The following is a 115,343-nucleotide window of genomic DNA, read 5'->3' on the forward strand; positions in this document are numbered from 1 at the left end:
CAGCCGCTGCTGATAGGCGGTGACGCTCTGACTCTGCGGCTCCGGCGAGAGGCCGAGCAGTGCGGCGATAACGAGCTGCATATAACCGCGGCAGGCGAGCGAGGCGGCGGCGCGGCTGGCATGGAACGCCTCTGCGGCTTCCTCCATCCAGGACACGAGCTGCTGCGGAACCGAGCGGTAACGGCGGGCAAAAGCAAAGCTGCCGGCTGCAGTTACGGGCCAGCAGCAGATGCGATCCTCCCGCACATCCTCCTCCTTGATGACCAGCTCGTGTTCGAATGCGATCTCCAGCTCGTCGTACAGGTCGAAGTGGATGCCGAGCAGACGGGTGTCAGGCGCCCCTGCCAGCTCGATCCGGTGCTGCACGGCCGGCGGCAGCACGAGCAGATCCCCCGCGAACAAAGGAAGCGGGTACGCTTCGTCCTCAAAATGAGCCCGGATGCTGCCGGAGTAGACGTACATCAGCTCGCAGTCGTACAGGCGGCGATTGTAGCCCGGTGCAGGCGGGATGCGCTGATATTCGGCATAGTGCACGCTCGGGGCAAAGGCGCGGATATTCAAAGGTTTCGTATGGGGCTGTCTGAAGCCGGACGACATCGGAGTCCACCTCTTAATATAACGGAAATTCACAACTCAACTGCGAAGAACGACAAATACAAAGCCGCTATCCTCATGATAGCATACTCATGACAACAGAAATTCACAATATTGAAGGAGACATGGGTGCATGCAAGCTTCGTCTGGGAAAGTCCGCCTCGGCGTCATCGGACTGGGACAACGGGGAAAAAGCCTGTTTAGCCTGCTTCAGGAGATGGATGGCGTCGAGGTCGTAGCGGTCAGCGACCTGTATGAGGATCGGCTGCGGCAGGCGGCTGAGGAATCGCAGAACGCTGCGAGGCCGGTTCCCGCACTGTACCGGGATTATAAAGCACTGCTGGCGCAGGCCGACATCCAGGCCGTCATCGTGGCATCTTCCTGGACCAGCCATGCGGAGATCGCCATTGCGGCCATGAGAGCCGGAAAGTATGTCGGCTCCGAAGTCGGAGGCGCCGCCTCGATCGAGGAGTGCTGGGAGCTGGTACGGACCTCGGAAGCGACCGGCATGCCGTGCATGCTGCTGGAAAATTGCTGCTACGGACGCAACGAGATGGCTGTGCTGAACATGGTCAGGCAGGGGCTGTTCGGCGAGCTGATCCACTGCCGCGGCGGATATCTGCACGATCTGCGGGAGGAAGTGGCGACCGGTATCGAGAACCGGCACTACCGTATCCACAACTACCTGAACCGCAACGGCGATCTGTATCCGACGCACGGACTGGGCCTGCCCGCGGCTTGTCTGAACATTAACCGCGGCAACCGCATCGTGAGCGTCACCTCGATCGCGTCCAAGTCGCGAGGGATCAACGCATGGGCAAGCGAACATCTCGGACCGGCGCATACGGCCGCGCGTTCCCCGATCGAGCTCGGCGACATCGTCACGACGATGATGAAGTGCGCGCACGGCGAGACGATCCTGCTGACGCATGACACTTCCCTGCCGAGGCCCTATTCCCGAGGCGGCCAGATTCAAGGCACGAAGGGAATCTGGATGGAGGACGGCAACGCGATCTACATCGAGGAAGCCAGTCCGGCGCATGAGTGGGAATCGTTCGACAGCTACCTGGAACGGTACGAGCATCCGGTATGGCAGCGCTTTTTGAACGAAGGCGTCAAGGGCGGACATGGCGGCATGGATTACCTCGTATTGCGCGAGTTCGTGGACTGCGTGGCTGCCGGGACGCGCCCGCCGATCGATGTCTACGACATGGCGACCTGGATGGCGGTGACGGTGCTGTCCGAGCAGTCGGTCCATGCCGGCGGGGCGCCGGTCGCATTTCCGGACTTCACGAACGGCAAGTGGATCGAGCGCACGGAGCCGATGCTGGCGGGTACGTTTGAATAAATAACTTGACTCGACACGCCTGCAAAGGCGTGTTTTTCATTTATTTCCGTAATAATCGATGGATCGCCATATGGATCAAGGAAAAATCGCATGTTCGTCGATCCGGGAGTCCTGTACATTGAGGATGGGAGGGAAGAGAGAAGATGAACAACGCGCACTGGACGATCCATCATTCGGGCAACGACTATACGATCGCATTCGCGGCCGATGAACTGCGGCGGTACATGAGCCTGCTGCTGCTCGACTCACAAGTAGAGACCGGCGTCGCCGTCTATGCGAGTCGATCTGCCTTGCATACGATTTATTTAATGAAGATGCCGCCTGGCGGCCAAGCCTCCGAACAGCTCTCTATGTTCGACGACGAGATTCGGATTGAAATGACGGATAAGCAAGGAATGATCAGCGGCAGCAACTCGAGGAGCGTCCTGATTGCCGTCTACCGATATCTCAAAGAACAAGGCTTCCGCTGGCTTCGTCCGGGTCCGGACGGGGAATACGTCCCGACCCGGATCGCTGCGCCCAAGCCCGTATCGCTTCACGAGCGGCCGTCGTACCGGCATCGGGGAATCTGCATCGAAGGAGCGGTAAGCTACGATAATCTTCGCAATATGATCGATTGGATGCCGAAGGCCGGTTTCAACAGCTACTTCATCCAGTTCCGCGAAGCGTATACTTTTTTCGACCGCTGGTATTCGCATCTGCACAATCCGACGCTGCCGCCCGAGCCGTTCAGCGTCGGGCAGGCGCGCGAGCTCGTTCGCCGGGCGGAGAGCGAGATCCGCAAAAGAGGCCTGATCTATCATGCCGTCGGACACGGATGGACCTGCGAGCCTCTGGGCATTCCGGGCTTGTCCTGGAATCCGCAAGAGATCGACATCAAGCCGGAGATCAGGCGCTATCTGGCGGAAGTCGACGGCGAACGGGCGCTGTGGCAGAACATCGCCTTGAATACGAACCTCTGCTATTCCAACCCGGACGTTCAGGACATGATCGTGAAGGAAATCGTAGACTATGTGGCGCTGCGCTCCCATATTGACGTTTTGCATTTCTGGCTGGCCGATATGTTCAACAACCAATGCGAATGCGGCGATTGCAGCGAAGCGCTGCCTTCGGACTTCTACGTTGCCATGCTGAACGAGCTGGATCGCAGGCTTACGAATCAGGGTCTCGGCGTCAAGATCGTTTTCCTGATTTACTTCGAGCTGCTGTGGCCGCCGCTTGCGCAGCGAATCGCGTTTCCCGAGCGGTTCATCCTGATGTTTGCGCCGATCACGCGCACGTATACCCGGGCGTTTTCGGCGGACGGACCGCCGGCTCCGATTCCATCTTTTAACCGCAATCAGCTCACCTTCTCCAGCGGCGTCGAGGATAACCTCGCCTATTTACGGGCATGGCAGGACGTTTTTCAAGGCGACAGCTTCGACTTCGATTATCATGTATTCACCGATCACTTCAACGATCCGGGCAATTACGGCACGGCGCTGATTTTGCATGAGGACATCCGGAATTTGCGGTCCATCGGTCTGAACGGATATATGAGCTGTCAGGTGCAGCGGGCTTTTTTTCCGACCGGTCTGCTGATGCAGGTGCTCGGAGCGACGCTGTGGAATGCTAACCTCGATATCGACGAGATTGCCGACGATTATGATCGTCACGCATTCGGAGATGACGGCATCCTGTGCAAAAAATATTTGCGGCAACTGTCCGATTTGTTCCATCCGCCCTATCTGAGGGAAGAAGAGGAGAAAACGAATCCGGCGCTGGCGGAGAAATTCGCTAAAATTCCGGCGCTGACGGACAGCTTCAGGCCCATAATCGAGAGAAACCTTGCCGCAGATCTGCCTCCCGCACAGCAGAAATCGTGGGAATACTTGCAGATTCACGGCCCGTTCGCGGATCTTTTCTCGCAGACGTTGGCCGCAAAAGCGCGCGGCGACGAACCGGGCATGCACGAAGCTTGGCGGCGGCTAGAAGCATACTTGCAGCAAAACGAACCACGCATCCAGCCGGTATTCGACGTGTTCGAGTTCATCCATGAGATGAATACGATTCTGCTCGAGACCGCGAAGCCGGTTCAGCCCTAGTTCATATGGATTCTCATATAGATCGCGGAAAACTAATATTTCATCCCTGCTTCGTCCCGCCTAAACTAAAAACAAGCACAACGAAAGATACAATCGAAGCTATTGGGGGATGGAGCCATGAAAAAAGCGACCTGCACACTGGCTGCCGCCGTGCTGCTGACGTCGTTCGCGCTGGCGGGCTGCTCGGGCAAGGACGGCGGCAACAACGGCAACGCCGCAGCATCGCCGCAATCGTCTCAGTCGTCAACCGCAACATCTGATGCAAGCGCTTCAACGAGTTCGAGCCCGGCCGCGGACAATACGGACCCGCTGGGCAAGTACGATCCGCCGATCAAGCTGACCGCGGTCAATACGCTGATTGCGGGCAACGCCAAGTTTCTGCCCGGCGAATCGCCGAGCAACAATATCTGGATCAAGACGTACGCGGAGGAGCTCGGCATCGACGTCAACGTGCTGTGGGGCAGCGACAGCGTCGACAAGCTGACGCTGATGGTCGCTTCCGGCGACCTGCCCGACCTGTTCGCCCTCCCCGGCGATTCGCCGATGTTCGATCAGCTCGTCGATCAAGGACAGCTGGAGGATCTGACGGACGTGTACGACAAGTACGCATCGCCGCTCGTCAAAGACTTGATGACGCGCGACGGCGGACGGACGCTGGAAGGCAGCAAGCGGAACGGAAAAATCTACTCCATTCCCCGCTGGCACGACCCGATCGACGCTTCGCTCGTGCTGTGGGTCCGCGAAGACTGGCGCACGAAGCTGGGCCTGCCCGAGCCGAAGACGATGGACGATATCAAGGCGATCGCGACCGCGTTCGCAACCCAGGACCCGGACGGCAACAAGAAGGCCGATACGACCGGCCTGTACGTGTCGGGAGACGGCACGGAGCCGGACGGCTACTACAACCTGGACCCGGTCTTCTACGGTTTCCATGCCTACCCGAATTCATGGGTGGAGGACGCGAGCGGCAAGCTCGTCTACGGCAAAGCCCAGGCGGACGTCATGAAGTCTGCGCTGAAGCTGCTCCAGGAGATGTACAAAGACAAGCTGATTCCGAAGGACTTCGCGCTGAAAAAGGGCGAGCAGCTGGAGGAAGACACCGCGCAAGGCAAGTACGGCTTGATCTACGGCGAGTATTACTTCCCCGATTACCCGCTGCGCAGTCTCAAGCAGGCGGACCCGAAGGCGGATTGGAAGGCGTATTCGATCGTATCCGCCGACGCCGAGCCCGCGATGATGCCGGTCCCCGGACTGGAGATTCTGAACCGGTTCGTCGCCAAGAAAGGCACGGCGCATCCGGAAGCGATCATCAAGATGCTGAACCTGGCGACCGAGAAGCTGTACGGCCCGAACGCGGACTATGCCAAGTACAATATCGACGCCGCGACGAACCGCAGCATCTGGAAGTATACGGTCGTGCAGCAGCTGCTGCCGCGCCAGGAAGACAACAAGTACGTGAACATCAACAAGGCGCTGGAGACGAAGGATACATCGTCTCTGACGACGATCGAGAAGGACGCCTACGACAAGGTCGTCGACTATATGAATAACGGCACGATCGACAACTGGCCGTTCTTCGCCATGTACGGTCCGGGCGGATCGATCAGGCACCATCTGGAATACGAAAAGGAAGGCCGACTGCTCTACGACAAATTTACGGGCACGCCGACCCCCGCCATGACTGAATACAAGGATGCCCTCGACGTGCGCTTCAACGACGTGATGGTCAAGATCATCATGGGCGCGAGCGTGGACGATTACGACAAGTACGTGGAAGAATGGTACAAACAAGGCGGACAAAAAATGACCGACGAAGCGAACGCCTGGTATGCCGAAAATAAAAAATAAGTTTGCGGAATGAACCGGCGAGGCAAGGCGTGGCATTCATGCTTTGCCTCGATCCGTTTGCGGAGGTGACCGACATGAATCGCAGGATCGACATCAAGCGGAACTTTCCGCTGCACCTGATGCTGCTGCCGGGCGTCGCGCTCGTGCTCGTTTACAGCTATTGGCCGATGGCGGGCCTGGTGCTTGCTTTTCAGAAATTCAATATCGCCAGCTTCTCGCACGGCGGATACTTCGCATCTCCGTTCGTCGGCTTCGACAACTTCAAGTACGTGTTCGGCATGCCGGAATTCCCCCGCGTATTATGGAACACAATCTTCATCGCGTCGATGAAAATCGTGGCGGGCACGATCGCGCCGATTATGTTCGCCCTGCTGCTGAACGAGGTCGCCAAGATCTGGCTGAAGCGAATCGTTCAGACGGTTACTTACCTGCCTTACTTTCTGTCCTGGGTCATCCTGGGCGGCATCATCAGCGATATTCTCGCCTCCGACGGCCTCGTCAATCAGTTTCTGGCCTGGCTGCACCTTGAGCCCGTCTTTTTCATGGGCGACAACCGGGTGTTCCCGTACATGCTGGTCGCTACCGATCTGTGGAAGTCCACCGGGTTCAACACGATTATTTACCTGGCCGCTCTGACTGCGATCAATCCGTCCTTGTACGAGGCCGCCGTCATCGACGGCGCAAATCGCTGGAAGCAGACGCTGCACGTGACGCTGCCCGGCATGATGCCGATTATCGTGCTGCTCGGTACGCTTAGCCTGGGCGACATTCTCAACGCCGGCTTCGAGCAGATCTTCGTGCTGTACAATCCGGTCGTATTCCAGAGCGGCGACATCATCGATACGTTCAATTATCGGATCGGGCTGCTGGGCGCCAAGTACGATATCGGCACGGCGATCGGACTGTTCAAATCGTGCGTGTCGCTCGTGATGGTATCCGTGTCGTACGCACTGGCTTCAAAATTTGCCAATTATCGAATCTTCTAAGCGAACGAAGGTGCAGCGCATGCCGATAAAAAGATCAGCCGGAAAAGTAACGTTCGACTATTTAAATATGACTATACTGTTGGCCGTATCCTTGCTATGCTTATTCCCGTATATTCATATTCTGGCCGTGTCGCTCAGTTCGAGCGCGGCCGTGGCCGAAGGGAAAGTATCGTTCTGGCCGGCCGACTTTACGATCAATTCCTACAGCTTTGTTGTAAGCGGTTCCCAATTCATGAAGGCTTTCGGCATCTCGGTGCAGCGGGTGCTGCTCGGCGTCGTCATCTACATGGCCGTCACCGCGTTCACCGCGTATCCGTTGTCCAAGGAAGACCGCCGGTTTCGGTCGCGCACCGTTTACGTCTGGTTTTTTGTCGTCACGATGTTCGTCAGCGGCGGCTTGATCCCGACCTTTCTCGTCGTCCGGTCGACGGGACTCATCAACAGCATGTGGGCGCTCATTCTGCCGGGCGCCGTACAAATTTTCAACATCGTCATTTTGTTGAATTTTTTCCGGAACCTGCCCAAGGAGCTGGAGGAATGCGCGTTTTTGGACGGCGGGGGCCATTTGACGTATTTCCTGCGAATCGCGCTGCCGTTGTCCGTGCCAAGCCTGATGACGCTGACTTTGTTTACGATCGTGTATCACTGGAACGCCTGGTTCGACGGGCTCATCTATATTAACCGGCCGGACCATTACCCGCTTCAAACCTATATCCAGATGAACGTGATCGAGCCCGGGCGCCGGGTGAGGGATATTACCGATCTGGATGTCCTCAAGACCGTATCGCAGAGTACGCTGCGGGCCGCTGAAGTGCTCGTGACTTCGATTCCCGTCCTGCTCGCATATCCGTTTATTCAGAAATATTTTATCGCGGGAATCACGCTCGGAAGCGTCAAAGAATAAACATCCGGTCCGGGAGGCGCGCGGCATGCACAAGATCCTAGTCGTGGACGATCAGAAAATCGAGAGAACGGGCATCCAATTTCTTATCCGCGAATATCGTCTCGATCTGGAAGTCGTCGAGGCCGAAAACGGAGAAGCGGCGCTGGACTATATCCGCCATCACGATCTGGACATTTTGTTTACGGATATTCGCATGCCCTTCATGGATGGCCTGTCCCTGGCCGAACAGACCCGCAGGCTCAAGCCGGATGTCAAGATCGTCATTTTCAGCGCTTACGGCGAGTTCGAGTACGCCAAAAAAGCGATGGAGCTGCACGTGCACCACTATGTCCTGAAGCCGGTGCAGGATCAGGAGTTCTTGAATGCGATGCGCAGCGTCCTCGAGCTGTGCGAGAAGGAAAAGCAAGCGCAAGCGCGCACGCTTCGTCTGATGGCCGACTACCGCAACGCATTAATGCGCAGCGAGGCGGAGCCGGCGCAGACGTCTGCATCTGCAGGGCAGGCGCTGCCGTCGGAGGAGGCGGAGGACCCGCTTGCGTTGCCGCCGGAGGCGGCGGCGCTGAATCTCAAGCTGCCTGACGGCGGGATCAGCAAAGCGGTCCTGCTCGCGATCCGCTTCATTCACGAGAATTATATGAAGCCGATCGGCGTGGAGGCGGTGGCGGCCGAGGTGTATTTGTCCGCAGACTATTTGAACAGCCAGTTCAAGGAGCAGACAGGCTACAGCCTGATGAAATATATTACCGCCTGCAGGCTGAAAAAGGCGGAGGCGCTGCTCAAGCACACGAATCGCAAAATCGCCGATATCGGCAAAAGCGTCGGCTACCAGGATACGTCGTATTTTTGCATGATCTTCAGAAACGGGTACGGAGAAAGTCCGGCCAAATACCGCGAAAAGGTCGAATAGCATGAAGCCGTTTATGCGATTTTTCAAAAGTTTGCGTTTCAAGCATAAACTGTTTCTCTCCTATTCGCTTGTCGTCATCATTCCGATCCTGATTCTGGGCCTCTACTCGTTCGAGCGATCCAAGTTCGCGCTCGAGGTGCAGGTGGAAAACAAGTGGCGCATCGCGCTCACGCAATCGGCCGGCAACATTGACGGCAAGCTCAGACAGGTCGAGAACGTGGCCGACTTTATCGGCATTAACAAGCGGATTCAGCAAATTTTGAAAAACCAATATTCGGATTTGTATGCGCTGTACGACGATATGACGCATTATCTGGGACCGACGCTGTCGGAGATTATGTATTTGAACGGCGACATCAGCAAGATCGTTATTTACGGCAGCAACGACATTCCCGAGTTCGGCCAGTTTACCCGCTCCAGCGCTCGCGTCAGCGATACGTCCTGGTACAAACAAGCGCGTACCAAACCCGCTTTGTTTGACGATGAAGAGCGGATTTTTGCCGTCCGCAAAATTGTAAACATTAACAACAACACATCGGATCTGGGCGTCCTCTATGTGGAGATCGACCGCGGCAAGCTGTTCCAGGGGCTGGCCGAGCCGCTCGCGGACCAATACGGACTCGTCGTGCTGGACAAAAACAATCATGTCCTCTACACGCACAATACGTTCAGCGATCCCGACAACGCGCTGGATAGCGGCGTACTGCCGGAGCGGCCCGCGCGCAAGCTGAAGATCGGCGGCGAGACCTATCGCATCATCCGCATCGACATGCCGGAAGCGGGCTGGTCGATTTTCTTTTACACGCCGCAGCGGCTGATGCCGGTGCATCAGCGCGACATCATCGAAGCGACCGTGCTCATCGCCGGCATCTGCCTGCTCGTGCTCGTACTGATGATCTGGCTGTTCTCGCGTACCTTCGTCAAGCGAATCGAATGGCTGAACAAGATGATGCTGCGGGTGCAGAACGGCGACCTCCAGGTTGAGGTGTCCAGCGATTCGTCGGACGAGGTCGGGGAGCTTATCAACCGGTTCAGAGTCATGCTCAAGCGGATCAATAACCTGATCGAGCATGTGTACCGCAGCGAGATCACGCAGAAGGAAGCGGAGTTCAAGGCGCTGCAAGCCCAGATCAATCCGCATTTTCTGTACAATGCGCTGTCCCTGATCAACTGGAAGGCGAAGATGATCCATGCCAAAGATATCAGCGAGATCGCCGGCTCCATATCCAGATTTTATCGGACGACGCTGAACAGCGGCAGGAACGTCATCACGATCCGGGACGAAATACAAAATACGCAATCCTATCTGGAAATTCAGAGCGTCATGCACGACGAGGGCTTCGACGTAATCTATGACCTCGCGGAGGAAATCTACGATTACGATATGATCAAGCTGATCCTGCAGCCGATTGTCGAAAACGCGATCCATCATGGCATCGAGAGAAAGAAGGAAGGCCGCGGACTGATTATCGTAGCCGGTCATGCGACGGACGATATGATCGAGTTCCGGGTGACGGACAACGGGCCCGGCATGGAGCAGGACGTGATCGACGGCATCTTCGTCAAGCAGTCCGTCGGGTACGGGCTGTTGAACGTCCACAACAGATTAAGGCTGTTTTTCGGCAATAGCTACGGCATCAGCATCGAGAGCGAGATCGGGGAGGGGACGGTCGTGACGCTGCGGCTGCCCAAATTCAACAACAATGCGGCCGATCACGGACAGCCGATACGGAGGCAAGAGGATGAAAAGGATTAAAATCGGAGTCGTAGGACTCAACTTCGGCGCTGCGATGGTCGCGGAGCTGGCGTCTCAAGCCGGTGCGGCTTTGTTCGAGCTGGCCGGCGTATGCGACCTCAATGCCGCCAAAGCCGCAAGCTATGCGGAAAAATACGGGGTACGGGCTTACCGGAATCTCGACGAGCTGCTCGGAGACGACGAGATCCGCGCCATCGGCTTGTTCACACCGCCCGTCGGGCGCGCCGCCCTGATCGACAGGATCATGACCGCGGGCAAAGACGTGATGACGACCAAGCCGTTCGAGCGGGATGCGGAGCAGGGCCTGGAAGTGCTGCGGAAAGCGGAGCGTCTCGGGAGAGTCGTGCATCTGAATTCGCCCGCACCCCTGCTGTCGGGCGAGCTGGAGCTGCTGAAGCAATGGCATGAACGATTCGATCTGGGGCGGCCCGTCGCCTGCCGGGCGGACGTATGGTGCGATTATCGCGAGACGTATACGGGGAGCTGGTACGACGATCCTGAGCTATGTCCCGTCGCACCCATCTATCGGATCGGCATTTATTTAATCAACGACATCGTCAGACTGTTCGGCGAGGCGGAGCAGGTGCAGGTGATGCACTCGCGGCTGTTCACCGGACGCCCCACGCCGGACAATGCCCAGCTCGGCATCCGCTTCAAGAACGGCGCGCTCGCCAATATTTTCGCTTCCTTCTGCATTGACGACGGACAGGCTTACAAATATGCGCTGACCGTCCAGTACGAGCGGGGGACCGTCTATCGCAATATCGGCCCCAAGCCGTTCGACGAGAGCGGGGCCGGCGCCGGGAGCGCGATGACGCTCGTCACGCAGGACGCGGACGGGCGCATGTACGTAGAGGAGGCGGCGCTGCCGGGCGCCGTCGGACAATATCAATGGGAAGCGTTCTACCGCGCGATCCGGGGAGAGCGTCTGGAAGGGGCCGTTGCGCCGGAGGAGATCGCTGCGGGTCTGAGCATCATTAACGCGATGAGCAGAGCGGAGCAATCGGGGCGGACGGAGGCGGTATAAGCCGAACGCTGCTGCAATTTGCCGTATATCCGATGAATTGTCATACGGATCGGGGAAATCTCATATATCGTTTTTTCCGCAGCGTCCCTTACACTGATGGCGTGAGACGAAGGGCCGTGCGTCGACTCCGGACAGCCCCGCGCTCCCATATTCCATATAAAGGAGAGTGCAATAATGTTAACGGCATTCAGTTCGGATCGGCATGGAAAAAGCAAGCGCAGCATACCGTTTTTCCTGGCGGCGGTTCTGGTTATGACGCTTCTGTTCTCACTGCTGGCCGGCACGGTTGAAGTGCCCCGCTCCGAGGCATCGCCGGTCGTACCGGCATTTCCGGGTGCGCAGGGCGGCGGGGCCATCTCTACGGGCGGCCGCGGCGGCACGATCATCAAGGTGACCAATCTCAACGATTCCGGTCCGGGCAGCCTGCGGGCATGCGCCACCGCCACGGGGACGCGCACCTGCGTCTTTACGGTCGGAGGCACAATCAATCTGCAGAGCACGATTCTGATCACGAATCCGAATCTGACGATCGCGGGTCAGACGGCTCCGGGCGGCGGCATTCTGCTCAAGGGCACCGCCATGTCGACCAATATGCTGATGGTCGGCGTCGTCGGTCAGGACGCCAACGTCGTCATCCGCTATTTGCGCCTCCGCAAAGGCTACAATCCTAACGGCGACGACAGCGGTGGCGCGATCGAGATTTTCAACGGCAACAATATTATTCTGGACCATCTGTCCGTCAGCTGGAATCAGGACGAAGGCATCGGCGTCTGGAAGAGCGTCGATATCTCCACCAAAAACGTAACCAGCTCGTACAACATCATGGCCGAAGGACTGTACCCGCACTCCACGGGCCTGCTGGCAGGCGGAGAGGGCGGGCAGGACAACGAGACCGATATCGACATGCACCACAACCTGATCATGAACGACACGCACCGCAACCCGCTGCTCAAGACGAAGTCGAGCCGGATCGTCAACAACATCACGTACAACCAGAGCTTCTATCTGGCCCAGGTCGGCGGCGGCATCTCGGCGGACTTCATCGGCAACAAGTACAAGAAGGGTCCGCTCTACGGCGTCACCACGTACGAATCCAACTTCTACCCGCACGAGATTCAGGCGTTCCCGCAGGCGGTGCCTTACGACAACAATACCGCGCACGGCGATCCGTCCATCTACTTGTCCGGCAATATCGGCTGGAACCAGACCAGTCCTACCGGCAACCAGTGGCTGTTGACGAGCAAGATTGCGGGCGAGAACGAGACGGAGACCGGCGCGGCCATCCCGGCGTCCTGGAAGCGGACGACCCCGCTGGCGAACACGACGTATCCGATCGTCGCGGAGCCTGTCGGCAATATCGAGAGCAGCATCCTGCCGACGGTAGGGGCGTCGCAGCGCATCTCCTGCGAAGGCGCATGGGTCACGGCCAGAGACAGCGTCGACACCCGTCTCGTGAATCAATACCAGACGAATACCGGCATCAACTTCGTCATCACGAACGAGAGCCAGGTCGGCGGCTATCCGACGATCGCAGGCGGCACGGCCTGCACGGATACCGACAACGACGGCATGCCGGACGTATGGGAGATGGGCAACTTCGGCAATCTCAGCCAGACGAGCAGCGGAGATTACAACAATGACGGCTATACGAATATCGAGGAGTACTTCAACGGCACCGCTCCGGTCACGACCCCGCTGCTCACCAACATGACGGTGAACGACACGGCCAATGCGGCGAACTGGTCGATCCGTACCAATATTCACGGCGGCGACCTGGTCTACGGCGACCGCACCACACTGTTCACGTCGGTGCCTGCCGCCGTGAACGGCAGCGACTGGATTCGTCCGGCCAACGACTCCAAGGTATACACGGGGACGACGCTCGTCAGCTTCAAGGTGACGGCCGCGAGCGACGTCTACGTCGCCCACAACGATGCCATCGCGACCAAGCCGTCCTGGATGTCGTCGTGGACCGACTCGGGGCTGAACGTGACGAGCGACGCCGGGCTCACCTACAGCCTGTACAAAAAAAGCTTTGCCGCCAATGCCACCGTATCGCTCGGCAACAACGGCGACGCCTCGGGACCGAGCACATACTTTGTAATCGCCAAACGTATTTGACCGATTGCAGCAGCACCGATAAAGCAGCTTTCCGCCCGGTTCGATCCGGGTGGGAGGCTGCTTTTTATAACTTCGTGAGACAATTCAATGCTACAAAGCCTGCATCCGTGCAGGCTTTGTAGCAGATCCGATGAGCCCAAGCGCAAAAGCCTGCAAATTAGCAGTTATTTAGCCGCAAAGTCCGAATTCTCAAAAGAATAGAGGCTAAAGCCTGCAGATTCGCATCTTTTATCGGGCAACACATGCGATGGAAAGGAAAAAGATGTATATCCGCAGGTATTCGCTTGTACTGCCTCAAATAAGGCGCAGTTCGGGAAAGCCAGTTCTGCTGCGAGCAAAAAGCTCCGGGAGAACTGGCATATTCTTTTTTTTTGGCCTACAACGACAGAATCACACCAGAACGGTTGACACCGTTCCCACTCTCCAACTATAATGAAAACGCATTAGAAAAACGATTACGTAAACGATTTTCTGGGAGTGAAAGACATGCGGGCAGGAATCAAGCAAGTGGCGAAGCTGGCCGAGGTGTCGACCGCTACCGTGTCGCACGTCATTAACAATACGCGATTCGTGTCGCTGGAGACCAAGGAAAAGGTGTTCCGCGCTATGGAGCAGCTTGACTTCCGGCCGAACGCCGTCGCGCAGAGCCTGCGGAGCCAGCGCTCCAATACGATCGGCCTGATCGTGCCGATGCTGCCGTCGGACACCTCGAACTTCTTTTTTATGACGATCGCCCAAGGCATTCAGAAGACGCTGAAGCGTCACGGCTACCATATGCTGCTCAGCAACAACTCGACCGAGGAGCTCGAAGAAGAGATCGAGCAGATCAAATTGTTCAACGCCAAGCAGATCGACGGCTTGATCATTGCCTCGATTGCCGAGGATGTGGGTCATCTCAATGAGATCGTGGGACGCAAATATCCCGTCGTCTTCATCGACCGTCAGCCCGATGGCTACAAGGGCGATTATATTTTGTCCGACGGCTTCGGCGCCACCTTGCAGGCTTTGCGCCTGCTGCTCGACAAAGGCCACAAGCGTGTCGGCTTCCTGACCGGATCGCTCGGTATTACGACGAGCATGGAACGGCTCGAGGGCTACAAGAAGGCGCTCGAGGAGCGGGGCATTCCGTTCGACCCGGCGCTTGTCCGGGAGACGAACGCGAGCTTCGAGAACGGTCATCAAGCTGTGCAGGAATTGCTGGAGACGCCCGATATGACCGCGCTGTTCGTGGCGAACAATGTGCTCACGATGGGCGCCATGAGTTATCTTCAGGAGCGGCGTATCCGAATTCCGCAGGATCTGGCCGTCATCGGGTACGACGATTACGATTGGACCAAGATTACGACGCCGCCGCTGACGGTCATCCGACAGCCCAGCTTCGAACTGGGCGAGCGGGCGGCCGAGGTGATGCTAAGACGGATCGAAGAGGGCTTCGACAAGGACGAGGAGCCGCAGGCCTACCGCCTGCCGGCAGAGCTGGTCGTCAGAGATTCTTGTTAAAGGGGAGTTCTCCCTTTTTTACAGTTTCATAAAAACGTTTACGTAAACGTTTATACAGAAAATGGCGGGAGGTTAAACAAAAATGTTCAGAAACAAACAGGAGCAAGTATCCGCCAATGGCAGCCGCCGCTTGAAAAGCGTCAGAACGAACTACGAGCTGTATTTGCTGATTTTGTTTCCGGTCGCGTATTTTGTCGTTTTTAAGTACTGGCCGATGTACGGCGTGCAGATCGCCTTCAAGGATTTTTCCGCGTCCAAGGGGATCTGGGGCAGTCCATGGGTCGGCTTCGACCACTTTCAGCGCTTTTTCGACGCCTACAACTTCTGGCAGATTATCCGCAACACGGTGTATCTGAGCGGCTTGAATCTCGCCATCGCATTTCCGATCCCGATCATCGTGGCGCTCATGCTCAATCAGCTCCGGCAGCAGCGGCTGAAGCGGTTTATCCAGACGACAATCTACGCGCCTTACTTCATCTCGACGATCGTGCTCGTCGGCATGCTCTACGTCTTTCTCTCTCCCTCGAGCGGGCTCGTGAACAACGTCATCAAGATGTTCGGCGGGGAGCCGATCCTGTTCGCCGGCGAGTCCGCCTGGTTCAGGCCGATGTACATCTTCTCCTCGGTCTGGCAGGAGACCGGCTTCGCTTCGATCGTCTATCTGGCCGCGCTCGCGGGCATCGATCCGCATCTGCACGAAGCGGCCGTCGTGGACGGCGCCAGCAAATGGAAGCGTATCCGGCATATCGATCTGCCGGGCATCGCGCCGACGATCGTCGTGCTGTTCATTCTGGCTGTCGGCAACCTGATGAACGTCGGCTTCGAGAAGGCGTTCCTGCTGCAGAAGGATCTGAACGTGGACGTCTCCGAGATCATTCCGACCTATGTTTACAAGATCGGCATTCAGCGCGCGCAGTACAGCTTCTCGGCCGCCATCGGACTGTTCAACGCCGCGATCAATCTGATCCTGCTCTACATCGTGAACAAATCTGCCAAAAAAATAAGCGGGAACGGGTTGTTCTAGCAAAGGAGGCCTCTATGCTCAATCGAAGAACGAAATCCGACGTTTGGTTCGATCTGATCAATTATATTTTCCTCGGCGGCTTCACGCTGATGATTTTGTACCCGCTCTACTTCGTCGTCATCGCTTCGATCAGCAGCCCGGACCGGATATTTTCGGGAGATGTCTGGTTCTGGCCGCGCGATATCACGTTCGACGGCTACCGCCGCATTTTCCGCGACCCGGCGATCTGGCTCGGCTACCGCAATTCGATTGTGTACGCCGCGATCAGCGCGTTCATCAGCACGGCGCTCGTCATTATGGCGGCTTATCCGCTGTCGCGGAAGGACTTTTTCGGACGCAGCGGTTTTATGGCCTTTTTTCTGGTCACGCTGTTTTTCAACGGCGGCATCATCCCCACCTATCTGATGATGAAGGACATCCATCTGATCGACTCGATGTGGGCGGTTATTTTGCCGTCGGCCGTGGACGCCTTTTTGATCATTATCGCCAAAACCTTTTTCCAGGAGCTGCCCGACGAGCTGCGCGAGGCCGCCGCGATCGACGGTGCCCGCAATATGCGGTACTTGACGAGTATCGTGCTGCCGGTATCCAAGCCGATCATCGCCGTGCTCGTACTGTTCGCGGTCGTGCGGCAGTGGAACGGATTTTTCGATGCGCTGATCTATCTGAGCGACGGGCACAAGTTCCCGCTGCAGCTCGTGCTCCGCAACATCCTGATTCAGAGCCAGCCGTCGGGCAATCTGGTGAACGACGTCGATACGCTGCTGGCCAAGCAGCGCGTGACCGAGCTGATCAAGTTCGGCGTCATCATCGTCGCCGCGCTGCCGCTGCTCGTGCTGTACCCGTTCCTGCAGCGGTACTTCGTCAAGGGCGTCATGGTCGGTTCCGTCAAGGGGTGAGGTTGCGATACGACCATTTAAGGAGGTGAGGGACGCATATCCGGCAGGTCGCAGTTCCGGCATCACATATGAAAAGGGAATATATCCATGGGAGGGTTATACGAAAATGAAAAAAAGCACAGCCGTATTAACGACCTTCGCACTGACTTCGGCCTTGTGGCTGAGCGGCTGCTCCGGCGACAACAATGGCGCGGACTCAAGCTCCGCGGCGACCGGATCGGCGTCCGGCGGCGCGCAGGCTTTCCCGCTGCAGGAGCGGGTGACGCTCAAAGCCGTCACACAGCGGCCGGCGCTCGCGCCGAGCGACTTCAACGAGATGGAGATGGCCAAGAAGCTCGAGACGGCGACGAACGTGCATATTGAATGGGATACGATTGTGGACACCGATTATCAGGAGAAGAAAAACCTGCTCATCACGAGCGGCAGCCTGCCGGACTTCTTCTTGAACTCGGGCTTCTCCGACTCCGATCTGATCAAGTACGGCAAGGACGGCACGATTCTGCCCCTCAACGACTACATCGACAAATATATGCCGAACCTGAAAGCGCTCTTCGATAAGCGCCCCGACATCAAGGCGCTGGTCACCGCGCCGGACGGCAATATTTATTCGCTGCCGGTCGGCGAGGAGCTGGGCTCCGGACAAGAGGAGATCGGCGCGAACCCGGACTTTCTGTACATCAACCAGGATTGGCTGACCAAGCTGAACCTGCAGATGCCGACGACGCTGGAGGAGTACCACAAGGTGCTGCAGGCGTTCAAGACGCAGGACCCGAACGGCAACAAAAAGGCGGACGAAATCCCGCTCTCGTTCATGAACGCCTTCTGGACGGGCGATATCGGCTACCTGTTCGGCGCGTTCGGCGTACCGGACAAGACGTACCAGCCGGGGAGCAACGCCTTCGCCGAGCATCTGAACGTCGACGGCGGCAAGGTATCGTACGCGGCCGTGCAGGACGGCTACAAGCAAGCGCTCGCTTATTTCCACGGGTGGGTCAAGGAAGGGCTGATCGACAAGGAGTCGCTCACGCAGGACGTCACCCAGTACTTCGCCAAAGGCAAAAACGAACCCGAGATTATGGGCTCGTTCCTGTGGTGGGATCACACCGACGTCGTCGCCGACCGCGACGCGCACTATCCGATCGTCCCGCCGTTCAAGGACATGATCGTCAAGTGGAACAGCGGGTCCGCGCTCGGACGCGGCGGCGCGGTCATCACCAAGGACAACAAGCATCCGGAGATTACCGCGCAGTGGCTCGACAATCTGTATGAGCCGCATACGGCCGCCGAAGTCCGCTGGGGACCCGAAGGCGTCTGGTTCGACAAAGACGCGAGCGGCAAGCTCGTGCAGAAGACCGATCTCGCCAACCCCGGCGAATTCCGCCAGAAGGTCGCGCTCGGCGGCGCCGGCGTCATCACGGGCGACGACTTCAAGACGGTTGTCGCGCCGGAGGCGCGCGCCCAGCAGCGCATGGACGACATCAAAAATATTTTCGTGCCGCAAATGCAGAAGGAAAAGTACCCGAACATCTTCTTCACGGACGCGGAGCTGGCCACGATCGACAGCATCAAGCCCGAGCTGCAAACCTACACCAACTCGATGCGCGCCAAGTTCCTGCTGAACGGCGTCACGGACGGCGATTGGGACGACTATGTGTCCAAGCTCAAAAAGATGGGGCTCGAAGATTTGCTGAAGGTGTATCAGGACGGCTATGACCGCTATGTAGCCGCGCAAAAATAAGGCTCGATCCAAGCGAAGGCGCCAAGCCGGAACGGCCGCAAGCCGCCGCTCCGGCTTGGGCCGTATCGGGGATCGGGGCAAGGGAGCATAGGCGAGATGACAACATCTTCAACTTTACAGGCGGCGGACATGATCGCTGCGTGGACGTTCGACGAGACGGAGGGAAATCTGACGCGCGAGCTTGTGTCGGGCGAGCGGGACACGATCGAATTCGCGCTGTCGAAGGGCCGGTATCAGCCCGCGCAGGCGCCACGGCGCAAGCCCGGCATCGGCGGACAAGCGCTTGTGTTCGACGGCTACTCCACATACATCCGGAGACCGGCCGCGAAGCTTCGGCAGCCGCACGGCGGCCTGACGATCGCGGTGTGGGTCGCGCCCGGCCTGTACGATCTGTGCGCCGAAGGCCGGCCCTCCACAATCGTCAATCGGCATGATCGCGAGCGGGCCGAGGGCTATCTGCTCGGCATCGGGCGGCACGGCGCCTGGACGCTCCAGCTTGGGCTCGGGGGCGTCTGGACCGAGCTATGGTCGGACGCCGCGTCGGGCGTGCCGCTGCAGGTTTGGTCGCATCTGGCCGCCACGTTCGACGGCGAAGCCGGGCGCATGAGACTGTACCTGAACGGCGAGCCTGCGGGAGAGCGGGACGTGCCGGCCGGCTCCGTGCTGTCGCAGAGCGCGGCAGACCTGATGATCGGCCGCAACAATCAAGGGGCCATGCTGGCCGAAGCGTTCGTCATGAACCACTTCGACGGACGGATGGACGAGCTGTCGCTGCTGGACCGCGCATTGTCCGCCGAGGAGGTACGCGCCCTGTACCGCGAAGGGCTGGCGCGCTGCGGCGGAGCGGTCCCGGCGCTGTCGCCGGAAGATTTTATGCTGCCGCGGGGGATGTTCGCCCGCGATCGGCACCGTCCGCAATATCATGTGACGACACCCGGCCATTGGATGAACGAGCCGCATGCGCCCTTTTATTATGAAGGCCGCTATCATCTTTTCTATCAATACAATCCGAAGGGGCCGTTCTTCCACTACTTGCACTGGGGACATGCGGTCAGCGAGGACCTCGTGCATTGGCGCGACCTGCCGCCGGCGCTCCGGCCCGAGCCGGACATCGACCCGGACGGCGTATGGTCGGGCAGCGCGACCTTCGACGCGGCGGGCAAGCCGGTACTGTTCTACACTGCCGGCAACAATGCGCATCGTCCCAACCAGCAGATCGGCCTGGCGCGCAGCCACCCCGGGGAGGGCGACCCGGATCTGGTGCGATGGACCAAGCGCCCGGCGCCCGTGCTCGCCCTGGATCGCGGCGATGCCGTCGAAGCAGTCGACGGGATGCCGCTGGACGAGTTCAGGGACCCGTACGTCTGGCAGGAGGCTGGCCGGTGGGTCATGCTCGTCGGAGCCGGCCTCGAGGCGCGCGGCGGCACGGCGCTCGCCTACGTATCCGACGATCTGGAAAACTGGACGCCGCGGGGGCCTTTTTTCGAGAGCGATCCGCAGAAGTATCCGTTTCTCGGGACGGCCTGGGAGCTGCCGGTGCTGCTGCCGCTGCGCCGGGACGGCGAGGAGACCGGCAAGCATGTGTTCATCGTCAGCCCTTGGGGACCGGGAGCGCGGTCGGACATTTACTATTGGATCGGGCGCTACGACGCGGAGCGTATCCGGTTCGAACCGGATCACGAGGAGCCGCGGCTGATCGACTACGGGGACTTTCACTTCACCGGCCCGAGCGGGATGGTCGATCCGCGCACCGGCCGCTCGCTGCTGTTCACGATCGCGCAGGGCGAGCGCTCGCCCGAGATCGATTATGACTGCGGCTGGTCGCATGGCGCGGGCATGCCGGTGTCGCTGTCGCTGCTGGACGACGGCACGCTTGGCGTGGAGCCGATCGAGGAGACGGCCCTGCTGCGCGAGGAGACGCTGCTCGATATTCGGCAGACGACGGCCGCCGAAGCGAACCGGCTGCTCGCGAATATTCGCGGCGACATGCTGGAGATCGAGCTGACGCTGCGGGCCGCGGGCCGCTCTGCGCTCGCCGTCCGCCGCTCGCCCGACGGCGCGGAGGAGACGCTGCTCTATTGCGACCGCGACAGCGGGGAGATCGGCGCGGACCGCACCCGGTCCACGCTCGACCCTGATGAGCGGACGCGCGGTATCCAGTCGGGACCGCTCGCGCTCGGCGAAGAGCCGCTCCGGCTTCGCGTGCTGCTCGATCGTTCGCTGATCGAAGCGTACTTCAACGGGCGCCAGAGCGTCACGACCCGCACGTATCCTTCGCGGACGGATGCGGACCGACTGCTTCTATATGCGGAGGACGGCGCGGTCGTCGACAGATTGACCGTATGGCGGCTGGGCGGCGCGTATTCATAACGAGAGAAAAAGATAGGGTGGTGGAGGCATGCTGGACGTAATCGCGCTCGGCGAGATATTGATCGACTTCACGCCGGCGGGCCGCTCGGAGCAGGAGCAGCCGCTCTTTGAGCAAAATCCCGGCGGGGCGCCAGCCAACGTCCTGTGCGGCTTGGCCAAAATGGGGCGGCGGACCTCCTTCATCGGTGCGGCGGGAGACGATCCTTTGGGACATTTTCTCGTATCCGTGCTGGATCGGGCCGGTGTCGGCCGTTCCGGGCTTGCTTTAATGGAAGGCGTTCATACGACGATGGCCTTTGTTCATTTAAACGATCAAGGCGATCGGACGTTTCGGTTCGTCAGAGGCGCCGACACGCTGGTGTCGGGGGAAGGTGCGGAGCGGGAGCTCGCTGCAGGCTGCCGGATCTTCCACTTCGGCACGCTGTCGATGACGCATGACGCATCCGCCGGGGTGACGCTGGCTGCCGTGCGGCAGGCCCAGCAGACGGGAGCGCTCATCTCATTCGATCCCAATCTGCGGATATCGCTGTGGCATTCGCCGGACGAGGCGGGAGCGGCGATCCGCAAGGGTCTGCAAGTGGCGGACATCGTCAAGCTGTCCGAGGAGGAGCTGCGCTTCGCGGCGGGGACGGACGACGTGCGGGCAGGGGCCGAGCGGCTGCTGTCCGACTATGCGGCCATCCGTCTGATCCTCGTCACGCTCGGCGAACGAGGCTGCCTGCTGTGCACGCGCGGCGCATCCGCCCGCGTCCCGGGCTTCCGCGTGAATGCGATCGACACGACCGGCGCCGGCGACGCGTGCATGGCGGGGCTGCTGGATCGATTGTTGGACGGCGCGGCGCAGATCGAGTCGCTCGACGACCAGGACCTGGCGGGCATCGGCCGCTTCGCGAACGCGATGGGCGCGCTCGCGACGACGCGCCGGGGCGGGATTCCCGCGATGCCTGCGCTTCAAGAGATCGAAGACTTGCTGAACCATTCGGAGGACGATGCTTTGAACGACAAGTACAGACCGCATTTTCATTTTACGCCGCCGGCCCAATGGATGAACGATCCGAACGGCCTCGTTTATTTTGAAGGAGAATACCATCTGTTCTACCAGCATCATCCGCAAGACAGCGTGTGGGGACCGATGCACTGGGGACATGCGATCAGCCGCGACCTCATCCGCTGGGAGCATCAGCCTGTGGCGCTCGCGCCCGACGCGAACGGCATGATTTTCTCGGGCTGCGCGGTCGTGGACCGTCGCGATACATCCGGCTTGTTCGGCGGCGGCGCGGGGCTCGTGGCGATCTTCACCCATGCCGATACGTACCTCGAAGCGACGGCCGACGGCGGGGAGGCGGAGCGTCCGCGCCAGCGTCAGAGCGTCGCCTACAGCATGGACAAGGGCCGCTCATGGACGATGTATGCGGGCAATCCGGTGCTCGCCGACCCCGGCATCGCCGATTTTCGCGACCCGAAGGTGTTCTGGCACGAGCCGGACGGCCGCTGGGTGATGGTGATTGCGGCGGGGGACCATATTCGTTTTTATACGTCGCCGGATCTGTTGTCCTGGACCTACGCCAGCGCGTTCGGACATGACGCGGGCTGCCACGAAGGGGTATGGGAATGCCCGGATCTGTTCAGGATGCCCGTCGAAGGCGAGGAGGGCGCGGCGGACCGGTTCAAGTGGGTGCTGCTCGTCAGCATCGGGGACGGCCGGCCCGAGGGCTCCAAGACGCAGTACTTCCTGGGTACGTTCGACGGCACTTCCTTTGCCGGCGAAGGCGAGGAGCTCCTGTGGCTGGACGAAGGCCGGGACAATTACGCCGGCGTCACGTGGTCCGATGTGCCGGAGGCGGACGGCCGCCGGATTCTGATCGGCTGGATGAGCAACTGGAAATATGCGAACGCCACGCCGACCGAGGGCTGGCGAGGGGCGATGACGATCCCGCGCACGCTCACGCTCAAGGATAAGCCGGATGGCGTCCGGCTCTGTCAGCAGCCCGTCGCGGAGCTTGCGGCGCTGCGGGGCGAGGCGTCGATACGCGGCGGCATTGTGCTGGATTCGGCCATGTGGTCCGAAGAACAACTAACCGGCGACGCATACGAGATCGAAGCGGTGTTCGAGCCGCTGGGCGCCGGCGAATTCGGCTTCCGCGTCCGCCGGTCGGGCGACGGTGCCGAGGAGACGGTGATCGGCTATATTCCCGCCGAATCGCAGCTGTTCGTCGACCGCACGCGTTCCGGCGAAGCGGGCTTCAGCGAGGCCTTCCCCGTTCGCCACGGCGCCCTTCTCAGGCCGGAGGCGGACGGGACGGTGCGGATTCGCGTCCTCGTCGACCGGTGTTCCGTCGAGGCGTTCGGGGGAGACGGCGAGGCGGCGCTGACCGATCTGATCTATCCCGATCCAGAGAGCGTCGGACTGACGATTTATGCGGCCAAGGGAGCGGCCAAAGTGCGTTCGCTGCGTTTCTGCGCGCTGGGAGGCTGACGGTAGAACGCAGTCGCAGCAGCGCGCGACGCCGCCAACTATAAGAACGGATAATGCAGGCTAGAGGGACTGTTCTGCGCAGCTAAAGGCGGTAGGCGACATGCCGACCGCTTTTTTGAACATCTTAAAAAAGTACGAGGAATCGTAGTATCCCAGATAGAACGCGATGTCGGCGACGGTCATATCCGACTGCAGCAGCAGCTTGCGGGCTTCGGCCATGCGCAGGTCGTGCATGTACTTGATTGGCGTCAAGCCGTACGCTTCCTTGAACAGATGCGTTGCATAGCCGGGGGTGCGGTTGATGAGATCGGCGATCTGCGCGATCTGGAGCGGCTCCCGGTAATGGCTCAGCAGATAGTCGTGAATCGTCCGGGCGAATAGCAGCTTCATCGGCGTCAGCTCGGGTTTTTCCAGTTCCTCGGCCAGCATCCCGAGCAGCTCCTGCATGATGCCCGTACATATGATGGAACGATAGCGATTGCCGCCTCTCGTCGCTTCGAACAGTTTGCCGCACCGGCCGGCGATATACTGAAAGTTCGAAATTTTAAACTTGATAAAGCGCCGTTCGTCCAGGAAAGGTATGCCGGACGTTAGCTGCGGATCGGTTCGAAACAAAATCGTATATTTACGGTGCGTCCCCGTCCTTGCATTTTGCCCGCTCCTCGAGCTGCCTTGCGGGATAAACAAAAAATGTCCTTCCTCCCCGACATAGTCCGTCCCGTCAACCGTATAATGAACGCAGCCCTCGATGACCAGCACGAGAATATGGAAGGGCACTTCCTCCATCGCCGTTCGCCAATTCGGGATATGATTATCCCAGTTTACACTTAACAGATTTAACATCCGCGACCTTCCCTTCGAGCAGATGATTATGGAAATATACATGCCGGTGCGCATATGTACATGTACGGTGACAAGGGATTGGCCTATACTCTCTGTGAAGTAAGCGACTGCCGAAAAGGGAGCGAAAACATGAGAGTATTGCTGCTGGACCTGGATTCGATGCGCCCGGACCATCTGGGCTGCTACGGCTACGGCCGGGATACGTCGCCCAACATCGACCGCATCGCGGCGGAGGGCGTGCGCTTCACCAACTATTATACATCCGATGCGCCTTGTCTCCCATCGCGTACGGCGCTGATGACGGGACAGTTCGGCATCCACAACGGCGTCGTGGGCCATTCCGGCACGGCTGCGGACATCCGCTCCGAGGGCATCGGCCGCGGCTTCAGAGACAGGCTCGTCACGGACAGCATGCCCGCCTTGTTCAGACGCTCCGGCATGAAGACGGCGCTCATAAGCCCGTTCGGCGAGCGTCATTCGTCGTGGAACTTTTATGCGGGCTTTAACGAAATGTACAACACGGGCAAGGGAGGGATGGAATCCGCCGAGGAAGTGTCGCCGGTCGTGCTCGACTGGATCGAGCGCAACGGCGATCAGGACGACTGGATGCTGTACGTGAATTTCTGGGACCCGCATACGCCGTACCGCGCGCCCGAATCGCTCGGCAATCCGTTCGCGGGCGACCCGCTCCCCGCATGGATCACGGACGACGTATTGGCCGCGCATACCCGGAAGGTAGGACCGCATAGCGCCAGCGAGATCGGCATGTACGACAATCGCACATCGCCCGAATATCCCCGCCATCCGGGCGAGATCCGCAATCGGGACGAGCTGCGGCGCATGATTGACGGCTATGACTGCGGCGTCCGGCATATGGACGACCACATCGGCGCCATCTTCGCGCTGCTGGAGCAAAAAGGGCTGATGGACGATCTGATCGTCATCATCACCGCGGACCATGGCGAAAACCAGGGCGAGCTCGGCATCTACGGGGAACATGCGACCGCGGATCAGGGAACCTGCCGCATCCCGATGATCATACGTTGGCCCGGCCTAACGAAGGGAAGCGTGCATGAGGGGCTGCATTATCATCTGGACCTGCTGCCCACGCTGGCGGATATGCTGAATCTGGAGCACGCCGCGTCGTGGGACGGGGCCAGCTATGCGGACGTGCTGCGCAGCGAAGAGGCTGACGGACGCGAATATCTGGTCGTCTCCCAATGCGCCCATGTGTGCCAGCGGAGCGTGCGCTTCGGAGACTGGCTGTACATTCGCACGTATCACGACGGCTATCATCTGTTCGACAGGGAGATGCTGTTCAATCTGAAGGACGATCCGTACGAGCAGCGCAATCTGGCGCAGGAGCGCCCGGATATGTGCAAGGAAGCCGTCTATCTTCTCTATGAATGGCACGACAGTATGATGGCGTCGATGCAGCATGATGTCGACCCGCTCTGGACCGTCATCAAGGAAGGCGGCCCGACGCATGCCAAGGGCGAGTTGCCTCGATATGTCGAGCGGCTGCAAGCAACCGGCAGAGGTCATGCCGTTCCCGAGCTGATGAAGCGCCACCCGCGCGAGTTCGCGGACTCCGGGCGCTGAACCGTCTCATACAGTAAGGAACGTACAAACCGCTCCGTGCTATACTGGAGGAAGATTAGCGAAAAGTGGGGTCCTCCAGATGAACAACAGCGCAGCCCGCCGCGCTATGCTGCTCCTGACTGCATGGATGTGTATGACTGCGCTCGCAGCCTGCAATGAGGGTGCTCGAAGCGGCGCGGGGGCGGACAAGCCGTCCGCCCCCGAACCCGTCACGCTCAATATTATGCTCTGGGGAGACAAGCCCAGGCACTTCGACGACGTCGTCGCCGAATTCGAGCGGCAGACGATGGATACGCTTCGCCTGAAGCTCAACGTCACGTTCACGCCGCAGGCAGACTACATCAACAATCTCAAGCTGAAGCTCGCGGCGGGCGGGCCGGTCGATATCGCCTTCGATGCGCCGTGGATGAACATGAGCGCCTTTGTCGCGGAAGGCAGCTACGAGAACCTCGATCCTTACTTCAACAACGACCGCTACCCCGGCCTCAAGCAAGCGTTCGGCAGCGTCTATTTGGACAGCAACCGGTTTGCCGGACCGGACGGCAGTCTCCATACGTACGGCGTGCCGCTCGGCCAATACTGGAGCGATCTCAACGCGGTGTATTACCGCAAGGATCTGGCCGCCAAGTACGGTTTGCCCGAGATCGGCACCTATCCGGAGCTGCTGACTTTTTTCGACCGCGTGCTGGAGGAGGACAAGGACCTCGTTCCCTTCGTCATGAAAAACGACGGAAGCTACAGCGCCATCGAATTGATCGTGGGCAACAACGTGTTTCCCGACAGAAAGGCCGTCGGGATCTGGGAGCTCGATCTGGCCGCTGCCGTCAGAGCTTCCGTCTACATTCGGGACGGCCGGGTCAAGGCCGTCTCGCTGGACGGCGACCCCGAGGACGGTCTCCGCGATTTTCCGCAGCCGTTCAACCGCATCAGTTATGCGTCGTATGTCGCGCTGCGCGAATGGCACGACAAGGGTTTTATCGAAAAGGACCCGCTCTCCCGCAAGTATGCGCGGGAATGGTTCACCTCGGGCAAGTCCGCGGCCATGATCGAAGGACTGGCCAATTTGCAGCTCATCAGCTCCCGGCTCCAGGCGGACGTGCCGGGTTCGGAGCTGGGCATTTTTCTCGTTCAGCAGCAGGTTCGCGACAAAGTGCAGCCGAACAGCCTGCTCAACTCGAATGCGCGCGTATGGAATTTTCTGTGCATTCCGCAGGCTTCCGCCCACAAGGAGGCGGCGGTTGCCTTCCTGGACTGGCTGTTCGCGAGCCGCGACCATCACGACTTGTTCGAATACGGCATTCCCGGCGTTCATTGGGAGCCTGTCGGCAGCGATGAATACCGTCTGCCGGATGGCGTCGATCCGTCCGACAACTACGTGTTCCCGGGCTACCTGATGACCTGGAACCCGAAGTTTATCCGACTGCCCGCCGACATCCCGGACGAGCTGGCCGACTACTTCCGCTATCAGGCCGACGAGAAATCGTATTACAAATCGCCCTTCGCGGGCTTTGTATTCGATCAGAAGCCCGTGAAGGACGAGCTGGCCAATCCGGCGTTCACGGCGATCCGCAACGAGGCGACCGCATTCGAGCTGGGCATAGTGCCCGATCCGGCCGCGGCCTATACGAAGCTGCTGGACAGCCGCAGCGAAGATGTCAAGCTGCAGCAAGATATCCGCACGATCAAGGCGGAGATCACGAAGCAGCTTCAGGCGTATATGGATCGGCGAGCACGGGAATAGCTCGTGCCCGCGCCGACTCCGCAGGCAGATGAGACTGGCCCGGGAGGGCAAGACAGAACCCCGTTCCGCACCGTAGCGTGCGGGACGGGGTTCTGTCGCTTTACCGCTGCGTACAATCTGCCGGTCAGTCAAGCCGATGCTGCTTTTTGAATGCCCGGATACAGGACATCGCCTGCTGGCGGCCGCCGGCAGTGCGGAGGCTCTCGCCGACAACTGCGCTCCGAACCCGGTAGTGTTCGGATGCGAGCATGCGGTTGACCGACTCGCGGATAGCGCCGGATGTGAGCGTGTCCCGCTCGAGCCGGATGCCGGCGCCCAGCGTCTGAACCCTGTCCGCATTCAACGGCTGGTCGGCGGCCAGCGGGATCACGATGAGCGGCACATTGTAGTAGAGCGCCTCGTTCACACTGTTCATCCCCCCGTGCGTGATGAACAGATCGGCGCGTGCCAGCACATCCAGCTGAGGCATGGAGGGGGCGACCGTGAAGTTCGACGGCACGCGGCCCAACTCTGCGACGGATATCCGATTGCCGATCGCCATCCATACGTCTCCATCGAACGAGGCGAGCGCCTCGAACATGAGGTCGTATATTTCATGCACGCGGTTGAACACGGTACCCATCGAGATATAGATGAGCCGGCGGCCGTTGTCGTCGCCGGCCGGCGGCAAGACGCCTTGCGGACGGCGCCCCGACAGACCGGGACCGACGAAGTGAAAGTGGCTGCCGAGCTTGTTGCTGTCCGGTTGGAACAGAGCCGAGGTGAATACGAGATTCATCAGCCCTTCGTTAAAAAAAATATCCTGGAGCGCCAGATTCCGCCGAATTCCGTATTTTTTGCGAATTTGGGCGGCGAGGACGGTGAATGTGCGGAGAAGCTGCGAATTTTTTTTCATTTCCGCAGCGTCCCTGCCGGTCTCCGCGGTGCGCTCGACCCCGATCAGCGAGGTGCAGGTCGCGATATGGGGAATGCCGAGCATGTCCGCCACGACACGTCCGCAGCCGTACATCGAATCGTGGATGAGATAATCGAACGTATGGCCGGACGCGGCCTCGCGGACCGCAGGGAGGATCGTATCGTAAGCGGACAAAATCTTGATGACGACGGATATGAAGTGCTTGGTCTGGAACGGGTCCCCGGAGTCGAGAAAATTGTCGTATGCGATAAAGTCGACTCCCGGCCGCTCGACCTGGCCTCGGAACTGCTCGCTGCATAAATATACGATCTCTTCGCCTGCGGCCGCCAGATCCTCTACGAGCCCGAGCGTAGGATTGACATGGCCGCTCGCGGGGCCGTTTATGAATAAAATTTTTGCCATGATGCCTCTCCTTCGCCGGAAACGCCGCCATGGCGGCAGGAACGTCTGAATGCCATCGGCGTCATGCCGGTCGCTGTCTTGACCATGCTGCACAAGCGACTGGAGTCGGCTACGCCGACCCCCCTGCATATTTCCTTTAGTGTATGATCGGTATGCTCAAGCAGGCGGAGGGTGCGGTCAAGCCGAAGCTCGTTCAGGAAGCGAATGGGGGATTGCGAGAAAATACGGCTGAATTCTTGGCAGAAGTAGTTGGGATGGTAGCCGATTGTATGTGCAATATCGTTCAGGGATAACTGGGGATTGCCCATATTCCGCTTCATAAACCGCACGGCGTATATGACGGGACGGGCATTGATCAGAACGATGGGCCTCCCGGATTTGGCAGGCTGCGGAGCCGGACTGTCCGCAGCCGGGGGAGCGGACTTAAGCTGCTCGATCAGCTCCGGCAGCAGTCCGGCGATCATGACGGCGATCCGCGCCTGGTACAGGTCGGAGAACGCATCGCGCCGAAGCGAGCCGATGAGCGCGAACAAACTTTGCGCATAGGGGGAAGCGTCGACCGTCAACGGCGAAGTCAACGCCCGTACGCTCTCGGATGCGGCGAGCAGCGGCGATTCAAAAATTACGGAAACGAATTTCCCGGCGCCTAGGTCTATCCTCGTACGCGGCGGCACGAACATGAAGCGGGATACACCGGTCTCCTCCGGTGCCCAGACCAGCCGGAAACCGTTTCTTTCCTCCAAAAATGCCGGGAGCTCTTCAAAATTGACAAATATGACGGGAAGCGCTTTCTGGAACGTCTGAAGCAAGTCGTACACCTCCGCTGCGAGAGCTGATTCATAAATCCTGAACTATCCGGCATGTTCTGAAAAATAGATTATATAGGCCCAAAATGAGGTGCAGTACAATAAGCATGCGGTATACAGTCACTTGATAATATACTATTCAAATTATTAATTGTTAAGAGGTGTTGACATGCTGGCCGTGAATAACGACCGATTCACAGGTCACGATCTCAAGGTCAGATACGCGGGGCTGGGGCGTCTGGAGGCTTTGCGCTCTCCGGAGGGAAAGCGATTCGCAGTGTGCGTCAGGCAGGCGTTCGATCTGATAGCGATCGTGCTGTATATACGCCAGCAGGGAGGATCGGTGCTCCTGCTGCATGCCTCCACGCCCGGCGGGGCGGCCGAAGCCGCAGCCCGGAAGGCAGACTGCGCCTGCTTGATTTATGGCGGCTGGGACAACGCCATTCCTTTGCAGGGCGGAGCGAACTACGAGCCTTCGATTTTGCAGTACAGCTCCGGCACTTCGCGTGAACCCGCGCTGATCGCGCGCAGTTGGCGGCAGGTGGAGACGGAGATCGAGCACTACAACCGTTTGTTCGCGGGGGAAGCGTCCTGCGAGCCGGTCGTTCTCGTGCCGGTGTCCCATTCGTTCGGTCTGATCTGCGGCACGCTCGCATCGATGGCGCGCGGCGAGGAGCCGCTCGTCGTTCAGGACCAAAATCCGAAGTATGCGCTTCAGGCAATCCGCAGCAGACCGCGTTCGTTGGTATACGCGGTACCTTTTCTCTTCAGCGTCATGGATGCGATGGCGCGACGCGAAGACCGCTTCCACCGGATGGTCGTCTCGGGATCGCCGCCAACCGATCCGCTGCTCGCGCGGATGAAGCTGCGCGGCGACGAGGTGTGGCAGCAGTACGGCTGCACGGAGGCCGGCTGCCTCTCTGTCGCGCGACAGCCGGCAGCGGCGACGGATGTCGGCCGGCCGCTCGGACATATCGCATTATCGATCGTGCCGGACGAGACGAGCCCGGCCGCGCCGGGCAGCGGCGAGATTGTCGCGGTCATCGGCGAGCAGACGATCCGGACGAGAGATCTGGGCTTCATCCGTCCGCAGGACGGCAGGCTTCATGTGATCGGCCGGCTGGACGAGCTGATCAACGTATCGGGACTGAAGGTTGTGCCCTCCGAAGTCGAGTCCGTGATCCTGCGGATGCCGGGCGTCAGCGAGGCGGTCGTCCTCCGCACCGGGCACAAGGTGTGGGGCGAGGCCGTCCGCGCCATCGTGGTTGCAGAGCCGTCGCTGGGGGCGAAGGAGATCCGGGCCTGGTGCATTCGGCACCTTCCGGCCTACAAAGTGCCGGGCGTGATCGATATGGCGGAGGAGATCCCCCGTACGCCCGCGGGCAAGATCAGCCGCAAATACTTGCAGGAATTGGAGAGATGACAGATGGAAGAACGCCAAGCTGTAATGCAGGAGCTGCGCACGATACTGGAGGAAAGTCTGGAATTGGAGGTGCCTGATGTTCTGGACGAATCGATGCGCCTGTACGAGGATTTTGGCATCGACTCGATCATGGTGCTTCAGTTGATGGTCTATATCGAAGAAGTCTTCCGGGTGAATCTTCCGGACGAAGGGGTAGACCCGGATCATTTCCTGACGCTCGGCTCCGCGATCGACCTGATCGAGTCGCTGCGGAAGGCAACGGTTCAGGAATGACGGACGTCGTCAGGCTGGGCATCGCAGGATTCGGACGCATTGTCGAACTGGTGCATCTGCCGCTGCTGAAGCAATTGGCCGGTATTGAGATTGGCGGTATATTCGACGTGACCCCTCAGCGGCGGGCGCTTGCCGCCAGGCGCGGCTTCGAGGTCTTCGATCGGCTGGACGCCTTGCTTGATTCTCCGATCGATGCCCTCCTGATCGCGACGCCTCCGAACAGTCATCTGGAGCTGGCGGAGCTTGCCGTGCACGCCGGCAAGCATGTGCTGATCGAGAAGCCCGTGACGATTACGGCCGGAGAGGCGGTCCGCATCAAGGAAGCCGCCGCGCGCGAGGACAGCGTCGTAACCGTGTTTCACAACCGCCGCTTCGACAGCGACTTCCGCCTCGTGAAGCGGGTGCTGCAGGAGGAGCTGCTGGGGGCTCCGCTATTCGTGGAGCGGCGCCATCATATGTTCGGCTCGGGCGCCTCGTTCGGCGTGAAGTCGTTCCATCAGGCGTGGCGCAATGAGAGGCGGTACGGCGGCGGAGCGCTGCTGGACTGGGGCGTGCATCTGGCCGACCAGTTGCTGCAGCTTGACTTGGGCGCCCGGGGCGATGTCCGGGCCGTCATGCGAAGCGTATGGACGCAGGACGGCGAGGTGGACGATTTTGTACACGCGACGATGGCGACCGACCGGCATGTGCTGCTGTCGATGGACATCAACTTTGCATCCGCCGTCCCGTCCCCGCTGTGGATTGTCGGCGGCGATCGGGCCACGCTTCAGGTGGTGTCGGCGAACGAGGCGTATTTGTTCGAGCAGGGCAAGCAGCCCCGGGTTTTGGAGATGGGGATGTACGAGAAGAGCGGCCCCGGGCCAATCTATACTTCGTTCATCGACGCGGTCCGCAGCGGCGGTCCGCTTGAGGTGACGCTCGACGAAGCGATAGCAGCGATGCACTTGCTGGATCAAATCCGCGCTGCGGCGCAGCAAACCAAGGAGCAGACCGATGGGAATCTTGTTTTCGGCGCCACAGTATGAATATGACGTCATCCGGGAGGAATGGCTGAAGTCGGTTGAAAAGATCGGACAGCAGGGCGTGTTCGTCGGGGGAGCAGCGGTATCGAAGTTTGAAGCCTCGTTCGCCGCGTACGTCGGCGTGACGGAAGCGGTCGGCGTCGGCAACGGCACGGACGCCCTGTTTCTGGCCTTGAAGGCGCTCGGCGTCGGGCCGGGCGACGAGGTCATCACCGCTGCCAACACTTTCGTGGCAACCGTGGGCGCCATCTACCATACAGGAGCGGTACCGGTGCTGGTGGACTGCGGCGAGAGCTATGTGATGGAGCTGGACAGCGTGCGGGCTGCCGTCACGAGCCGGACCAGAGCCGTCATTCCCGTCCATCTGTACGGGCAGATGATCGATCTGGGCGAGTGGCAGGTGTGGTCCGAGGAGACGGGCATTGCCATCGTCGAGGACTGCGCCCAGGCTGCAGGCGCTTCCGTTGGGGGGCTTGCCGCCGGAAGCTTCGGCATCATGGGCTGCTACAGCTTTTACCCGGACAAAAATCTCGGTGCGCTGGGCGACGGCGGCGCCATCGTAAGCTCGTCGCCGGAGCTGCTCGCGAGGCTGCGGCAGTTGCGCAACCACGGCGGCGAGCTTCGCTACCGGCACGATATTCCCGGCTACAACAGCCGTCTGGACCCGATTCAGGCCAGCGCGCTTCAGTTGAAGCTTGACCGCCTGCAGGCGTGGAACAAGCACCGCCGCGAAGCGGCCGGCTGGTACCGGCAGCGGCTGGAGGGCATCGATGGTCTTGTACTGCCCGCTCCAGTCGCATTGGACGACTGCAGCCACGTCTTCCACCTGTATGTCGTCAGGATAGCCGGCGGCCGACGCGACGAGCTCAAGAAGCATCTGCAAAAGAAAGGCGTGCTGACCGCGGTGCAGTACCCGGTTCCGGTCCATCTCCTGCCGGCGTACGCCGATTTGGGCTACGGCCCCGGTTCGTTCCCGCGCGCGGAGCGCTTGGCAGGCGAGATTCTGTCGCTTCCGATACATGCGGGGTTGACCGAAGCGGACGTCGCCTTCATCGGCTCGGAGATTCAGTCCTTCTTTGCTGCAACTGCAACCAACGTCTCGGGGAGGACCTGACATGTCAACGGCACCCATTGATGATATCAAAATATTTCTGCGCAAAAGCATCGCGGCCGTCTCCAAAAATGACAGCCTGGAGCATGAGCTGGCCGACTCCGCGCCGATTCAGGATGCGGGCGTCGACTCCGTTCAATTGATCAATCTCGTCGTACAGATTGAATTGAGATACGATATCGTATTCGACGACGATGAGATGCTGCTCGAAAACTTCGAGACGGTGGCGATCATGGCGCAGCACATCGTCCGGAAACTGGGCGTCGCGCTATGAGACAGGGCGATCAGACGCAGTGTATGCTGGATTGCTTTGCCTACCTGCTCGAGCGGAAGGGCTGCGACAGCCGGCCGCTTTACAGCGGGGTCTGGGAGAGCGGCTACGATATAGACGAGACCGGCATCTACTATTTCAGCCGACGACTCGACCCGAAGGGCTGGTATGAGCGGGTCCAGCGGCTTTATAACGTTTCCATTGTGTATTGGAGTATTTATAAAGGCGGGAAAGAAGAGCGGTTCGACAAGTTTTTGGCAGCTCTGAACGAAGCTCCCGGGGACGGAGCGTTTGTCCTGTCTGTCGATCTGTTTTATTTCCCCCACTCGCAGCAGTATCGCTCCAAGCACGTTCCTCATCTGGTCATTTTCGAGGTGCTGCCAGACGGCTCCTGGCATTTGACCGATCCTTATTTTTCCTGGGCGGGCCCCGTCGACTCCCGGACGCTGCGCGACGGGCTGGTGAACGGCATCTGGTTCGATACCGGTTCCATTCACGATGTCGATACGGCTGCAGCGGCCGAGCTTTTTCGCAGAGACATTCATCTGACCCCCAATCCGCTGATCGCAGATATCGAGCGGTTCGTATACCAAGCGGTCGGACAGAGCGGCGGACAAGCCTCAAGCACGCTGTTCGACTCCATTCAACAGACAGGCGTGATCGCCAAGCGGTTCGAAGGCTACCATATTGTGTGCCGCTACTTCGCGGAGAGCAGCGGGGAGCCGATGCAGACGGTGGCATCCGAGACGGCCGCTCTGCTTAAGGGCTGGGAGAGTCTCTTGCTGACGGTCGCGCGGTCGAGCATGCTGAACCGGACATTTGATTTGCCGGCATTCTCGGCCAAGCTCGGCACATTAAACGAGCTTGAGCTGGCTATCAGGCGGCGGCTCCTTCATTCCTTTGCGGCATGGGAAGCCCGGCCGCAGCGGGCGCATAGCTTGAGGAGCTGACGGTATGCGAAGCTTCCGCATGTATATGCGATTGATCCGCCACATCAATCCCAGATGGCGAATCACCGCTCTCGCACTGCTGCTGACCGTCCTCTGTCTCGCGCTCAATTTATGCCAGCCATTTCTGATCTCGCGCTTCATCGATCAAGTGCTGATCGGCAGACATATGCAGCTTGCCGTGCCGATTTTATGCGCCTCCCTGGGATTCGCGGCAGTGTCGGCAGTGTTGACCGTTGTCGGCTTCAGCCTGTTCCGCTATTTGGAGGCCCGCCACACGCTTGATATGCGAAGCACGGTCCTGCGTCATATCCGGCGCATCCCGTTGCAGGAGATCGAGAAAAACGGCGCGGGCAAATACATGGCGCTGATGGGAATGGATACGTCGGCGACAGCGAAGTTCATCAATGTGATTGCGGTCGACCTGCTCTCTCTCTGGCTTCAGATGCTGATCGCGCTCATCGTCCTTTTCACTATCGATTGGCGTCTGGGTCTGCTCGCCCTGACCGCGATCCCGGTCGTCATGAGCATCCCGCGTCTGTACCGGCGGCGGATTCGTACTGCGGTATCGGATCTGCGCGCCCACAATGAAGACATCGGAGCGTATCTGTACGAGAGCATCCAGGGCTCCAGAGAGATTCGCGCATACGGTCTTGAAGGCTGGGAAGAGGAACGCAATGAGGTTGTGTACAAGGATCTGGTCAAGAGCAGCGTCCGCGAAGGACTGTTCCGCCAGTTGTCCGGCCAGACCGGGTCGCTGGCCGTTGCCGCCGCCGTAGTTCTGATCTACGGCTTCGGCAGCGGGCAGGTTGTGGCGGGCGTCTTCACCGTCGGCCTGCTCGTCGCCTCCGTCCAATATATTCAAGCGGTGCTCAATCCTATCCAGGGCATGAATTATCTGATCAGCGATCTGATCGGCAGCGAAGTGGCGATGGGACGCATCGAGGCGTTGCTGCGCAGTCCGGTCGAGGATCTGTCCGACCTGCCCAGTTCGGGGGAGATGCCCTCAGCCGCCGCCGTACATCAGCCTTATGTGTCCGGACAGGATCTGACGGTATGCTGCGAAGGTACGACGATTTTGCGAGGAATACGGTTTAACATCTGCAAGGGGCAGGTCGCCGCTATTGTCGGCCGCAGCGGCTCGGGCAAGTCGACGCTGTTCAAGGCGATTCAGGGCTTTGTACCGGTGACGTCCGGCGCGCTGACGATCGGCGGCCTGCCGATCGCCGCCTGGTCGCGAAGCTCGCTCTCGAAGACGATGAGCTGCGTATCGCAGGACACGTTTTTGTTCAAAGGGACGTTGTTCGAAAATGTGGCGCTCGGCAAACGGGGCGCGACCGGGGACGAAGTCTACAGAGCGCTGTGCGAGGTCGGTCTCCAGGCGTTCGTGGATTCGCTGTCTGACGGTATTCATACCCCGATCGATAACCAGGGCTCCCGGCTTTCGGGCGGACAGCGGCAGCGGATTGCGATTGCAAGGGCCATCATCAAGGAGCCCGAAATATTGATTCTGGACGAGCCGACTTCTTCGCTGGACCGGGCCACGGAGGAACAGGTGCTGGCCACGATCGACCGCGTGATGCGCGGCAAGACGACGCTCATATCCACACATCGGCTTGAAAGCATCCGGGCTGCCAATGTCATCTTCGTGATGGAGCAAGGAGTCATAGTGGACAGCGGCACCCATGACGAGTTGATGAAGCGCTGCGGCGTCTATGTCCAGCTCGTCAAGAGCCGGGAGCTGCAGGAGATGGAGGAGCAGACGGGATGACCACAGGAGGAGGGAGACACGGATGCTGCGCAAGATTGAACAGTTGAACCCCGAGCATCATGTCCAGTTGGCCTATATGGAATGCTTGACTTCATGTATTCTGACTTATCTGAAAAGCACGGGCCGCGAGTACGACAAGCTGCTTCTCGATTACTGGAACATCGGCTACGAGCACCGTACCCTGCTGTCCAGCAAAAGCGCCGAGCATCTTTTGCTCCAATACCTTTACGGGATTCATCTGCGTCATGAGCAGGGATCCGAGGAAGGGCTCCAGGCTGCAGTGCAAGCCGGCCGCTCCGCCGTTTGTCTGTGCATGGCCTCCAAGCTGCCTTATTTCCCGCGAGACTATCTGAACATGGAGTCCAGCGGATTCTGGCATGCGATTCTGGTACAGGGCTGGGATGCGGACAAAGGCGTGTATCTGGTGGCCGACCCTGTAGTCCGCAAGGTGGCGGAGCTTCGACCTCAAGAGATCGCCTACGCATGCGCCCTTCGAACGGATCGCGCAGAGATGCAGTTCTTCGACATCTTCGAGCCGGAATTGCCGCATGCCGAGCCGGGTCTTGGAGACGTGTTGCTCCACTGCGCCACGCGCAATGCGGCCGCCTATCGTTCGCCGGGCGAACGGCTGGTTCAACAGAGCGGCGAAGCGACGGGACGGAACAAGAGGGAGGCGGTCCGGCTGTGGTTCCTGATGCGGAACAGCGGGGTCAAGGCATGGGAGAGGTTTGAGTCGGATGTGAATGAGTCGCTGGCGTGGACGGCTGTCATGCGGGCGAGGTGGATCAAACAAAACACGGTGACGGTTTTTTCGATCAAGCAGCTTCGCTACCGCATATGGGCGCTCTATCAGGAACTCGCAGCAATGGACGAGCCGCTTGCGGGGAGAGGTCAGACCTTGTTCGACCAGGTGTCGGCGGCCTGGAACGCCTTCAACATGGCATTGGTGCGCTATGGCAATACCCGCGACCAGGCTGCGGGAATGGTTGCGTCCGTCGTCCGGCAAGCCGGCGTCGTGCGGGATGCGGAAGTTCGATTTTTGTCATGGCTGCACACGGCCGTCACCGCAGGAGGCCGGGATGCAGAATCGATTGTCTGAGCGGCTGAAGCAATTGATCGTCCGGAACGAACGGGTGAAGCGGGACCCGGATGCGATTGGCCCGGATACCGACCTGATCAACGATCTGGCGCTGGATTCGATGGATATCGTCAACCTGCTTGCCGATCTGGAGGAGGAGTTCGAGATCCGGATCGACGTGGAAGAGACCGGATTGTCCATATTCGAGGCATTCCGAAACCTTGAAGATTTTGTGAGCCGGCAGATCGGCGCAGGGCTTCCAGCGAAGTCCGCAGCCGAAGGCGGAGGAGGCGAGGGTTAATGGACTGGCTGCTGCGGACGATGTCAGGTTATGCGGACCGGCCTGCCATGGTGGTCGGCGAATCCGTCTATACGTATGCGAGCATGCTTGACAACTGCCGGGAATGGGCCGACACGATTCGGGAGCACGGCATCCGACCGGGCGAAGTCGTCTCGCTTGAAGGCGATTACTCGCCGTCCGTATGTGGGGCGATTATGGCCCTGCTGGCGAACCGCAACATTATCGTGCCGCTGTCGGACAACGTCCAGCATCGGCACGACGAGCTGATGGACATTGCCCAGGCGGATCGTTCATTCGTATTCGGGGCAACCGGCCCGGAGATTCGGACCTATGCCAGGTCGGGACATTCCGGCCTGCTTGCCGAGTTTATTCGGGAGGACAAGCCCGGTCTTATTCTTTTCACCTCGGGGACGACAGGCGTTCCCAAAGCGATACTTCACGATTTTACCCGCTTTGTCGAGCGGTATAAAACGCCCAGAGATACGATGCGCACACTCACCTTTCTGCTGTTCGATCATATCGGCGGCCTCAATACGATGTTCCACACGCTTGCCAACGGCGGCACGATCGTCGCGCCGACGAGCAGGACGGCCGCGGCGATCTGTGCGCTGATCGAGAAGCACCGTATCGAGCTGCTCCCGACATCGCCGAGCTTCCTTAATCTGCTGCTGCTGTCCGGAGCGTACGGCAAGTACGATCTGTCATCGCTGCGGATCATTACCTACGGCACCGAGGTCATGCCCGATTCCATCCTGCAGGCCGCATACCGGACGTTCCCCGGCATACAGCTGAGGCAGACGTACGGGCTGTCGGAGCTGGGCATCCTTCGCGCCAAGTCGCGCGCCTCCGGATCGCCCTGGCTCAAGCTCGGCGGCGAGGGCGTGGAGACGCGGATTGTCGACGGCATGCTGCATATCCGGTCGGACACAGGCATGCGCGGCTACTTGAACGCGCCAAGCCCGTTCGACGAGCAGGGCTGGTTCAACACCCTGGATGAAGTGCTGACGGACGGCGACTATATTCGTATCCTCGGACGCAGATCCGATGTCATCAACGTAGGCGGCCGCAAGGTGTTCCCCGTCGAGGTGGAGGATGTGCTGCTTCAGATGCCGGAGATCGCGGACGCGGCGGTCAGGGGCGAACCGAATCCCCTGTTGGGGCGGGTCGTTGCGGCTGTCGTCAATTTGCACGAACCGCTCGATCCGAAGACGCTCAAGGCGCGCATTCGCAGCTTTTGCACGGGCAAGCTGGAAAATTATCAGATTCCGGTAAAGATCGAGATTCGTCAGGAGCATCTGTTCACCGAACGCTATAAAAAAATGCGGAAATAATTTCGGAAGCCGCGCTCGCGTGCGCGCTGCCGAACCGAAAGTTAGGGAGTGCCACGATGAATATGTATTTATGCTCCATCTCATTCCGCCATGAGCTTGTATCGTTCGGGGAACTGATCGACTATGCGGCTGCAGCCGGGTTCGACGGGATCGAGCTGTGGGGCGTTCACGGCAGAGCATTGCTTCGGAGCCGTCCGCAGGAGCTTCCCCGCATGCTCGATGACATGAACGCGAGGGGACTTGGCATCTCTATGGTCAGCGATTATGCCGATCTGCTCGCGCCGGACGACCGGCTTCCCGAGCTGCTCCAGAGATGGGAGGAGCTGCTGGATATGGCGCAGGCGTTCCGCACCCGCCATATTCGCTTGTTCGCAGGGAGCCGCCCGAGCGTCGCAGCCGATGAGCGGGACTGGAGCCGATGTGCGGAGCGGCTGAGGGAGCTTGCCCGGATTGCGGCGGAGCAAGGCGTATCCATCGTCATCGAGACTCATCCGGATACGCTCGCCGATACGCTTCAATCGACGCTCCGCCTGCTGCGGGATACCAACCACAGCCATGTTCGCATCAATCTGGACTTTTTGCACTTATGGGAGTCGGGCACCGCTCCGCTCGAAGCCTACCGTGCGCTGTCGGAGTGGACCGTCAATTTTCATGTGAAAAATGTGGCGAGTCCCGATCATGTGGAATTGTTTGCGCCGGTGAACGTCTTCTCGCCGTCGGGCAGGCGAACGGGCATGACCGGCCTGTCCAGCGGGGCCATCGATTATTCGGCCGTCTTCGATCGCCTGTGCAGGGATGGCGTTCAGCATCCGGTTGCGATTGAATGGTTCGGCGAGCAGCCTTACCAGCATCTGAGGTCGGAGCTTCAGTGGGCGGCTGCCTGGAATTCATAACGCTTATGTCAAGGAGAGTGGGTCATGATAAAGTCGTATGCTACCTCGGGTATGCTGAACGCCCGGCAAGCGCAGTCTCTGTTGTCCAAGCTGATCTACAGCGTCGAAGGCATCGCCGACTGCCGGCTGGACGAGGACACGCAGGACATACTGGTCGACATACTGCCCGGCACCCCGGAAGGGCCGATCGACGAGACGGTCGAGCGCTTGATCGACAAGGAACGGCATGTCCGTCTGATGGGCTCGCGCATGTACCGGCAGAGCGAGCGCATCGCCGGGCAGGAGGGCCGTCCGGAAGAGATTCACAAGCTGTTTGCGGAGAACGGTTCGGTGAAGCGGGGGCTTGCCGTTACATTGACCCGTCAGATCGACGATCTGCTGATCGGATGGGCGCAGCGTCATGGCGCGGAGCTGCGCAGCTACCCCGCGATGATCCCGGTCGCGACGCTGCAGAAGTGCCGTTATATTCCGACCTTTCCACAGAACATTCATTTTGTGTCCGAATTTCCCCATCGGCTGCAGGAGCTGGAGAAGGTGCGCGAATCGGAAGATTTGAACGCGCTTGCGCGTCTTAGCCCGTATGCCCTGGCGCCGGCCGTCTGCTTCCATTGTTACGCGGAGCTGTCGGACAGCCGTCTGCACGAGCCGCTCGTGCTCACGGCGCGCGGCACCTGCTGCCGTCACGAAGCAGCCTGGCGGCTCGGCAATCATCGGCTGAATGAATTCAGCATGCGGGAGGTCGTCCTGTTCGGCGACGCCGCTTTTATCGAGGACGAGCGGAAGCGCTTCATGGAGGAAGCCTGGGATCTGTTCGAAGCTCTCGGTCTCGCGGGCAGGATGGAGACGGCAAGCGACCCCTTTTACTTTTCGGAGGAGAGCGGCAAGGGGCAGCAGCAGATGATGGGCAACATGAAATACGAATTGATCGTAAACGCCGGCGCGGACGCAGGATCGTTCTCCATCGCATCCTTCAACGACATGGACACATCCTTGTGCAAGCCGTTCGGCGTGCTGGACGGAGGAGCGAACCCGATGCACTCGGGCTGCATGGCCTTCGGCATCGACCGGTGGGTGTATGCGCTGCTCGCTTATTACGGTACAGACTACGGCAAGTGGCCGCCCGGCGTCCGGAATACGCTGGAGCGGTCTCGTACATTTCAATAGCAGCAGACGCCGATGCCGGCCAATGCGACGGGGTAATTACTTCGTCAAGTTGGCCGTTTTTTTTGTGCTGTCCGTCTATCAGGCCAAAAGAACCCTCCCTTCTCAGCAACGCGCCATGTAACGGCGTTCATGCCTCCGGCCCTACAATAAAGGTACAGACAAACCAATCCGCTTGCGGAGGAAAGAGAGGGAAGCAGCATGAAAGCGGCCAACCGGCATCAGGGCGCCAGAGATCTTTTACGCAACAAATATTTGTATCTGCTGGCCGTTCCGGCCGTTCTGTTCAGCATCGTATTTTCCTATTTGCCGCTCGTCGGCATGGCGGTCGCCTTTCAGGATTTCAACCCGATCAAAGGCATCTTCGATAGCCCATGGGTCGGCTTCGACAACTTCCGGTTTTTCTTTCGGGGCCACGACTGGATCGTCATTACGGCACATACCGTCATGTTCAACCTGATGTTCATCGTGACGGGGACGATCGTGTCGCTCGCGCTGGCGATCATGCTGACCGAGCTGGGCAAGAGCGCCGCGGTGCGCACGATGCAGTCGGTCATGATTCTGCCCAACTTCATCTCATGGCCGATCATCGGACTGTTCTCGGTTACGTTTTTCAGCGCCGACACGGGCGTCGTGAACCAGCTGCTGAGTGCGCTGGACATGCAGCCGATCAACTTTTATACGGATGCGGGCGTATGGCCGCCGATCTTCGTCGTATTGAACTTGTGGAAGACGGCCGGCTTCGGCGCGATCGTGTACATGGCCGCCATCGTCGGCATCGACACCGAGCTGTACGAGGCAGCCAGAATTGACGGCGCATCGCGGTTCCAATCGATCTTCCGCATTACGCTTCCTTTACTGAAGGGCATCATCTCGATGCTGTTCCTGCTCAGCCTCGGCAACATTTTCGGCGGCAACCTCGACATGATCTACTCGCTCATCGGAGACAATTCGTTCCTGTTCCCGACGACCGATACGATCGACACCTACGTTTTCCGCTCGCTTCGCACTTTCGGTTCGCTCGGCATGACGCAGGCGATCGCGCTGTACCAGTCGGTTGTCGGATTCATCATCGTCATCGCCGCCAACAAATTCGCATCCAAGCTCGACAAAGACTCGGCATTATTTTAAGGAGAGAACGCAACATGCAAAACTCGGTCCGCGACAAATGGATGACCGTGCTGTTCTATGTCGCCGTCGCTGTATTTTCCGTCGCCTGCCTGTATCCGTTCCTGCTGGTGCTGGCCAGCTCCATCACGGACGAATCCACCCTCCTGCGGGACGGGTATCGGCTCCTCCCGGAGATGCTGTCCCTGGCGGCCTACAAGGCGATCTTCACGACGGCGACGATCCCCCGCGCTTATGCCGTGACCGTATTCGTCACCGTCGCGGGCACGCTGCTCAGCCTGATCGTGACCAGCATGGCGGCCTACGCGCTGTCCGGCCGCAGGCTGTACTTCGCGCCTCACCTCTCGATGTTCTTTTACTTCACGATGCTGTTCAGCGGCGGGATCGTGTCGAGCTACATTTTGACGACCAAGTACCTGCACCTGCAGAACACCCTCTGGGTTTACATTTTGCCCGCGCTGCTGTCGCCGTGGAATCTGTTCCTGATGCGCAATTTTTTCAACGACATCCCCAAGGAATTGTTCGAGTCGGCCAAGCTGGAGGGCGCGGGAGAGAGCCGCATTCTCGCCTCGATCGTACTGCCGCTGTCGCTGCCGGCGCTGGCGACGATCGGTTTGTTCTATGCGCTCGGCTACTGGTCGGCCTGGACGCCGGCGATGCTGTACGTGGACAATCCGAACCTGTATTCGCTGCAATACATCATCATGCAGATCATCCGCAACGTGGACATGGCGCAGAACATCGCGGTATCGGGCACCCGCTCGGTGTCGGCGGTCGCGCCGGCCTACACCGTCCGTCTGGCGACGGCGATCGTCACCGTAGGGCCGATCATCTTCCTGTATCCGTTCCTGCAGCGGTACTTCGTCGGGGGACTGAAGGTCGGCGCCATCAAAGGCTGATTGCGAGCGCATCGGTCATGACCGGCGCTTGCTTCGCCGGATGACATATAGATATCACACAACCAGGAGGGTTATCGATGAACGACAAAAGAAGGAAAATGATGACTGCGGTAACGGTAACGGCAAGTGTCGCACTGCTCGCTACGGCTTGCAGCGGGAAAAACGCAGCCGAATCGCCTGCGGCGGGCACCGCCTCGCAGACGACGACGGCGTCTGCGACGGCAAGCGCGAGTGCGCAGCCGCCCAAGGCGGCGACGCTGAACATCATGCTGTGGGGCGACAAGCCCAATCAGTTCGACCAAATTGTAAGCGAATTCGAGCGGCAGACGAAGGATACGCTGAACGTCAAGCTGAACGTCACCTTCACGCCCCAGGCCGACTACGTCAACAAGCTGAAGCTCAAGCTGGCGGCGGGCGAGCATGTGGACATCGCGTTCGATGCGCCGTGGATGAATATGAATACGTTCATCTCGCAGGACATCTATACGAATCTGGACCCGTACTTCAACAACGACCAGTATCCGGGCCTCAAGACGGCGTTCGGAGAGAAGATTCTGACCAACAACAAGTTCACGGGAGCCGACGGACAACTGCACACGTACGGCGTGCCGCTCGGCCAGTATCTCGGCGATCTCGGCGTCGTCTACTACCGCAAGGATCTGGCGGACAAATACGGCATGTCCGGCATCAACAGCATCGAAGAGCTGCAAACCTACTACGACAATGTGCTGAAAAATGATAAAAACGTGATCCCGCTCTCCATCAAAAACGACGGAACTTACGGCGCGAACGGCGTCATCGAGAGCAACAAGGAGATGCCGAACTTGCCGGAGCTCGGCGTGTGGCCGCTGCTGCTCGGCCCGAACATCACGGCGCAGCTATATATCAAGGACAACAAGGTGACGGACGTTACCATGACGGGCGACAAGCTGTCCGGCATCGCGAACTTCCCGGCGCCGCTGAACGTAAAAGACTACACGACGTTCGAGACGGTGCGCGAGTGGCACGACAAGGGCTACATCGAGAAGGAGCCGATCATCCGCAAGGACGCCCGCGGCACGTTCACGTCGGGCAAGGCGGCATCGATGATCGAAGGCTTGTCCAACTTCTCCACGCTTAACACCGAATTGAAGGCAGTCGTGCCGAATGCGCAGTTGGGCGTGTTCCTGTTCCAGGAAAATGTCCGCAACAAAATGGAGCACAATCCGCAGCTCCTCAGCAACTTCCGCTACTGGAACTTCCTCTGCGTTCCCAAAACGTCGGAAAATGCCGACCGCGCGATCGCGTTTATCAACTGGATTTTTGAAAACCGCGCCAACCACGATCTGTTCGAGCTCGGTATCGAAGGCAAGAACTGGGAAGCCGTCGGCGAAGACAAATTCACCTATCCCGCAGGCATCGATCTGAACCAGAATTATAACTTCGCTGGGTATCTGCTGACGAACAACCCGAACTACATCCGTCTTCCTGCGGAAGTGCCGGACGAGCTGGTCCAATACTACCGTTACGAAGCTGATGAGAACGCCTACGTCAAATCGGCGCTCACCGGATTTGTGTTCAACCAGGAGCCCGTCAAAAACGAACTTGCCAACCCGGACATCGCGAACGTCTGGACGGATCAATTGAGCTATATGCTCGGCATGGTCGCCAATCCGACGGAAGGTCTCATCAAGCTGCAGCAGAAATGGGAGAAGAACGCCAGAATGCAGGCGGACATCGAAAAAATCAAAGCGGAAGTCAAAAGTCAGGCCCAGGCGTTCCTGGACGCCCAGCCCGCCGGACAATAACGCAATGTCTTTACGGACTATCCTTCGATCGCGGCGCGATCCGGAGGATAGTCCTCCTTACAAGGAGGCCAGTACGACGCGATGATTACCAAAGTAAAGCAAATGCCGGATCTGCCGAATCCCTATGCGATGCGGGACTGGAGGCGCGTCGCCCTCAAGTACGACGAGCTGGTTTTCGACGAGCGGCGGCAGGGCGATTTTTTCCCGGTGCTGTGGCGGGACCGCTCCGGCAAGAACGGCGTGGCCGAAGCGTTCGGCCTGCCTTCCTATCTGGGGATGAAGCGGGGAGGCCGGCACGAGGCGATCAATACGGTCGCGGCCGTGCTCGGAGCGACGCTGGCCGGGCAGGACAAGCGGGCGGGGGCGGCCGACTGGTTTTCCATGATCGCAGCGTACTTCAACACGGACAACGGCCAGCGCCTGTTCCTGAATCTGACGGACGTGCAGGCGGGCAGAACGTTCTGGTACGAGATCTATCCGCATGTCCTGCTCTATTCGCTCGCCTATTATTATCCGGGCGCCGGCAACCTGGACGCCATCATGCTGGAGACCGCGGATCGGTGGCTGGCGGTATGCGAGGCGCTGAGAGACAAGGACGGCCTGCCGGACTTCAACCATCTGGCATTCGACTTCGGCACGATGCAGCCGGTGGACAACGGCAGGTGGAAGGAGCCGGAGAGCGCGGCCGGCGTCGCCTGGCTGCAGCTGATGGCGTACGCCCGCTGGGGCGGCGAAGCGCGGCTCGCGGCGGCCGGCGATTGCCTGCGGTCGATGGAGCGGCGCGGCGAGAATCCGTTCTACGAGATTCTGCTGCCCTACGGGGCATATGCGGCCGCCCGCATGAATGCGCAATACGGGGGCAGCTACGACGTGCGGAAGCTCGTGAACTGGTGCTTCGACGGGGACAGCGCCTGCCGTCCCGGATGGGGCGTCGTCTCGGAGCGCTGGGGCGACTACGACTGCCACGGCCTGTGCGGCAGTCTGACCGACTGGGGCCAGCGCTGGGATGCGCTCGCGGCCAACGCCGGCGCCGACTACGATCCGGTGCGCAGCGGCTACGCATTCGCGGCCAACACATTTGCGCTGGCCGCCGGTCTCGTGCCGCTCGTGCGCTACGACAGCCGGTTCGCGCGCGATATCGGCAAGTGGCTGCTGAACGCGGCCAACGCGGCGCGGCTGTTCTATCCGACATCGCTGCCCGGCAAGCAGCAGTCCTGCTCCTTTTATGCGCCGGACGAAGACGACGTCATCGCGTACGAAGGGCTGCGCAAGTGGTGGGATTACCAGAGCCCGTACGCGACGGGCGACCCGATCCGCTACAGCTGGGGCGGCATCGATCTGGGACTGTACGGCTCCTCGCATGTCGGTTTTTTCGGCGGGATCATCTCGCTGACCGAGGTCGAAGGCGTGCTGCTGCTGGACTGCCTGCGGACGGACTATTACCGGGAGGCGGCGTTCCCGACGTACCTGATCTTCAATCCGCATCCGGTTGCCGTCTCCCTCGATCTGGCGCGAGGACGGGAGGACAGCCTCGTGTACGATGCGGCCACGCACAGGCTGCTGCCCGGCGATGCCGGCGAAGTGTCGATCGCCCCGTCGGCGGCGGTGCTGGCGGTGCTCGTGCCCGCAGGCGGCGAGCTGACGGCGGACGGCGACAGACGGCTGTGGGACGGCGTCGTGATCGATTACAACGTGCGGGCTTGAAGTTTCCGAGCGAGGACCGGCTTGCTGCCTTCAGAACATCGGCAGCGAAGCCGGAAAAATTAAATAAGACCGGCCGCCATGACAACGTTTTTGGTCACGGTGGTCGTTTTTTGCGCTTCACTTCGTTGCGGGCAAACACTATCGAAGCCATTTTTCATAATCTTCGGTCCAAACATCTTCGGTCGAAACCAGAGTGAGGTGGCAATGTGGCGAACATGAAAAATTTGTTTGTAAAATACCCGCTGATAACATCATTCAGTCCTTACGCAAACACCTTGTCGATCCTGGGTCAAAATAACAAGTCTTTACCGTGGGTATTGCTGAATTTTATCCAATTGGAATATGGCTTTTTAAATATGTCCGGTACGACGCTTATCGATGTCAATTTTTATTGTCCGGGCGGACTAAATAACTTTTTCCATTTTTGTCCTTACATTAATGTAGCCTGTATGGAGAAGACTGCGGTCGAGGCAAGCCTATCCGAATTTGTTATGAAGGCGATCGATGAGAACCATTATGTTTACTTGAATGTCGACAACTACTATATTCCCTATTCGCAGTTTTTCAAAAAAGCCCATGTGCCGCATTCCATCATGTTGTTCGGATACAATACGGCTACAAAATCGTTTTCCTATTCCGACAACTTGGAGGGAGGAAAATACGGCTATTCCACATGCTCTTTCGAAGAGTTGAATCTGAGCCATGCCTCATGTGCTGCGAATAAAATGGACGAGCCCGATCACTCATCGACTTCAGGTTTGATCTATTTATTAAGCATCAACAACGATTATGAAGACACGATTACACTTGGAAATATGGCAGACAAGCTTGAACAATATTTATATCCCACAGCTTCATGCAGCATTCCCCGGTTAAACTATGAAGTTCCGATCGAACATATAAAATTCGGCATCGGCGTTTATGATTTTTTGTCCCAATATACTGTCGAATGGGCTCGGCACGATAATTACATGGACGTTTTTTCCAAAAATTTTCATGTGCTGCACAATCATAAATTGCTGCTGACTGAAATAGGCAAAGTTGTCAGTCCGGTTATCGACATGGGGCTCGTCGCAGAACTATATGAAATTCAGCAAGAAACGGAAATCATCATGAACTTGTATTTGAAATATCGAATTACCAAAAATATAGATCTTCTCAAAAAAATCGAGCAAAAGCTAAGCGGACTTAAACAAAAGGAAAGCGATGTCCTGGTCGATCTTCGGGAAGCGCTTGAAGCCAAAAGAGAAGTATCGGTATGCGAATTCATTCCACAGCCCGTGCGAAGCTTTCAATAGTTGTATAATGAGAGCAGCGGGAGGGACAACAAGATGGCAATCGCCGACAAGCTCAAGTGGCACAAGCTGCTCTGGCCGGATACGCTGCGAGGCAGACTGTGGATCTTGCTCGTCATCGTCACGGTCACGCCGATCGTGCTCATCGGCATCACTTCTTATTATTGGACGTACAAGGCGCAGGAAGAAAAGATCGGCTCCAACTATCAATCGATGGTGGACGGCAAAAAAGAATCGATGGACAAAGTGTTCGCCAACTTGAGCAGCGTGTCCCAGTTGCTTGTCACCGACGGCGGCCTCGGGGACGATATTATCGATTACTTGCAAACCGACGATCCTGTACACAAGACGGAAGGCTATCTGGCGATCAACAAGTCGCTTGCGAACATTGTATTCTCGAGTCCGAACGTGAGCGGACTTTTCTTCTACTTCCCGAGCAACGAATCACCCGTCCAGTTCGAATCCGCTCCCTTGCGGCTCGCGTACATGCAGGGCAACTTCCGGGAGAACGAGTATCCGCCGTTTTACGTAGCCAATCAGCTATCGTATCACGGGCCGCATCCGTCCGCGTTCGCCAACCGCAGCGAGCCGGTATTCTCGCTCACCCGCAAGATCGACAACGGCTCGGGTCTCGTTTATTACATTTATGTGGAAACGCAGTTCGATCCGGCGGCCAAGCTGCCCTCCGGCGACAGCGGGGAATCCATCAAGCAGCTGCTGGTGAACAGCTCGAACGTCGTCATGTATTCGCAGTTGGACGGCCTCGCGGCCGGCAGCCCGCTGGCGGCCCAGGAGGACCGGCTGTTCCGTACGTTCAAAACCTTCACGTCGGCGGAGGCAAACGGCTGGCGGCAGTTGTTCCTCATCCCGGACAGCGTGTACACGAAGGAGCTGGACCGCTGGCGGATTCAATTTTTGCTGACGGCGCTGCTGTCGCTCGTGCTGACCGTCTTCACCGTCACGATCATCTGGCGGATGGTGTACCGTCCGCTCAACCAGATGAACAAGGAGTTCAAGCGGTTCGGCTACAATCGCAGCGATATGCCCCGTCCCCATACCCGGCTGCAGGAGTTCAACTCGCTGTTCGGCAGCTTCCAGACGATGCGCGAGAAGGTCGCGGAGCTGCTGACGGAGGTGGAGGTCAAGGAGCGCCGGAAGGCGGAGCTGGAGGTGGAGAAGCTCATGTCCCAGATCAATCCGCATTTCCTGCACAATACGCTGAACACGATTCAGTTTCTGGCGCTGGAGAAAGGTCAGAAGGATATTTTTAATCTGGTCAAAGTGTTCACGCGGGTACTCCAGTACAATCTGAAAAAAAACAATATGATCGTCACGATCCGCGAGGAGATCGGAGCGCTGGAGGACTATATCGAGCTGCAAAATATCCGGTACGACTATCGCTTCGACGTCCGCATCGAAGCCGATCCGGATATCGAATTCGCGCCGATCCCGCGGTTCGTGCTGCAGCCGCTCGTCGAGAATGCGCTGTATCACGGGCTGCAGAGCGATCAGGGCGCGATCACGGTCGTCGCGGAGAGAGCGGCCGACGGGAGCATATGGCTATGCGTGTCGGACAACGGCAGAGGGATTGCGGAGGAGAAAATCCGGCAGCTGCTAGAAGCCGAGGGCGATCGGAGATCGGGGCTCGGCATCGGGCTCAAGTACGTCCGCAAAATGCTGGAAGTCTACTATGGCGGCGAGGCGGAGATGACGATCAGCAGCGTGATCGGCGAAGGTACGACGATCGCGCTGCGCATGCCGGCTACGCTGAAAGGCAGGGATTCCGATGATTAAAGTGTATCTCGTCGAAGACGAGCCGCTCGTCCGCAGAGGAATCATCAGCATCATGCCGTTCGAACGATACGGGATGCAGCTGGTGGGAGAGGCGTCGTCGGCCGAGGAGGCGATGGCGGCGCTGGCGCAGACGGACGTCGATCTCGTCTTCACCGACATCTCGATGCCGGGGATGAGCGGACTCGACTTCATCCGCGAGCTGAAGCTGAGGAAGCCGAATATTCGCGCCGTCGTCCTGACCTGTCATCAGGACTTCGATTATCTCCAGCAGGCGCTGCGGCTCGGGGCGATCGACTATATGGTGAAGACGCTGTTCGACGAAGAGTCGGTCGAGGCGCTGCTCGGCCGGGTGTCCGCGCATATCCGGCAGGCGGCACAGGCAGGCGGACAGGCGCAGGACGCCGAGACGGTCAAGGACAAGGAAGAGCTGTCCAAAAAGTGGTCCGGTCTGTCTTGGCTCATCGTGGAGGACGAGTACGAGACGCTGCTGCACCGGTCGCGGACGCAGCTGCGGCTGACCGACTGGCGCGACCTGCTGATCGACGCCCATCGCCAGTGGAGACTGCTGCTCCCCGCGCTCCAGAAGCTGTCCGACCTGGAGCAGGCGCTGGCCGCGGCCGGATCGCCGGGCGAGCTTGGGGAGGCGGTATCCGCGTACCGCCGGGAAGCCAGGCGATTGCTGCGCGATACGATGTACTCGGAGGAGGTCGTCGCGTCCGTCGTCCGCGCGCTGGAGATGGTGGGCCAGTTGGAGGGAGACAAGCTCAGCCAGGCCGATATCTGCAAGGCGATCAATATGAGCATCAGCTACTTCAGCAAGTGCTTCAAGGAAATCGTCGGCGTGCCGTTCGTGCTGTACATGCAGGACCGCAACATCCGCATGGCCCAGCATCTGCTCCAGACGACGAACTATCCGATCTATCTCATCGCCGAGCGGTCGGGCTTTCAGGACGAGAAGTACTTCGGGAAAATCTTCCGCCTGAAAACCGGACTGTCGCCTTCCGAACATCGCTTGCGGAGCCGGGGGAACTGAATACGAATACGGCCGACCGCCTTGACAAGGGGAAATTTTTGTCCGGGCGGTCGTTTTTTTTGCGCCTCGCGGCCCCGGGGACAAAAAAAGCATCCCATCCCGCCAAGTGGCTCCGTAACGGGGGACGTCCGCGCGGCTGTATGATTAGAGCGTGAAGCGAGGATGAACAGGGAGGCGCAACATGCTGACTTACGAGACACAAGTGCAAACGATCCAATCGCTGTTGTGGCAATATGGCCAGGCAGACCCGCGAGGCATAGCGCTTCGCTTCGAGGGGACGGACGGCAAGGACGTATACAATATTACGGCGCCATTCGAGGATCGGGGACATACCGTTCTGGCGGGGCGGGTCGAGGGCCGCGATACAGAGCTGTCCACGGTCGTTTTTTTCAGACAGGCGGGCGACTGCTGGGTACCCCACCCGGATTATCCGACCTTTGCGCTGCAGGACCCTTTTTTCACGCGAATTGACGGCGAACTGGTATTCGGCGGCGTGCGCGTCATCGTCGACCCGCTCAATCCCGACAATATCGTGTCATGGGTCACAGAGCTGTATAGGGGCAGCGACATTGCGTCGCTCGCGCCGTTTTTCTCCGGCCCCTACCGGATGAAGGATCTGCGCCTCGTGCAGTTGGCGAGCGGCGAGATCGGCGTGCTTACGAGACCGCAGGGCTACAAGGGCGGCCGGGGCAAAATCGGATTTTACAAAGTGCGTTCCCTGGAGGAGCTGCGTGCGAAGGATATCGAGAAAGCGCCGCTGTTCGAGGAGCAATTCGTCGACGAGGAGTGGGGAGGCGCGAACGAGCCGCATCTGCTGGCCGACGGCCGGGTGGGTGTGCTCGGCCATATCGCTTCCTTCGACGAAGCCGGCTTCCGCCACTACTATGCGATGGCCTTTGCCTTCGATCCGGACACGATGGAGCGGACGCCGATGAAGATCGTCGCGACGCGCAGCGACTTCCCGGCGGGAAGCGCCAAGCGGCCGGATCTGACGAACGTCATCTTCAGCGGCGGACTCGTGCGTCTGCCCGGCGGCCGGGCCGAGCTTTACGTCGGCGCGAGCGATGCGGAGGCTTACCGGATCGAGCTGCCGGACATTTTTGCGGAGTACGAGCAATTGTAGAAAGAAGGGATTCGCAAGTGCAGCTTGGCGCCATCATCGAGCAAGGGCCTGCGGACTGGGCGATTCTCCAGCAGACGAACGGCCGGGCCGATATTCGTCTGTCCGGTTCGTGGCATCATCCCGAGCCCGCCGGCCATCCGACCGTGTATGTCAGGCTCGTGCGCGAGGATTCGAACACGGTCGTCGTGCCGTGGCGGGCATGCGAACAGGACGGCGATAGCACGCGATGGACGGCCGTCATCCAGGGCGTTCCCGCAGGCGGACTGTACCGCATCGAGACCTGCCTCAACGTGAACCGCCAGCCGATCGAATGGTCCGTCCGCGGGGATATGATCCATCACATCGGCGTCGGCGACCTGTTCGTCGTCGCCGGCCAGAGCAACGCCTCGGGCTTCGGCAGAGATGCGATCTACGACCCGCCGGAGCTGGGGGTTCATGTGCTGAGAAACCGGGGGACGTGGGATCTCGCCTCGCATCCGCTCAACGAATCCACGCGCACTGCGCATATCGACAACCGGGAAGGGAGCAACGGCGGACATTCTCCGTATCTGAGCTTCGCCCGCCTGCTCAAGCGGGAGCTGGGCTACCCGATCGGGCTGATCTCTGCGGCGTCGGGCGGCTCCCGGCTTGGCGAGTGGAATCCGGACGAGCAGGGTGTCCTGTACCGCAACCTGCTCCGTATCGTCGGGCAGCTTGAGCAGCCGTTCAGCATCAGAGGCGTGCTGTGGTACCAGGGGTGCTCGGACGCCTCGCTGAAGCTCGGCAGCGACTATCTGGCGCGGTTCTCCCGCATGGTCGCCGAGCTGCGCCGGGAGACCGGGCAGCCGGACCTGCCGATCCTGACGGTACAGCTCAACCGGCTGACGGAGCGCGCCGACGACGATGCGGACCGTAGCTGGGGACAGGTGCGGGAGGCGCAGCGGCAGGCGGCCCGCGTATTGAGCGATGTGTACGTCGTGCCTTCGACCGACTGCGGCCTGTCGGATGCGATCCACAACAGCTCGCTGTCGAACCTTCGCCTCGGAGAGCGTCTGGGGCGGCTCGCACTGCACGAGCTGTACGGCCGGCAGACCGCTGCCTATGCCCATGCGCCCCAGATCTTCCGCGCGACCCGGGAGGCGGGACGCCGCCGGGTGCGGCTGCTGTTCGAGCATGTGCATGAGAGGCTGGAAATGCAAGATACCGGCATCTACGAGGCCGACGGCGTTTCGCCGTTCCCGTTCCGGGTGGAGGACGAGCGGGGCACGGTGCCGATCGCGGGGTTCGTCCACGGACCGGACGGCGCGGTGGAGCTGGAGCTGGAGCGGGAGCCGGCCGGGCAAGCCCGGATTCACGGCTGCTTCGAGCAAAATCCTGCGGCGTTCGTACCCTTCGATCTGGATTCCCATCTGCCGATGCTGAGCTTCTACGACGTACCGATTTTTAACGAAGAAGGGACCGATAACTAGATGACCGTCGTCAGATGCGACCAAAATCCGATCATACGCCCGCAGGACATTCGACCTTCCGCGCCGGGCATGGAGGTGATCGGAGTATTCAACGCCGGCGTCGCGCGCTGCCGCGGCCAGGTCGTCCTGCTCGTGCGCGTGGCGGAGCGGCCGACAGGCGGCGATCCGTCGGTATATCTCACGCCGCTGTACGACGCCGAGGCGGACCGGATCGTCGTTCATGCGATTCCGAGGAAGCCGGAATACGACTTTTCGGACCCGCGGGTCGTGCGCACGCCGAACCGCAATTACTTGACCTCGATCTCTCATCTGAGAGTCGCCCGCAGCGACGACGGCATTCACTTTGCAGTCGATCCCGCGCCGACGATCTCTCCGGCGACCGCATACGAGAGCTACGGGATCGAGGACCCCCGCATTACGCAGATCGGGGACACTTATTACATCACGTATTCCGCGATCTCCGAATACGGCATCTGTACCGCGCTGATCTCGACCGACGACTTTGCGACGTTCCGCAGACACGGCAACATTTTTCACCCGGACAACAAGGACGTCACCATTTTTCCGCGCGCGATCGACGGCATCTACTATGCGCTCCATCGTCCGTCCTGCTCCCACTACGGCATGCCGGACATCTGGATCGCCGAATCCGCGGATCTGCTGCGCTGGGGCAATCACCGGCGTCTGATCGGCACGCGGGAGGGGTTATGGGACGGCGGACGCATCGGCGCGAGCGCCGTACCGTTCGAGATCGAGGAGGGCTGGCTCGAGCTCTACCACGGCGCGGACCCGGGCAACAAGTACTGCGTCGGCGCGCTGCTGCTGGACAAGGCCAAGCCCTGGCAGGTTCTCGCGCGTTGCGAACGGCCGATCATGTCGCCCGAAGCGGCTTGCGAGACCGAAGGATTTTTCGGCAATGTCGTGTTCCCGTGCGGCGCGCTGTACGAGGACGGCATCGTCAAGCTGTATTACGGAGCGAGCGATACGAGCATCGGTTATGCAGAGATTGCCTTGGCGGATATTATGGCTACGCTTGTCCAGACTTCATAACTAGAGGAGTGTCTATACGATGTCGCAAATCGACAACAACGCCGTCGTCCTGTTCCAGGGCGACAGCATCACGGAAAACTGGCGCCGCCACGAGGATGGCGCGAGCCTGGGGATCGGCTACGCCAATGTGATCGCATCCCAATTCGGATACAAGTATCCGCACAAGCAGGCTACCTTTCTGAACCGCGGCATCGGCGGCGACCGCGTCACCGATCTGACGCGCAGATGGCAGACGGATTGCCTGGATCTGAAGCCGACGCTCGTATCGATCTTTATCGGCATCAACGATACGTGGCGGCGCTACGACGCGAACAATCCGATGAGCGCCGAGCAGTTCTACACGCTGTACCGCAATCTGCTGATCGTCACCAAGGAGGAGCTGAACGCGGGCCTCGTGCTCATGGAGCCGTTCCTGCTTCCGGTCCGTGAGGAGCAGTGGTCGTGGCGCGAGGACCTGGACCCCAAGATTCAGGCCGTGCGCCAGCTCGCGCGCGAGTTCGGGCTGCCGTACGTCCCGCTGGACGGGCTGTTCGCCGCTGCCGCCGCGACGAGCGGTCCGGAATATTGGGCGCCGGACGGCGTGCATCCGAGCGCCGCGGGCAACGGCCTGATCGCCGAAGCCTGGCTGAAGGCGGTGAACGCCTAGGCGAGTGTGCATGCTTAGCCGAACCTGCCGGCCTTGCGGCCGGTTTTTAACCCGCATTTTGGTAAGCGCTATCATGCTTAAACTAATTTAAAGAGGAGCGTGTGCAATGATGATGAAAAAAGGAATCGCCATGACGCTGGTCGCCGCTGCGATCGCCTCCGTCGCGACCGTCGGGGCGCCGCGGCAGGCAAGCGCAGCATCGGTACCGGTCGCCCAGGCGAACGTCCGCTACGTCGATACGCTGCCGAATCAGCCCTTCAACTACAGCATGATCGACTGGAATCAGCGGGCGAGGAACTTCGACGCCGCCGTGTTCGACTTCGCGTCCACGGGCACGTACAAGCCGATCGCCCTGTGGGACGTCACCCATGCGAACATGGCGACGACGACCTTCAAGCTGCCGTCGTACGTCGGTCCGCAGAGCCCGATTCCGGACGGAGGACAGGAGGCGGTGGCAGGCATGGCTTCGGTGCTCGGAGGCGCGCTGACCGGCATCGACAAGAGCAATCAGACGGGCAGCGGCTATGCCAACGTCAACTTCGCGGACATGACCCGCACATACCTCACTTCCGAGGGCGTCATCAACAACAATCCGCTGGCCAAGACGGCAGGCGTGGAGTTCTGGTACGTGCTGCTGCCGACGCTGACGTTTGCCGGACTGGATCATCTGTATCCTTCGACCGCCATGGACGCCGCGCTGCAGACGACCGCGAACAGTTGGTACGATGCGATCGTCAAGATGGGCGGCAGCAACGTCAATTTTAACTATCTGGGCTACGACTTCGGCGCGAAGGCGCCGTTCACGGGCAACCGGACGGAGCCGGATGCGGCGATCGGGGCGGGCATGCTCGAATACTGGGCGTACAAGAAGTTCGGCACGCAAAATTATTTGAACGCGGCGAAGTGGAGCATGAACTTCCTGCAAAATCTGACGAGCAACCCGTCGTACGAGGCGCTCGAATATTGGGGGCCGCTGCTCGCCTCCAGGCTGAATGCGGAGCAGGGCGGACGCTACGACGTCGGCAAAATGATGAACTGGGCGTTCGATACGGACTCCGGACACCGGCCGACCTGGGGCGGGCTGAACGGCACGTTCGGCACAGGCGCGATGGACGGCCTGATGGGGTCCAATTACGATCACGGCGGCAATTACGCATTTACGATGAACACGTTCGCCGCAGGCATGGGCATCGTGCCGGTCGCGCGGTACGACCAGCGGTATGCGCGGGCGATCGGCAAGTGGATGCTTAACGCGGCGAGCAACGCGCGCCTGTTCTACAGCGACCAGATCGGCCTGTCGCAGCAGGACAGCACCTTCTGGACGGGCGATCCGAATCACGGCATCCCGTACGAAGGGCTGCGCTTCCAGAAGATCGGCGACAGCACCAAGGCGCCGTTCGCGACGGGCGATCCGCTGACGTACGGCTGGCCGTACAACACGAACTACGGCATTTATTCCGGCGCGCTGTCCGGCGTATTCGGCGGCACCGTCAAGACGACCAACGTCAGCCAGATTTTGCAGCTCGACCTGCTGAAGACGGACTTTTTCCACGATGCCGCCTATCCTTCCTACCTGTACTACAACCCGTACGCGACGAGCCAGTCGGTCAACGTCAACGTCGGTTCGGCGCCGGTCGACATCTACGACGCGGTCACCGATGCGGTGCTCAAGACCAATGTGACCGGCACGCAGTCCGTATCCCTGCCCGCCGATTCGGCTGCGGTGCTCGTGCTGGCGCCTGCGAACGGCACGAAGACGTACAGCGGCGGCCGGATTCTGATCGACAATGTGTTCGTCGGCTATCGGCCGTCGGCCAATCTGGCGCTGGGCATGAATGCGGTCGCCAGCTCGACGCAGAACGGCAATGCGGCAACCGGCGTCACGGACGGCACGACGGCTGTCCGCTGGGAATCGGGTCCCGGCGACCCGCAGTGGGTCTATGTGGACCTGGGCGCGTCCAAGACGGTCGGCAGCGTCGTGCTCAACTGGGAAGCGGCGTATGCGAGCGGGTTCAAGATTCAGACGTCGACGGATGCGGCGAACTGGACGGACGTCTATACGACGACCGCTGGCACGGGCGGCATGCAGACGATCCGGTTCGCGCCGGTCAACGCCCGCTACGTCCGCATGTACGGGACGGCGAGGGGCACGCAATACGCCTATTCGATCTATGAGTTCGAGGTGTATGCGCCGTCCAATCTCGCGCTCGGCAAGCCCGCGACGGCCAGCTCCACGGTCAACGGCAATACGGCAAGCGGCGTGACGGACGGGACGACGGCGTACCGCTGGGAGTCCGGGCCGGGCGACCCGCAGTGGGTGTCCGTCGATCTCGGCTCGCCGCAGGAGATCAACCGGGCGATCGTCAGATGGGAGGCGGCCTACGCCAGCGCGTTCAAGCTCCAGACGTCGACGGACGGGACGAACTGGACGGATGTGTATACGACGACGACGGGCAGCGGCGGCGTGCAAAATCTATTGTTCGCGCCCGTGACCGCGCGATATGTCCGCATGTACGGGACGGCGCGGGGAACGCAGTACGCCTATTCGATCTACGATCTTGAGGTTTATGCGCCGACGAATGTAGCGCTTGGCAAGGCGGCGGCGGCCAGCTCGACGACGAACGGCAATCTCGCGAAGTACGTCACGGACGGGACGACGGCGTACCGATGGGAGTCGGGGCCTGGGGACCCGCAGTGGGTGTCCGTCGATCTGGGTGTCGCGCAGACGATCCGCAGGGCGGTCGTCAAGTGGGAGGCGGCCTATGCCAGCAGCTACAAGCTCCAGGTATCGAGCGACGGCTCCAACTGGACGGATGTGTACAGCACGACGACCTTCAGCGGCGGCACAGCGGCGATCGGCTTCGCGCCCGTGACCGCGCGGTATGTCCGCATGTACGGCATCGCCAGAGGCACGCAGTACGCCTACTCGATTTACGATATGGAAGTGTACGACAGCTAATCGTTGAGGGGTGGAGATGCGACGATGACGAGACCGGCCGTTTGGCTAAGCTGCGTTGCGATGATGTGTTTTGTGCTCGGCGCTATGGCGATCGTGCGTCCGGCTCCCGCGCGGGCCGCGACGAATAATGGTTTGCCGAGCGACGAGAATATCCAGTATTTCGGCAGATGGGACAGGAGCGATGCCGCCACCTATCGCAACGATTGGGGCGGCGCCTACTTCAAGGTGAACTTCTCGGGGACGACTGTCAAGCTGAAGCTGGCGGCTGCAATCAATCTGTACGTGTCGATCGACGGCGTGGAGACGTATTATCCGAATGCCACGGGCACCGTCAATCTGACGCCGACCGCGCTGACATCCGGCGTTCATACGCTGCGAGTGGCCTCGACTTATTTCTCAGGCTACGACGGCCAGACGGAGCAGGGCGTCTTCAAGTTCCAGGGACTCGTGCTGGATGCGGGGGCGACGACATCGCCGCCGGCCGTGTCGGGCAAGCTGATCGAGTTCGCCGGGGACTCGATCACCGCGGGCATGGCGCTCGGCAAGGGGGCGCTGTCCGACTACGCTTGGCTGAGCGCGGAGCAGCTCGGCTACGAGCATACGCAGATTGCGCATACGGGCATCAACCTCGTCGACAACTGGACGCCCAACAATTTGCCGACGAAGATCGGCCTGGCGAAGCAGTACTTCAAGCTGCGCAACGGCAACTACGCGACTTCGCCGGACTGGGACTTCTCGACGTACGCGCCGCAGATGGTCGTCGTCAATATCGGGACGAACGATTACGGCACCGGCGTGCCGGCGGCCACGTTCAAGAGCAATTACATCGCGTTTCTGCAAAACATTTTCGACAAGTATCCGTCCACGGTCATCCTGGCGATGCGGCCGGTAGGAGGAGCGTTCGCGAACGAGATTTACGATGCGGTCCGTACCGTGAGCGCCGCCGGCAACTCGGTCTTCTACATCGATACGACCGGCTGGGTCAGCGCGCCCGGCGATTACTTGCCCGGCGATACGGTTCATCCGAACGACAACGGCCATATCAAGATCGCCAATAGGCTGATCGGGCAAATTGCGTTTTATCAAAAGTACGAAAACCTGGCGCTGAAAAAGCCTGCGACAGCGTCGTCCACGGAAAACGCCGCGCTCGGACCGGCGGGCTATGCCTTCGATGGGGCCCCGCTGTCGCGCTGGGCTTCGGGGGCGAGCGATCCGCAATGGATCAGCGTCGATCTGGGGGCGAGCCGCACCGTCGGCAGCGTCAAGCTGCGGTGGGAGACGGCTTACGGGAAAAGCTATAAAATTCAGACGTCGCTGGACGGACTCGCCTGGACGGACGTCTACACGACGACCACGGGGGACGGGGGACTCGACGCGATCTCGTTTGCGCCGACGCAGGCGCGGTATGTGCGGATGTACGGGATGCAGCGGGGTACCGGCTACGGGTACTCGCTGTATGAGTTCGAGGTGTACGCGCCTGCGAGATCGGGTACGCCGCCGATCGGCAGCACGATCTGGCTGAAGTCCGGCGCGAGCGGCAAATACGTCACCGTGCTGGACGGCAACGCGCTCGCGGCGACCAAGAGCTTCGAGAGCACCTGGGAGCAATTCGCCGTGGAGGACGCGGGCGGCGGCTACATCGCGCTGAAGTCGCTGCGCAACAATCTGTACGTGAGCGCGCTCGGCGACAGCAGCTTCGCGCATCCGCTGGCCGCGAGCGCATCGGCCAAGTCCGCCTGGGAGCAGCTCGAGTGGCAGGACTGCGGCGGCGGCCTGATCGCGCTCCGGTCGCCCTATTGGGGGACGTACGTCAGCGTTAATCCCGGCGAATCGGGCACCCCGCTCAAGGCGGCCAGCCCGAACGGCGGCCCGGCGGGCTGGGAGTACTTCGCATGGGGAGTCGCCTGAGGCGGGCTGGGCATGCTTCACATGAGGCGGCACAAGACGCGCCGGCAGCGCGATCTTCTAAGTATCGGATCATAACCGGAGACTGGCATCGTTCCGCCATTTAGTATCGGATCATAACCGGAGACTGGCATCGTTCCGCCATATGCAAATTGCAGACACGCCGCCAAGGCGTGTCTTTTTAAGCATTATTCAATTTATAACCTGGTGGTGGTGGTGGTGGTGGTGGTGGTGGTGGTGGACAGGATGAGAAAACGAGAAGTGGGCCGTGCATGGCATGGTATACGCTCAAGTGTACCGCGCAAAAGTGCGATATAGCCGAGCGAGGATAGATGCTGTCCGAGTGTACCGTGCAAAAGAGAAAGTGCAGTATGGATACCGATGATGAGACTAAATGCCGTTGCTGAGGCGCTCTATCCTGCACTTTTGTGAGGTAGCAGCCCGCGATCCTTCCAAACGCGGCGCTACCCTGCACTTTTGCAGGGTAGGCTTCCTCGTTATCACACTCAGCACCATATCGTCGCAGCTTGGGTGATCTAACCTTACTACCAATAAGTCGCTATCTCTCGCTGACGAGACAGTCCGGCTATGCCTCCTGCATCGCATACGATCGGGTAACGTTTTTTCGTGCTGCAAGTGCGGCTGCAGGAGCGGGCCGTCGCTGCAAGCGAGAAAATCCACCGCTACTGGAAGGCCGAGGGGGCCGGAGCGTGCTGCAAGCGAGAAAACTGCGGCTGCAGGTGGGAGGCTCCTGCTGAGTATGTTGCGATAAAAGCCGCCAGAGCGCTTTCCTCAATGGATTTGAATTTATCGGCATTCTTATGTGTTCGAAAAACGGCCCCGGGCACGGAATAGCGATGTGCGGCATCCTTATGTGTTCGAAAAACAGCCCCGGACACGGAATAGCGATGTGCGGCATCCTTATGTGCTCGAAAAACGGTCCCCGGCACGGAATAGCGATGTGCGGCATCCTTATGTGTTCGAAAAACGGCCCCGGACACGGAATAGCGATGTGCGGCATCCTTATGTGCTCGAAAAACGGTCCCCGGCACGGAATAGCGATGTGCGGCATTCTTATGTGTTCGAAAAACGGCCCCGGGCACGGAATAGCGATGTGCGGCATCCTTATGTGCTCGAAAAACGGTCCCGGGCACGGAATAGCGATGTGCGGCATTCTTATGTGTTCGAAAAACGGTCCCGGGCACGGAATAGCGATGTGCGGCATTCTTATGTGTTCGAAAAACGGTCCCCGGCCGGAATAGCGATGTGCGGCATTCTTATGTGTTCGAAAAACGGCCCCGGGCACGGAATAGCGATGTGCGATATCCTTATGTGCTCGAAAAACGGCCCCGGGCACGGAATAGCGATGTGCGGCATTCTTATGTGTTCGAAAAACGGCCCCGGGCACGGAATAGCGATGTGCGGCATTCTTATGTGTTCGAAAAACGGCCCCCGGCACGGAATAGCGATGTGCGGCATTCTTATGTGTTCGAAAAACGGCCTCGAGCGCGGAATAGCGATGTGCGGCAGTTACTACTTTTAGGTGTTCAAAAAGAGAAATGGCCGCGCATGGCAGCTGCGAGAGAGGCGTGAAGCGGAAGGTTCTTCTTGAGAAGGGTAGAAATGAAACTACGGATGGTTGCAAAAATATCGCCGCCTTCGTTTGTGCGGGATCGTGGAAGGCAGGGCCCGCACGGTGCAAGCCGCGGTCGAGGAGCTGAGCGGGTATCTGATCGGCAAGGATCCGCTCGCCATCGAGGACCATTGGCAGGCGATGTACAGAGGCGGATTCTATCGGGGCGGCCCCGTGCTGATGAGCGCCATCGCTGGTGTCGATCAAGCGCTGTGGGATATCAAGGGCAAGTATCACCAGGCCCCGATCTATCAGCTGAGGGGCGGCGCATGCCGTCAGAAGATGAAGGTGTACTCCTGGATCGGCGGGGACCGTCCCGCAGATGTCGGGCAAGCCGCATTGCGCGCGCAAGTCGAAGGCTTCACCGCCGTCAAGATGGACGCGACGGAGGAACTGCAATATATCGATTCGTACGCCAAGATCGATCAGGTGCTGGCGCGGGTAGCCGCCGTACGCGGAGCAGCCGGTCCACATCTGGGAATCGGCATCGACTTCCACGGCCGCGTCCACAAGCCGATGGCGAAGATTCTGGCCAAGGAGCTGGAGGCGTTCCGCCCGATGTTCCTCGAGGAGCCCGTGCTCCCCGAGAACAACGAGGCGCTGCGGGACATCGCGGCCGCTACTAATATTCCGATCGCGACCGGCGAGCGGATGTACTCCCGCTGGGACTTCAAGAGACTGCTCGCGGACGGCTATGCCGACATCATTCAGCCGGATGTATCGCATGCGGGCGGCATTACGGAGTGCAAGAAAATCGCAGGCATGGCGGAAGCCTACGATGTGGCGCTCGCGCTGCATTGTCCGCTCGGTCCGATCGCGCTGGTCGCCTGTCTGCAGGTGGATGGGACCTGCCATAATGCGGTGATCCAGGAGCAGAGCCTCGGCATCCACTACAACCAGGGGAACGACTTGCTCGATTATATCGTCGATCCGTCCGTATTCCATTATGTGGACGGCTGCGTCTCGATCCCCAGCGGTCCTGGACTCGGCATCGAGATTGACGAAGCCCATGTGCGGAAGATGGCGGCGATCGGACACGACTGGAAAAATCCGATCTGGCGGCATCAGGACGGCAGCGTGGCGGAGTGGTGATTCAATACGAACGGAAGGCATCCGTTTGAAGCCGGGAGGCTTCAAGGGATGCCTTTACTTGTAAATAAAGGTGCGTCCCTTGGGCGTCTCGCTTCCGGCCGAGCATGGCTGGCGCAGCCTGCCATCACCGAGCTTGGTATCGATAAAATCGACGACCTGCTGCAGCGACGCGATCTGTGCGGCGATATGGGCACGGTGGCTTTTCAACTGCTCGACCAGCTCCGGGTATTGCGCCGGATCGGCGTCGACGGACACGTTCAGGAAGGGGCGCATCTCCTCCAGCGGCATGCCCGTTTTTTTCAGACAGACGATTAGCCGGATCGTCTCCAGATTGTCCTGCCGGTAGATGCGGTGCCCGTTGTCCTTGCGTTCTGCGCGGGGCAGCAGCGCGATCTTCTCGTAGTATCGGATCGTATCTTCGGATACGCCGGTCAGCTCCGCGGTTTGCTTGATCGTGAATACTGGCTCTTCCTTCATTGCTGCAGCCCCTCTGCGATTGGCGTTGTGTGCATTATATAACTTGGAGTCCACTCCAAGTCAATCCCGGTTATCGGTCATCCGGCCGCCGAATGCGGCGTCTTGACTTGGAGTCGACGCCAAGTCGTACAATGCGGACGATGCGGGATCGAGACCCGCACGGGAGAGGGGACATATGGGAATGAGAACAAGCGATGAGGTGAATACCGCGCTGATTACGGGCGCCAGCGCCGGGATCGGGCTGGCATTGTCCAGGCGGCTGCTGTCGGAAGGCTGGCAAGTCGCGACGATCAATCGCTCGGCGTATGCCGCGGACGACCCGCTGATCCGGGAAGCCATCCTGGCCGGACGCCTGCGCAATTATCAAGTGGATGATCTGGCCGACTTCGACAGTCTGAGGCGGACGCTGGATACGGTCAAAAGGGAGGAGCGCCGGGTCGATATCCTGTTCAACAATGCCGGCGGGAGCTTCTCGGAGCTGAGCTACTCCAAGCAAGGCCGCGAGCTGCACTACGAGCTTATGACGGTCGTTCCGTATATCGTGATGACGGAATTGGAGGATCTGCTCGCCGGGGGACGGCTCAAGACGGTTATCAATACTTCTTCCTCCGCGCTTAAATTTACCAAGTCGCTCAGCATAGAGACTCTGGAGCGGCCCGATACCTTCCGCAAGCTGCTCGGCCCGTACGCCGCCTCGAAGCTGGCGCTGTCGCTCTGGACGCAGGCGGCCGCGCCGCGGCTGGCCGAGCGCGGCATACGCATCCGCAGCGTCGATCCCGGCGGCAACAATACGCTGAGGAAGGGCAAGCGCTCCGGGCTGCCGCTGCCGGTCATGCTGCTGATGAAGCTGTTCTTTGCGCCGCCCGCGAAGGGTGCGGGCCTGCTGTACGAAGCGGCGCTCGGGGAGCTGCGCGGCAAGACCGGCGTGTACGTGGAAAAGGGGCGGGTCGCCGAGTTGATATTCGCCGACCAGGCCCAGGCTGTGCTGAACAGAGTCGACGACATCTACAAGTTAGAATATAGACGAGCGTGACCGCAGGGATACCGGCTCCGCTTGACCGTGCATTTGGATTACTTCAAACTTTGGATCAGCTGTTCGAACACGAACTTCCCTTTTTTCTCCAACCCATCCCCGAAGCTCATCAGATCGGGAAACGATCTTTTGTAAAAATGGTATACAGGAGAATTCGCGCTCGCAGGGTGGAGTTCCTCTAAATCAATGCGAAGCGTTCAGCTCGATCCGCAGCGGCAGTCCGGCCGTGAACGTGCAGGGCGCGGCGAAGCGAATCGCGTCTTCGCAGGCGGTGTAGTCCGCCGCTTGTTCGCCGATCCGGACGGCGCCGATCCGCTCCAGCGCCTGCCGCGGCAGCTTCAGCGCGCGCAGCGCAAGCTGTCCGCCCAGCAGCGTCAGCTCGGCATGGTCTTCGGTCAGCTCGAACGTGCCCCAGCCGCTGCCGAGCGACCAGAACGTGCGGAACCGGCCGTCCTCGCTGCGGACGGGATTGAACCCGATCAGCCCCTGCACGAGATCGAATTCGAAGCCGCCGTAAGCGTTCAGCAGCGAATAGCTGGACATCGAGCGCGCATAGTTGCTGCCGCATTCGATCTCGCTCCACGGATTGCGCTTCTCGCCGTCGTACCGGTCGCGCACCGCCCGCACGATCTCGAGCCCTTCGTCGACCATTCCTTCCTGAATCATATGGGAGGCGACCTGGTACTCCATGCCGGTCATCATCTCGGTCGCATAGGGCACCGGGATATATGGTTTGCGCGTCTCGCCCGGCCAGGAGGCGATCATGAGGCCGGCCTCGTCGTTCAGGGCGAACAGCCGCCACGTATTCGCCTCGTCCCGAAGTGAAGGCTTGAAGTTGTAGCGATAGAGGGCGCGCAGCGCGCTCGCCGTCTGCGCGGGATCGAAGATCTCGCCCAGCCCGCTCAGATTGGCGTGCCACTGCGCGACGACCTGGTCGATGGCGCAGCCTTCGCCGATCTGATACTTGATCTCGCCGCGCTCCGCGTTCCAGTAGCGGTTGACCACTGCGTCGCTATAGGGCTCAAGCACGCCCCGATCGTCCAGGTCGACCCGCTGCACATAGTACTCGCCGTTGAACAGATGCTCATCCGTCCACGCCTTGCCCTTTTGGAACAGCGCCTCGTACAGCTCGGCCGTATCCGGCTCGCCCAGATGCCGCGCCATCTCCGCGCCCGCCTTGAGCGCGGCCAGATAGAAGCCGTTCAGCCACGCGCTCGGCCCGTAGAGCTCCATATCGAGCGTATGATGCTGCCGTCCCGTCAGGACGCCCGATTGCTGCGGGTCCCAGCGGTCCTCGTTCGCTTCGTCCCAGGCGTAGGCGATCGATTTTTTGATTGCCTCCCAGTTGGCGCGCAGCCAGGCGGTGTCGCCAGAGATCTTCCAGTCGCGGTACGCCTTGATCACGCCGCCGAACTGGCCGTCCACGCAGGCATGGAAGGCGGACGCCTCTCTGCCGAGCGGGAGCATGAGGCGGAACGACATCTTGCCGCTGTCCCACTGGTTGTACTTGAAGTCCAGCTCGCGCATGCTCCGTTCGAGCTGCGGGAACAGGAAGGGCAGCGCATAGGCGTAGTTCCAGACGTGGGTGCAGGAGCCCTCGCAGGAGCCCTCGTCCTCGATGCAGCCTTCGAAGCCGTAGAACTCTCCGTTCGTCAGGCGCAGCGTCGCCGCGGACTTGAGCACCGCGAGGTTGGCGGATACCGCTTCCGTGACGACTTCGGGCACCGTAGAGCCGAACAGGGCGTCCTTGAAAGCCAGCGTATCGGCCAGCAGCCGGTCCCAATGGTTCAGAGCATACGAAGCGCTGGCGGCGGAGTCGGCGAACAGCGAGGCGTAGTAGTTGCGCCAGATCGTCGTGCCCTCCGGCTCCTTGTTCCAGAAGTTGTGCACGTTCGGGAAGCTCCAGCCGATGACGAAGCGGACGCGCTCGCGCCGACCCGGCTGCACGGTGACGCGCGCGGCCAGCGAGGCCATGTCCGGCCGCGTCGTGCCGGCGGGCGGGTCTTCGTCGTAGATGCGATTGGCGAACGCGCCGGGCGTCGTGAAGTCGCGCCAGAACATTTCCAGATGATCGAGCCAGTCTCCGCGGTACCAATACTGCTGGTGGCTCGTATCGGCGGCGTCGGTCGCGATCGCGACATCGCCGAAGGCAGGATCGTCCGCCTCGCGGCGGCGCGAGGACAGCTTCAGCACACGGAGCGGGCGTCCGTCGTCCAGCGCGCGCTCGTCGTAGGCGTGTTCGGCTTGCCCGACCGCCTGCGGATTGGCTGCGCTCAGACAGACGGTGTACGTGATCGGGCGCGTGTCCGTATTGTCGATCTCGATCTCGAACAATGCGGCGGGAATGCTCGAATCGCGGTCATTGAGCGGGATGAGCGGGTTGTAGGCGAGCAGCTTCACGACGCCGGGAAAAGAAGGCTCGCGGAAGGAGAGGGAAGCGACCGGGAACTGCCCGGTGAACTCGGTATCGCGAAAATGAGGCAGTCCGGCCATCGTCGCCGTATCCGGCCCGAAGCCGTAGCCGCTGTGCAGGCCGGCGCCGCGCCGGGGCTGGCCCACATAAGGCGCCTGCAGGTCGCCGTTCAGCACGCGGGCGTCCAGCACCTTGCCGTCCTGCTCCGCCTTGATGCTGAAGTGGCTGTTGCCGCTCACGCTCCGTTTGTTTGGCCGGTTGAAAATTTCCCAGTCGATCAGCCGTCCGTTGCCGGACAGACCGATGGAGCCCGTGCCGATGCCGCCCAGCGGAAAAGAGATCTCGCGCGTATGCTGTCCTTTGTAAATTCGGCTCATAGCAATTCCTCTCTTCATCGTCATAAGATACTTGCCATGCAGCGCTGCTAGCCTAATAATAAAAGGCGATACCGCTGAAATCATTGCAAATAAGACATGAATTCGGTGTAAAAAACAACTGAATTTGTGCGGAGGGCTGCCTTCTGAAAATCGAGGATTATGACGTCGCACCCTACATTCGCAACGCGGATTATGCGATTCGCCGCCCCTTTTTTCTGGGAGAACGCAGCCTGCTCGACTACTTGATCTTCTACGTGCAGGAAGGCACGTTCGAGATCGAGCTGGACGGCCGCACACATGTGCTGAAGCCCGGGGACCACTGTCTGCTACAGCCGGGAGACCGCCATACGATCCGCGGCCTCGACGATACGATCAACCCGTACGTGCACCTCGACTTCTTCTACCTGCCGAGACGGCGGGAGAGCTTCATCACGCTGCCCGGCCAGATCGACATGACGCCGTACGCCGAGCTGATGCAGCCGAGGCTGAACGACAGCGAATCGTTCGAGCTGCCGATGAAGCTGGACTTCAAGCACCCGCAGCGCATGCGCGACCTGGTGATGAAGATGATCGAAGCCTGGCAGACGCGCACCTATGCAGGCCGGCAGACCGCGCACAGCCTCGCCCACGAATGGTATGCGGCCGTCGCGAGCGAGTTCATGACGGCGCCCCAATCGGCCGCGAGCCATGCCAGGCCGCTGCTGAACTGGATCACCTCATACTTCGCGCTGCATATATCGGAGCCGATCTCGGTCAAGGACATGGCGAAGCGGGCGGGGCTGTCGCCGTCCAGGTTCAACGTCGTGTTCGCGGAGACATTCGGTACGACGCCTCACCAATATTTGCTGCGGATGCGGATCGAGCATGCCAAGGAGCTGCTGCGGAGCGGCTATCCGATCAAGGTAGCGAGCGAGTACTGCGGCTTCGCCGACGTTCATTACTTCACGAAGGCGTTCAAGAGCGCGGTCGGCGTCACGCCGGGGCAGTATCGGGGGGCGGAGCGGTGAGGCTGTTTGCATTGTACGACAGATGTCGCAGGTGCTGTCTGTTTTTGTCGTAAAAAAATTACGGTGTTTATATATCGTTCTGTATATTTATTACGGTGTGATTTATAATGATAGCTGAAGGGAGTGTTATCCAAATGTTAAGAAAAATAACGATGAACAACTTTCTTTCGTTTAAGACGGAAACGACGGTGGACCTGAATGCAACAGGATATAAAGTATTAACGAACACAAACGTAAATAACAATACGTTAAAAGGCGCCTTCTTTTTTGGGGGGAATGCCTCAGGAAAGACAAATGCGATCCGCGCAATTAAAGTGCTATTTGACCTTTTGTTTGCCGAAAGAAATGTGAGTATGGCGTTGTATAGATGCTTGTTTTCAAATGAAAAAGTATTGGACTTAGCGTATGAATTCGAATTTTCCGATACGCGAATAAAATACTTTATTGAATATGCAATGGATACAAAAAGTTTCGTGGAAACTTTGTCAATTGCAGATGAAGTTGTTTTGAACCGAATTGGACAGAGCGCCAAATCTAAAATAACCGAGAATGATTTTTATAACGATATAGATTCTAATTCATTGCTTCTCCGGGAAATTTACTTTAATACAAAGTTTAGAAATCAGAGTTTACTGAAGGAATGGTTTGATTTTCTCATGAACTCCGTTTATATAGACGGCTACAGGGAAACGATCATTTCTCCCGGGAAATTAGACTTGGATATTAATAAATACCTTGATTATCAAGGCGTAGATGAAATTAATCGTTTTTTCGAGCAATTTAATTTTAATCAAAGAATAGAGTATTCCAATCTAAGTTCAGGCAATGTGACCACGATCGAATCGCCCGATGAAAAAAATATATTTTTTAAGCGAGAGGGAGTAGGAGAGCCGATTCCATTTCCATTGGAATCGTTAGGCAATCAGAAGTTGTTGCGGCTCTTGCCTTCCTTCTTCCATGTCGTCAGACATGGCGGATTGTTAATCGTCGACGAGTTCAGCAGCGGTCTTCATAATTTCCTGGAAGAGCTGCTGATCAGATACTTCATGAAGCATTCAAACAATGCGCAACTTTTCATCGTATCTCACTCGACCAACTTGCTCACGAACTCGCTTCTCCGGCCGGATCAGATTTATGCTGTAGATTTTAATGGGATTCACGGCAGCTTTCTCAAGAGATTTTCATCGGAACAACCGCGTGTAGCACAAAATCTTGAGAAAATGTATACGAGCGGAGTGTTTGGCGGCATACCGGAGTATAGGAATGATTATGAATGATCAGATTTAATCGCGATAAGAACATTGGGAAAGTGTTGCTTATTGTGGAGGGTTTGGACACTGAATTTTATTTATTGCATCGCGTTTTTACTCGAATCTTTAATTTCCAATTTGAAAAACTTAATCGCATGCTCAAATATAAAAAATTCAACCCGCAAGAGAGCACCCAGTCTTCAATTTTTGTCATCAATACGAAGGAATCTGCGCTCAAGTTCGTGAATGATGCCGACGAATTTCTGGATATGATGTTTGAAACGTTAATTGAGCAATATAAATTCCCCGTTGATCGTGCAGCGATCTTTTACGTATTTGACCGGGATGTGAAATCCAATACCGATCCGGTTCATATAAGGCATCTCATGAGATCGCTGAGCAATTCTCGGGAAAGCAACGGGTTCGGCATGCAGGGATTATTTTTAATAAGCTATCCGGCCATTGAAAGTTTCGTTGCTTCTAACTTCATAGACAACTCATTTGGATTGGCATTCGAGACAGGGAGTGAGTTAAAGGCTTATCTGAGGGATCAAAAGTTGAACCAGTGCAGAATTAACGAGGATACACTGACAAAAGCTGTTTCAGAAATGGTTCTCGCACTGAAGCAACTAGGTATAAGCGAATACGATCTGGACCATTTTTCCGACACGAACTTATTTATATTTAATCAACAGGAAGAATACTACCTCACGAACCGGAAGTACAAGCTAATCAGTCTTGTATGTATCATTTTGTTAGACCTAGGATTGTTGGCATTTGATGGAGTCGAGGATTAGCCGATAAGCCTCTCGAATTGGCCAACGGCCGAGTCAGAGAGGCTTATAGGTTGTGATGTTATGGACGCCGCTTCAACGTACCTATCCAAAATATCAACTGCATGCCAAAAACGTTCGTATGAAGCTTAGCAAGACTACAAGCGTCAAGGCTGCTTTCAGAAGCCTGTTCGATGAGGGGGCATTCCCAAACAGAGAGCACGCGCGCGATGGCTGTTTTTGCGTCAATACGATGGTCGAACTGGCTCCGCACGATGCGAAATTTGAAGTTTTGACACGCGAGCATCAGCTGTATTTGGCGGCCATATTCGAAGAGACGATCGCGCGGGGAATAGCTGCGGGGGAGCTCGGCGGTTCGGTAGACCGCCGGGCTATAGCGCAGTCCTTGGTGACCGCATTTGTCGGCATAACCGTCTTGAAAAAATCGAATCCCGGCCCGGAATGGATCGGCAATGCATTGAATCGGCGCTGTCGATGCTGCCCCCACCCGAGCGTTCGAAGCCGAAATAAAAGGAACACAGTGCATATCGTACTGTGTTCCTTTCATTAAGCTGCCTGGCATGGCAAGGCGTACGCTCGAAAGCATCGCGCAAAAGTAAGATATAGCCGTGCGATGGCCTTACATCCCCTCCATCAGCTCCCACTCCCGCAGGCTGCCGTCGGCAGGGTCCAGCCGATACGTGCCGATCTCGAATCCGCCCAGACGAATCTCCTGCGTCACGCCGAGCGAAGGAATCCGGAGGACGGCCGATCCCGGCTCCCCGGTCGGTTCGAACAGCCGGAGCACATAACCCGTGCCGTCTTCGGCGCGCTTGAACGCGGTCAGCAACAGGCGGTCGCCGTCCAGCTCGATGCCCGGGCCGGGTCGATTGCCGCCTCCGGCCGGGAAAAAGGACAGCGCATAAGGCCGCTCGTGCAGCACGAGCGCTTCGCGGTCGATGGCCCGCAGCCGCGACTCGCGCTTGCCTGCGTTCAGCCAGAACGTGTAAGTGCGCTCGCCCTGGTCGATGCGGGGAATGAAGCGGTCCTGCGGCAGGATCGGGCGATCCAGAATCGGGTGCGCGCAGTATGCGGCGCCCCGCACAAGCGTCGGCCGGAACGCGCCGCCGCCGCTGTCCGAGCCGTACACGCCGTCGTTGACGAGCGTGACCGCATGACCTTCGGCCGACGTCTCCGCGATCGCGGTCCATCTCTGGGCGACAGCCTCCGTGCCGTCACGCGGCAGCTGCTGGACGCCGTACGCCGTCTGTCCCGCATACTCATAATCTTCTCCCCACACAGTCGGTATCGACAGCTTGAGCAGCTTGTCCTTTTCGTTCCAGTACAATCGGGCCTGCACCTCGATCTCGGTGCCCTTCTTGGGCAGCAGGTAGGTGAGCACGAGGGCCGAATCGCCATATTCCAGCAGCGCCTCGACGACGGTTCTGACTTCTCCGTCTTCGACGACTCGTACGGCCGGGAGCACACCTTCGACGACGCCCGAGAACGCCGTGCTGCGAGCGGGGCTCATCAGTTGGAACCGGCCGACGACCGGCTCGAACTTGTCGGTGTCCATGCGCCACGGGTCCGCGTTGTCGGCGACGTATTCGTCGATCAGTCCGGTACGGGTGTTGATCTCGACCTGCAGCGACGGCGACCCGAAGCGGATCGCCCCGTCGCGCTCGGCAAGCCGAGGCTGAGGTTTCTGTTGCATTTTGACGATCAGGCAGTCGAACCGGTTCATCGACGCGGGCGCCAGCTCCGCCTCGAAGACGACGCGTTTGCGCCAATCCAGATTGAGGGCGCTTTGTTCTTTTTCCGGCTGGCTCGGCATCCGCTTGCCGTTCTGGTAGACGAGCGGCATGGAAAATTCCTCGGTCCAGTTCTGGTCCTCCAGCATGAATTCGCAGGCGAACACGCCGCGTACCGGATGCGGATGGGGATTGTAGACGAGAATCGGATATTCGCCGGGCGCCGCCTTCGGCTGGCCGGCCGCCAGCGCGAAGAACGCCCGCGCCTTGAGCCGCGAAGCGATCTCCAGGCCGTGATCCATGAGCCGCAGCGACGACTCCTCCGCCGCCTGAATCGAGCTGCCTGGCAAAATGTCGTGGAATTCGGCGACCATCAGATCGTGGAACGCCTCGGACAGCTCCTGCGCCGGATAAGCGGAGAGCCGCCCGTGCAGCGCCGCCGTCGCCAGCATCTTCTCGGTCATGAACAGCTGGCTCTCGAGCTGCCGGTGCTTCTGCTTGATGCGGATCATCGACGTATAGCAGCCGACGAAGCGGGGATTAAGATCGTCCGCATGCCGCGGCAGATCCGGCACACCGCGCAGCTCGGCGAAGTAGGCCTCCGGCGTGGAGTGGACGATGTCCGTCTCGCCTGATCCCATCAGCTCGCCGATCCGGTCGAGATCGAGCCGCGAAGGTCCGCCGCCGTGATTGCCGACGCCCCACAGCATCATGCGCGGACGTCCGGCATCGTCGTCTTTGTACTTTTCCAGCCAGCGCTCGATCTTCTTGTGCGCCTGCCCGAGGAGCGTATTGTAGCCGTCCGACAGTTGGTGCGCATGCACCTCGGAGCCGTCGAAGCCGACCCATACGAAGTCTTCCGCCGGCCCCGCCGACTTGTGCTCGGGGCGCATGAACAAGTACGAATCGTAGCCCGCCCGGCGCATGATCTGCACCAGCCCCCTGGAATGCCCGAAGGAGTCGAAGTTGATGGACGTCGTCGGCGCGGCGCCGAACTTGTCCTTGAAGTATCGCCTGCCGAGCAGAATCTGCCGGACGAGCGACTCGCCCGACGGCATATTGCAGTCCGGCTGCAAGTACCAGCCGCCCATAATATGCCATTTGCCGAGCCGTACGAGGCGCTGGATCTCGCTGAACAAGCTCGGCTCGTATTCCTCGATCCACTTGTACAGCAGCGCCTCGTTGTGATTGAATACATAGCCGTCGTATTCCCGGCAAAATTCGGCGGCGGCCCTGAACGTGGACACCGCTGCCGCAGCGCCTTCTTCCCATTCCCACTGCCAGACGGGATCGAGATGCGCGTTGCTGATCAGATGCAATTTTTTCAAATGAATTCATCCTTCCCAGGTCGTGTCCGTGCTTCAGTTTCATTTTCATCCCGGGAAGGGCGGGTGTAAATTCATTGGAATAACGTGTTTTTGCACTAAAATGATCAGTTGGCCGGTGCTGCCTTGTGCTACTATGAGGGAAAGAGATGCCGAGAGGGGGAGCCTCATGGAGCGCGCCGCGCTGCCGGACTCGCTGTACGGACCCGTCCGGGTGAACGATGCCGTCGTCGAGATTATCGAGGCGCTCGAGGAGCAGCCATGGGGCGCCAAGTTCTGCCCGTCCCATACGCATGTATGGTTCGAATTCAACTATATTTACGAAGGCTGCATGCGGACGGGGTTCGGCGGGCCGCTGCTGAATGTCGGGCCGGGGCAGTTTTTCGTAATACCGCCGGGCCTGGAGCATTGCCACGAATACGAGCCGCAATCGCCGCACCGGGGCGTCTGTCTGCGCTGGACGTTCGCCCGCGCCGAGTCGACGACCGAAGAGGGCGAGTCCGCCGGCATTCGGGACATGCTCGACAGTCTGCGGCATTGGCGGCCGGGCTGCTACGAGGACCGCTACGGACTCGGCGAACGGATCGCCCGGCTGTTCAGCGAAGCGAGGGAGGCCGTCCCGTCCGCGTCGACCCGGCTCACGTTCGTGCAGATCTTGCTCGCGCTGGCGGCCATCCGCGACCCTGCGGGCACGATCGCCCCGCAGGCGGCCGATCTGTCCGACGCCGCGTTTGTCCGCAAGATCGAGATTTACCTGAACGACGAGCGCGCGGAGCGGATGGATGTGCGGCGGCTGGCCGCCTCCATGCACGTCAGCTACAACCATCTGGCTCGCAAGTACAAGCGCCTCACCGGGAAAACGATCGTCGGCCGTCTCACCGAAATACGGCTCGAATGCGCGCTGAAGCTGCTGCAGGACACGGACGCTCCGATGTCCGTCATCGCGGAAGTGGCGGGCTTCGGCGCCGCACATTACTTCAGCCGCGTGTTCAAGGAGTCGTACGGCATCAGCCCGAAGGCGTACCGCCGCGCACACGGCGCCAGCGAACGTACGGCCGACCGCTGACGCGCGGCGAGTGCGCGGGATGAGAAGCGGCCCAGCCGAAGAAAAGTCGCCCGCTGCAAGCGAGAAAAGCAACGCTACAGAGCGGCCGATGGCGGCGGACGGTGCTGCAAGCGAGAAAAGCGCGGCTACAGAAGCGGCCGCCCGCTGTAAGCGAGAAAAGCAACGCTACAGAGCGGCCGACGGCGGTGGACGGTGCTGCAAGCGAGAAAAGCGCGGCTACAGAAGCAGTCGCCCGCTGCAAGCGAGAAAAGCAACGCTACAGAGCGGCCGACGGCGGCGGACGGTGCTGCAAGCGAGAAAAGCGCGGCTACAGAAGCGGCCGCCCGCTGTAAGCGAGAAAAGCAACGCTACAGAGCGGCCGACGGCGGCGGACGGTGCTGCAAGCGAGAAAAGCGCGGCTACAGAAGCGGCCGCCCGCTGTAAGCGAGAAAAGCAACGCTACAGAGCGGCCGACGACGGCGGACGGTGCTGCAAGCGAGAAAAACGCGGCTACAGAAGCAGTCGCCCGCTGCAAGCGAGAAAAGCAACGCTACAGAGCGGCCGATGGCGGCGGGCGCCTACCGGAAACGGCGGGCGTCCGCCGAAGCGTAAGAAACAGGCTGAATGCCGGCCTCGACAAAAAAAGCGAGAAGGCCCGCCCGGAGCCGTTCTCGCTTTAACTTTGCCCGCCGCCTGCCGTGCTTAGATGACCTGAATCTCGATGCCCAGCATCGCCGCGGTCCGCTTGATCTCCCGCGCCCTGTGGCCGACGCCGAGCGCGAAGTGATGGGTCGGACCGGCGCTGCACCATTGCTCGACGAACTGGGCGACCGGCCGGCCGAAGCTGCAGCGGGTGTTGGTGTTGCCGGTCTGCGGGATCGGTCCCTTGATCGATTCGCCCTCGGCGACGATCATCTTGTAGCGGCCCTGCGCCGTCTGCCCGATGCTGAGCAGGGTGACCGGCCCGGCCTTGATGCTGAACTCGACGCCGATGCCGGAGCCGCGCTTGCCGTGGAACAGCTCCAGACCCCGGATGACCGGACGGTCGTCGGCGATCTTGATGTTGTGCGGGCCGTCGTGGCCGACGAGCACGATATTGTCCTTGAAGTCGCACGGATGCAGCTCCGCGAACGAGCCGCCCGCTTCGAGCCGGTCCATGATGAGCATCGCCGCGCAGGTCTTGAGATCGGCCTCGCCCGCGAGCGGGATGCCCTTGCCGGTCAGGAGGGAGTTGCCGAGCACCATGTTCGAGCCGATGCGCTCGTATTCGTTGTCGTCGAGCCCTTTGTAGTAGTACGCGAGGCCGGTCAGGCCGAATTCGTCCACGAGCTTGTCGAGGCCGACCGCGACCTTCGCCGACCAGGCGAGGTCCTCCGGCTTGATCGGACGCGTGACCGGATCGATGAACGGATCGGACACGGTGAACGTCGCGTGGATCTCCTCCAGCTTGGCGTCGATCTCGCGCTGCGTGGCGGACGAGACGGCCTTGGACAGATCGCACATCTCCAGCATCTGCACATGCGCGCCGAACGCGAACGTGAACGCCGACGGATCGGAGTTCATGTCGTACATGCCCTCGTACGTATGCCCGAGATAGCCGATCCGGGCGTACTTGAACGCGCGCCGCGCATTCGCCGCGCGGCACCAGGCGCGGACGTCGTCCATCGCCGCGGCATCGTCGTACAGCGTGCCGATGACCATGCCGGCTGCGGGCCGTCCGGCGCGGACGAGCACGCCCGCGATCTCGGGCAGCGAGCAGACGTTGTCGTTGACCAGCTGCATGTAGGTGGTCGTGTTCGAGTAGTCGAGGCGCTGCCTCGGCTGCAGGGCGACGAGCACGGTCGGCACGGACAGGCCGAGGATCGGCGTCGCCGCCGTCGACGATGTGACATAGGTGCTCAGGAAGCTGAACAACAAGTCGACATCCTGCTTCTTCAAATACTCGGTCGCCGCGAACGCCTTGTCCACCGTATCGACGAAGCCTGCGCTGACGACCTCTACGTCCAGCTCGCGCAGCCGGTTCTCGAATTCCTGCCCGTATCCCGCCAGCTCCTCCCGCAGTCCGGGGAATTGCTCCCAGTACGGCTCGTGGCCGACCGTCATGACGCCGACGCGGGCGCGGGCGCGTTTCAATTCAATACTCATTTTGGACGCCTCCTCTATGCGATTTACCGCTACGTTTATCGTATGGCACCGCACAGAACGGAACAATGAGGACAGCAACTTTTTTTAGAACAATTCTACGCTTCCTGTTATAATCGCATCATGTGGGGACAGCCGTCGCACTACGGGACGAGCCGCGTTTCCGGCTTGAATATGCCAAGGGAGGTATGGAGATGATCGAGCCCGTGGCAATCTACTGCGAGCATTGCGAACCGGGCTGGCAGGTGCCGCGCTCGCGCACGAACAACCATATTGCGGTGCTGGTGACGGAGGGGCAGGCGTCCTTCGATACAGAGGCGGGAACGTTCAGGCTGAGCCGGGGGGATATGCTGTTCATGCCGCGGGGCATCGAACGCAGCGCATGCAATTCGGCCACAGACCCGCATGAGATGTATGTCGCGCATTTTCAGTATGCGGGCGAAGGCGAGGGGGTGGAGCTGCTGGCGCAGCCGCGGGCAAGCGTCGTGCGGCTGCACAACTACGAGTATGCGCGCAACCGCTTCGCCGCGCTCGTCCAGTACTGGCTTCGGCAATCGGCCTGCCGGCCTGCGCTGTGCCATGCCGCGCTGCTCGAGCTGCTGGCGCTGTTCAGCGAAGCGAGCGAATCTGCGGCTGCGCAGGGCGCGGCTTCCGGCATCGTCTACCGGCTGGAGGCGTACATCCTGCTCCACCACCGCAGGGCGATCACGATTGGCGAGCTGGCCGAGCATGTCGGCAAGACGCCGAATTATGTCAGCGCGCTGTACCGGCGGTCGACGGGGCGCACGCTGACCGATTACATCCAGCAGATCCGCATCGCGGCCGCCTGCGACCTGCTGACGACCTCGCAGATGAACATCGGGGAGATCTCGGATTATCTCGGCTTTTGCGAGCAGTCCTATTTCAACAAAGTGTTCAAAAAAATTACCGGGACCCTGCCGTCCGCTTACGTGCGGTTTCAGGTGAACCGTTCAAAGGAGCAATGACTCGTGAATGTAGAAGCGGTCATGCAGGCGCTCGAAGCGCTCGGCAAGGAGCGGCTTAAAAAGATGTATATGTCAAACGGCGCGCACGAACCGCTGTTCGGCGTGGCGACAGGCGAGATGAAGCCGCTGTTCAGAAAAACGAAGCTTAACCAGGCGCTGGCGGAGCAGCTGTACGCGACGGGCAACTATGACGCCATGTACTTCGCCGGCATCATCGCCGAGCCGAACGTCATGACGGAAGCGGACTACGACCGCTGGATGGATGCGGCGTATTTCTACATGCTGTCCGACTATGTGGTCGCGGTGACGCTGTCGGAGGCGGACATCGCGCAGACGGTAGCCGACAAGTGGATCGCGAGCGGGGAGGAGCTGAGAATGTCGGCGGGGTGGAACTGCTATTGCTGGCTGCTGGGCAGCAGGCCGGACAGCGAATTTTCGGAGGACAAGCTGGCCCGCATGATCGGGCAGGCGGTCGATACGATCCATGACGCGCCCCGGCGGGCGAAGTATGCGATGAGCCAGTTCCTGTATACGGTGGCGGTGTCTTACTTGCCGCTGCACGAGCAGGCGGTCGCCGCAGCGAAGGCCGTAGCTCCGGTCGAAGTGATGGACGACAAGGGCAAACGCAAGGTGCTGAACGCCGTTGAAAATATTCAAAAGGCGGCGGACAGAGGGCAGCTCGGGTTCAAGCGCAAGCACGTCAGGTGTTGAATCTGTACGGCGATCAAAGCATGAGCCAGCCTTCATAGCGCAGGTCCGCCGGCGGGCATGCAAAAAACAGCCTGCTCCCGAGGTTATGGGAGCAGGCTGTTCGTCTAGCTGTCCAGCTCGGCGAACCGGACGCATACCGGCTTGGACACCTGCAGCTCGCTGCCCGTCGGCGTCAGTGTGCCGGCGTCGGCGTCGCGGGCGAAGGTCACGACGTTGCCGCCGTCGCGGTTGGCGACGAGCGCGAATCGGCCGTCGGGAGCGATGGCGAAGCTGCGCGGATGGCCGCCAAGCGTAGGCGCATATTGAACGGGCGTCAGCCGCCCGTCCCCCGAACTGACGCGGCAGACCACCAGGCTGTCGTGCCCGCGGTTGGAGCCGTACAGGAAGCGGCCGTCCGGCGACAGGTGGATGTCGGCGCAGGCATTGTCCCCTTCGTAACCGTCGGGCAAGGTGGAGATCGTCTGCACGACGGTGAGCCGGCCTGCCTCCGTATCGAAGGCGTAAACCGTAATCGTGCTGCTCAATTCATTGATTCCGTAGCCGTAAGGGAGCGAGGGATGGAACACAAAGTGCCGCGGTCCAGAGCCCGGCTCGATGTCGGTCTCGCTGCGCAGCGTCAGCCGGCCCGCGTCCGGATCGAGTGCGTAAATGAAGACTTTGTCGAGGCCCAGATCGGAGACGGCGACGAACCGGCCGTCCGGGGACACGACCGCCGAGTGCACGCGCGCCTGGCTCTGGACCGGGCGTACGCTGCGGCCTGCATGGCGGACCACATCGCTTGCAGGGCCGACGGTGCCGTCGGCTTCGATCGGAGACACGCTCAGCATGCCGCCGTGGTAGCTGCAAGTCATCGCGATCTTGCCCGCGCGGTCGAGCGAGATATGGCAGGCCGTCGCAGGCAGCGTGACCGCCGGTTCGCCGAGACGCTCCAGCCGGCCGGAGGCGGGATCGAAGCGCAGCGCAGCCGCCGCGCCGAGGCGGGCGCCGTCGTCGGACTTGCGTTCGGTCAGCGCATAGACGATCCGGCTGTCGGTCCGAATATCCACAAACGTCGGGTTGGCCAGGCCGTCGGTCTGATCGAGGAGCGTGAGCCGCCCGCTGTCCGCATCGTACGCGCACGCGTATACGCCGGGCCCGTCAGGCTCGGCGTAGGAACCGATAAAAGCGAATATCGACATTTATAATAACACCTCCGAAATTCGGTCGCCCGTTTGCCGACCCGTAAACAAGCAAATTTTAGTCGCTATGCGACTGCAGGTCAAGCCGGACGCCGCTTCGGAGCCTGCGGTCCGCCGGAGATCGTATGTAAAGTACGCAGGCGGTCGGGGGACCAGGCGCCGTAGACGCCGGGCCGATCACGCATCCGCGTCTGCGTCTTCGGCCTGCTCGTAGGCGATCAAGGTTACTGGATGGCCGCTCCGGTCGGACAGCTGCCGCTCCAATTGCTTGACCTCGTCCACCTGATCGTCTTTGAGCCGTGCGATCGTATAGTCGTTGATCTCCAATGCAATTCCTCCTCGTGATGAACGTCGCGGTTATTATGAACAAGATGAGGTTCGCGTATGAGCCGGCTTCGTTAATATTCAATTCACAATTGCCCCTTACTATTCGAAGCAACGAACAAGTCAGGGGGAATGGATATGAACGGATGGCATCAGAAGGAAAAAGCGGCGCAAGGCGGACAATGGGCCGTCGAGGCTTCGGGGCTCGTCAAGATGTTCGGCAGCAACCGCGCGGTGGACGGCGTGAGCTTGAATGTGCGCGCCGGTTCGATCTACGGGGTGCTCGGTCCGAACGGCGCCGGCAAGACGACGACGATTCGCATGCTGGCGACGCTGCTTCGGCCGGACGCCGGCTCGGCCCGCATATTCGGGCACGACGTCACCAAGGAATCGCAGGTCGTCAGGCAACTGATCGGGGTGACCGGCCAGTACGCGTCGGTCGACGAGTCGCTGAGCGCGACGGAGAATCTCGTTATTTTCTCCAGGCTGCTCGGATTGGGACGCGCCGAATCGCGGCGCAAGGCGGAGGAGCTGCTGGAGGAATTCGGGCTGACCGAGGCGGCGAAGCGGCCGCTCAAAAACTTCTCCGGCGGCATGCGGCGGCGGCTGGATCTGGCCGCGAGCCTCATCGCGCAGCCGCCGCTTATTTTCCTGGATGAGCCGACGACAGGACTCGATCCGCGCACGCGGGCACAGATGTGGGAGACGATCCGCCGCCTGGTGAAGACGGGGTCGACCGTGCTGCTCACGACGCAATATCTCGACGAAGCGGATCAGCTGGCCGACCGGATCGCGGTCATCGACCGGGGCACCGTCGTCGCGGAGGGCACCGTCGACGAGCTGAAGGCTTCGGTCGGCACATCGTCGCTCCATCTGCGGGTTCAAGAGCCGCTGCACATCGAGCGTGCGCGCCGCATCGTCGAGCGGGTGCTCGGGGTACAATCGAGCGTGACGTCGGAGGCGGGGAAGATCACGGCGCCGATGGCGGACGCCGACCGCGTCACCGACCTGCTGATCGAACTCCGCGAAGGCGGTGTCCGCCTGTCCGAGATGAGTGTGCAGAAGCCGACGCTCGACGAAGTATTCCTGACGATCACGGGCCGCGATGCATCGCAGGACGCCGGGGCATCCGGCGGCCAACAGAAGGAGGAGGTTGTATAATGAAAAGCGCCACGACCGTCACCGTCAACCCGGCAGCGCGTCTCAAAAACCGCACCAGCTTCGGCCAAACGGTCCGCAACTCGCTGACGATGGCCTACAGAGGTTTGCTGAAAATACGCCGCACACCCGAGCAGCTGTTCGACGTCACGCTGCAACCGATTATTTTCACACTGATGTTCACCTATATATTCGGCGGGGCGATCTCCGGCGACGTCATCAGCTATCTGCCTGTCATCATCCCCGGCATCCTCGTGCAGACGGTCATCACGACCTCGATCGTGACGGGCGTGCAGCTGCGGGAGGATATGGACAAAGGCGTGTTCGACCGGTTCAAATCGTTGCCGATCGCGCGCATCGCCCCGCTCGCGGGCGCCCTGCTGGCGGATACGATCCGGTATACGATCGCGACAGTGCTGACGTTCAGCATGGGCTACATCATGGGCTACCGCCCCGACGGCGGGCTCGGGCATGTGGCCATCGCCGCCGTACTCGTCATCTTCTGCTCGTGGGCCATCAGCTGGATCTTCGCCTTCTTCGGCGTGATCGCGCGCACCGCCTCGAGCGTTCAAGGCATCTCGATGATCGTGCTGTTCCCGCTGACCTTCCTTTCCAACGCGTTCGTGCCGGCGGATACGATGCCGAACTGGCTGCAGTGGTTCGTGAGCATCAATCCGATCTCGCACCTCGTCACCGCCGTCCGCGACCTCGCGAACTCGGGCACCGTAGGCTGGGATATGGGTATCTCGCTCATCGGCGCAGCCGTCATCGTCGCGATCTTCGCACCGATCACGGTGCGAGCGTACATGCGCCGGACCTAATAGGCGAGCCGCCGCCGGGGCGATAGCCCGAACGGTGCGCCCGCGCATAACGAAGCCCCCGGCATCCCAGCCGGGGGCTTCGTTTGCGGCGCTAGCGCCTACTTGACAGACGCTTCGTATATACGCCGGATGGACGCGGACAGCATCTCGTCGAACGCTTCGTCCGATTGACCGGCGGTCAGGCCCTCGGACAACGCGCGCGAGAAGCTGGCGATCAGGCCTTGGTTGCGTGCGAGCCGCTCGTTGGCTTCCGCCTGCGAGTAGCCGCCGGACAGCGCGACGACCCGCAGCACATGCGGCTCCTCGATCAGCTCGCGATAGAAGTTGTCCTCCGTCGGGATCGACAGCTTGAGCATCACCTTGACGTCGGGGCCGAGTGCGGCCAGCTGCGTGAGGAGCGCATCCTTCAGCAGCTTCTCCGAGGTCGTCTTGTCCGCGCTGTTGATGTCAACCTCGGGCTCGATGATCGGCACGAGGCCCGCCTGCACGATCTGCTTGCCGATCTCGAACTGCTGCTCCACGACGTCGCGGATGCCGGTCGTATTCGCTTCCTTGATGAGCGAACGCATCTTCGTTCCGAATATGCCACGCTCGCGCGCCCGGGCCAGCAGGTCGTCCAGACCTTCGATCGGCTTCAGCAGCTGGACGCCGTTCTCCGTCTCGGCAAGTCCCTTGTCGACCTTCAGGAAAGGCACGATGCCTTTCTTTTCCCACAAATAGTCTGCAGTGAGCAGCCCGTCGATCGTGCGATCCATCGTATTCTCGAACAGAATCGCGCCCAGAATATACCGGGAATCGAACGCGGAGCTCTTGATGATGCGCGTCCGCATCTCATGCACGAGGGCGTACATCGCTTCCTCGCCGGCATAGCTGTCCTCGGCTACGCCGTACTGCAGCAGCGCCTTGGGCGTACTGCCTCCGCTCTGGTCCAATGCCGCGATGAAGCCTTCTCCCGTGCGAATCCGTTCCAATTGCGCGTTGTTCATTGATCTTGCTCCTTCCGTGTGCATCATAATGGGCGCATTTTCCTTATAATCATAGCATGTCCGGTGACGGGTTGCATGTCGGGGGCAGGCTGCATATCCGGCGGCTCAGGCAGGCAAGATTGTGCTCGCGATCGGACAAGCGGAGGCGGGCGAGTCATGGCGACGCTTGGTTTTCGGAAGCTTCCAGCTCCCTGCATAAATCACATCTGCTCCGACACCCGTTTGCTCGTGTAGGTGCTGCCCATCTTTTCGTCGTCTCCTTTTCGCAGTCTATCGCCATAGCATTCGCAATACACGATATTATATAGCTAGGCGAAGGCGAATACATTGCTCATGCGAATCGGAGGGCGAAGAGATGATAAGGACGGAGCGGGATTTGGAGAATCGGACGATTCTTCTTTCAGGAGGCACATCGGGCGTCGGCAGAGCCACCGCGCTGGAACTGGCCAGGCGAGGCGCCACTATCGTCATTCTCAGCAGGAGCGAAGACAACGGAAGGCAGACGTTGGAGGACATTGCCGGACAGACAGGAAATGGCAAAGGGGAATGTCTGGTGGCCGATCTGTCCTTGCAGTCTTCTGTCCGGAGAGCTTGCGCAGCGTTTAAGCAGAGATACGATCGTTTGGACGTGCTGGCCAACCTGGGGGGAGCGATCTATTGGGAAAAGCAGATCACGGAGGAGGGCATCGAGCGGATGTTCGCGGTGAATGTTCTGAGCCATTTTCTGCTGACGCAGCAATTGCAGGACATGCTTAAAGAAAGCCCGGCTGCCAGAGTCATTACCGTAGGCGGCGATCCGCGGTTTCTCAACAACCCGCGGATTGACTTCGGAGACATTCAATCGATGAATCGGTTCAGCGGCAAGCGGGCGACAATGCAAGCCATGTACGCCAGAATCTTGTTCGGATTCGAGTTGGCCGACCGGCTGGAGGGCACGGGCGTATCGTCCGTCGTATTCCACCCCGGATGGGTCAAGTCCAGGCTGAACCGGCATTCGCCATGGTATCTCAGGATGCTGTCGCCGATGATGAATGCTTTGGCTGCCCGGGATTGCAAAGCGGGCGTCTATGCCGCATCGGCCGCCGGGATCGATGGGTTGAACGGCATTTTCATCGACGACAAGTTAAAACTTCTACCTATTAAAGAGAACTTCGACAAAGATGCCGGGCCGAGGCTGTGGCAGGCTTGTCAAGACCTCATGACAATGTAGCCCTGCGCGGCAAGCTAAGAAGATCACCGCGTGTGAACCCGCTCGCCCTGCACCCATACTTCGCGGATATGCTCGGGCCGGACGAGGTACATGATCTTCTCGAAAATGCCGTGCAGATGCTCTTCGGCGCCGAAAATGGGCAGCCTGGCGCCGGGAACGGCGGTATCGACGATCTGCGCGTCCCAGACGTAGCCCTCCGCCAGACGTCCGATCGGCAGGCCGAGCGCTTCCCCGCCGCCGGCCGTCGCCAGATGGAAGGCTTCGTCGATCGTGATGCGGGAAGCCGGAACGCCGCGGTCTGCGGCAGGCAGCGCCGGGTTCACGCCGTCCTCCAGCATACGAGACGAGATGACGGCCTGCCGGGCGTTGTCGTACAGGCTGGGCGAGTAGCCGCCCGACACATCCGAGCCGAGCCCGATGTCGACGCCCTGGGCCATCCGCCGCGCGACCGCGATGACGCTGTTCGCGAAGTAGGCGTTGGAGATCGGGCAATGCGCGATCGCCGTACCCGTCCTCGCGAACAGCGCGGCGTCCTCGTCGCTCAGGAAGTTGCAGTGCGCCATGACGGACTTGTCCCGCAGCAGCCCGAAGCCGTGGAGCGCGCAGGCGTCGTTTTGGCCCAGCCGCTCCTTCACATAGCCGTGCGCCCAGTCGCTCTCGCTGCAATGGGACTGCACATGCGTATCGTACTTCGCCGCCAGCTCGCCGAGACCGGTCAGTACCTCATCGGTGCAGCTCGGGATGAAGCGCGGCGTGACGACCGGATACACGCCCTGCTTGACGGTCTTCGCCAGCTCCCGGACGGAGAGGATGAACTGCTCCGTATCCGCGAGCGCGGTCTGCACGTCGGCATCCCGGTAATAGGCGGGCGTCTGTCCGGGATCGTCCATGACGACCTTGCCGACGAGGCCGCGCTGGCCCCGCCTGGCGCAGATCTCGGCCAGCAGCAGGCTGGATTCCCGGTGAATCGTCGCAAAGTAAAGGGCGGTCGTCGTGCCGTTGGCCAGCAGCGCGCCGACCAGATCCTCGTACACCTCCGACGCATAGCTCAGGTCCGCGAATCTGGATTCCAGCGGGAACGTGTACGTGTTCAGCCAATCGTACAGCGGCACGTCGAGCGCCGTTCCGGCCTGCGCCCACTGCGGCGCATGAACATGAAGGTCGACGAAGCCGGGCAGTATATATTGTCCGGGAGCCAGCCGCCGGTAGCGGTCCCCTCCGGCGTATGTGCGGACAAGCCGCTCATAGTCGGCATCTTCCGGCGCGACGATGCGCGCGATGACCCCGTCCTCGCCGACGCAGAACAGCCGGTCCGGCAGCATGTCGATCTCGGCGGGCGTCCGGCTCGTGAACGCCGTGCCGTGGAATACGCGGGCGTATGCAGTCATTGAATGGAATCTCTCCTTGCTCGTCTGCGGCATGAATTTTATTTATTATAGAGAATATGGGCCGGCAATTCCAATCGCAATCGAACGAGGAGAGATGATCCATGCGGGAGATGCCATCCAAGGTTCCTTTTGGCTACGAGCCGCCGATTCAGCGGGAGAAGGGCACACTTATTTTTTATGACACGTTCGAGGGGACGACGGACGAAGAGCTGGACATTGCCGCGGAGACGGCGAAGGCGCGGGCGTTCACGCGTTTGGTGCTCTATCCGATTCACGAGGAGACGGCGAGGCGGATGTCGGAGGAACCGGTGAGCCCCTATTACCGGCGGGAGAAAAGACTGCTCGCGTGGATGCGGGAGCGGGAGGGAGACGGCGTCGCGCCGGAGCTGGACCGCTGGGAGGGCAAGCGGAAAAAGTATACGCCGATCGACGCTGCGCTGCGTCATCTGACGGAGACGCTGCCGGCTCCCCATTTCGTTTATATGACCCCGGCTACTGCGAATCGGTTCGCGTCGTACAGCTCCTTCGAGCCGTGGATCGTGAAGCTCCGTCTTGTCCTGTCCGCGGTGCCGGCGTCTCCGGCCCCCAAGCTGGCGGCGTACCGCAGCCGCTGGAGTCTGGCATGGGAGGACGAGTGAGCCAGTCGTCCGGAGCGCCGCATTGCGGCATCGTCCTATCCGGCGGTCATATGAACCGACATATTAATGAAGCTTCTCGAAGCCGGCATCCCATCCGCCCCTTGCATTGCGCGAAGGGGCATTTTTATGGCCTTTTCCGCGTCTATTTTCTCTCAGTATTCTCATCAACCTGCTGCACAAGTGTGGTGCATCTGCTGCAAGCTCGCGCTTGTCATCGTTGTAAAAACGCTTAATAAACTATTACCGCCATAATTATCTAGTAAAATTTTGATAAAGTCCGCTTGGTCGAGTGTTCGTTTATAGGTCTTTGGGCCTGCTATTCGCGATTGTTACAAAATCGTGGCAGCAAACACCCCTGAGGCAAAATCTTCCTTTCCTCCACAATTGGACTTATGTCGAAGTGTGCAAATTGGTCAAATTTGGATGGAACGGCTATCCGGCGGTCCTCCTGTCGTGACCGAGGTCGCAACAAACCTTATCTATCTACCCAGTTTATAATCGGTACTCCCGTAGCATGTGCATGTCAAATTCGGCAAGGTATGTTGAAATTGAACGTTAATGTGCAGAAGAGAGGGAACCTGACGAACATATTGGAATTTTCTCATCATACACAGAAGGAAGGCGATGATTGATATGGCTATGCAGAGCAAGGTGGAACCGTCCGTACTGTTCGAGGAACGCAACCGGATTGCAGGAGAACTCCATGATCGCATCGGTCCGCATTTATTCGGCATCGCCTGCGCGGTTCACGCCGCCGAGCATGAATGGGAGGGGATGACGGAAGATCAAAAGCTCGATCTGCTGCGCGAGGTTCAGGCGGCGGCGTCGTCCGCATCGGAACAGCTGCGTCAGGCGATATACGATCTGAGCCAATCCGAGTGCGGGGTCGTCTCATGGCTCGGCAGCGTCGAAGCGCTGCTGGCGAGCCAGGCCAAGCTGAGCGGCGTGCGAATCCGGTACAGGCCGCCGGCAGCAGACCGCCGTCTGTCCGTGCACCATCAGAAGGCGCTGTACCGGATCATCGCCGAATCGGTGGCGAATGCGATCCGGCACGGCGCATGCGCCCTGGTCGACGTGAAGCTGACGCTCCGGCGCGCCTCGGCTACGCTGCGCATATCGGACAACGGCTCGGGATTCGACACGAACGCGCCGCGCGCGAACGGCGGGCGGACCGGCTATGGTCTGAGCAATATGGGCAAGCTCGCGGCCGCGCTCGGCGGCAGTCTGCAGATCGACAGCAGCCCGGGCGAAGGGACGCGGATCGTCGTTCGGCTGCCGCTCGCGTACGCGGCGGACGAGACGGCACAAAATATACAGTAAACGGGTGATGCTATGAGAATCGTGATCGTAGATGACCATCCTCTCGTCCGCAAAGGATTAAAGGCGGTGCTGTCCGTAGAGGAAGGGGTCGAGATTGTGGGGGAAGCGGAGACGGTGCTGGGCGCATTGTCTGTCATCGAGGTCGCGAAGCCGGACCTCGTCATTCTGGATATCCGGCTCGGCGCCGAGTCGGGCTACGACCTCGTCAGATCGCTGCGCCATCTGCACTGCCGCTTCATGATGCTGACGTCCTCGGCTGCGGAGGCGGATATTCGCAGAGCGAAGGAGTGCGGCGCCGACGGCTATGTGCTCAAGGAAGCGGCGCCGGAGGAGCTGCTGCTCGCCGTCAAGATGATCGGCAGGGGCCGCAAGTACTTCGACCAGAGTCTGCTCGGCACATTGCTGCGCAAGGAGACGGACGACCCGCTCGAGCGTCTGACGCCCAAGGAGAAAGAGGTGCTGAGCGCCCTCGGCGAAGGTCTGTCCAATAGCGCCGTGGCAAAAAAACTCATCATCAGCGAGTTCACCGTCAAAAAGCATGTGAGCCGCATCTTCCAAAAATTGAACCTGAGCGACCGTACGCAGGCGGCGCTGTATGCGAGAGAGCAGGGGATGGGAGATTATACGCCGCCCGATATCAGAGACGAGATCGACTACGAGATACAAGATGGTACGAAAGTGTAATAGGCATACCTACCTGCGCGGCAGGGTGATGGCTTCCGGAGAAGAAGCAAAATCATCCTGCCGCGTAATAGTTTTGAAAGACGCAGGCGATTTACAATAAAAACAGGACGAAACGGGTCGAATCGACCGCAGAACGATGTCGAAGGCCGGATAGACGTTCGCAGGCAAAGCGGAAATAACGCATCGCGCATAAAGTCGTGTATTTATAGTCAGAAAATTCTGAAATTAAAGAACTTACAGCATCGGAGGAAACGTTTTGGAAATTCAACGATATTGGAGCGTCGTCCGAAAGCGTCTCTGGCTGATTGCCTTGATCGCGATCGTCAGCTGCACGGCGGTCGGCTACTATACCAGTCACCAAGTGAGACCGATCTATCAGGCCGCCGCGAAGCTGATGGTGTATCAGACCGAAGCGCCGGACAATACGTCCGCCGCGCCCGATCCCGCCGCGATCAACTCCAACATTTTGCTGATCAAAACGTTCAAGCAGCTCATTGTAACGCCCCGCATCCTGGACAAGGTCGTCGCTTCCTACCCCGAGCTTCACACGTCGGCCGGCGAGCTCGCCGCCAAGATCGGCATCTCCTCGGCGAGCGAGACGCAGATCATGACCGTCATCGCCACGGACGGCTCCTATGCCCGGGCGGCGAACATGGCGAACGCCGTATCGAAGGTGTTCCAGTCCGAGATTCGCACGCTGATGAATCTGAACAACGTATCCGTGCTCAACTGGGCCGATCCGCAGGCGCACCGCGCCCCGATCTCGCCGCATCCCGCCAAGAACGTCGCGATCGTATTCGTCCTGTCGCTCTTGATCGGCATCGCGCTCGCTTTCCTGCTCGATCATATGGACGATTCGGTCAAGACCGAGCAGGAGGTTCGCACCAAGCTGGGACTGCCGCTGCTGGCGGATATCCCGAATATACGAAGACGGGATCTGAGCGAGCCCGACGATTCGCAGCGCACGACGATAGGAGCGAGGGGGAACACGAATGTCACGATGGATGCGTAATCGGGGACTGATCGCCACGCTGAGCCCCGGATCGGGGGCGGCCGACAAGTACCGCAGACTGAAGACAGGCATCGAATGGTCCTGCCGGGACGAAGGCATGAAGACGATCGCGATCGCCTCCGCCGAACCGGGCGAGGGCAAGAGCACCACCTCGTCCAACATCGCAGTCGCCTACGCCAATGCCGGCCGGCGCGTGCTGCTCGTGGATACGGATCTGCGGTCGCCCGTTCAGCACCGGATCTTCGAACTGCCGAACGACGCGGGCCTCAGCACGGCGCTCGCCGGACGGGCGGGACTGGACAAGATCGCCAGCCGGACGGCGTTCGCCAATCTGCAGGTCGTATGCGCAGGTCCCATGCCGCCCAATCCGTCCGAGCTGCTGGAGTCCGACGCGATGAGCGAGCTGCTCGCTGCGGCGAAGTCGCGCTACGACATCGTCATCGTCGACACGACCTCGATGGCGGCCGCGGCGGACGCGATGATCGTCGCCGACAAGTGCGATGGCGCCGTACTCGTCATCAGGCGCGGCAAGACCAAGCTGGACGCGGTCCTGAAGGCGAAGGAGACGCTGTCGTCCGGCCGGGTGAAGGTCGTGGGCGCCGTATTCAACCGCAGGGGGCGCTGGACCGGATCGCCAAGCCGATAGCGCAGCGGGATTGTATTCGCAGCTACGGACAGCACCGATGAGTACCTGACATCCGCGCAGTAACGGATACCGCATGTGAGCACTTATTCTAGCGATCGTACAGTGACGGCAGCCCAAGTTGGGCGTCTGGCCACTGACGAAGGAAATGTCTCCTGCTCCTTTATCACCGGAGGCACTCGGCCATGCTGTGGGTCAGCGACCTTAGACGTTAATCGTCAGGGGTGTGGTGTGAGGTGGGGTTCAATGCCCCGGCAATTGTGTTTGAAATGTGTTGGGAAAAACGGGCACGCGGGACAGCGGCGGCAACAGCCGACGTCCGCATACTCGCGGCAACGATTGTGAGCGATAGCTGCATATATGCAGTTAATCGTCCCGCCGCTCCTCCGTGTGCTGCTTTTAACTGCAAATATGCATTTAATTTCCGGCGACGGACGGCTACCGGCGTGCTGAGGCGGCGATTACTTGTATATTTGCAGTTAAATCAAGATAAAACGCCGTTCGCGGCTCCGATAGCTGCATATTTGCAGTTATCCCGTCCGATCGGCCGATCTGGATCCGGGGGGCGGCGCAGCTAACGAGCAAGCAAATGATAAAGAGAAATACGGATGGGGTGAGAGAGCATGAAAAAAGTGAGAAAAGCGATTATTCCCGCGGCCGGCCTCGGTACGCGCTTCCTGCCCGCCACCAAGGCGATGCCCAAGGAAATGCTGCCGATCGTCGACAAGCCGACCATTCAGTACATCGTGGAGGAAGCGATCGAGTCCGGCATCGAGGATATCATCGTCGTGACCGGCAAGGGCAAGCGGGCGATCGAGGACCACTTCGACATCGCCTTCGAGCTCGAGCACACGCTGGAGGAGAAGGGCAAGCTCGATATTCTCAGCAAGGTGCGCAAATCGTCGAACGTCGAGATTCACTACATCCGTCAAAAGGAAGCGAAAGGACTCGGACACGCCGTCTGGTGCGCCCGCAACTTCATCGGCAACGAGCCGTTCGCGGTGCTGCTCGGGGACGACATCGTGCAGTCCGATACGCCCTGCACACGGCAGCTCATCGGCCAGTACGAGCAGACCGGCAAGTCGGTCATCGGCGTGCAGGCTGTCGGCACCGATCAGACGAACCGCTACGGCATTCTCGATCCGATCGAGCGGCGCGGACGGCTCTATCAGGTGGGCCGCTTCGTCGAGAAGCCGCCGCTCGGACAAGCGCCGTCCAATCTCGCGATTATGGGCCGCTATGTGCTGACGCCGGAAATATTCGAATTCCTCGGCAAGCACGAGATCGGCGCGGGCGGCGAGATTCAACTGACCGACGCGATCCAGCGGCTGAACGAGGCGCAGGGCGTTCACGCCTACGACTTCGAGGGCATGCGCTACGACGTCGGCGAGAAGCTCGGCTTCATCATGACGACGATCGACTTCGCGCTGCGCGACGAGGAGCTCAGGTACCGTCTGATGGACGGGCTCGAGCAGCTCATCCTGCGCGAGAAAGTGGGGGAAAGTCATGGCTCTGCGGTATGACATGGAGCTGGTCGCGCGCCTGACGGCATTCGAGCGTCAGCGGCTCGCGGCGCAGAACGGCGGCAAGCTGGCGCGCTACGCGTCGATGAAGCGCGGCATGGACGTCGCCGGCGCCCTGTGCGCGCTGGCGCTGTTCAGCCCGGTGTTCGCGGTCACGGCCGCGCTCATCAAGCTGGAGAGCCCGAAGGCGCCCGTCTTCTTCCAGCAGACGCGCATCGGCAAGAACGGGCGCAAGTTCAAGATGTACAAGTTCCGCTCGATGGTGCCGGACGCGGAGCAGAAGCTGGCCGCGCTGCTGGCGCAAAACGAGATCAAGGGCGCAATGTTCAAGCTCAAGGACGATCCGCGCATCACCCGGATCGGACGCTTCATCCGCAAGACGAGCATCGACGAGCTGCCTCAGCTCGTGAACGTGCTGAAGGGCGAGATGTCGCTGGTCGGCCCCCGGCCGCCCCTGCCGAGGGAGGTGGAGGAATACTCGGATTACGACAAGCTCCGGCTCGCGGTGAGCGGCGGCTGCACCGGCCTGTGGCAGGTGACCGGACGCAGCAAGCTCAGCTTCGAGCAGATGGTCGAGCTTGACCTGGAATACATTCGCAAACGGAGCATTCGGGGGGATCTGAAGATTATTTTCCGGACCTTCAAGCTGCTGCTTGGGGCCAAAGACGCTTTTTAAGGGTGGCGACAGATGAACAAAATTTTGTTTATTACGAATCGGCTGCCTTTTCCCGGCACGGACGGCCGCAAAAACATGCTGCTGCAATATATCCGTCACATGAAGGATATCTACCCGGGCAGCGAGATCGTCAATCTCTCGTTCGTGGACGATCCGAAGTACATGGCCCAGCGCCCGGAGGAGATCGGCCGGCTCGTCCCGCTGCATCCGCCGGGCAAGCTCGAGAAGCTGTACAACGTCCTCGTGCATTCGCTGCTCCGGCGCAAGTGGCCGCTGCAGGTAGCGGTGTACTACAGCCGCAAGACACACCGGCAGATCCGGGACTTCATCCGGGAGGAGGAGCCGGACTTCGTGCTGTACGATATGGTGCGGGTCGCGGAGTATCTGGCTCCAGGACGGGGCCGCAAGGTGCTGAGCTACGACGATCTGCTGTCGCTGCGCTATCGCCGCCAGCTCGACTGGTTCCAGTACATCCCGTCGGTGCTCGGCGGGTTCTCGGACAAGCTGCCGGGCGTGCTCAAGCGGTTCGCGGATTTGAAGTTCGTGCAAAAGTGGCTCATCGCCTTCGAGAGCAAGCTGCTGGCCAGCTATGAGCAGCAGGTCGCGCCCCGCTTCGACCATCTGATCTTCACGTCCCCGGACGAAGCGCATAACTTCCGCAAGACGACCCGCCACGAGTCCTGCCACGGCATTCCGATGAAGGTCGAGCCCGACATGCTCGCCCAGGCGAGAGGCGCCCGCGCGTACGACAAGAACAAGGTCGTGTTCGTCGGCAAGATGGACATCCCGCACAACAGCTCGGCCGCCGTCTACTTCTGCGGGAAGATCTGGCCGCGCATCAAGCAGGCCAACCCGCAGGCGGTGTTCTACATCGTCGGCAAAAATCCGACCCCGGAGGTGCTGCGGCTGCAGCGCGAATGTCCGGGCGTCATCGTCACCGGCGAGGTGGACGACGTCAAGCGGATCGTCGGCGATTCGGCGCTCATGATCGCGCCGCTGCTGTTCGGCACCGGCATCAAGACGAAGATACTCGAGGCGATGTCCTGGGGCGTGCCGGTCGTGACGAACCGGATCGGGAGCGAGGGGCTCGACGCGAGCCACGGCGAAGACTTGTTCGTGTGCGACTCGGAGGACGAGATGGTCAAGAACGTGCTGCTATTGATGGGCGACAGCGAGATGAACGACAGCATATCGGGCAATTCGATCCGATACGTGAGCCGGCGGTTCAGCGGCTCCGCCACCCGCAAAAATATGGAGCTGATCCTATCCTAGCGGCCGGACGCGAGGCGCCGCCCGACCTCGTTCGTGCGGCGATCATCGCTCTGTTTTTGATCTCGCTGGCGGTCATCACCTATGACAGCCTTCCGTACTTCCATTTCTCCGTCTATCGCCCGATCGCGATGTTCCCGATGTTCGCCGCTTCGCTGCTGCTGTTGTTCACCGGCTTCCGGTTCAAGGCGGCGGACACGCTGCTGCTGATCTTCGCCGGCTACAGCATCGGGCATTCGCTGCTCGTCTCCATGACGACCGGCGGCACCGGCGTCAGCCTCAAGCATACGGTGACGCTGCTGTTCGGCCTGTCGATGTATCGCGTGGCCGTCTACGTCGCCGCCGAGACGCGAGCGGACCCCGCGCTGCGCGGACGGATCGCCGTCTGCCTGGTGGCCGGCTTCGTCCCGCCGCTCGCGGCCGGGCTCGTCCAACTGGTGGACGCCTATGTGCTGCACAGCGGCTTCTCGGGCACGCTGACCGGATTGTTTTCCGAAAAGGTGTACAAGGGCCGCATCCAGATGCTGTCGGGCGAGCCGTCCTGGGCGGGCATCCATCTGCTGAGCGGCGGTCTCGTGCTGCTCTATCTGTACCGGGAAGGCTATCGCAAGCTGACGCTTGTGCCGCTGCTCGGCTGCGCGCTGCTGCTCGTGCTGTCCTTTTCCGCCTACGTGTACATCGTGCTGCTGACCGCGCTGCTCGTATACGTGCTGTTCGCCGACCGGTACCGCGGGCGCATGCTGCTCGCGCTGGGCGCGATTTTCCTGATCGTTGCGGTCGGCGTGCCTTACCTGCTGGAGACGCTCAAGGTCAGCGGCTACTTCACGGACCGGTTCCAATTCAATTTCAACCGTCTGCTGCACGAGGACAATTCGTTTTTTGTGCGCTTCGTCTTCCCGGCGATCGGCATGCTGGAGTTCTGGCGGCATCCGATCTTCGGCGCGGGGGGCGGCTTCTATTACCGCGACTTCGCGGAGCTGCTCGTCCGGCACTTCGACTACGGGCTGAAGTTCGCCGAGGTCAAGACCCTCGTCTACGAGCACCCGGAGATGGCGACCTCGCGCAATCTGTGGTCCAAGCTGTTCGCCGAGGAAGGGCTGCTCGGGGCGCTGTTGTTTATCGGCTTTATGGCGGCGGCGCTGCGCAGCTCGCGCGGCAGCCCGTTCGCCCAATTCGCGTTCGCGCTGTGCGTGTCGCTGGTCATGAACTTCGATTCCTATTCCTTCGTGAACTTCTGGCTGCTGATCGGATGGATCCGGGGCGGATTTTTTGAAGGACGGCCGGCCGCCCTGCCGGCAGAACGGGATACGCACAACGATAGGGAGTTGAAACGTACCGCATGAAAATCGTCATCATCAATAGTTTGTACACGCCGCATATCATCGGAGGCGCGGAAATCTCGACGCAGATTCTGGCGGAGACGCTCGCTTCCGTCGCCGACGTCCACGTGCTGACGCTCGGCGGACAGCGCCGCGATGAAGGCGTCCGGGAGGAGCGGATCGGAGGCGTCACGGTGCACCGCCTGCCGCACGGCAGCCTGTACTGGATCGGCGATCCGCAGCGGCGCGGCGTGCTGCGCCGGACGGCCCGCCGGCTGACCGATCTGTACAATCCGCGGCAGATCGAGGCCGTGCGGGAACGGCTGGAGCGCATCCGGCCGGACCTGGTCCATACGCAAAATCTGTCCGGCTTCGGCGCGGCCATCTGGACGGCCGCGGACTCGCTCGGCGTGCCGATCGTGCATACGCTGCGAGACTATTCGCTGCTGTCGCCCGTCAGCTCGCCGCTGCGCAATCCGGCGCTGGCGCGGCTGTACGCGCTGTCGTCGAGCGCCTTCAGCAGGCGGGTATCGGCGGTCGTCGGCATCTCGTCGCATATTCTGAAGCGCCATACGGATGCCGGCCTGTTCCCGGACGCTGCGCGCCGGGTCATCCCGAACGCGGTCGAGGGCGGGATCGCGGCGAGCGCCAAGGACTTCGAGCGCAGGCCGCTGCGCATCGGCTGCTTCGGACGGGTCGAGCCGGAGAAGGGCGTCCGCGAGCTGGTCGAGGCGGCGCTGTCGCTGCCGGCCGACATCGTCGAGCGGATTGTCATTGCTGGCGACGGCAGCCTCCGGGCCAAGCTTGCCGAGAGCTGCCGCCACGATGCGCGCTTCCACTTCCCCGGCAAGGTGAAGCCGGCCGAAGTCCGCCGCCTGATGGGCGAGACGGACGTCAACTTCGTCCCCTCGATCTGGGAGGAGCCGTTCGGCCGGGTCATCATCGAGTCGTATCAGGTCGGCACGCCCGTCTACGCGACCGATGTCGGAGGCATCCCCGACGCCGTGTGGGACCCGGAGGAATTTCTGTTCCCGCCGGGGAGCGCGGCGGCGATCCGGGCCAAGATTCTCTCGTTCCATTCGCTGACCGGCGCGGACAAGCGGCGGATTCAGGCCGCCTGCCTCGCGCATTGCCGCGGCTTCACCCAGGCGGCGCTCCTCGATCGGCATCTCGATCTGTACGCCAGGACGCTGCCCGCCGGTAGCGACTTCGCCGTGACGGCCCCCATCGGGCAGGTGCAATAGATGCGCGCGCCGACGGTATATATGTGGCCCAAGACGAGCCCGCACAACAAATATTCGGAGCTGCTCTCGCAGTCGATCGAGCGGCAGGGGCTGCGCGTCGAGCATTACGAGCGCTCCTCGATGTTCAAGCCCGGCAGAGGGGACATTGTTCATATCCACTGGCCGAGCTATACGTATCAGGCGCCCACATTTCCGCTGACCGTCCTGAAGTCGCTGTTTTTTATGATGCTGCTCTACTTGTACAAGGGCATGGGCGTACGGCTGTACTGGACGGTCCACAACATCTGGCCGCATACGGGCCGGTCGCGCTGGGACCGCTTCGTGCGGCGACGGCTGCTGCGGCTGTGCGACGGGGCGTTCGCGCTGAGCGAGACGGCCAGGTCCGAAGCCGCCGCCGCATTCGGCGTGAGCGAGGACAAGCTGACCGTGACGCCGCACGGGCATTATGTGGGTGCTTATGCGGCCAAGGGGACGGATATCCGGGCCAGGTTCGGCATTCCCGAGGACCGCTTCCTGTTCCTGTTCGTCGGCCGCATCAATCCGTACAAAGGCGTGGACCGGCTCGTCGAGGCCTATCGCGGGCTGGACCCGGCTGACGGCGCGCGCGCCGCGCTGCTGATCGCGGGACAGGCCGATGCGGGATACGACCTCAGCTTCGCCGGCGATCCGGGGCGCGGCGCGATCCATCTGCATCCGCGCTTCGTGGACGACAGCGAGCTGGCCGATTATCTGGCGGCCGCCGATGCGGTCGTGCTGCCCTACAGGCAGATCACGACGAGCGGGAGCGCGATTCTGGCGCTGTCGCACGGCAAGCCCGTCGTCGCGCCGCGGCTCGGCTCGCTCGCCGAATACGTATCCGAGGGCTGCGGCGTGCTGTACGACCCTGACGAGCCCGCCGGACTGGCGGACGCGCTGCGCGCGGCAATCCGAATGGACAGAAAGGAAGCGGAGGCGCGCATCGCGGACAAGCTCCGGGAGCTCGATTGGGACCGGATCGCAGATCGTATGATGCGCGTCTATGCCGGAGCGGCGCCGCGACAAGAGGTGGAAGCATGAGAGCGACGGTAGCCATATGCACGCACAACCGGGCGGCAGATCTGCGGGAGGCGCTGCTGAGCCTGCTCGCGCAGCGGTTCGACGACGCCTTCGAGGTGATCGTCGTCGACAACAACTCCACGGATCTGACTGCGCAGACGGTGCTGGAATTTCAGAAAATCGCGCTGTTCCCGGTTCATTATATTTTCGAAGAGCGGCTCGGCCTCTCCGTCGCCCGCAACCGTGCGATCCGCGAGTCGAGCGGAGCGTTCGTGCTGTTCCTGGACGACGACGCGATCGCCTCCTCCGGCTGGATCGCCGGCATCGTCGCCGTATTCGATAGCGACGATCGGATCGGCTGCGTCGGCGGCAAGATCGACCCCGTCTGGGAAGGGGGAGCGCCTCCGTGGCTGGCGCCCGAGAACCGGACGCTCTACACGATTCTCGACTTCGCGGACGAGGTCGTCGAGATGCGGCGGCCCGCGATCCCGTTCGGCGCCAACGTGGCGTTCCGCCGATCGGCGCTCGATATGAACGCCTTGTTCCGCGAGGACCTGGGCCGGGTGGGCAGCAACCTGCTGTCCAGCGAGGAGACCGAGCTGATCGACCGCATCCGCGCCGGACACTCGGTCTACTACACGCCGCACGCCTCGGTGCTGCACAAGATTCCGCGCAGCCGGATCAGCCGCAAGTGGCTGCTGCGCCGCATCTACTGGCAGGGCGTCAGCCGCGCGGTCAGCTCGCGGGGCAAGCTCGGCATGTTCGCGCTGTCGATCGTGAAGGTGCCGGTATTCGTGCTGCTCTCGCTGCCGGTGCTGTACGACAAGCGGCGGGTGTTCCGCAACGTCAGCCGGATCGCCTACAACAACGGGCTGATCAGCGGCGTGCTGGGCACGTACGAATGAGGGCGCTCGGACGCCTGTGGAAGGGCGGAGGGGCGCTGGCGGCGATCGCGCGGACGAGCGCGGCCAACCTGCTCATCGTGCTGCTCGCCACCGCGACCTCGATCGTGACGGCGCGCCTGTTCGGCGTGGCGGGCAAGGGCGAGTTCTCGGCGATCCAGTTCTGGCCGACGCTGCTCGCCGGCGTGCTCAGCTTCGGGCTGCCGACATCGCTCATCTACAACAAGCGCACGCATCCGGCGCATGGGTCGGCCTTCGTCAGAGCAGGCTTCCTCGTTCAGCTGCCGGTATGCCTGCTGGCCGGCACGGTCGCCTGGATATGCCTGCCCGCTTGGCTCGGGAACTACCCGGACTCTATCGTGCGCGTCGCCCAGTGGTACACGGTGCTGGCGCTGCCGATGCTGCTGGCGGCCAACCTGCTGTCGGCGCTGGCGCAGAGCGCGGAGAACTTCAACCTGTACAACGGCCTCCGGCTGTACGTGCCGCTCAGCAATCTGGCGGGGCTGGCCGTGCTGTGGGCGTGCGGCAAGCTGTCGCAGCAGACCGCCGCGGTCGCCTTCCTCGTCACGAGCCTGGGCGTCGTCGGCTGGGCGCTGTACCGGCAGCGGCGGGAGCTCGCGCGGAACCGAACGGACGGACCCGCGGACAGAAAAGCCGCGGTTCGTTCGCTGTTCGGCTACGGCGGCAGAGTGTACGGCGTCGAGCTGCTCGGCACGCTGTACAGTCAATGCGACAAGCTGATCATCCTGTCGCTGCTCGCGCCGCGGGAATTCGGCCTCTATACGGTCGTGTACACGCTGTCCCGCACGTTCAACATCGTGCAGACGGCGATCACGAACGTCGTCTTCCCGAAGGTGACCGGGCTTGCGCCGGAGCGGATCGTCGCGACGGTGAGCCGCGCGTTCCGCATCTCCTTCCCGGTCATGCTGGCCGCGCTCGTCCCGGGCGTGCTCGTCGGCCGCTGGCTGCTCGGACTGCTGTACGGGCAGGCGTTCCTCGAGGCCGACACGGCGTTCTACCTGCTCGCGCTCGAGTGCGTCGTCGGCGGCGGATCGTGGATACTCGCCTCCTCGTTCAATGCGATGGGGCGCCCCGGTCTCGTCGTGCTGCGGCAGGCGATCGCGCTGGCGCTGACCGTCGGGCTGTGCTTTGCGCTCGCGCCGGCCTATGGCCTTGTGGGCATCGCACTGGCGATGCTGCTGGGCGCGGTCAGCCGGATCGTCATCTCGATCGCGGCGATGAAGATCGTATTCAAGGCGCCGGTCTCCGGCATGCTGTTCTCCCGCGACGACTGGCGCTTCCTGGCGGGGCGCCTGTTCCGGACGGCCCAATCCTGACGTTCCGGGCGACGAAGCCCGGCGCGGGCGGCGCGCACGAAGCGCGCCAAGCAACGATATATGAGCGAAGGAGCTTAAAACGAATGAAAACCGCGACCGCGACTGCGCCGGGCCATCCGATGGATGAGCTCAAAAACAGGCTGAGGCTTATATTGAACGTCATTCCGCCCGGCTCGAACGTCTACTACATCGACTATCCCGTATACTCCAACGGCGGAGACCTGCTGATCATGAAGGGAACGGAAGCCTTTTTCAAGGAAAACGGCATCCGCGTGCGGGCCAGGTACAGCGCGTTCGACTTCCCGGACGGGCTGTCCGTGCCGAAGGACCATATCATCGTGCTGCAGGGCGGCGGCAACTTCGGCGATCTGTATCCCGTGCACCAGAAGCTGCGCGAGCGTGTCGTCGCCGGTTATCCGAAGCATCGCATCGTCATCCTGCCGCAGACGATCCACTACAAGGACGTGCGCGAGTTCGACCGGACGGCGGACATCCTGAACCGGCACCGCGACGTGCATCTGTACGTCCGCGACACGCTGTCGCTGGACATGGCGCGGGACAAGTTCAGACGCTGCAACGTCTACCTGTCTCCGGACATGGCGCATCAGCTGTGGCCGATCCGCGGCGGGAGCGAGCCTGAGCGGGAGCTGCTCCGCTTCATGCGCACCGACATCGAGAAGACGGCCGGACAGGAGCGGCTGACGGATGGCCGCGCGGGCGACGATCTGGATTGGGCGACGCTGTACAGCCGGACGGAGCAGCGTTCGATCCGCGTATTCGGCGACGTGCTGCGTTTCTCGAGAGGCAAGCTGCCTATGGGCAAGATCTGGAGCAAATATTCGGATCGGCTCGTGAGCAAGGCGGTCGACCGGTTCGCGTTGTACCGGACCGTACAGACGTCCAGGCTGCACGGCCATATACTGTCGTGCCTGATGGACAAGCCGAACGTTCTGTTCGACAATGCCTACGGCAAAAACGGCCGCTACTACCGCACCTGGACCCAGGGCATCGCGTCCGCGAAGCTGGCGGCGGAGCAGGCGGGCATGCAGAGCGGGGGGATGGCATGAAAATCGTGCTGCTGTCGGGCGGCTCCGGCAAGCGCCTGTGGCCGCTGTCCAACGATTCCCGGTCGAAGCAGTTCCTGAAGGTGCTGAAAAATCCGGACGGCGAGCCCGAATCGATGATTCAGCGCGTATGGCGTCAGATCGGGGACGCGGGCCTTGGCAACGACGCCTATGTGGCGACGGGCAGATCGCAGGTCGAGATTCTGTACGGACAGCTCGGCAGCGACGTGCGCCTGATCGCCGAGCCGGAGCGCAGGGACACATTCCCCGCGATCGCGCTGGCGGCGACATACCTGTATGCGATGGAGGGCATCAGCCTGTCCGAGACGGTCGTCGTCATGCCGGTCGATCCGTACGTGGACGACCGCTTCTTTACGGAGCTCGGGCGGCTCGAGGGCGCGCTCGCGGCGTCGGGCGCCGATCTGGCGCTGATCGGCGTGCAGCCGACTTATCCTTCGGAGAAGTACGGGTACATTGTGCCTGCGCCGGAGGGCGGCGCTGGTGCGGCTGCGAAGCCGGCTGCGGCCGCAGGATATGCGGACGGAGAGCAGGCGAGCGCCGCGGACCGGCCATACCATACCGTGCGCGGCTTCCGCGAGAAGCCGTCCAAGGCGGACGCCGAGGCGATGATCGCGCAGGGCGCGATGTGGAACTGCGGCGTGTTCGCCTTCAAGCTCGACTTTCTCATCAACATTCTGATCGCGCACGAGCTGCCGATCCAGTACGAGGAGATGGCGCGGCGCTACGGCTCGCTGCCCAAGATCAGCTTCGACTACGAGGTCGTCGAGAAGGCGAACCGGATCGCGGCCGTCCGCTACGACGGCGCGTGGAAGGATCTCGGCACATGGAACACGCTCACCGAGGAGATTGCCGCCCCGCTCACCGGCAAGGGGCTTATCTCGGCGCATACGACGAACGCGCATGTCATCAACGAGCTGGAGGTGCCGATCGCGGTGCTGGGCCTGTCCGACGTCATCGTGGCGGCGAGTCCGGACGGCATCCTCGTGGCCGACAAGTCGCTCAGCCCGCTCGTCAAAGACATGCTCAAGTCCTCGGAGCAGCGTCCGATGTACGAGGAGCGGCGCTGGGGACGCTATCGCGTCCTGGACTACGCCGTATATCCGGACGGCCGCGAGGTGCTGACCAAGCGCATCTTCATCGCTGCCGGGCGCAATCTGAGCTATCAATACCACAGCCTGCGGGACGAAGTGTGGACCGTGATGGCCGGGCGCGGCACATTCGTGATCGACGGGCGGCTGCAGACCGTCGCGGCGGGCGACGTGCTGCAGATACCGAAGGAATGCCGGCACAGCGTGCTGGCCGAGTCCGATCTCGAGATCATCGAGGTGCAGACCGGCACGATGCTGATCGAAGAGGATATCGTCCGGCTGGAGCTGGCCTGGGACGAGATCGTACAGCTTTGCAAGACATAGGAGGGGTCGATTTGAAAATCGCGGTTATAGGCGCCGGCTACGTCGGTCTCGTGTCGGGCATCTGCTACGCGGAGCTCGGACATACGGTCGTCTGCGTCGACAAGGATCCGTACAAAATCGCCACGCTGCAGAGCGGAGGCATCCCGATCTACGAGCCGGGACTTGAGGAGCTGTCCCGGCGCGGCGTATCCGGGGGCAGGCTTCGCTATACGCACGACCTGCGCGAAGCCGTGCGCGGCGCGGATCTCGTCGTCATCGCGGTCGGCACGCCTCCGCTGCCGAGCGGCGAAGCCGATCTGTCCTACATCGAGGGCGCAGCCGCCGAGATCGCGGACGCGCTGGACGGCTACGCCATCGTCGCCGTCAAGAGCACCGTCCCCGTCGGCACGAACGAGCGGGTGCGCGATCTGATCCGCGCGCGGACCGACGTGCCGTTCGACAGCGTCTCGCTGCCGGAATTTCTGCGCGAGGGCTCGGCTGTCCGCGATACGCTCGAGCCGGATCGGGTCGTGATCGGCGCCGATTCGCCCGCGGCCGCCGAGCGGGTCGCGGAGCTGCACAGGCCGCTGACGAACCATGTCATGGTGACCGACATCCGCAGCGCGGAGATGCTGAAGTACGCGTCCAACGCCTTCCTCGCGACCAAGATCTCGTTCATCAACGAGATTGCCAACATCTGCGAGAAGGTCGGCGCAGACGTGACCCAGGTCGCAGCGGGCATGGGACTCGACCGGCGGATCGGCCCATCCTTTCTGGGCGCGGGCATCGGCTACGGCGGCTCCTGCTTCCCCAAGGATACGCGTGCGCTCATCCAGATCGCGGGCCATGTCGAGTACGAATTCAAGCTGCTAAGGTCGGTCGTCGAGGTGAACCGGGATCAGCGCATGCGCATCCCCTCCAAGCTCGAGACGATCTTCGGCGGCGACCTGCGGGGCAAGACGATCGCGGTATGGGGACTCGCCTTTAAGCCGAATACGGACGACGTGCGCGAGTCGCCCGCACACGAGATCATCCGCCATCTGACGGATCGCGGCGTACAGGTGAGAGCCTACGATCCGGTCGCGATGAATAGCTTCCGCAGCCACTACGGGGACGGGGACGTCGTCTGGTGCGACAGCGCGCTGGAGGCGGCGCGCGGCGCGGACGCGCTGTGCCTGCTGACCGAGTGGGAGGCGTTCGCGCGGGTCGATCTGCACGAGCTGCAGGACACGCTGCGCCGCCCGATTCTGATCGACGGCCGCAACGTATTCAAGGAAGCGGATCTTGCCGGTACGGCATTCATCTACTATTCCATCGGCCGTCCAAGCCTGAATCAAGGTGTCAGAGAGGAGATGCCAAGCCTCCTATATTAATAGGAAGGAAGCCGGGAAGGAGCACCGCAGCATGAGCAGGAAAACAGTCTGGCTCCTGGCGTACGGCATGCTTGCCGTGCTGTTCCCGGGGGTCGGGCAAAGGGACGGAGCCGACGGCTATGAAGCCGACGCCGACATTCAGGCCGACCGGGCCATCGCCGGCGGACATTCGCTCGCACTGCGGGCATACGCGGCAGCGGCCGCGAATCCGCTCGTCGGAGCCGGCATATCGTCTTCTCCGGCGCCGGGCATCGGGGATCCGCTGGGAGACTTCGGATTGACCGACGTCCGCGCCAACGTCTATATCGCGCACGACAATCCCGGCTATTACGGCGGGGATACGAGCAGGGCCGTGCGGGCCACCGTATCGCCGGGCATGCTCGTCTACAAGTCGGACGCCGACATGACTTCCTTTTCGGTGCGCAGCTATTATTTTGCCGGGCTCGCGCTCAAGAAGCTGAAGTTCTACGTCTCCGCAGACGGCAAGCAGTATTCGGAGATACCCGCCGCGTCCTATCCGTCGGGCGATCCGGCGAACAACTGGCAGCCGTACGCCTATGAGAATATGGCACTGCCCGCCGGTACGCGTTATCTGAAGATCGAGCTGCTCGGCAAGGACAAAGCCTGGACGCCGCAGCTGTCCGAGGTGGCGATCAATCTGAACACGGCGTCGGCGACGCTGACGACGACCAAGATCGCCGGCGGCGTGCAGGCGACGCTGGACACGGCGACGGAGGGCGCCCGCATCTACTACCGGCTGAGCAAGGGAGTGGACTATACGCTCTACAAGTCGCCGCTGCAGCTCAAGGGCTACAACCAGCTGGAGGCGTACGCCGTCAAGGACGGACGCATGCCGAGCCCGGTCCGCAGCTATCCGGTCAATGCGAGTGCGGACGTGACGCTCGACCGGTTCGGCCAGATGGAGACGGCGAAGTTCACGGGCAAGGTGACGAGCGAATTGCAGCTGGCCGCGGATGTCGCGGTCGACGCCGCGTACTACGGCAGCCTGGAGCCGCCGGCCGACCGCGACGCGTACGGCGGTCTGGATGGGAGCGCGGCCAAGTACGGCCTGAAGGCGAAGGGCTACTTCGCCATTCAGAAGCTGAACGGCCGCCCGGTCATGACGACGCCGTCTGGCAATCTGTACTTCAGCCTCGCGGTCAACGGCGTCACGGCCAACGAGACCTATTCGCTCGTGAAGGGGCGGGAGACGAAGTACGAGTATGTGCCGCCCTATGCGGGCGAGTACAAGCCGGCCTATCTCGGGACAGACAGCTTCTCCTACTACGTGGCGAACAAGTATCGCAAGACCGGTTTTTTTCCGACGGAACACAATATTTATATGGAAGCGATCGGCCGGCTGCAAAAGTGGGGCTTCAACGGCATCGGCGCCTTCTCGCCGGAGAAGTACGGGGAGGAGGGACTGTTCCCTTACGTCCGGATGCTGCCCCTGGAGGGGATGAGCTGGGCCAAGCTCGACGGCCTGTCGCTGTTCGACATCTACGCGCCGGGAGCGGAGGCCAAGCTGGATCAGGCGTTCGCCCAGGCGGTCGCGCCGTATCAGGACGATCCGATGCTGGTCGGCTATTTTATCGGCAACGAATACGATTATACGAAGTTTTTTGCCCAGGTGCCCAAGCTCAAGGCAAGCAAGGCGGCGATCAAGGGCAGGCTGGTCGAGCGGCTCAAGGCCAAGTACGTCACGATCGCGGCGTTCAATACGGCCTGGAAGACGCGCTACAAGTCGTTCGACGAGCTGAAAAACGCCGCGCTTCCGGTATCGACGACAGCGGCCTGGCAGGATATGAACGCGTTGTTTGCGGAATATTTGGACCGTTTCTTCGGCACGGTATCCCGCCTCTACCGCAAGTACGATCCGAACCATCTGCTGCTCGGCGACCGCTGGCTCGTGACCGCCTTCCGGGACGACAAGCTGCGCGGCATGCTGGCCGCGGCCGAGGGCAAGTACGTCGACGTCGTCAGCGTCAACTATTACTCGCACAAGCTTGAGCTTGATATGCTGAGCGATCTGTACAAGAAGAGCGGCAAGCCGATCCTCATGAGCGAGTTCGGCTTCGGCACGACGGAGCAGGGACTCGAGCAGCTGGTCAAAAAGGCGGCGGACGATCAGTATCAGCGCGGATTGCGCTACCGCAGCTATGTGGAAGGCGCGGCCGCACTGCCTTATGTCGTCGGAGCCAACGTGTTCAACTATGTGGATCAGGCGGGGCTCGGGCGATACTGGCAGGGGACTTGGGGCGAGCATTACAACTCCGGGCTCGTCAACGTCGCGGACCGGCCGTACAAGGATTATGCGGCAGCCGCCAAGACGACGAACGACGATATCTACAAGATCATGCTCGGCCAGCGGACCAAGTACGATTACGATGCCAATCGGAAATGAGGCCGGCGGCAAGCGGTCGTACAGCGGCCGTACATAGGAACAGTTCATCACCTGATGCAAAGGAGGCGTCCGCCGGATGGTCGACGAACAGGGCAACAATCTCGTGTTCCTGCTGTGCACGCCGAGGAGCGGCAGCTCCCTGGCCACGGTCATGCTGCAGAACCATAGCCGCATATTCGCCGCTCAGGAGATGTGGTTTCTGATGAGCCTGCTCGACCTGAAGGCGGCGCCGAGGCGCGCCTACGGCGGCGGGGCGATTCTCGAGCGGTTTTTCGGCGGCGTGCTGCCGGAGGACACGTTCGCGGACGCGTGCCGATCGTTCGCCTTGCAGGCCTACAACGGCCTGCTGCGCGGCGGCGGCGGCGCGGACATCGTCGTCGACAAGTCGCCCCGCTACTACTACCTGCTGGAGTTCCTGGACGTGCTGTTCCCGAAGTCGCGGCGCATCTGGCTCATCCGCAATCCGCTGGCCGTGCTCGCTTCCTACAAGAAGCTCGGCGCGTCCCGGGGCGGCGCCTCCGATCTGGCGGGCTTGCTGACCGGTCCCGCGTTCGATATCAAGGCGGCCGATCTGACGATCGGGCTGCTGCGGTACTGCGGCTACTTCGCAGGGAACGATCCGCACGCCTACCGGCTGCGCTACGAGCGGCTGGTCGCCGATCCCGAGACGGAGCTGGCGGGCGTATGCCGCTTCCTCGGCATCCCGTACGAGGCAGGTATGGAGCGGTACGGCGAGCGGATGAACACGGCGAAGTCGGAGCTGTACTTCAGCATGGGCGTCGGCGATCCGAACGTGGCCGACCATGCGGCGCCGCATCAAGCGTCGGTCGATGCGTGGAAGGACGTGCTCACGAAGCGGGAAGTCGAGCTGTACGTGCGGCTGCTCGGAGCGCGAGCGTTCGAGACGCTCGGCTACGGCGAGGAGCTGGCGGAGGCGGAGCGCTGGACCGGCGTCCGCTTCGGGCGTGAGCCGGACGAGCGGCTGCTGGCGCTTCGCGAGCGGCAGCTGGCGGAGGCGACCGGCTGCCGGTGGGAGCCGGGGTATGCGATGCGCTCGGGCGCAGGCAGCGCAGGGCCGGGTGAGGTGGCCGGTGCGGCGGCGAATATGACGGCGAGCGCAGCGTCGGGCGGACCGGCGGCAGCGAGTGCGGCTGCGGGTGCGGAGACAGCCGGACGAGCGGCCGCCAGTACGGCGGCGGGCGGACCGGCGGCAGCGGCAAATGCGGCATCCGGCGGGCAGCCGGAAGCGCAGCTGCAGCAGCTGCGCATGACGGTCCGCGCGCTGGAGCTGCGAATCGAAGCCGGCCTGCGGGAGCGGCAGCTGCTGCAGACCCGGCTCGCGGCGATGAAGCGCAAGTCCGGCTGGCTGAAGTCGGCGCTCCCGCTGGGCCGGCGGCTGACCCGCTTCGCTGCGGCTTATATGGCCGGCGGAGGGCGCAAGTGAGCGCGCTCGCAGGCATCGTCCGATTCGACGGGCAGGCCGCGGATGCCGCGGACGGCGAAGCGATGATGAGCGCCATGCGCGGATATGTCGCGGACGACGAGCGGACATGGCGCGGAGGTCCGGCCTTCCTCGGCTGCCGCATCCGATGGATCACGCCCGAATCCGTTCGGGAGCGCATGCCGGACGGCAGCGGGGATGGAGGCAGGGGCGGCGAAGCGCCGGATAGACGGGACCCGGATGGCGGGAGCGGATTGGCGGAGCAGCGGCTGCGCATCGTCGCGGACGCGATCATCGACAACCGCCGGGAGCTGTTCGAGCGGCTCGGGGTAGACGCCGGCCGTCGCGGCGCGATGACGGACAGCGAGCTGATCCTGCTCGCGTACCGCAGATGGGGGCCGGAGACGCCGGCCTATCTGATCGGCGACTTCGCGTTCATGATCTGGGACGAGACGCGACGGCGGCTGTTCGGCGCACGTGACCTGTTCGGCAGCCGCTCGCTCTACTACCATATCGACGCCAGGCGCTATGCCTTCGCCACGACGATGAGCCCGCTGCTCGCGCTGCCGGATGCGGCTCTACGGCTGGACGAGTCCTGGCTCGCCGAATTTATGGCGATTCCGGAGATGTTCGAATGTACGGACGCCGGTGCGACGCCGTACCGGGGCATCCGTCAGGTGCCGCCGGGCCATGCGGTCGTCGTCGCGGACGGACGCGCCGAGCTGTCCCGCTACGGCTCGATCGAGCCGGACGGGCCGCTGCGGCTCGGATCGGACGGCGAATACGCCGAGGCGATGCGGGACGTATTCGGCGAGGCCGTGCGCTGCCGGCTTCGCACGCATCGCGGGGTCGCGGCGACGCTGAGCGGCGGCCTCGACTCGGGGGCGGTCGCGGGCTTCGCCGCGCAGGCGCTGCGCGAGCAGGGCAAGACGTTGCAAGCGTACAGCAGCGTCCCGGTCCGGGACTTCACGGACTGGACGCCGGGCCATGCGGCGGCGGACGAGCGGCCGTATATCGAAGCGACGGTCCGGCATGTCGGCAACATCGAGCAGCATTACATGGGCTTCGAGGGGATCAGCCCGCTCTCCGAGATCGACGAATGGCTTGATCTGCTGGAGGTTCCTTACAAGTTTTTTGAGAATTCCCATTGGCTGAAGGGCATTCACGAGCAGGCGGGCAGGCAGGGCGCGGGCGTGCTGCTGACCGGGGCGCGCGGCAACTTCACGGTGTCGTGGGGGCCGGCGTTGGACTATTATGCGCAGCTGCTGCGGCGCATGAAGTGGCTGCGGCTCTCGCGGGAGCTGCGCTTGTTCGGCGCGAACAAAGGAGTTGGCCGGCGTCGCCTGCTCGGCGCAGTCGGACGGCTGGCGCTCCCGGCGCTGGCGGGCCGATCGCGGGCTGGCGGCGAGCCCGATCTGCCGTCGATGCTCATCCATCCCGACTTCGCGGCGCATACCCGCGTATTCGACAGGCTGCGCAGCGGCCGGGCCGGCGCCGGATCGGGGAGCGCGGGAGCGGTGGGCATCGTCGCCGGCATGCGCGGCGCCGGGAGCGGCAGAGCGGCGGACCCGTTTGCGGTTCGCCGCGACAAGCTTGCCAGCCTGGCGGCCGCGAACAAGAACGGCGCGACGGCGACCAAGCTGTCGCTGCGGTACGGCGTCTGGGAGCGCGATCCGACCTGCGACCTGCGGGTCGTGCGGTTCTGCCTCGCGGTGCCGGTCGAGCAGTACGTGCGGGACGGCATGGACCGCGCCCTGATCCGGCGGGCGACCGAGTCGCTGCTGCCGGACGAGGTGCGGCTCAATCAGCGGGTGCGCGGCATCCAGGGCGCGGATTGGCTTCACCGGGCCGCGCCGATGTGGCCGCTTTTGCTAGACGAGGTGCGGCGGCTGTGCGCCGATTCGGCGGCGGCCGGCTATCTCAACGTCGACCGCATCCGGGCCGCCGCGGCAGGCATCGGCAGGGAGCCGCGCCCCGAGCTCGCTTTTCACCCGGAGATGAGACTGCTGCTGCGCAGCGTGATCCTGTACCGCTTCATCAAGCGTCACGCCTGACGGTGGGGGGGGACCGGAGCAGCTTGCCGATCAATCGCTTGCCGATCAATCCTGTCCATATGCCCTTGAAAGGAGGTGAAAACAATGGAAAATCGCACGAAGCAACAATGGCAAACGCCTGAGCTCGAAACGTTGAACGTCAGCGAAACGATGTACGGGAAGGGCACGACCCACATCGACTTCGTTACGACGGAAGACATGGACATCTACACTCCGAGCTGAGCCGGATGGTCCGCGTTAGCCAAAGCGTCCTTGTGCAGCCTATGGGCTGTACAAGGGCTTCTTTGCCTATAAGTGGGAGCAGGCCGCGGACGAAGTGTGGACGTAGATTAACAGTGGGCAGTCAGATGACCGGTTGGGGAACGAAGTGTGAACGTAGATCAACAGTCGGCGCTCAGGTGGCCGGATGGCAAAGTGAATTCAAATTGTATCCGAAAGGAAGTGAGTCCTATGATCGACGCGGTATTGGCGGAGCGGACGAGTACGGTGTACCGGGCGTTCGGACTCAGCGTGGCGAGCCGAATCCCCTTGCCCGAGCTGCCGCTGTACGACGGTGCAAAGCCGGGCATAGCGGCGGCAGCGCCCGACACGGCGAATAGCGGCATCCGCAAGGCCGGTCTCGCGGCGGCCGAGGCGGACGTCGTCATCGACACGGCCGATCCCGCGCCGCTGCTGGCGGAGCTTGAGGTCAGCGGCAGCAATTTCTCGCGCACGCGCGGGGGCAGCCGGTTCTTGTTCCTCATCCCGGAGACGGCTGTCTATTGCATCGACCAGGGGCGCTCGATCGCAGTCGCGCCGCTGCCCGGCGCCGATCCGGAGAAGGTGCGCGTCTACCTGCTCGGCACCTGCTTCGGCGCGCTGCTCCTCATGCGCGGGCTGCTGCCGCTGCATGGCAGCGCGGTCGTCATCGGCGGCAAGGCTTACGCCTTCGCGGGCGAATCCGGCGCGGGCAAGTCGACGCTGGCTGCGGCGCTCGTCGGCACGGGACATCGTCTCGTCAGCGACGATGTGGTGGCGATTGCGACGGGACCGTACGGCATTCCTGTCGTCATGCCCGCCTATCCGCAGCAGAAGCTGTGGCGTGAGAGTCTCGACGGGCTTGGTTTCCGGGACGCTCCGTATCGAACGATCTACCGCGAGACCGAGAAGTTCGCGGTGCCGGTCGCGGACGGGTTCAAGGCCGATCCGGTGCCGCTGGCCGGCGTGTTCGAGCTGAAGCGGTCCGACGGGGAGCCGCTGGGCGTGCGTTCGCTGTCTGCGCTGGACGGCCTGCGCGTCATGCTGGAGCATACGTACCGGCACGCGCTCATTCCCCGGCTCGGCCTCGCGGAATGGCACTTCAACACCGCAGCCGCCATCGCTTCGCGTATTTTCGTCGGCAGGCTGTCTCGTCCACCGGTTGGATTTACTGCGCGGGAGCTCGCGGAGACGATCATTCGTTTTGACAAGGAAGGGGCGCTGGGACAATGAACGTTGACATGAAGGAAATGCAGGATGCCGATCAGCTCGTCGTCAGGTCGGAGGGCAATATGGTGAGCGACATGAACGGAGAGCGGGTCATGTTCAACGCCGGCACGGGCAAGTATTACAATCTCGGCCGCATCGGCGGCAGAATCTGGGATCTGATCGCCTCGCCGGTCGGCATCCATCGGCTCGTCGACGAGCTGACGGCGGAATACGAGATCGAGCGTGAGGTGTGCGAGCGTGAAGTCGGCGTCTTCCTGCGGCAGCTGTACCGCGAATCGCTGATCGAGGTGCGGTCGGCTTGATGCGCCGCATCGCCAAGTTCCTGCGATGGCCGGCGGAGCGCAAGCGGCTCATGCTCGAAGCCTGGTGCTGGCTGGCCTGGGCGCGCGTCATGAAGGCGATACCGTTCAAGCGTCTCGCGCCGACGCTCGGCAGGCCGATGACCGAGACGCCCCATGTGCACGATCTGTCCGCGGAGCGCGTCGTGCGCAGCATCTCGGAGGCGGTGCGCGTGATGAGCCGGCATACGTTCTGGGAGAGCCAATGCCTCGTGCAGGCGCTCGCGGCCAGGAAGATGCTGGAGCGGCGCAGCATGGACAGCACGCTGTATCTGGGCACCGCCAAGGACAAGCAAGGCAATCTGATCGCCCACGCCTGGCTGCGCAGCGGTCCCGTCTATCTGACGGGCGCGGGAGAGCGGCGGTTGTTCACGACGGTGGCGGCGTTCGGCACGGAACATTCGAACAGGACGGAGCACTCGAACAGGAAGGAAGTGAAGCGTACCCCATGAACCAATCCTACGGTCTCGACTTAGACAAATTGCCGGGCGAGCTGACCGCGATGCTGGAGGCGCTGCGAAGCGGTAGCGCCGGCCGTGCGAATGCCGCGAACGGGGCCGGCGGCTCCGGACAGCCGCAAGACCGCCTTCCGCAGCATATTCCCGCGAGCGACAGCGGCGTCTTGCAGCGCGCGTCCGCCTCCCCGTTGCCGCACATCGATTGGAATCAATTCATGAAGCTGGCCAGGCATCATCGCGTCTATCCGCAGATTCATGCCGAAGCCGGCGGCGGATTGATTCCGTCCGATGTGCTGCAAGCGCTGGCGGGCGATTGCCGCCGCAATACGTGGCGGATGCTCGCCCTCGGGGGCGAGCTGGACCGGGTATGCCGGTCGCTGGCGGAGCGAGGCGTGCGCTCGCTGGCGCTCAAGGGTCCGGCGCTGGCACAGCTTCTGTACGGAGACGTGTCGCTGCGCACGTCCAAGGATCTGGACATTCTCATCCCCGTAGCCGATTTGGAGCTGACGGAGCGGCTGCTTCAGAAGCTCGGCTATGCGGCGGACGATCCGATCCCTCGCGGCCTGGGCGATTGGAAGTGGAAAATCCATCATGTCGCCTTCACGCATCCGGGGACGGGCATTCAGATCGAGGTGCATTGGCGGCTGAACGGGGATATCGGCAAGGAGCCGTCGTTCGAGACGCTCTGGAACGCCAGGCAGCCGTCGGCGCTCTCCTCTGCGGTGCACATGCCGGGAGACGATCATCTGTTCATGTATCTCGTGACGCACGGTGCGCGGCACGGCTGGTTCCGGCTGCGCTGGCTGGCGGACATCGACCGGATGGTCCGTCGCGGCCAGGACTGGGCTGCGCTGGTCCCGCTGCTGCGCCGCTATCACGCGCTCGACCAGGCGGGGCAGGCGCTCGTGCTGGCCGCCGCGCTGCTGCATACGCCGATTCCGCGCGCGCTGCAGCCGCGCCTGTCTGCCGGCCGCGGGCCCGTGCTGGCTGCGCGCGCGCTGGGCTTCATTGCAGACGCCGTCGTGCTGACGACCGATCCGGGCGCGGGGGACGTATCGAAGGACTACAAGCGCTACTTGTTCGAGCTCAAGACGACGGGTCAAAAGTGGCGGTACGCGCTAACCCGGCTCTACCCGAGCTTTCGGGACGCCAAGGCGGTGCCGCTGCCGAAGTCGCTTTATTTTTTGTATTTCCCGCTCAGGCCGTTCGTCTGGCTGTGGCGGCAGGTGAGGCAGCAAGCGTGAGGCAGCAGTCATGAAGGGGGAAAAGAAGTGGGCGAGCTAAGATACTATCTGAACACGCTCCGCGCCTATGCGGGGCTGCGGCTGTACGGCCAGCTCGCCGCGATGGTCGCGCTCGGCCTGTTCGACGGCATCGGCATCTATATGCTCGTGCCGATGCTCGGCCTGCTTGGCCTGCTCGGCGCCGATGCGGGCGCGGGCAGCCTGCCGCTGGCGGCGGACGGGCTCGCGGCGCTGCGCCGGCTGCCCGAGGCATACGCGCTGCCCGTCCTGCTCGCGGCTTACGTGCTGGTCATGGCCGCGCAGGCACTGCTCCAGCGCGAGCAGAGCATCCGCAGCGCCCGGCTGCAGCAGGGCTTCGTCCGGCATCTGCGGCTGCGGCTGTACGAGGGACTGATGCGCGCGAACTGGCGCTTTTTCATCCGCAGCCGCAGGTCCGACTTCCATCATGTGCTCACCTCGGAGCTGGCGCGCGCGAGCCAGGCGACCTACCTGCTGCTGCAGCTCGTCTCCTCGCTCATCTTCACCGCCATCCAGGTCGGGATCGCCTTCTGGCTATCGGCGAAGCTGACGGCCGTCGTGCTCGTGAGCGGGGCTGCGATCGCGCTGTTCATGCGGCGCAGAATCCGGCGCGCCAAGGAGGTGGGCAGCCGGACCGGCGAGCTGTCCCAGCAATATTTTGCGGGATTGAACGACCACTTCAACGGAATCAAGGATATTAAGAGCAACCGGCTTGAGGCGTCGTATCTCGATTGGTTCCGCGCGCTGACCGGGCGGATGGAGGCCAACTTCTCCGCCTTCGCCCGGCTGCAGGCGACGACGGCGAGTCTGTACAAGATCTCGGCCGCGGCGCTGATCGCGCTGTTCGTGTACTTGGCCGTCGCGGCGCTGGATGTCGCGCCGGGCGAGCTGCTGCTCGTCGTCGTGCTGTTCGCGCGGCTGTGGCCGCGCTTCACGTCGATCCAATCGGGCGCGGAGCAGATCGGCTCCGCCATTCCTGCGCTGCGCAGCCTGCGCGAGCTGGAGCGCGATTGCGCCGAGGCCCGCGAATCGGAAGGCGGCGCAGCGGATCGCGGCGAGGCGGCGCTGTCCGTGCGGGAGAGCATCGAATGCCGCCATGTATATTTCAGATACGGCAGCGGCGATGCTGACGAATATGCGCTGCGGGACGTGAGTCTCGTCATCCCCGCCGGCAAGATGACGGCGATCGTCGGCAGGTCGGGTGCGGGCAAGAGCACGCTCGTGGACCTGCTGATGGGACTGCTCGAGCCCGAGCGCGGCGAGGTGCTGATCGACGGGGAACCCGTCGTGCGCGAGCGGCGGCTCGCGCTGCGCCATGCCGTGAGTTATGTGGCGCAGGACCCGTTTCTGTTCCATGCGAGCATCCGCGACAATCTGCTGGCCGTCCGGCCGGCGGCGAGCGAGGAGGAGCTGTGGGCGGCGCTGCGCTTCTCGGCGTCGGATGCGTTCGTGCAGCGGCTGCCGGAGGGGCTGGACACGGTCGTCGGCGACCGCGGCGTCCGGCTGTCGGGCGGGGAGCGGCAGCGGCTCGTGCTGGCGCGCGCGATCCTAAGAAAGCCGTCGATTCTCGTGCTGGACGAGGCGACCAGCGCGCTCGACGCCGACAACGAGGCGCTCATCCAGGAGGCGATCGACCGATTGAAGGGGAGGATGACGATCATCGTCATCGCCCACCGCCTGTCGACGATCCGGGGCGCAGACCAGGTTGTCGTGGTCGAGCGCGGCGAAGCGGCGGTCAGCAAGGAGCACGGCGGACTTCGGGCGCAGAGCGGGGGCGCGGCGGAGGAACGAATGGAGCAGGCGGCGGCGGTCCGCTAGGGGGAGCCGCGTCGATAATGGACACGGCGCTCGTCCGGCGAGGACGCACCGCTCCGCTACGGACATACGGCGGACGTTTGCAAGGAACGCACCGCGATCATAGGGAGGGATCGGGATGGCAATGGACGAAGCGATGGGGACGCTCGGCAAGGACGGCACGGCGATCGGGGAGACAGGCGGTGCGGACCGCAACGTCTCCTGGCAGCGTTCGGGCGTAGGCCGCGCGGACCGGGAGCGCAGGAGCGGCCATCCGGGCCGCGTCCTTTGGTTTACGGGCTTGTCCGGATCGGGCAAGACGACGCTCGCTTTTGCGCTGGAAAAGGAGCTGCACGAACGCGGCATCGCGTCCTATGTGCTGGACGGCGACAACGTCCGCCACGGACTCGGCCGCGATCTCGGCTTCACGGAAAGCGACCGCAAGGAGAACATCCGCAGAGTAGGCGAAGTGTCCAAGCTGTTCGTCGACGCCGGCATGATCGTGCTGGCCGCGCTCATCTCGCCGTCCGCCGAGGACCGGCGCATGGTCAGGGAGCTGTTCGGGCCCGGCGACTTCATGGAGATCTATGTGGATTGTCCGATCGAGGAATGCGAGCGCAGGGACCCGAAGGGTCTGTATCAAAAAGCGAGAAACGGGCAGATCCCGAACTTCACGGGCATCGATGCGCCGTACGATGTGCCGGAGCGCCCCGAGGTGGCGCTGGACACCCGGCGGCTGACCGTGGGGCAGTCCGTCGACGCCCTGATCGATTACCTGGAGGCGCGGGGCGATCTGCGGCCGAGGGCGCTTGAGACGCATCGCTAACAGCCAACATTCAAGAAGGAGGTCGGTGCATGACCTTTAAAAAGCACTGGATCAAGCCAGCCGCGCTGATCCTGCTGTGCGGCGTGATCGCCGCCATCATGATGCTGTCGTCGCAGCCGTACAAAGCCCAGACGATCCAGCCGCTGCTGCTGCGGACGCTGCCCTACGATACGGCCGAACGGTTGCTGCCCGCCGTGAGTATCCGGTACGACGGCCATGCGTACCGCAGGGACGTGAATCCGTACGGCATGATCGAGTTTCTGTTCCGCAAGGGTGCGCATATGTTCGTGTACGGCGCGCTGGCCGCCGCGGCCGCGCTCGCGCTGCGGCAGCTGCGTCTCAGGCCCGCCGCTGCGGCCGGGCTGGCCCTGCTCGTCGTGCTGGCCGTCGCGACGATCGACGAATGGAACCAGCGCTACTCGCAAGCCCGCACGCCGGCCTATCAGGACGTGCTGGTCGATCTGGCCGGGGGAGCGCTCAGCCTCACACTCTGCTTCGCCGTCTCCGCGCTGTATCGCCGGCT

Annotated in this window: 92 protein-coding genes and 1 pseudogene (2 of these 93 running past the window's edge); 81 read left to right on the plus strand and 12 right to left on the minus strand. The window is 61.1% G+C overall.

Going from position 1 to position 115,343, the window contains the following annotated elements; translation table 11 throughout:
* Positions 1-597, minus strand: the 5' portion of a protein-coding gene (locus VQ071_RS20070) for an AraC family transcriptional regulator (RefSeq protein WP_340515962.1). Its footprint begins 318 nt before the window's first position; the window shows 597 of its 915 coding nt (coding positions 1-597); it begins with the start codon at positions 595-597; its stop codon lies beyond the left edge, outside the window.
* Between the two features lie 130 nt (positions 598-727).
* Between VQ071_RS20070 and VQ071_RS20075 the strand changes: the two genes are divergently transcribed.
* The 15 genes from VQ071_RS20075 (at position 728) to VQ071_RS20145 (ending at position 23,582) form a co-directional block, all read left to right on the plus strand.
* Positions 728-1,942 carry a Gfo/Idh/MocA family protein gene (locus VQ071_RS20075; RefSeq protein WP_340515963.1) on the plus strand — a complete coding sequence of 405 codons (1,215 nt, stop codon included), beginning with the start codon at positions 728-730 and terminating at the stop codon, positions 1,940-1,942.
* Positions 1,943-2,085: 143 nt separating this feature from the next.
* Complete coding sequence (locus VQ071_RS20080) at positions 2,086-4,026, plus strand: DUF4838 domain-containing protein (RefSeq protein ID WP_340515964.1); 1,941 nt, start codon at positions 2,086-2,088, stop codon at positions 4,024-4,026.
* Between the two features lie 117 nt (positions 4,027-4,143).
* The gene (locus tag VQ071_RS20085) at positions 4,144-5,874 is read left to right on the plus strand and encodes an extracellular solute-binding protein (protein ID WP_340515965.1); all 1,731 of its coding nucleotides are present in this window, start codon (positions 4,144-4,146) and stop codon (positions 5,872-5,874) included.
* Positions 5,875-5,948: 74 nt separating this feature from the next.
* Positions 5,949-6,860 (plus strand): ABC transporter permease, encoded by a 912-nt coding sequence (locus VQ071_RS20090; RefSeq protein ID WP_340515966.1) that lies wholly within the window; start codon positions 5,949-5,951, stop codon positions 6,858-6,860.
* Between the two features lie 19 nt (positions 6,861-6,879).
* On the plus strand, positions 6,880-7,764 hold the full coding sequence (locus tag VQ071_RS20095) for a carbohydrate ABC transporter permease (protein WP_340515967.1): 885 nt from the start codon (positions 6,880-6,882) through the stop codon (positions 7,762-7,764).
* Between the two features lie 25 nt (positions 7,765-7,789).
* Positions 7,790-8,671: a response regulator transcription factor gene (locus tag VQ071_RS20100; RefSeq protein WP_340515968.1), complete on the plus strand. Its 882-nt coding sequence runs from the start codon at positions 7,790-7,792 to the stop codon at positions 8,669-8,671.
* Position 8,672: 1 nt separating this feature from the next.
* Positions 8,673-10,427 carry a cache domain-containing sensor histidine kinase gene (locus VQ071_RS20105; RefSeq protein ID WP_340515969.1) on the plus strand — a complete coding sequence of 585 codons (1,755 nt, stop codon included), beginning with the start codon at positions 8,673-8,675 and terminating at the stop codon, positions 10,425-10,427.
* On the plus strand, positions 10,414-11,454 hold the full coding sequence (locus tag VQ071_RS20110; protein ID WP_340515970.1) for a Gfo/Idh/MocA family protein: 1,041 nt from the start codon (positions 10,414-10,416) through the stop codon (positions 11,452-11,454). Before VQ071_RS20105 ends, VQ071_RS20110 begins: the two co-directional genes overlap by 14 nt.
* A 174-nt stretch (positions 11,455-11,628) precedes the next feature.
* Positions 11,629-13,575 (plus strand): hypothetical protein, encoded by a 1,947-nt coding sequence (locus VQ071_RS20115; protein WP_340515972.1) that lies wholly within the window; start codon positions 11,629-11,631, stop codon positions 13,573-13,575.
* A gap of 486 nt (positions 13,576-14,061) precedes the next feature.
* Entirely contained in the window at positions 14,062-15,075 is a 1,014-nt protein-coding gene (locus VQ071_RS20120; RefSeq protein WP_340515973.1) for a LacI family DNA-binding transcriptional regulator, read from the plus strand.
* Between the two features lie 82 nt (positions 15,076-15,157).
* Complete coding sequence (locus tag VQ071_RS20125; RefSeq protein ID WP_340515974.1) at positions 15,158-16,099, plus strand: ABC transporter permease; 942 nt, start codon at positions 15,158-15,160, stop codon at positions 16,097-16,099.
* A 14-nt stretch (positions 16,100-16,113) separates the two neighbouring features.
* Positions 16,114-16,998: a carbohydrate ABC transporter permease gene (locus VQ071_RS20130; RefSeq protein WP_340515975.1), complete on the plus strand. Its 885-nt coding sequence runs from the start codon at positions 16,114-16,116 to the stop codon at positions 16,996-16,998.
* Between the two features lie 106 nt (positions 16,999-17,104).
* Positions 17,105-18,736, plus strand: a complete 1,632-nt coding sequence (locus VQ071_RS20135) for an extracellular solute-binding protein (RefSeq protein WP_340515976.1) — start codon at positions 17,105-17,107, stop codon at positions 18,734-18,736.
* A gap of 96 nt (positions 18,737-18,832) precedes the next feature.
* Complete coding sequence (locus VQ071_RS20140) at positions 18,833-21,106, plus strand: GH32 C-terminal domain-containing protein (RefSeq protein ID WP_340515978.1); 2,274 nt, start codon at positions 18,833-18,835, stop codon at positions 21,104-21,106.
* 28 nt (positions 21,107-21,134) lie between these two features.
* The gene (locus VQ071_RS20145) at positions 21,135-23,582 is read left to right on the plus strand and encodes a PfkB family carbohydrate kinase (protein WP_340515979.1); all 2,448 of its coding nucleotides are present in this window, start codon (positions 21,135-21,137) and stop codon (positions 23,580-23,582) included.
* Positions 23,583-23,642: 60 nt separating this feature from the next.
* Here VQ071_RS20145 and VQ071_RS20150 read toward each other — a convergent pair whose 3' ends face one another.
* Positions 23,643-24,425: a helix-turn-helix domain-containing protein gene (locus VQ071_RS20150; RefSeq protein ID WP_340515980.1), complete on the minus strand. Its 783-nt coding sequence runs from the start codon at positions 24,423-24,425 to the stop codon at positions 23,643-23,645.
* 129 nt (positions 24,426-24,554) lie between these two features.
* Between VQ071_RS20150 and VQ071_RS20155 the strand changes: the two genes are divergently transcribed.
* Positions 24,555-26,027: a sulfatase family protein gene (locus VQ071_RS20155; RefSeq protein WP_340515981.1), complete on the plus strand. Its 1,473-nt coding sequence runs from the start codon at positions 24,555-24,557 to the stop codon at positions 26,025-26,027.
* A 79-nt stretch (positions 26,028-26,106) separates the two neighbouring features.
* Positions 26,107-27,768, plus strand: a complete 1,662-nt coding sequence (locus VQ071_RS20160) for an extracellular solute-binding protein (RefSeq protein ID WP_340515982.1) — start codon at positions 26,107-26,109, stop codon at positions 27,766-27,768.
* A gap of 124 nt (positions 27,769-27,892) precedes the next feature.
* On the opposite strand, the gene VQ071_RS20165 is transcribed toward VQ071_RS20160, so the two are convergent.
* Together VQ071_RS20165 and VQ071_RS20170 are read right to left on the minus strand one after the other, a co-directional pair.
* Positions 27,893-29,086, minus strand: coding sequence for a macrolide family glycosyltransferase (locus VQ071_RS20165; protein WP_340515983.1), 1,194 nt, complete (start codon positions 29,084-29,086; stop codon positions 27,893-27,895).
* Positions 29,065-29,829 (minus strand): helix-turn-helix domain-containing protein, encoded by a 765-nt coding sequence (locus tag VQ071_RS20170; RefSeq protein ID WP_340515985.1) that lies wholly within the window; start codon positions 29,827-29,829, stop codon positions 29,065-29,067. The genes VQ071_RS20165 and VQ071_RS20170 overlap by 22 nt, the downstream gene beginning before the upstream one ends.
* Before the next feature lie 232 nt (positions 29,830-30,061).
* On the opposite strand from VQ071_RS20170, the gene VQ071_RS20175 reads away from it, so the two are divergent.
* The 26 genes and pseudogenes from VQ071_RS20175 to dgoD form a co-directional block, all read left to right on the plus strand.
* Positions 30,062-31,315: an AMP-binding protein gene (locus tag VQ071_RS20175; protein WP_340515986.1), complete on the plus strand. Its 1,254-nt coding sequence runs from the start codon at positions 30,062-30,064 to the stop codon at positions 31,313-31,315.
* A 3-nt stretch (positions 31,316-31,318) separates the two neighbouring features.
* Entirely contained in the window at positions 31,319-31,588 is a 270-nt protein-coding gene (locus tag VQ071_RS20180; protein WP_340515988.1) for a phosphopantetheine-binding protein, read from the plus strand.
* Positions 31,585-32,613 carry a Gfo/Idh/MocA family protein gene (locus VQ071_RS20185; RefSeq protein ID WP_340515990.1) on the plus strand — a complete coding sequence of 343 codons (1,029 nt, stop codon included), beginning with the start codon at positions 31,585-31,587 and terminating at the stop codon, positions 32,611-32,613. The genes VQ071_RS20180 and VQ071_RS20185 overlap by 4 nt, the downstream gene beginning before the upstream one ends.
* Positions 32,582-33,724, plus strand: a complete 1,143-nt coding sequence (locus VQ071_RS20190) for a DegT/DnrJ/EryC1/StrS family aminotransferase (RefSeq protein WP_340515991.1) — start codon at positions 32,582-32,584, stop codon at positions 33,722-33,724. Before VQ071_RS20185 ends, VQ071_RS20190 begins: the two co-directional genes overlap by 32 nt.
* 1 nt (position 33,725) lies before the next feature.
* Complete coding sequence (locus VQ071_RS20195) at positions 33,726-33,995, plus strand: acyl carrier protein (protein ID WP_340515992.1); 270 nt, start codon at positions 33,726-33,728, stop codon at positions 33,993-33,995.
* Positions 33,992-34,942, plus strand: coding sequence for a DUF6005 family protein (locus VQ071_RS20200; RefSeq protein WP_340515993.1), 951 nt, complete (start codon positions 33,992-33,994; stop codon positions 34,940-34,942). Before VQ071_RS20195 ends, VQ071_RS20200 begins: the two co-directional genes overlap by 4 nt.
* A gap of 4 nt (positions 34,943-34,946) precedes the next feature.
* On the plus strand, positions 34,947-36,710 hold the full coding sequence (locus VQ071_RS20205) for an ABC transporter ATP-binding protein (protein ID WP_340515994.1): 1,764 nt from the start codon (positions 34,947-34,949) through the stop codon (positions 36,708-36,710).
* Between the two features lie 22 nt (positions 36,711-36,732).
* Positions 36,733-37,809: a hypothetical protein gene (locus VQ071_RS20210; protein ID WP_340515995.1), complete on the plus strand. Its 1,077-nt coding sequence runs from the start codon at positions 36,733-36,735 to the stop codon at positions 37,807-37,809.
* Positions 37,790-38,089, plus strand: a complete 300-nt coding sequence (locus tag VQ071_RS20215) for an acyl carrier protein (protein ID WP_340515996.1) — start codon at positions 37,790-37,792, stop codon at positions 38,087-38,089. Before VQ071_RS20210 ends, VQ071_RS20215 begins: the two co-directional genes overlap by 20 nt.
* Positions 38,089-39,420 (plus strand): class I adenylate-forming enzyme family protein, encoded by a 1,332-nt coding sequence (locus tag VQ071_RS20220; protein ID WP_340515997.1) that lies wholly within the window; start codon positions 38,089-38,091, stop codon positions 39,418-39,420. Before VQ071_RS20215 ends, VQ071_RS20220 begins: the two co-directional genes overlap by 1 nt.
* 56 nt (positions 39,421-39,476) lie before the next feature.
* Positions 39,477-40,313, plus strand: coding sequence for a sugar phosphate isomerase/epimerase family protein (locus tag VQ071_RS20225; protein ID WP_340515998.1), 837 nt, complete (start codon positions 39,477-39,479; stop codon positions 40,311-40,313).
* A gap of 24 nt (positions 40,314-40,337) precedes the next feature.
* Positions 40,338-41,477 (plus strand): amino acid--ACP ligase, encoded by a 1,140-nt coding sequence (locus tag VQ071_RS20230; RefSeq protein WP_340515999.1) that lies wholly within the window; start codon positions 40,338-40,340, stop codon positions 41,475-41,477.
* A gap of 198 nt (positions 41,478-41,675) precedes the next feature.
* Positions 41,676-42,605 carry an ABC transporter permease gene (locus VQ071_RS20235; protein WP_340516001.1) on the plus strand — a complete coding sequence of 310 codons (930 nt, stop codon included), beginning with the start codon at positions 41,676-41,678 and terminating at the stop codon, positions 42,603-42,605.
* 14 nt (positions 42,606-42,619) lie between these two features.
* On the plus strand, positions 42,620-43,501 hold the full coding sequence (locus tag VQ071_RS20240; RefSeq protein ID WP_340516002.1) for a carbohydrate ABC transporter permease: 882 nt from the start codon (positions 42,620-42,622) through the stop codon (positions 43,499-43,501).
* A 77-nt stretch (positions 43,502-43,578) separates the two neighbouring features.
* Positions 43,579-45,288 (plus strand): extracellular solute-binding protein, encoded by a 1,710-nt coding sequence (locus VQ071_RS20245; RefSeq protein WP_340516003.1) that lies wholly within the window; start codon positions 43,579-43,581, stop codon positions 45,286-45,288.
* An 81-nt stretch (positions 45,289-45,369) separates the two neighbouring features.
* Complete coding sequence (locus VQ071_RS20250) at positions 45,370-46,992, plus strand: hypothetical protein (RefSeq protein WP_340516004.1); 1,623 nt, start codon at positions 45,370-45,372, stop codon at positions 46,990-46,992.
* 206 nt (positions 46,993-47,198) lie between these two features.
* Positions 47,199-48,290 carry a hypothetical protein gene (locus tag VQ071_RS20255; protein WP_340516005.1) on the plus strand — a complete coding sequence of 364 codons (1,092 nt, stop codon included), beginning with the start codon at positions 47,199-47,201 and terminating at the stop codon, positions 48,288-48,290.
* Between the two features lie 33 nt (positions 48,291-48,323).
* Positions 48,324-50,081 carry a sensor histidine kinase gene (locus tag VQ071_RS20260; protein ID WP_340516007.1) on the plus strand — a complete coding sequence of 586 codons (1,758 nt, stop codon included), beginning with the start codon at positions 48,324-48,326 and terminating at the stop codon, positions 50,079-50,081.
* Positions 50,074-51,114 (plus strand): response regulator transcription factor, encoded by a 1,041-nt coding sequence (locus tag VQ071_RS20265; RefSeq protein ID WP_340516008.1) that lies wholly within the window; start codon positions 50,074-50,076, stop codon positions 51,112-51,114. The genes VQ071_RS20260 and VQ071_RS20265 overlap by 8 nt, the downstream gene beginning before the upstream one ends.
* Positions 51,115-51,295: 181 nt before the next feature.
* Positions 51,296-52,237 (plus strand): DUF1861 family protein, encoded by a 942-nt coding sequence (locus VQ071_RS20270; RefSeq protein WP_340516009.1) that lies wholly within the window; start codon positions 51,296-51,298, stop codon positions 52,235-52,237.
* Between the two features lie 17 nt (positions 52,238-52,254).
* On the plus strand, positions 52,255-53,685 hold the full coding sequence (locus VQ071_RS20275; protein WP_340516011.1) for a sialate O-acetylesterase: 1,431 nt from the start codon (positions 52,255-52,257) through the stop codon (positions 53,683-53,685).
* Positions 53,686-54,735: a glycoside hydrolase family 130 protein gene (locus VQ071_RS20280; protein ID WP_340516012.1), complete on the plus strand. Its 1,050-nt coding sequence runs from the start codon at positions 53,686-53,688 to the stop codon at positions 54,733-54,735.
* Positions 54,736-54,754: 19 nt separating this feature from the next.
* Entirely contained in the window at positions 54,755-55,381 is a 627-nt protein-coding gene (locus VQ071_RS20285) for an SGNH/GDSL hydrolase family protein (RefSeq protein WP_340516013.1), read from the plus strand.
* Positions 55,382-55,487: 106 nt separating this feature from the next.
* Positions 55,488-58,340, plus strand: coding sequence for a discoidin domain-containing protein (locus VQ071_RS20290; RefSeq protein WP_340516014.1), 2,853 nt, complete (start codon positions 55,488-55,490; stop codon positions 58,338-58,340).
* A 24-nt stretch (positions 58,341-58,364) separates the two neighbouring features.
* A complete protein-coding gene (locus tag VQ071_RS20295; protein ID WP_340516016.1) occupies positions 58,365-60,248 on the plus strand; it encodes a discoidin domain-containing protein in 1,884 nt (627 codons plus the stop codon).
* A 1,669-nt stretch (positions 60,249-61,917) separates the two neighbouring features.
* A pseudogene (dgoD, locus tag VQ071_RS20300) lies at positions 61,918-62,970 on the plus strand (galactonate dehydratase); the annotation flags it as partial.
* A gap of 54 nt (positions 62,971-63,024) precedes the next feature.
* Here the strand turns inward: dgoD and VQ071_RS20305 are convergent.
* Entirely contained in the window at positions 63,025-63,447 is a 423-nt protein-coding gene (locus VQ071_RS20305) for a MerR family transcriptional regulator (protein ID WP_340516017.1), read from the minus strand.
* Between the two features lie 181 nt (positions 63,448-63,628).
* Between VQ071_RS20305 and VQ071_RS20310 the strand changes: the two genes are divergently transcribed.
* On the plus strand, positions 63,629-64,480 hold the full coding sequence (locus VQ071_RS20310; protein ID WP_340516117.1) for an SDR family NAD(P)-dependent oxidoreductase: 852 nt from the start codon (positions 63,629-63,631) through the stop codon (positions 64,478-64,480).
* A 183-nt stretch (positions 64,481-64,663) separates the two neighbouring features.
* On the opposite strand, the gene VQ071_RS20315 is transcribed toward VQ071_RS20310, so the two are convergent.
* Entirely contained in the window at positions 64,664-67,270 is a 2,607-nt protein-coding gene (locus tag VQ071_RS20315) for a GH116 family glycosyl-hydrolase (protein ID WP_340516018.1), read from the minus strand.
* A gap of 230 nt (positions 67,271-67,500) precedes the next feature.
* On the opposite strand from VQ071_RS20315, the gene VQ071_RS20320 reads away from it, so the two are divergent.
* The 4 genes from VQ071_RS20320 to VQ071_RS20335 all read left to right on the plus strand — a co-directional run bounded on the left by VQ071_RS20320 (position 67,501) and on the right by VQ071_RS20335 (position 70,871).
* The gene (locus tag VQ071_RS20320) at positions 67,501-68,277 is read left to right on the plus strand and encodes an AraC family transcriptional regulator (RefSeq protein WP_340516118.1); all 777 of its coding nucleotides are present in this window, start codon (positions 67,501-67,503) and stop codon (positions 68,275-68,277) included.
* Positions 68,278-68,429: 152 nt separating this feature from the next.
* Positions 68,430-69,554 carry an AAA family ATPase gene (locus VQ071_RS20325; RefSeq protein ID WP_340516019.1) on the plus strand — a complete coding sequence of 375 codons (1,125 nt, stop codon included), beginning with the start codon at positions 68,430-68,432 and terminating at the stop codon, positions 69,552-69,554.
* Positions 69,551-70,324: a hypothetical protein gene (locus tag VQ071_RS20330; protein WP_340516020.1), complete on the plus strand. Its 774-nt coding sequence runs from the start codon at positions 69,551-69,553 to the stop codon at positions 70,322-70,324. Before VQ071_RS20325 ends, VQ071_RS20330 begins: the two co-directional genes overlap by 4 nt.
* 229 nt (positions 70,325-70,553) lie before the next feature.
* Positions 70,554-70,871, plus strand: coding sequence for a hypothetical protein (locus VQ071_RS20335; RefSeq protein ID WP_445293320.1), 318 nt, complete (start codon positions 70,554-70,556; stop codon positions 70,869-70,871).
* Positions 70,872-70,940: 69 nt separating this feature from the next.
* Here the strand turns inward: VQ071_RS20335 and VQ071_RS20340 are convergent, their stop codons facing one another.
* The gene (locus VQ071_RS20340) at positions 70,941-73,379 is read right to left on the minus strand and encodes a glycoside hydrolase family 38 N-terminal domain-containing protein (RefSeq protein WP_340516022.1); all 2,439 of its coding nucleotides are present in this window, start codon (positions 73,377-73,379) and stop codon (positions 70,941-70,943) included.
* 166 nt (positions 73,380-73,545) lie between these two features.
* Here VQ071_RS20340 and VQ071_RS20345 point away from each other — a divergent pair, with 166 nt between their 5' ends.
* A complete protein-coding gene (locus tag VQ071_RS20345; RefSeq protein ID WP_340516024.1) occupies positions 73,546-74,442 on the plus strand; it encodes a helix-turn-helix transcriptional regulator in 897 nt (298 codons plus the stop codon).
* A gap of 681 nt (positions 74,443-75,123) precedes the next feature.
* On the opposite strand, the gene VQ071_RS20350 is transcribed toward VQ071_RS20345, so the two are convergent.
* Positions 75,124-76,566, minus strand: a complete 1,443-nt coding sequence (locus VQ071_RS20350; protein WP_340516025.1) for an L-fucose/L-arabinose isomerase family protein — start codon at positions 76,564-76,566, stop codon at positions 75,124-75,126.
* A 191-nt stretch (positions 76,567-76,757) separates the two neighbouring features.
* On the opposite strand from VQ071_RS20350, the gene VQ071_RS20355 reads away from it, so the two are divergent.
* Together VQ071_RS20355 and VQ071_RS20360 are read left to right on the plus strand one after the other, a co-directional pair.
* Positions 76,758-77,549, plus strand: coding sequence for an AraC family transcriptional regulator (locus VQ071_RS20355; RefSeq protein WP_340516026.1), 792 nt, complete (start codon positions 76,758-76,760; stop codon positions 77,547-77,549).
* A gap of 3 nt (positions 77,550-77,552) precedes the next feature.
* On the plus strand, positions 77,553-78,260 hold the full coding sequence (locus VQ071_RS20360) for a DNA alkylation repair protein (RefSeq protein ID WP_340516027.1): 708 nt from the start codon (positions 77,553-77,555) through the stop codon (positions 78,258-78,260).
* Positions 78,261-78,364: 104 nt separating this feature from the next.
* Here the strand turns inward: VQ071_RS20360 and VQ071_RS20365 are convergent, their stop codons facing one another.
* Both VQ071_RS20365 and VQ071_RS20370 read right to left on the minus strand, forming a co-directional pair.
* Positions 78,365-79,438, minus strand: coding sequence for a lactonase family protein (locus tag VQ071_RS20365; RefSeq protein ID WP_340516028.1), 1,074 nt, complete (start codon positions 79,436-79,438; stop codon positions 78,365-78,367).
* Positions 79,439-79,615: 177 nt separating this feature from the next.
* Positions 79,616-79,765, minus strand: a complete 150-nt coding sequence (locus VQ071_RS20370; RefSeq protein WP_340516030.1) for a hypothetical protein — start codon at positions 79,763-79,765, stop codon at positions 79,616-79,618.
* A 135-nt stretch (positions 79,766-79,900) separates the two neighbouring features.
* Between VQ071_RS20370 and VQ071_RS20375 the strand changes: the two genes are divergently transcribed.
* Together VQ071_RS20375 and VQ071_RS20380 are read left to right on the plus strand one after the other, a co-directional pair.
* Positions 79,901-80,923 (plus strand): ATP-binding cassette domain-containing protein, encoded by a 1,023-nt coding sequence (locus VQ071_RS20375; protein WP_340516032.1) that lies wholly within the window; start codon positions 79,901-79,903, stop codon positions 80,921-80,923.
* Complete coding sequence (locus tag VQ071_RS20380; RefSeq protein ID WP_340516033.1) at positions 80,923-81,741, plus strand: ABC transporter permease; 819 nt, start codon at positions 80,923-80,925, stop codon at positions 81,739-81,741. Before VQ071_RS20375 ends, VQ071_RS20380 begins: the two co-directional genes overlap by 1 nt.
* A gap of 98 nt (positions 81,742-81,839) precedes the next feature.
* Here VQ071_RS20380 and VQ071_RS20385 read toward each other — a convergent pair whose 3' ends face one another.
* The gene (locus tag VQ071_RS20385) at positions 81,840-82,727 is read right to left on the minus strand and encodes a fructose bisphosphate aldolase (protein WP_340516034.1); all 888 of its coding nucleotides are present in this window, start codon (positions 82,725-82,727) and stop codon (positions 81,840-81,842) included.
* A 355-nt stretch (positions 82,728-83,082) separates the two neighbouring features.
* Here VQ071_RS20385 and VQ071_RS20390 point away from each other — a divergent pair, with 355 nt between their 5' ends.
* The gene (locus tag VQ071_RS20390) at positions 83,083-83,937 is read left to right on the plus strand and encodes an SDR family NAD(P)-dependent oxidoreductase (protein ID WP_340516035.1); all 855 of its coding nucleotides are present in this window, start codon (positions 83,083-83,085) and stop codon (positions 83,935-83,937) included.
* 23 nt (positions 83,938-83,960) lie between these two features.
* Here the strand turns inward: VQ071_RS20390 and guaD are convergent, their stop codons facing one another.
* On the minus strand, positions 83,961-85,325 hold the full coding sequence (gene guaD / locus VQ071_RS20395; protein WP_340516036.1) for a guanine deaminase: 1,365 nt from the start codon (positions 85,323-85,325) through the stop codon (positions 83,961-83,963).
* 101 nt (positions 85,326-85,426) lie between these two features.
* Between guaD and VQ071_RS20400 the strand changes: the two genes are divergently transcribed.
* The 27 genes from VQ071_RS20400 to VQ071_RS20530 form a co-directional block, all read left to right on the plus strand.
* Positions 85,427-85,963: a hypothetical protein gene (locus VQ071_RS20400; protein ID WP_340516037.1), complete on the plus strand. Its 537-nt coding sequence runs from the start codon at positions 85,427-85,429 to the stop codon at positions 85,961-85,963.
* Positions 85,964-86,587: 624 nt separating this feature from the next.
* Positions 86,588-87,283, plus strand: coding sequence for a sensor histidine kinase (locus tag VQ071_RS20405; RefSeq protein WP_340516038.1), 696 nt, complete (start codon positions 86,588-86,590; stop codon positions 87,281-87,283).
* Positions 87,284-87,295: 12 nt separating this feature from the next.
* Positions 87,296-87,967, plus strand: coding sequence for a response regulator transcription factor (locus tag VQ071_RS20410; RefSeq protein WP_340516039.1), 672 nt, complete (start codon positions 87,296-87,298; stop codon positions 87,965-87,967).
* A gap of 256 nt (positions 87,968-88,223) precedes the next feature.
* Positions 88,224-88,979 carry a YveK family protein gene (locus VQ071_RS20415; RefSeq protein ID WP_340516040.1) on the plus strand — a complete coding sequence of 252 codons (756 nt, stop codon included), beginning with the start codon at positions 88,224-88,226 and terminating at the stop codon, positions 88,977-88,979.
* Entirely contained in the window at positions 88,960-89,625 is a 666-nt protein-coding gene (locus VQ071_RS20420) for a CpsD/CapB family tyrosine-protein kinase (RefSeq protein WP_340516042.1), read from the plus strand. The genes VQ071_RS20415 and VQ071_RS20420 overlap by 20 nt, the downstream gene beginning before the upstream one ends.
* Positions 89,626-90,245: 620 nt before the next feature.
* Positions 90,246-91,145, plus strand: a complete 900-nt coding sequence (gene galU, locus VQ071_RS20425; RefSeq protein ID WP_340516043.1) for a UTP--glucose-1-phosphate uridylyltransferase GalU — start codon at positions 90,246-90,248, stop codon at positions 91,143-91,145.
* Positions 91,129-91,821, plus strand: coding sequence for a sugar transferase (locus VQ071_RS20430; protein ID WP_340516044.1), 693 nt, complete (start codon positions 91,129-91,131; stop codon positions 91,819-91,821). The genes galU and VQ071_RS20430 overlap by 17 nt, the downstream gene beginning before the upstream one ends.
* A 12-nt stretch (positions 91,822-91,833) precedes the next feature.
* The gene (locus VQ071_RS20435) at positions 91,834-93,093 is read left to right on the plus strand and encodes a glycosyltransferase (protein WP_340516045.1); all 1,260 of its coding nucleotides are present in this window, start codon (positions 91,834-91,836) and stop codon (positions 93,091-93,093) included.
* 56 nt (positions 93,094-93,149) lie between these two features.
* Positions 93,150-94,433, plus strand: coding sequence for an O-antigen ligase domain-containing protein (locus VQ071_RS20440; RefSeq protein WP_340516046.1), 1,284 nt, complete (start codon positions 93,150-93,152; stop codon positions 94,431-94,433).
* A complete protein-coding gene (locus VQ071_RS20445; RefSeq protein WP_340516048.1) occupies positions 94,430-95,653 on the plus strand; it encodes a glycosyltransferase family 4 protein in 1,224 nt (407 codons plus the stop codon). The genes VQ071_RS20440 and VQ071_RS20445 overlap by 4 nt, the downstream gene beginning before the upstream one ends.
* On the plus strand, positions 95,654-96,709 hold the full coding sequence (locus VQ071_RS20450) for a glycosyltransferase family 4 protein (RefSeq protein ID WP_340516049.1): 1,056 nt from the start codon (positions 95,654-95,656) through the stop codon (positions 96,707-96,709).
* Positions 96,706-97,593: a glycosyltransferase gene (locus VQ071_RS20455; protein WP_340516051.1), complete on the plus strand. Its 888-nt coding sequence runs from the start codon at positions 96,706-96,708 to the stop codon at positions 97,591-97,593. The genes VQ071_RS20450 and VQ071_RS20455 overlap by 4 nt, the downstream gene beginning before the upstream one ends.
* Entirely contained in the window at positions 97,590-98,927 is a 1,338-nt protein-coding gene (locus VQ071_RS20460) for a lipopolysaccharide biosynthesis protein (protein WP_340516052.1), read from the plus strand. Before VQ071_RS20455 ends, VQ071_RS20460 begins: the two co-directional genes overlap by 4 nt.
* A gap of 83 nt (positions 98,928-99,010) precedes the next feature.
* Positions 99,011-99,994: a polysaccharide pyruvyl transferase family protein gene (locus VQ071_RS20465; protein ID WP_340516053.1), complete on the plus strand. Its 984-nt coding sequence runs from the start codon at positions 99,011-99,013 to the stop codon at positions 99,992-99,994.
* Positions 99,991-101,424 (plus strand): sugar phosphate nucleotidyltransferase, encoded by a 1,434-nt coding sequence (locus tag VQ071_RS20470; protein WP_340516054.1) that lies wholly within the window; start codon positions 99,991-99,993, stop codon positions 101,422-101,424. Before VQ071_RS20465 ends, VQ071_RS20470 begins: the two co-directional genes overlap by 4 nt.
* An 11-nt stretch (positions 101,425-101,435) precedes the next feature.
* Positions 101,436-102,776: a UDP-glucose dehydrogenase family protein gene (locus VQ071_RS20475; protein ID WP_340516056.1), complete on the plus strand. Its 1,341-nt coding sequence runs from the start codon at positions 101,436-101,438 to the stop codon at positions 102,774-102,776.
* A 31-nt stretch (positions 102,777-102,807) separates the two neighbouring features.
* Positions 102,808-105,180, plus strand: coding sequence for a hypothetical protein (locus VQ071_RS20480; RefSeq protein ID WP_340516057.1), 2,373 nt, complete (start codon positions 102,808-102,810; stop codon positions 105,178-105,180).
* A gap of 76 nt (positions 105,181-105,256) precedes the next feature.
* Entirely contained in the window at positions 105,257-106,624 is a 1,368-nt protein-coding gene (locus VQ071_RS20485; protein ID WP_340516058.1) for a sulfotransferase family protein, read from the plus strand.
* A complete protein-coding gene (locus VQ071_RS20490) occupies positions 106,621-108,675 on the plus strand; it encodes an asparagine synthase-related protein (protein ID WP_340516061.1) in 2,055 nt (684 codons plus the stop codon). Before VQ071_RS20485 ends, VQ071_RS20490 begins: the two co-directional genes overlap by 4 nt.
* Before the next feature lie 84 nt (positions 108,676-108,759).
* Positions 108,760-108,897, plus strand: coding sequence for a paeninodin family lasso peptide (locus tag VQ071_RS20495; protein WP_340516062.1), 138 nt, complete (start codon positions 108,760-108,762; stop codon positions 108,895-108,897).
* Between the two features lie 228 nt (positions 108,898-109,125).
* Positions 109,126-110,145 carry an HPr kinase/phosphorylase gene (locus VQ071_RS20500; protein WP_340516063.1) on the plus strand — a complete coding sequence of 340 codons (1,020 nt, stop codon included), beginning with the start codon at positions 109,126-109,128 and terminating at the stop codon, positions 110,143-110,145.
* Positions 110,142-110,444, plus strand: coding sequence for a lasso peptide biosynthesis PqqD family chaperone (locus tag VQ071_RS20505; RefSeq protein WP_340516064.1), 303 nt, complete (start codon positions 110,142-110,144; stop codon positions 110,442-110,444). Before VQ071_RS20500 ends, VQ071_RS20505 begins: the two co-directional genes overlap by 4 nt.
* Positions 110,444-110,932 (plus strand): lasso peptide biosynthesis B2 protein, encoded by a 489-nt coding sequence (locus VQ071_RS20510; protein WP_340516120.1) that lies wholly within the window; start codon positions 110,444-110,446, stop codon positions 110,930-110,932. Before VQ071_RS20505 ends, VQ071_RS20510 begins: the two co-directional genes overlap by 1 nt.
* The gene (locus VQ071_RS20515) at positions 110,929-112,182 is read left to right on the plus strand and encodes a nucleotidyltransferase domain-containing protein (RefSeq protein WP_340516065.1); all 1,254 of its coding nucleotides are present in this window, start codon (positions 110,929-110,931) and stop codon (positions 112,180-112,182) included. The genes VQ071_RS20510 and VQ071_RS20515 overlap by 4 nt, the downstream gene beginning before the upstream one ends.
* Positions 112,183-112,209: 27 nt before the next feature.
* Positions 112,210-114,018, plus strand: coding sequence for an ABC transporter ATP-binding protein (locus VQ071_RS20520; protein WP_340516066.1), 1,809 nt, complete (start codon positions 112,210-112,212; stop codon positions 114,016-114,018).
* A 133-nt stretch (positions 114,019-114,151) separates the two neighbouring features.
* Positions 114,152-114,820, plus strand: coding sequence for an adenylyl-sulfate kinase (cysC, locus tag VQ071_RS20525; protein WP_340516121.1), 669 nt, complete (start codon positions 114,152-114,154; stop codon positions 114,818-114,820).
* A 29-nt stretch (positions 114,821-114,849) separates the two neighbouring features.
* Positions 114,850-115,343, plus strand: partial view of a VanZ family protein gene (locus VQ071_RS20530; RefSeq protein ID WP_340516067.1) — the 5' portion only. 28 nt of this gene lie beyond the right edge of the window; 494 of the gene's 522 nt are visible here — the first part of the coding sequence; its start codon is at positions 114,850-114,852; the stop codon falls past the right edge of the window.

This window comes from Cohnella sp. 56 (genome assembly GCF_037963805.1).
Taxonomy (GTDB): domain Bacteria; phylum Bacillota; class Bacilli; order Paenibacillales; family Paenibacillaceae; genus Cohnella.

Coding starts and splice junctions, on each gene's coding strand:
- VQ071_RS20075 (WP_340515963.1), top strand. CDS start 728: ATGCAAGCTTCGTCTGGGAAAGTCCGCCTCGGCGTCATCGGACTGGGA.
- VQ071_RS20080 (WP_340515964.1), top strand. CDS start 2,086: ATGAACAACGCGCACTGGACGATCCATCATTCGGGCAACGACTATACG.
- VQ071_RS20085 (WP_340515965.1), top strand. CDS start 4,144: ATGAAAAAAGCGACCTGCACACTGGCTGCCGCCGTGCTGCTGACGTCG.
- VQ071_RS20090 (WP_340515966.1), top strand. CDS start 5,949: ATGAATCGCAGGATCGACATCAAGCGGAACTTTCCGCTGCACCTGATG.
- VQ071_RS20095 (WP_340515967.1), top strand. CDS start 6,880: ATGCCGATAAAAAGATCAGCCGGAAAAGTAACGTTCGACTATTTAAAT.
- VQ071_RS20100 (WP_340515968.1), top strand. CDS start 7,790: ATGCACAAGATCCTAGTCGTGGACGATCAGAAAATCGAGAGAACGGGC.
- VQ071_RS20105 (WP_340515969.1), top strand. CDS start 8,673: ATGAAGCCGTTTATGCGATTTTTCAAAAGTTTGCGTTTCAAGCATAAA.
- VQ071_RS20110 (WP_340515970.1), top strand. CDS start 10,414: ATGAAAAGGATTAAAATCGGAGTCGTAGGACTCAACTTCGGCGCTGCG.
- VQ071_RS20115 (WP_340515972.1), top strand. CDS start 11,629: ATGTTAACGGCATTCAGTTCGGATCGGCATGGAAAAAGCAAGCGCAGC.
- VQ071_RS20120 (WP_340515973.1), top strand. CDS start 14,062: ATGCGGGCAGGAATCAAGCAAGTGGCGAAGCTGGCCGAGGTGTCGACC.
- VQ071_RS20125 (WP_340515974.1), top strand. CDS start 15,158: ATGTTCAGAAACAAACAGGAGCAAGTATCCGCCAATGGCAGCCGCCGC.
- VQ071_RS20130 (WP_340515975.1), top strand. CDS start 16,114: ATGCTCAATCGAAGAACGAAATCCGACGTTTGGTTCGATCTGATCAAT.
- VQ071_RS20135 (WP_340515976.1), top strand. CDS start 17,105: ATGAAAAAAAGCACAGCCGTATTAACGACCTTCGCACTGACTTCGGCC.
- VQ071_RS20140 (WP_340515978.1), top strand. CDS start 18,833: ATGACAACATCTTCAACTTTACAGGCGGCGGACATGATCGCTGCGTGG.
- VQ071_RS20145 (WP_340515979.1), top strand. CDS start 21,135: ATGCTGGACGTAATCGCGCTCGGCGAGATATTGATCGACTTCACGCCG.
- VQ071_RS20150 (WP_340515980.1), bottom strand. CDS start 24,425: ATGTTAAATCTGTTAAGTGTAAACTGGGATAATCATATCCCGAATTGG.
- VQ071_RS20155 (WP_340515981.1), top strand. CDS start 24,555: ATGAGAGTATTGCTGCTGGACCTGGATTCGATGCGCCCGGACCATCTG.
- VQ071_RS20160 (WP_340515982.1), top strand. CDS start 26,107: ATGAACAACAGCGCAGCCCGCCGCGCTATGCTGCTCCTGACTGCATGG.
- VQ071_RS20165 (WP_340515983.1), bottom strand. CDS start 29,086: ATGGCAAAAATTTTATTCATAAACGGCCCCGCGAGCGGCCATGTCAAT.
- VQ071_RS20175 (WP_340515986.1), top strand. CDS start 30,062: ATGCTGGCCGTGAATAACGACCGATTCACAGGTCACGATCTCAAGGTC.
- VQ071_RS20180 (WP_340515988.1), top strand. CDS start 31,319: ATGGAAGAACGCCAAGCTGTAATGCAGGAGCTGCGCACGATACTGGAG.
- VQ071_RS20185 (WP_340515990.1), top strand. CDS start 31,585: ATGACGGACGTCGTCAGGCTGGGCATCGCAGGATTCGGACGCATTGTC.
- VQ071_RS20190 (WP_340515991.1), top strand. CDS start 32,582: ATGGGAATCTTGTTTTCGGCGCCACAGTATGAATATGACGTCATCCGG.
- VQ071_RS20195 (WP_340515992.1), top strand. CDS start 33,726: ATGTCAACGGCACCCATTGATGATATCAAAATATTTCTGCGCAAAAGC.
- VQ071_RS20200 (WP_340515993.1), top strand. CDS start 33,992: ATGAGACAGGGCGATCAGACGCAGTGTATGCTGGATTGCTTTGCCTAC.
- VQ071_RS20205 (WP_340515994.1), top strand. CDS start 34,947: ATGCGAAGCTTCCGCATGTATATGCGATTGATCCGCCACATCAATCCC.
- VQ071_RS20210 (WP_340515995.1), top strand. CDS start 36,733: ATGCTGCGCAAGATTGAACAGTTGAACCCCGAGCATCATGTCCAGTTG.
- VQ071_RS20215 (WP_340515996.1), top strand. CDS start 37,790: ATGCAGAATCGATTGTCTGAGCGGCTGAAGCAATTGATCGTCCGGAAC.
- VQ071_RS20220 (WP_340515997.1), top strand. CDS start 38,089: ATGGACTGGCTGCTGCGGACGATGTCAGGTTATGCGGACCGGCCTGCC.
- VQ071_RS20225 (WP_340515998.1), top strand. CDS start 39,477: ATGAATATGTATTTATGCTCCATCTCATTCCGCCATGAGCTTGTATCG.
- VQ071_RS20230 (WP_340515999.1), top strand. CDS start 40,338: ATGATAAAGTCGTATGCTACCTCGGGTATGCTGAACGCCCGGCAAGCG.
- VQ071_RS20235 (WP_340516001.1), top strand. CDS start 41,676: ATGAAAGCGGCCAACCGGCATCAGGGCGCCAGAGATCTTTTACGCAAC.
- VQ071_RS20240 (WP_340516002.1), top strand. CDS start 42,620: ATGCAAAACTCGGTCCGCGACAAATGGATGACCGTGCTGTTCTATGTC.
- VQ071_RS20245 (WP_340516003.1), top strand. CDS start 43,579: ATGAACGACAAAAGAAGGAAAATGATGACTGCGGTAACGGTAACGGCA.
- VQ071_RS20250 (WP_340516004.1), top strand. CDS start 45,370: ATGATTACCAAAGTAAAGCAAATGCCGGATCTGCCGAATCCCTATGCG.
- VQ071_RS20260 (WP_340516007.1), top strand. CDS start 48,324: ATGGCAATCGCCGACAAGCTCAAGTGGCACAAGCTGCTCTGGCCGGAT.
- VQ071_RS20265 (WP_340516008.1), top strand. CDS start 50,074: ATGATTAAAGTGTATCTCGTCGAAGACGAGCCGCTCGTCCGCAGAGGA.
- VQ071_RS20270 (WP_340516009.1), top strand. CDS start 51,296: ATGCTGACTTACGAGACACAAGTGCAAACGATCCAATCGCTGTTGTGG.
- VQ071_RS20280 (WP_340516012.1), top strand. CDS start 53,686: ATGACCGTCGTCAGATGCGACCAAAATCCGATCATACGCCCGCAGGAC.
- VQ071_RS20285 (WP_340516013.1), top strand. CDS start 54,755: ATGTCGCAAATCGACAACAACGCCGTCGTCCTGTTCCAGGGCGACAGC.
- VQ071_RS20290 (WP_340516014.1), top strand. CDS start 55,488: ATGATGATGAAAAAAGGAATCGCCATGACGCTGGTCGCCGCTGCGATC.
- VQ071_RS20295 (WP_340516016.1), top strand. CDS start 58,365: ATGACGAGACCGGCCGTTTGGCTAAGCTGCGTTGCGATGATGTGTTTT.
- VQ071_RS20305 (WP_340516017.1), bottom strand. CDS start 63,447: ATGAAGGAAGAGCCAGTATTCACGATCAAGCAAACCGCGGAGCTGACC.
- VQ071_RS20310 (WP_340516117.1), top strand. CDS start 63,629: ATGAGAACAAGCGATGAGGTGAATACCGCGCTGATTACGGGCGCCAGC.
- VQ071_RS20315 (WP_340516018.1), bottom strand. CDS start 67,270: ATGAGCCGAATTTACAAAGGACAGCATACGCGCGAGATCTCTTTTCCG.
- VQ071_RS20325 (WP_340516019.1), top strand. CDS start 68,430: ATGAACAACTTTCTTTCGTTTAAGACGGAAACGACGGTGGACCTGAAT.
- VQ071_RS20330 (WP_340516020.1), top strand. CDS start 69,551: ATGATCAGATTTAATCGCGATAAGAACATTGGGAAAGTGTTGCTTATT.
- VQ071_RS20335 (WP_445293320.1), top strand. CDS start 70,554: ATGGTCGAACTGGCTCCGCACGATGCGAAATTTGAAGTTTTGACACGC.
- VQ071_RS20345 (WP_340516024.1), top strand. CDS start 73,546: ATGGAGCGCGCCGCGCTGCCGGACTCGCTGTACGGACCCGTCCGGGTG.
- VQ071_RS20350 (WP_340516025.1), bottom strand. CDS start 76,566: ATGAGTATTGAATTGAAACGCGCCCGCGCCCGCGTCGGCGTCATGACG.
- VQ071_RS20355 (WP_340516026.1), top strand. CDS start 76,758: ATGATCGAGCCCGTGGCAATCTACTGCGAGCATTGCGAACCGGGCTGG.
- VQ071_RS20365 (WP_340516028.1), bottom strand. CDS start 79,438: ATGTCGATATTCGCTTTTATCGGTTCCTACGCCGAGCCTGACGGGCCC.
- VQ071_RS20375 (WP_340516032.1), top strand. CDS start 79,901: ATGAACGGATGGCATCAGAAGGAAAAAGCGGCGCAAGGCGGACAATGG.
- VQ071_RS20380 (WP_340516033.1), top strand. CDS start 80,923: ATGAAAAGCGCCACGACCGTCACCGTCAACCCGGCAGCGCGTCTCAAA.
- VQ071_RS20385 (WP_340516034.1), bottom strand. CDS start 82,727: ATGAACAACGCGCAATTGGAACGGATTCGCACGGGAGAAGGCTTCATC.
- VQ071_RS20390 (WP_340516035.1), top strand. CDS start 83,083: ATGATAAGGACGGAGCGGGATTTGGAGAATCGGACGATTCTTCTTTCA.
- guaD (WP_340516036.1), bottom strand. CDS start 85,325: ATGACTGCATACGCCCGCGTATTCCACGGCACGGCGTTCACGAGCCGG.
- VQ071_RS20400 (WP_340516037.1), top strand. CDS start 85,427: ATGCGGGAGATGCCATCCAAGGTTCCTTTTGGCTACGAGCCGCCGATT.
- VQ071_RS20405 (WP_340516038.1), top strand. CDS start 86,588: ATGATTGATATGGCTATGCAGAGCAAGGTGGAACCGTCCGTACTGTTC.
- VQ071_RS20410 (WP_340516039.1), top strand. CDS start 87,296: ATGAGAATCGTGATCGTAGATGACCATCCTCTCGTCCGCAAAGGATTA.
- VQ071_RS20420 (WP_340516042.1), top strand. CDS start 88,960: ATGTCACGATGGATGCGTAATCGGGGACTGATCGCCACGCTGAGCCCC.
- galU (WP_340516043.1), top strand. CDS start 90,246: ATGAAAAAAGTGAGAAAAGCGATTATTCCCGCGGCCGGCCTCGGTACG.
- VQ071_RS20430 (WP_340516044.1), top strand. CDS start 91,129: ATGGCTCTGCGGTATGACATGGAGCTGGTCGCGCGCCTGACGGCATTC.
- VQ071_RS20435 (WP_340516045.1), top strand. CDS start 91,834: ATGAACAAAATTTTGTTTATTACGAATCGGCTGCCTTTTCCCGGCACG.
- VQ071_RS20445 (WP_340516048.1), top strand. CDS start 94,430: ATGAAAATCGTCATCATCAATAGTTTGTACACGCCGCATATCATCGGA.
- VQ071_RS20450 (WP_340516049.1), top strand. CDS start 95,654: ATGCGCGCGCCGACGGTATATATGTGGCCCAAGACGAGCCCGCACAAC.
- VQ071_RS20455 (WP_340516051.1), top strand. CDS start 96,706: ATGAGAGCGACGGTAGCCATATGCACGCACAACCGGGCGGCAGATCTG.
- VQ071_RS20460 (WP_340516052.1), top strand. CDS start 97,590: ATGAGGGCGCTCGGACGCCTGTGGAAGGGCGGAGGGGCGCTGGCGGCG.
- VQ071_RS20465 (WP_340516053.1), top strand. CDS start 99,011: ATGAAAACCGCGACCGCGACTGCGCCGGGCCATCCGATGGATGAGCTC.
- VQ071_RS20470 (WP_340516054.1), top strand. CDS start 99,991: ATGAAAATCGTGCTGCTGTCGGGCGGCTCCGGCAAGCGCCTGTGGCCG.
- VQ071_RS20480 (WP_340516057.1), top strand. CDS start 102,808: ATGAGCAGGAAAACAGTCTGGCTCCTGGCGTACGGCATGCTTGCCGTG.
- VQ071_RS20485 (WP_340516058.1), top strand. CDS start 105,257: ATGGTCGACGAACAGGGCAACAATCTCGTGTTCCTGCTGTGCACGCCG.
- VQ071_RS20495 (WP_340516062.1), top strand. CDS start 108,760: ATGGAAAATCGCACGAAGCAACAATGGCAAACGCCTGAGCTCGAAACG.
- VQ071_RS20500 (WP_340516063.1), top strand. CDS start 109,126: ATGATCGACGCGGTATTGGCGGAGCGGACGAGTACGGTGTACCGGGCG.
- VQ071_RS20505 (WP_340516064.1), top strand. CDS start 110,142: ATGAACGTTGACATGAAGGAAATGCAGGATGCCGATCAGCTCGTCGTC.
- VQ071_RS20510 (WP_340516120.1), top strand. CDS start 110,444: ATGCGCCGCATCGCCAAGTTCCTGCGATGGCCGGCGGAGCGCAAGCGG.
- VQ071_RS20515 (WP_340516065.1), top strand. CDS start 110,929: ATGAACCAATCCTACGGTCTCGACTTAGACAAATTGCCGGGCGAGCTG.
- cysC (WP_340516121.1), top strand. CDS start 114,152: ATGGGGACGCTCGGCAAGGACGGCACGGCGATCGGGGAGACAGGCGGT.